The organism is Arthrobacter cupressi (assembly GCF_900099975.1).
Taxonomy (GTDB): domain Bacteria; phylum Actinomycetota; class Actinomycetes; order Actinomycetales; family Micrococcaceae; genus Arthrobacter; species Arthrobacter cupressi.
Genome location: NZ_FNEI01000008.1, coordinates 1 through 110,099, shown reverse-complemented (window position 1 = coordinate 110,099; position 110,099 = coordinate 1). Strand labels below are relative to the sequence as shown.

The 110,099-nt window shown below is 68.4% G+C and carries 110 protein-coding genes, 3 tRNA genes and 1 riboswitch (1 of these 114 running past the window's edge); of the genes, 32 read left to right on the top strand and 81 right to left on the bottom strand.

The genetic code is table 11. The features are described from left to right. The 8 genes from dapB to BLP88_RS11055 all read right to left on the bottom strand — a co-directional run. Positions 1 to 450 carry the 5' portion of a 4-hydroxy-tetrahydrodipicolinate reductase gene (gene dapB, locus BLP88_RS11090; protein WP_074589185.1) on the bottom strand. The gene continues 309 nt to the left of window position 1, outside the view, so the window shows 450 of its 759 coding nt (coding positions 1-450); it begins with the start codon at positions 448 to 450; the stop codon falls past the left edge of the window. 133 nt (positions 451 to 583) lie between these two features. Continuing rightward, positions 584 to 1,039, bottom strand: a complete 456-nt coding sequence (locus BLP88_RS11085; RefSeq protein WP_074589183.1) for a molybdenum cofactor biosynthesis protein MoaE — start codon at positions 1,037 to 1,039, stop codon at positions 584 to 586. Further along, the gene (locus BLP88_RS11080; protein WP_074589181.1) at positions 1,029 to 1,532 is read right to left on the bottom strand and encodes a MogA/MoaB family molybdenum cofactor biosynthesis protein; all 504 of its coding nucleotides are present in this window, start codon (positions 1,530 to 1,532) and stop codon (positions 1,029 to 1,031) included. Before BLP88_RS11080 ends, BLP88_RS11085 begins: the two co-directional genes overlap by 11 nt. After that, positions 1,529 to 2,104, bottom strand: coding sequence for a cyclic pyranopterin monophosphate synthase MoaC (moaC, locus tag BLP88_RS11075; protein WP_074589179.1), 576 nt, complete (start codon positions 2,102 to 2,104; stop codon positions 1,529 to 1,531). Before moaC ends, BLP88_RS11080 begins: the two co-directional genes overlap by 4 nt. Next, positions 2,092 to 3,348 (bottom strand): molybdopterin molybdotransferase MoeA, encoded by a 1,257-nt coding sequence (locus BLP88_RS11070; RefSeq protein ID WP_074589178.1) that lies wholly within the window; start codon positions 3,346 to 3,348, stop codon positions 2,092 to 2,094. Before BLP88_RS11070 ends, moaC begins: the two co-directional genes overlap by 13 nt. A 67-nt stretch (positions 3,349 to 3,415) precedes the next feature. After that, positions 3,416 to 5,035 (bottom strand): molybdopterin-dependent oxidoreductase, encoded by a 1,620-nt coding sequence (locus BLP88_RS11065; RefSeq protein WP_074589176.1) that lies wholly within the window; start codon positions 5,033 to 5,035, stop codon positions 3,416 to 3,418. Continuing rightward, on the bottom strand, positions 5,032 to 6,249 hold the full coding sequence (locus tag BLP88_RS11060; RefSeq protein ID WP_074589174.1) for a sensor histidine kinase: 1,218 nt from the start codon (positions 6,247 to 6,249) through the stop codon (positions 5,032 to 5,034). The genes BLP88_RS11065 and BLP88_RS11060 overlap by 4 nt, the downstream gene beginning before the upstream one ends. Next, complete coding sequence (locus BLP88_RS11055) at positions 6,236 to 7,036, bottom strand: response regulator transcription factor (protein WP_074589173.1); 801 nt, start codon at positions 7,034 to 7,036, stop codon at positions 6,236 to 6,238. The genes BLP88_RS11060 and BLP88_RS11055 overlap by 14 nt, the downstream gene beginning before the upstream one ends. A gap of 160 nt (positions 7,037 to 7,196) precedes the next feature. Here BLP88_RS11055 and moaA point away from each other — a divergent pair, with 160 nt between their 5' ends. Both moaA and BLP88_RS11045 read left to right on the top strand, forming a co-directional pair. Beyond that, the gene (gene moaA, locus BLP88_RS11050; protein WP_139163363.1) at positions 7,197 to 8,324 is read left to right on the top strand and encodes a GTP 3',8-cyclase MoaA; all 1,128 of its coding nucleotides are present in this window, start codon (positions 7,197 to 7,199) and stop codon (positions 8,322 to 8,324) included. 6 nt (positions 8,325 to 8,330) lie between these two features. Beyond that, the gene (locus BLP88_RS11045) at positions 8,331 to 8,597 is read left to right on the top strand and encodes a MoaD/ThiS family protein (RefSeq protein ID WP_074589170.1); all 267 of its coding nucleotides are present in this window, start codon (positions 8,331 to 8,333) and stop codon (positions 8,595 to 8,597) included. A gap of 6 nt (positions 8,598 to 8,603) precedes the next feature. Here the strand turns inward: BLP88_RS11045 and BLP88_RS11040 are convergent, their stop codons facing one another. The 15 genes from BLP88_RS11040 to rimP form a co-directional block, all read right to left on the bottom strand. Then, positions 8,604 to 9,065: a DUF1579 family protein gene (locus BLP88_RS11040; RefSeq protein WP_074589295.1), complete on the bottom strand. Its 462-nt coding sequence runs from the start codon at positions 9,063 to 9,065 to the stop codon at positions 8,604 to 8,606. 80 nt (positions 9,066 to 9,145) lie between these two features. After that, complete coding sequence (locus BLP88_RS11035) at positions 9,146 to 10,489, bottom strand: M16 family metallopeptidase (RefSeq protein ID WP_074589168.1); 1,344 nt, start codon at positions 10,487 to 10,489, stop codon at positions 9,146 to 9,148. Positions 10,490 to 10,644: 155 nt separating this feature from the next. Beyond that, positions 10,645 to 12,888: a polyribonucleotide nucleotidyltransferase gene (locus BLP88_RS11030; protein ID WP_074589166.1), complete on the bottom strand. Its 2,244-nt coding sequence runs from the start codon at positions 12,886 to 12,888 to the stop codon at positions 10,645 to 10,647. Between the two features lie 243 nt (positions 12,889 to 13,131). Then, entirely contained in the window at positions 13,132 to 13,401 is a 270-nt protein-coding gene (gene rpsO / locus BLP88_RS11025; protein WP_070350904.1) for a 30S ribosomal protein S15, read from the bottom strand. A 176-nt stretch (positions 13,402 to 13,577) separates the two neighbouring features. Next, the gene (gene kynA / locus BLP88_RS11020; protein WP_074589164.1) at positions 13,578 to 14,432 is read right to left on the bottom strand and encodes a tryptophan 2,3-dioxygenase; all 855 of its coding nucleotides are present in this window, start codon (positions 14,430 to 14,432) and stop codon (positions 13,578 to 13,580) included. Next, entirely contained in the window at positions 14,429 to 15,439 is a 1,011-nt protein-coding gene (locus BLP88_RS11015) for a bifunctional riboflavin kinase/FAD synthetase (RefSeq protein WP_074589162.1), read from the bottom strand. Before BLP88_RS11015 ends, kynA begins: the two co-directional genes overlap by 4 nt. A gap of 97 nt (positions 15,440 to 15,536) precedes the next feature. Continuing rightward, positions 15,537 to 16,013 (bottom strand): hypothetical protein, encoded by a 477-nt coding sequence (locus BLP88_RS11010; protein ID WP_074589161.1) that lies wholly within the window; start codon positions 16,011 to 16,013, stop codon positions 15,537 to 15,539. A gap of 1 nt (position 16,014) precedes the next feature. Continuing rightward, a complete protein-coding gene (locus BLP88_RS11005) occupies positions 16,015 to 16,368 on the bottom strand; it encodes a hypothetical protein (protein WP_074589160.1) in 354 nt (117 codons plus the stop codon). Between the two features lie 2 nt (positions 16,369 to 16,370). Beyond that, on the bottom strand, positions 16,371 to 17,291 hold the full coding sequence (truB, locus tag BLP88_RS11000; protein WP_074589158.1) for a tRNA pseudouridine(55) synthase TruB: 921 nt from the start codon (positions 17,289 to 17,291) through the stop codon (positions 16,371 to 16,373). A 14-nt stretch (positions 17,292 to 17,305) separates the two neighbouring features. Then, complete coding sequence (locus BLP88_RS10995; RefSeq protein WP_074589157.1) at positions 17,306 to 17,782, bottom strand: nucleoside deaminase; 477 nt, start codon at positions 17,780 to 17,782, stop codon at positions 17,306 to 17,308. A gap of 30 nt (positions 17,783 to 17,812) precedes the next feature. Next, on the bottom strand, positions 17,813 to 18,322 hold the full coding sequence (rbfA, locus tag BLP88_RS10990; protein ID WP_074589156.1) for a 30S ribosome-binding factor RbfA: 510 nt from the start codon (positions 18,320 to 18,322) through the stop codon (positions 17,813 to 17,815). A gap of 236 nt (positions 18,323 to 18,558) precedes the next feature. Further along, positions 18,559 to 21,384 carry a translation initiation factor IF-2 gene (gene infB, locus BLP88_RS10985; RefSeq protein WP_074589155.1) on the bottom strand — a complete coding sequence of 942 codons (2,826 nt, stop codon included), beginning with the start codon at positions 21,382 to 21,384 and terminating at the stop codon, positions 18,559 to 18,561. 152 nt (positions 21,385 to 21,536) lie between these two features. Further along, on the bottom strand, positions 21,537 to 21,890 hold the full coding sequence (locus BLP88_RS10980) for a YlxR family protein (RefSeq protein ID WP_074589153.1): 354 nt from the start codon (positions 21,888 to 21,890) through the stop codon (positions 21,537 to 21,539). Between the two features lie 175 nt (positions 21,891 to 22,065). Further along, the gene (gene nusA / locus BLP88_RS10975) at positions 22,066 to 23,046 is read right to left on the bottom strand and encodes a transcription termination factor NusA (RefSeq protein WP_074589152.1); all 981 of its coding nucleotides are present in this window, start codon (positions 23,044 to 23,046) and stop codon (positions 22,066 to 22,068) included. Beyond that, the gene (gene rimP, locus BLP88_RS10970; RefSeq protein ID WP_074589151.1) at positions 23,046 to 23,654 is read right to left on the bottom strand and encodes a ribosome maturation factor RimP; all 609 of its coding nucleotides are present in this window, start codon (positions 23,652 to 23,654) and stop codon (positions 23,046 to 23,048) included. The genes nusA and rimP overlap by 1 nt, the downstream gene beginning before the upstream one ends. Before the next feature lie 165 nt (positions 23,655 to 23,819). Between rimP and BLP88_RS10965 the strand changes: the two genes are divergently transcribed. The 3 genes from BLP88_RS10965 to BLP88_RS10955 all read left to right on the top strand — a co-directional run bounded on the left by BLP88_RS10965 (position 23,820) and on the right by BLP88_RS10955 (position 27,126). Continuing rightward, a complete protein-coding gene (locus tag BLP88_RS10965) occupies positions 23,820 to 24,887 on the top strand; it encodes a DUF4439 domain-containing protein (protein ID WP_245679842.1) in 1,068 nt (355 codons plus the stop codon). A 51-nt stretch (positions 24,888 to 24,938) separates the two neighbouring features. Continuing rightward, positions 24,939 to 25,667: a VIT1/CCC1 transporter family protein gene (locus BLP88_RS10960; protein ID WP_074589150.1), complete on the top strand. Its 729-nt coding sequence runs from the start codon at positions 24,939 to 24,941 to the stop codon at positions 25,665 to 25,667. A 436-nt stretch (positions 25,668 to 26,103) separates the two neighbouring features. Continuing rightward, entirely contained in the window at positions 26,104 to 27,126 is a 1,023-nt protein-coding gene (locus tag BLP88_RS10955; RefSeq protein ID WP_074589148.1) for an aminoglycoside phosphotransferase family protein, read from the top strand. A gap of 26 nt (positions 27,127 to 27,152) precedes the next feature. On the opposite strand, the gene BLP88_RS10950 is transcribed toward BLP88_RS10955, so the two are convergent. Next, positions 27,153 to 28,538 carry a pyridoxal phosphate-dependent decarboxylase family protein gene (locus BLP88_RS10950; RefSeq protein ID WP_074589147.1) on the bottom strand — a complete coding sequence of 462 codons (1,386 nt, stop codon included), beginning with the start codon at positions 28,536 to 28,538 and terminating at the stop codon, positions 27,153 to 27,155. Positions 28,539 to 28,610: 72 nt separating this feature from the next. Between BLP88_RS10950 and BLP88_RS10945 the strand changes: the two genes are divergently transcribed. Next, positions 28,611 to 29,330 carry an alpha/beta fold hydrolase gene (locus tag BLP88_RS10945; RefSeq protein ID WP_074589146.1) on the top strand — a complete coding sequence of 240 codons (720 nt, stop codon included), beginning with the start codon at positions 28,611 to 28,613 and terminating at the stop codon, positions 29,328 to 29,330. Here BLP88_RS10945 and BLP88_RS10940 read toward each other — a convergent pair. Together BLP88_RS10940 and BLP88_RS10935 are read right to left on the bottom strand one after the other, a co-directional pair. Beyond that, positions 29,327 to 30,118, bottom strand: coding sequence for a sulfite exporter TauE/SafE family protein (locus BLP88_RS10940; protein WP_074589144.1), 792 nt, complete (start codon positions 30,116 to 30,118; stop codon positions 29,327 to 29,329). The two genes, BLP88_RS10945 and BLP88_RS10940, sit on opposite strands and share 4 nt — an antisense overlap. Continuing rightward, entirely contained in the window at positions 30,115 to 31,926 is a 1,812-nt protein-coding gene (locus BLP88_RS10935; protein WP_074589143.1) for a proline--tRNA ligase, read from the bottom strand. The genes BLP88_RS10940 and BLP88_RS10935 overlap by 4 nt, the downstream gene beginning before the upstream one ends. Positions 31,927 to 32,118: 192 nt before the next feature. Between BLP88_RS10935 and BLP88_RS10930 the strand changes: the two genes are divergently transcribed. From BLP88_RS10930 to BLP88_RS10920, 3 genes are read left to right on the top strand one after another with little or no spacing between them, the layout of a single operon-like run. Further along, the gene (locus tag BLP88_RS10930; RefSeq protein WP_074589294.1) at positions 32,119 to 32,901 is read left to right on the top strand and encodes an ABC transporter ATP-binding protein; all 783 of its coding nucleotides are present in this window, start codon (positions 32,119 to 32,121) and stop codon (positions 32,899 to 32,901) included. A gap of 11 nt (positions 32,902 to 32,912) precedes the next feature. Beyond that, entirely contained in the window at positions 32,913 to 33,656 is a 744-nt protein-coding gene (locus BLP88_RS10925) for an ABC transporter permease (RefSeq protein WP_084111100.1), read from the top strand. Beyond that, a complete protein-coding gene (locus tag BLP88_RS10920; protein WP_074589141.1) occupies positions 33,653 to 34,276 on the top strand; it encodes a TetR/AcrR family transcriptional regulator in 624 nt (207 codons plus the stop codon). Before BLP88_RS10925 ends, BLP88_RS10920 begins: the two co-directional genes overlap by 4 nt. Before the next feature lie 20 nt (positions 34,277 to 34,296). On the opposite strand, the gene BLP88_RS18965 is transcribed toward BLP88_RS10920, so the two are convergent. The 6 genes from BLP88_RS18965 to dxr form a co-directional block, all read right to left on the bottom strand. Then, on the bottom strand, positions 34,297 to 35,040 hold the full coding sequence (locus BLP88_RS18965; RefSeq protein WP_175453536.1) for a hypothetical protein: 744 nt from the start codon (positions 35,038 to 35,040) through the stop codon (positions 34,297 to 34,299). Positions 35,041 to 35,114: 74 nt separating this feature from the next. Continuing rightward, positions 35,115 to 35,999 carry a GNAT family N-acetyltransferase gene (locus BLP88_RS10910; protein ID WP_074589291.1) on the bottom strand — a complete coding sequence of 295 codons (885 nt, stop codon included), beginning with the start codon at positions 35,997 to 35,999 and terminating at the stop codon, positions 35,115 to 35,117. After that, a complete protein-coding gene (gene ispG / locus BLP88_RS10905; RefSeq protein WP_074589139.1) occupies positions 35,962 to 37,128 on the bottom strand; it encodes a flavodoxin-dependent (E)-4-hydroxy-3-methylbut-2-enyl-diphosphate synthase in 1,167 nt (388 codons plus the stop codon). The genes BLP88_RS10910 and ispG overlap by 38 nt, the downstream gene beginning before the upstream one ends. A 46-nt stretch (positions 37,129 to 37,174) precedes the next feature. Beyond that, the gene (locus BLP88_RS10900; RefSeq protein ID WP_074589138.1) at positions 37,175 to 37,468 is read right to left on the bottom strand and encodes a YciI family protein; all 294 of its coding nucleotides are present in this window, start codon (positions 37,466 to 37,468) and stop codon (positions 37,175 to 37,177) included. Between the two features lie 98 nt (positions 37,469 to 37,566). Further along, positions 37,567 to 38,898: a M50 family metallopeptidase gene (locus BLP88_RS10895; protein WP_074589136.1), complete on the bottom strand. Its 1,332-nt coding sequence runs from the start codon at positions 38,896 to 38,898 to the stop codon at positions 37,567 to 37,569. Between the two features lie 75 nt (positions 38,899 to 38,973). Continuing rightward, positions 38,974 to 40,158 carry a 1-deoxy-D-xylulose-5-phosphate reductoisomerase gene (dxr, locus tag BLP88_RS10890; RefSeq protein ID WP_074589135.1) on the bottom strand — a complete coding sequence of 395 codons (1,185 nt, stop codon included), beginning with the start codon at positions 40,156 to 40,158 and terminating at the stop codon, positions 38,974 to 38,976. 57 nt (positions 40,159 to 40,215) lie between these two features. Here dxr and BLP88_RS10885 point away from each other — a divergent pair, with 57 nt between their 5' ends. Beyond that, positions 40,216 to 41,676 (top strand): lipase maturation factor family protein, encoded by a 1,461-nt coding sequence (locus BLP88_RS10885; RefSeq protein WP_074589133.1) that lies wholly within the window; start codon positions 40,216 to 40,218, stop codon positions 41,674 to 41,676. Positions 41,677 to 41,747: 71 nt separating this feature from the next. Here BLP88_RS10885 and BLP88_RS10880 read toward each other — a convergent pair whose 3' ends face one another. Genes BLP88_RS10880 through BLP88_RS10850 form a run of 7 tightly spaced genes read right to left on the bottom strand, consistent with a single transcriptional unit; the run spans position 41,748 to position 49,462 of the window. Beyond that, a complete protein-coding gene (locus BLP88_RS10880) occupies positions 41,748 to 42,614 on the bottom strand; it encodes an HpcH/HpaI aldolase/citrate lyase family protein (protein ID WP_074589132.1) in 867 nt (288 codons plus the stop codon). Continuing rightward, a complete protein-coding gene (locus BLP88_RS10875) occupies positions 42,601 to 43,101 on the bottom strand; it encodes a MaoC family dehydratase (protein ID WP_074589131.1) in 501 nt (166 codons plus the stop codon). Before BLP88_RS10875 ends, BLP88_RS10880 begins: the two co-directional genes overlap by 14 nt. Next, positions 43,098 to 43,865 (bottom strand): CoA transferase subunit B, encoded by a 768-nt coding sequence (locus BLP88_RS10870; protein WP_074589129.1) that lies wholly within the window; start codon positions 43,863 to 43,865, stop codon positions 43,098 to 43,100. Before BLP88_RS10870 ends, BLP88_RS10875 begins: the two co-directional genes overlap by 4 nt. Further along, positions 43,862 to 44,629: a CoA transferase subunit A gene (locus BLP88_RS10865; protein WP_074589128.1), complete on the bottom strand. Its 768-nt coding sequence runs from the start codon at positions 44,627 to 44,629 to the stop codon at positions 43,862 to 43,864. The genes BLP88_RS10870 and BLP88_RS10865 overlap by 4 nt, the downstream gene beginning before the upstream one ends. A gap of 20 nt (positions 44,630 to 44,649) precedes the next feature. Next, positions 44,650 to 45,813: an acyl-CoA dehydrogenase family protein gene (locus BLP88_RS10860; RefSeq protein WP_074589127.1), complete on the bottom strand. Its 1,164-nt coding sequence runs from the start codon at positions 45,811 to 45,813 to the stop codon at positions 44,650 to 44,652. After that, positions 45,800 to 47,848: an acetyl/propionyl/methylcrotonyl-CoA carboxylase subunit alpha gene (locus tag BLP88_RS10855; RefSeq protein ID WP_074589126.1), complete on the bottom strand. Its 2,049-nt coding sequence runs from the start codon at positions 47,846 to 47,848 to the stop codon at positions 45,800 to 45,802. The genes BLP88_RS10860 and BLP88_RS10855 overlap by 14 nt, the downstream gene beginning before the upstream one ends. Before the next feature lie 6 nt (positions 47,849 to 47,854). Then, positions 47,855 to 49,462, bottom strand: coding sequence for a carboxyl transferase domain-containing protein (locus BLP88_RS10850; protein WP_074589290.1), 1,608 nt, complete (start codon positions 49,460 to 49,462; stop codon positions 47,855 to 47,857). A 136-nt stretch (positions 49,463 to 49,598) separates the two neighbouring features. Here BLP88_RS10850 and BLP88_RS10845 point away from each other — a divergent pair, with 136 nt between their 5' ends. Further along, positions 49,599 to 50,267: an SACE_7040 family transcriptional regulator gene (locus tag BLP88_RS10845; protein ID WP_373366896.1), complete on the top strand. Its 669-nt coding sequence runs from the start codon at positions 49,599 to 49,601 to the stop codon at positions 50,265 to 50,267. A gap of 88 nt (positions 50,268 to 50,355) precedes the next feature. On the opposite strand, the gene BLP88_RS10840 is transcribed toward BLP88_RS10845, so the two are convergent. The 3 genes from BLP88_RS10840 to pdhA are packed head-to-tail and all read right to left on the bottom strand — an operon-like array spanning position 50,356 to position 53,947. Next, positions 50,356 to 51,774, bottom strand: coding sequence for a dihydrolipoamide acetyltransferase family protein (locus tag BLP88_RS10840; protein WP_074589125.1), 1,419 nt, complete (start codon positions 51,772 to 51,774; stop codon positions 50,356 to 50,358). Further along, positions 51,771 to 52,781 carry an alpha-ketoacid dehydrogenase subunit beta gene (locus BLP88_RS10835; protein WP_074589123.1) on the bottom strand — a complete coding sequence of 337 codons (1,011 nt, stop codon included), beginning with the start codon at positions 52,779 to 52,781 and terminating at the stop codon, positions 51,771 to 51,773. Before BLP88_RS10835 ends, BLP88_RS10840 begins: the two co-directional genes overlap by 4 nt. Next, entirely contained in the window at positions 52,781 to 53,947 is a 1,167-nt protein-coding gene (pdhA, locus tag BLP88_RS10830) for a pyruvate dehydrogenase (acetyl-transferring) E1 component subunit alpha (protein WP_074589121.1), read from the bottom strand. Before pdhA ends, BLP88_RS10835 begins: the two co-directional genes overlap by 1 nt. Before the next feature lie 193 nt (positions 53,948 to 54,140). Here pdhA and BLP88_RS10825 point away from each other — a divergent pair, with 193 nt between their 5' ends. Next, complete coding sequence (locus BLP88_RS10825) at positions 54,141 to 54,608, top strand: Lrp/AsnC family transcriptional regulator (RefSeq protein ID WP_074589119.1); 468 nt, start codon at positions 54,141 to 54,143, stop codon at positions 54,606 to 54,608. A 130-nt stretch (positions 54,609 to 54,738) separates the two neighbouring features. Beyond that, the gene (locus BLP88_RS19165) at positions 54,739 to 55,431 is read left to right on the top strand and encodes a hypothetical protein (RefSeq protein WP_074589117.1); all 693 of its coding nucleotides are present in this window, start codon (positions 54,739 to 54,741) and stop codon (positions 55,429 to 55,431) included. A 61-nt stretch (positions 55,432 to 55,492) separates the two neighbouring features. On the opposite strand, the gene BLP88_RS10815 is transcribed toward BLP88_RS19165, so the two are convergent. Both BLP88_RS10815 and BLP88_RS10810 read right to left on the bottom strand, forming a co-directional pair. Further along, complete coding sequence (locus tag BLP88_RS10815) at positions 55,493 to 57,115, bottom strand: solute symporter family protein (protein WP_074589288.1); 1,623 nt, start codon at positions 57,113 to 57,115, stop codon at positions 55,493 to 55,495. Positions 57,116 to 57,120: 5 nt separating this feature from the next. After that, on the bottom strand, positions 57,121 to 57,516 hold the full coding sequence (locus BLP88_RS10810; protein ID WP_074589115.1) for a DUF485 domain-containing protein: 396 nt from the start codon (positions 57,514 to 57,516) through the stop codon (positions 57,121 to 57,123). A gap of 184 nt (positions 57,517 to 57,700) precedes the next feature. Between BLP88_RS10810 and BLP88_RS10805 the strand changes: the two genes are divergently transcribed. Genes BLP88_RS10805 through BLP88_RS10785 form a run of 5 tightly spaced genes read left to right on the top strand, consistent with a single transcriptional unit; the run spans position 57,701 to position 62,188 of the window. Beyond that, complete coding sequence (locus tag BLP88_RS10805; protein ID WP_074589113.1) at positions 57,701 to 58,867, top strand: sensor histidine kinase; 1,167 nt, start codon at positions 57,701 to 57,703, stop codon at positions 58,865 to 58,867. A gap of 29 nt (positions 58,868 to 58,896) precedes the next feature. Next, on the top strand, positions 58,897 to 59,616 hold the full coding sequence (locus BLP88_RS10800; RefSeq protein ID WP_074589111.1) for a LytR/AlgR family response regulator transcription factor: 720 nt from the start codon (positions 58,897 to 58,899) through the stop codon (positions 59,614 to 59,616). Continuing rightward, on the top strand, positions 59,613 to 59,984 hold the full coding sequence (locus BLP88_RS10795) for a DUF485 domain-containing protein (protein ID WP_074589110.1): 372 nt from the start codon (positions 59,613 to 59,615) through the stop codon (positions 59,982 to 59,984). Before BLP88_RS10800 ends, BLP88_RS10795 begins: the two co-directional genes overlap by 4 nt. Beyond that, the gene (locus BLP88_RS10790) at positions 59,981 to 61,444 is read left to right on the top strand and encodes a sodium/solute symporter (protein WP_074589108.1); all 1,464 of its coding nucleotides are present in this window, start codon (positions 59,981 to 59,983) and stop codon (positions 61,442 to 61,444) included. The genes BLP88_RS10795 and BLP88_RS10790 overlap by 4 nt, the downstream gene beginning before the upstream one ends. A 51-nt stretch (positions 61,445 to 61,495) precedes the next feature. Further along, complete coding sequence (locus BLP88_RS10785; protein ID WP_074589106.1) at positions 61,496 to 62,188, top strand: hypothetical protein; 693 nt, start codon at positions 61,496 to 61,498, stop codon at positions 62,186 to 62,188. A 21-nt stretch (positions 62,189 to 62,209) separates the two neighbouring features. Here the strand turns inward: BLP88_RS10785 and BLP88_RS10780 are convergent, their stop codons facing one another. From BLP88_RS10780 to rpsB, 6 genes are all read right to left on the bottom strand, one after another. Continuing rightward, a complete protein-coding gene (locus tag BLP88_RS10780; protein WP_074589104.1) occupies positions 62,210 to 62,794 on the bottom strand; it encodes a DivIVA domain-containing protein in 585 nt (194 codons plus the stop codon). A gap of 21 nt (positions 62,795 to 62,815) precedes the next feature. After that, positions 62,816 to 63,739 (bottom strand): phosphatidate cytidylyltransferase, encoded by a 924-nt coding sequence (locus BLP88_RS10775; protein WP_074589103.1) that lies wholly within the window; start codon positions 63,737 to 63,739, stop codon positions 62,816 to 62,818. Next, positions 63,739 to 64,296, bottom strand: a complete 558-nt coding sequence (gene frr, locus BLP88_RS10770; RefSeq protein ID WP_074589101.1) for a ribosome recycling factor — start codon at positions 64,294 to 64,296, stop codon at positions 63,739 to 63,741. Before frr ends, BLP88_RS10775 begins: the two co-directional genes overlap by 1 nt. Positions 64,297 to 64,389: 93 nt before the next feature. Beyond that, complete coding sequence (gene pyrH / locus BLP88_RS10765) at positions 64,390 to 65,127, bottom strand: UMP kinase (RefSeq protein ID WP_074589100.1); 738 nt, start codon at positions 65,125 to 65,127, stop codon at positions 64,390 to 64,392. A 142-nt stretch (positions 65,128 to 65,269) separates the two neighbouring features. Beyond that, positions 65,270 to 66,106 carry a translation elongation factor Ts gene (gene tsf, locus BLP88_RS10760; RefSeq protein ID WP_074589098.1) on the bottom strand — a complete coding sequence of 279 codons (837 nt, stop codon included), beginning with the start codon at positions 66,104 to 66,106 and terminating at the stop codon, positions 65,270 to 65,272. A gap of 121 nt (positions 66,107 to 66,227) precedes the next feature. Continuing rightward, entirely contained in the window at positions 66,228 to 67,061 is an 834-nt protein-coding gene (rpsB, locus tag BLP88_RS10755; protein ID WP_074589096.1) for a 30S ribosomal protein S2, read from the bottom strand. A gap of 408 nt (positions 67,062 to 67,469) precedes the next feature. On the opposite strand from rpsB, the gene BLP88_RS10750 reads away from it, so the two are divergent. Next, on the top strand, positions 67,470 to 67,979 hold the full coding sequence (locus BLP88_RS10750) for a M23 family metallopeptidase (protein ID WP_074589095.1): 510 nt from the start codon (positions 67,470 to 67,472) through the stop codon (positions 67,977 to 67,979). Positions 67,980 to 67,983: 4 nt separating this feature from the next. On the opposite strand, the gene BLP88_RS10745 is transcribed toward BLP88_RS10750, so the two are convergent. The 6 genes from BLP88_RS10745 to BLP88_RS10720 all read right to left on the bottom strand — a co-directional run bounded on the left by BLP88_RS10745 (position 67,984) and on the right by BLP88_RS10720 (position 73,256). Next, a complete protein-coding gene (locus BLP88_RS10745; RefSeq protein WP_074589093.1) occupies positions 67,984 to 69,177 on the bottom strand; it encodes an acyl-CoA dehydrogenase family protein in 1,194 nt (397 codons plus the stop codon). Positions 69,178 to 69,362: 185 nt separating this feature from the next. Next, positions 69,363 to 69,436, bottom strand: a tRNA-Ile gene (locus tag BLP88_RS10740). A 95-nt stretch (positions 69,437 to 69,531) separates the two neighbouring features. After that, positions 69,532 to 70,728: a glycosyltransferase gene (locus BLP88_RS10735; protein WP_074589091.1), complete on the bottom strand. Its 1,197-nt coding sequence runs from the start codon at positions 70,726 to 70,728 to the stop codon at positions 69,532 to 69,534. A gap of 107 nt (positions 70,729 to 70,835) precedes the next feature. Continuing rightward, complete coding sequence (locus tag BLP88_RS10730; protein ID WP_074589090.1) at positions 70,836 to 71,741, bottom strand: DMT family transporter; 906 nt, start codon at positions 71,739 to 71,741, stop codon at positions 70,836 to 70,838. Further along, entirely contained in the window at positions 71,741 to 72,376 is a 636-nt protein-coding gene (locus BLP88_RS10725; RefSeq protein ID WP_074589088.1) for a CDP-alcohol phosphatidyltransferase family protein, read from the bottom strand. The genes BLP88_RS10730 and BLP88_RS10725 overlap by 1 nt, the downstream gene beginning before the upstream one ends. Before the next feature lie 43 nt (positions 72,377 to 72,419). After that, the gene (locus BLP88_RS10720) at positions 72,420 to 73,256 is read right to left on the bottom strand and encodes a phage holin family protein (RefSeq protein WP_074589086.1); all 837 of its coding nucleotides are present in this window, start codon (positions 73,254 to 73,256) and stop codon (positions 72,420 to 72,422) included. A gap of 192 nt (positions 73,257 to 73,448) precedes the next feature. Between BLP88_RS10720 and BLP88_RS10715 the strand changes: the two genes are divergently transcribed. The 3 genes from BLP88_RS10715 to BLP88_RS10705 all read left to right on the top strand — a co-directional run bounded on the left by BLP88_RS10715 (position 73,449) and on the right by BLP88_RS10705 (position 75,392). After that, on the top strand, positions 73,449 to 74,678 hold the full coding sequence (locus BLP88_RS10715; protein ID WP_074589085.1) for a multidrug effflux MFS transporter: 1,230 nt from the start codon (positions 73,449 to 73,451) through the stop codon (positions 74,676 to 74,678). A gap of 16 nt (positions 74,679 to 74,694) precedes the next feature. Next, entirely contained in the window at positions 74,695 to 74,916 is a 222-nt protein-coding gene (locus tag BLP88_RS10710; protein ID WP_074589083.1) for a glycine zipper domain-containing protein, read from the top strand. Positions 74,917 to 74,984: 68 nt separating this feature from the next. Further along, entirely contained in the window at positions 74,985 to 75,392 is a 408-nt protein-coding gene (locus tag BLP88_RS10705) for a hypothetical protein (protein ID WP_074589081.1), read from the top strand. 65 nt (positions 75,393 to 75,457) lie between these two features. On the opposite strand, the gene BLP88_RS10700 is transcribed toward BLP88_RS10705, so the two are convergent. The 9 genes from BLP88_RS10700 to BLP88_RS10660 form a co-directional block, all read right to left on the bottom strand. Continuing rightward, positions 75,458 to 75,530, bottom strand: a tRNA-Asn gene (locus BLP88_RS10700). Between the two features lie 140 nt (positions 75,531 to 75,670). Then, positions 75,671 to 75,743: transfer RNA gene (locus tag BLP88_RS10695), tRNA-Asn, on the bottom strand. A gap of 73 nt (positions 75,744 to 75,816) precedes the next feature. Further along, complete coding sequence (gene dnaG, locus BLP88_RS10690) at positions 75,817 to 77,763, bottom strand: DNA primase (protein WP_074589079.1); 1,947 nt, start codon at positions 77,761 to 77,763, stop codon at positions 75,817 to 75,819. Between the two features lie 32 nt (positions 77,764 to 77,795). Then, entirely contained in the window at positions 77,796 to 79,106 is a 1,311-nt protein-coding gene (locus tag BLP88_RS10685; RefSeq protein ID WP_074589077.1) for a deoxyguanosinetriphosphate triphosphohydrolase, read from the bottom strand. 41 nt (positions 79,107 to 79,147) lie between these two features. Beyond that, positions 79,148 to 80,329 carry a tRNA dihydrouridine synthase DusB gene (dusB, locus tag BLP88_RS10680; RefSeq protein WP_074589076.1) on the bottom strand — a complete coding sequence of 394 codons (1,182 nt, stop codon included), beginning with the start codon at positions 80,327 to 80,329 and terminating at the stop codon, positions 79,148 to 79,150. A gap of 27 nt (positions 80,330 to 80,356) precedes the next feature. Then, positions 80,357 to 81,853, bottom strand: coding sequence for a YibE/F family protein (locus BLP88_RS10675; protein ID WP_074589075.1), 1,497 nt, complete (start codon positions 81,851 to 81,853; stop codon positions 80,357 to 80,359). A gap of 108 nt (positions 81,854 to 81,961) precedes the next feature. Beyond that, positions 81,962 to 82,924: a GNAT family N-acetyltransferase gene (locus BLP88_RS10670; RefSeq protein ID WP_074589073.1), complete on the bottom strand. Its 963-nt coding sequence runs from the start codon at positions 82,922 to 82,924 to the stop codon at positions 81,962 to 81,964. Positions 82,925 to 82,926: 2 nt separating this feature from the next. Further along, on the bottom strand, positions 82,927 to 84,312 hold the full coding sequence (locus BLP88_RS10665; RefSeq protein ID WP_074589072.1) for a glycine--tRNA ligase: 1,386 nt from the start codon (positions 84,310 to 84,312) through the stop codon (positions 82,927 to 82,929). 104 nt (positions 84,313 to 84,416) lie between these two features. Continuing rightward, the gene (locus BLP88_RS10660) at positions 84,417 to 85,427 is read right to left on the bottom strand and encodes a DMT family transporter (RefSeq protein ID WP_074589286.1); all 1,011 of its coding nucleotides are present in this window, start codon (positions 85,425 to 85,427) and stop codon (positions 84,417 to 84,419) included. 32 nt (positions 85,428 to 85,459) lie between these two features. Here BLP88_RS10660 and BLP88_RS10655 point away from each other — a divergent pair, with 32 nt between their 5' ends. Continuing rightward, positions 85,460 to 85,687, top strand: coding sequence for an RNA-binding S4 domain-containing protein (locus BLP88_RS10655; protein ID WP_074589071.1), 228 nt, complete (start codon positions 85,460 to 85,462; stop codon positions 85,685 to 85,687). Positions 85,688 to 85,702: 15 nt separating this feature from the next. Here BLP88_RS10655 and BLP88_RS10650 read toward each other — a convergent pair whose 3' ends face one another. Beyond that, a complete protein-coding gene (locus BLP88_RS10650; protein WP_074589069.1) occupies positions 85,703 to 86,353 on the bottom strand; it encodes an alpha/beta hydrolase in 651 nt (216 codons plus the stop codon). Between the two features lie 93 nt (positions 86,354 to 86,446). Between BLP88_RS10650 and BLP88_RS10645 the strand changes: the two genes are divergently transcribed. Genes BLP88_RS10645 through BLP88_RS18740 form a run of 4 tightly spaced genes read left to right on the top strand, consistent with a single transcriptional unit; the run spans position 86,447 to position 89,213 of the window. Next, positions 86,447 to 87,262 carry an SGNH/GDSL hydrolase family protein gene (locus BLP88_RS10645; protein ID WP_074589285.1) on the top strand — a complete coding sequence of 272 codons (816 nt, stop codon included), beginning with the start codon at positions 86,447 to 86,449 and terminating at the stop codon, positions 87,260 to 87,262. Positions 87,263 to 87,276: 14 nt separating this feature from the next. Next, positions 87,277 to 88,515, top strand: a complete 1,239-nt coding sequence (locus BLP88_RS10640; RefSeq protein ID WP_308807306.1) for a winged helix DNA-binding domain-containing protein — start codon at positions 87,277 to 87,279, stop codon at positions 88,513 to 88,515. A 56-nt stretch (positions 88,516 to 88,571) separates the two neighbouring features. Further along, entirely contained in the window at positions 88,572 to 88,985 is a 414-nt protein-coding gene (locus BLP88_RS18745) for a hypothetical protein (RefSeq protein ID WP_074589068.1), read from the top strand. 21 nt (positions 88,986 to 89,006) lie between these two features. Next, entirely contained in the window at positions 89,007 to 89,213 is a 207-nt protein-coding gene (locus tag BLP88_RS18740) for a DUF1905 domain-containing protein (protein ID WP_074589067.1), read from the top strand. On the opposite strand, the gene metX is transcribed toward BLP88_RS18740, so the two are convergent. Both metX and BLP88_RS10620 read right to left on the bottom strand, forming a co-directional pair. Then, a complete protein-coding gene (gene metX / locus BLP88_RS10625) occupies positions 89,210 to 90,346 on the bottom strand; it encodes a homoserine O-acetyltransferase MetX (protein ID WP_074589065.1) in 1,137 nt (378 codons plus the stop codon). The genes BLP88_RS18740 and metX overlap by 4 nt on opposite strands. Positions 90,347 to 90,359: 13 nt before the next feature. Further along, positions 90,360 to 90,476, bottom strand: a riboswitch (SAM riboswitch). A gap of 109 nt (positions 90,477 to 90,585) precedes the next feature. Continuing rightward, positions 90,586 to 91,944 (bottom strand): bifunctional o-acetylhomoserine/o-acetylserine sulfhydrylase, encoded by a 1,359-nt coding sequence (locus BLP88_RS10620; RefSeq protein WP_257028384.1) that lies wholly within the window; start codon positions 91,942 to 91,944, stop codon positions 90,586 to 90,588. A gap of 198 nt (positions 91,945 to 92,142) precedes the next feature. Here BLP88_RS10620 and BLP88_RS10615 point away from each other — a divergent pair, with 198 nt between their 5' ends. Further along, positions 92,143 to 92,781, top strand: a complete 639-nt coding sequence (locus tag BLP88_RS10615) for a VOC family protein (RefSeq protein ID WP_074589062.1) — start codon at positions 92,143 to 92,145, stop codon at positions 92,779 to 92,781. A gap of 192 nt (positions 92,782 to 92,973) precedes the next feature. Here BLP88_RS10615 and BLP88_RS10610 read toward each other — a convergent pair whose 3' ends face one another. Continuing rightward, positions 92,974 to 93,753: a CPBP family intramembrane glutamic endopeptidase gene (locus BLP88_RS10610; protein ID WP_074589061.1), complete on the bottom strand. Its 780-nt coding sequence runs from the start codon at positions 93,751 to 93,753 to the stop codon at positions 92,974 to 92,976. Positions 93,754 to 93,802: 49 nt separating this feature from the next. Here BLP88_RS10610 and BLP88_RS10605 point away from each other — a divergent pair, with 49 nt between their 5' ends. Continuing rightward, on the top strand, positions 93,803 to 94,483 hold the full coding sequence (locus BLP88_RS10605) for a histidine phosphatase family protein (protein ID WP_245679841.1): 681 nt from the start codon (positions 93,803 to 93,805) through the stop codon (positions 94,481 to 94,483). Positions 94,484 to 94,492: 9 nt separating this feature from the next. Here BLP88_RS10605 and BLP88_RS10600 read toward each other — a convergent pair whose 3' ends face one another. The 6 genes from BLP88_RS10600 to BLP88_RS10575 form a co-directional block, all read right to left on the bottom strand. Then, a complete protein-coding gene (locus BLP88_RS10600; RefSeq protein WP_074589058.1) occupies positions 94,493 to 95,284 on the bottom strand; it encodes a DeoR/GlpR family DNA-binding transcription regulator in 792 nt (263 codons plus the stop codon). 23 nt (positions 95,285 to 95,307) lie between these two features. Then, positions 95,308 to 96,147 carry a class II fructose-bisphosphate aldolase gene (locus BLP88_RS10595; protein WP_074589057.1) on the bottom strand — a complete coding sequence of 280 codons (840 nt, stop codon included), beginning with the start codon at positions 96,145 to 96,147 and terminating at the stop codon, positions 95,308 to 95,310. After that, positions 96,144 to 97,097: a 1-phosphofructokinase family hexose kinase gene (locus BLP88_RS10590; RefSeq protein ID WP_074589056.1), complete on the bottom strand. Its 954-nt coding sequence runs from the start codon at positions 97,095 to 97,097 to the stop codon at positions 96,144 to 96,146. Before BLP88_RS10590 ends, BLP88_RS10595 begins: the two co-directional genes overlap by 4 nt. Further along, positions 97,094 to 98,053: an ROK family protein gene (locus tag BLP88_RS10585; protein ID WP_074589055.1), complete on the bottom strand. Its 960-nt coding sequence runs from the start codon at positions 98,051 to 98,053 to the stop codon at positions 97,094 to 97,096. The genes BLP88_RS10590 and BLP88_RS10585 overlap by 4 nt, the downstream gene beginning before the upstream one ends. A gap of 7 nt (positions 98,054 to 98,060) precedes the next feature. After that, positions 98,061 to 99,005 (bottom strand): SIS domain-containing protein, encoded by a 945-nt coding sequence (locus BLP88_RS10580; protein WP_074589053.1) that lies wholly within the window; start codon positions 99,003 to 99,005, stop codon positions 98,061 to 98,063. Positions 99,006 to 99,200: 195 nt separating this feature from the next. Continuing rightward, complete coding sequence (locus BLP88_RS10575) at positions 99,201 to 100,613, bottom strand: aminotransferase-like domain-containing protein (RefSeq protein WP_074589052.1); 1,413 nt, start codon at positions 100,611 to 100,613, stop codon at positions 99,201 to 99,203. Between BLP88_RS10575 and BLP88_RS10570 the strand changes: the two genes are divergently transcribed. After that, a complete protein-coding gene (locus BLP88_RS10570; RefSeq protein WP_084111082.1) occupies positions 100,612 to 101,589 on the top strand; it encodes a DMT family transporter in 978 nt (325 codons plus the stop codon). The two genes, BLP88_RS10575 and BLP88_RS10570, sit on opposite strands and share 2 nt — an antisense overlap. Before the next feature lie 16 nt (positions 101,590 to 101,605). Here BLP88_RS10570 and hutI read toward each other — a convergent pair whose 3' ends face one another. The 6 genes from hutI to tdh all read right to left on the bottom strand — a co-directional run bounded on the left by hutI (position 101,606) and on the right by tdh (position 108,235). Next, the gene (gene hutI, locus BLP88_RS10565) at positions 101,606 to 102,829 is read right to left on the bottom strand and encodes an imidazolonepropionase (protein WP_074589051.1); all 1,224 of its coding nucleotides are present in this window, start codon (positions 102,827 to 102,829) and stop codon (positions 101,606 to 101,608) included. A gap of 11 nt (positions 102,830 to 102,840) precedes the next feature. Beyond that, entirely contained in the window at positions 102,841 to 103,935 is a 1,095-nt protein-coding gene (locus BLP88_RS10560; RefSeq protein ID WP_074589049.1) for an NAD(P)/FAD-dependent oxidoreductase, read from the bottom strand. Positions 103,936 to 103,980: 45 nt separating this feature from the next. After that, the gene (locus BLP88_RS10555) at positions 103,981 to 104,442 is read right to left on the bottom strand and encodes a pyridoxamine 5'-phosphate oxidase family protein (protein WP_074589048.1); all 462 of its coding nucleotides are present in this window, start codon (positions 104,440 to 104,442) and stop codon (positions 103,981 to 103,983) included. Positions 104,443 to 104,505: 63 nt separating this feature from the next. Further along, complete coding sequence (locus tag BLP88_RS10550) at positions 104,506 to 105,894, bottom strand: 6-phospho-beta-glucosidase (protein WP_074589047.1); 1,389 nt, start codon at positions 105,892 to 105,894, stop codon at positions 104,506 to 104,508. Positions 105,895 to 105,899: 5 nt separating this feature from the next. Beyond that, positions 105,900 to 107,126 carry a glycine C-acetyltransferase gene (locus BLP88_RS10545; protein WP_074589045.1) on the bottom strand — a complete coding sequence of 409 codons (1,227 nt, stop codon included), beginning with the start codon at positions 107,124 to 107,126 and terminating at the stop codon, positions 105,900 to 105,902. 62 nt (positions 107,127 to 107,188) lie between these two features. Then, positions 107,189 to 108,235 carry an L-threonine 3-dehydrogenase gene (gene tdh, locus BLP88_RS10540; protein WP_074589282.1) on the bottom strand — a complete coding sequence of 349 codons (1,047 nt, stop codon included), beginning with the start codon at positions 108,233 to 108,235 and terminating at the stop codon, positions 107,189 to 107,191. 194 nt (positions 108,236 to 108,429) lie between these two features. On the opposite strand from tdh, the gene BLP88_RS10535 reads away from it, so the two are divergent. Continuing rightward, positions 108,430 to 109,767 carry an amidohydrolase family protein gene (locus tag BLP88_RS10535; protein WP_074589044.1) on the top strand — a complete coding sequence of 446 codons (1,338 nt, stop codon included), beginning with the start codon at positions 108,430 to 108,432 and terminating at the stop codon, positions 109,765 to 109,767. 115 nt (positions 109,768 to 109,882) lie between these two features. After that, positions 109,883 to 110,099 (top strand): leucine zipper domain-containing protein (locus tag BLP88_RS10530; protein WP_139163359.1); only part of this gene is annotated, 217 nt, incomplete at its 3' end.

Here is a 110,099-nt window from a genome sequence, read left to right as displayed (position 1 = left end):
GCGCACGGCGGTGCCGGAGGGCGCGTCCACCTTGTTGGGGTGGTGGAGTTCGATGATTTCCACGGACTCGAAGTATTGCGAGGCCTTGGCCGCGAAGGCGGAGGCGAGGACCGAGCCGAGGGCGAAGTTCGGGGCGATGAGGACACCGGATTCCGGGTTGCCGGCCAGCAGTTCGCGGAGGGCGGCCAGGCGGGCGGCGTCCCAGCCGGTGGTGCCGACGACCGCGTGCATGCCGTGTTCGACGGCGAAGCGCACGTTCGCTTCGGTGCTGTCCGGGACGGTGAGGTCCACGATGTACTTGGCGCCGGCGTCGAGCAGGGTCTGGAGGGAATCGTTGCGGCCCAGGGATGCGACGAGTTTCATGTCGGGGGCGGCTTCGACGGCCTTCACGGCTTCGATTCCCATGCGCCCGGAAGCGCCCAGCACGGCGACGGCAAGTTGTTCGGTCATGCGTTAACCCTACCGTCGGGCTGGGCCCCGCCTTGCACCGGTGACGGGGCTCCTGCAGCCCCGGCTACTCCCCGCCGGCGGGCTTTCCTACTCCCCGGCCCCGGGCCTTACTACTCCCCGGCGGCGGGCTTTCCTACTCCCCGGCCCCGACCCATTCGACGGTGCCGTCGCTGAAGAACTGTTCCTTCCAGATCGGGACCTGCTCCTTGATCCGGTCCACCAGTTCGGAGCACACCGCGAACGCCTGGCCCCGGTGCGCGGCGGACACCGCGCATACCAGCGCGGGGTCGCCGACCTCCAGCTTGCCGACACGGTGCGCGGCCCAGATCCTCACAGGCTGTTCCGCTTCACCGGCATGCTCGGCCACCAGGGTGGCGACGACGTCGGCCAGCACCTGGTGCGCCGTGGGGTGGGCGCTGTAAGTGAGCCGGTCAACGGCTTTGCCGCCGTCGTGGTTGCGGACGACGCCGCTGAAACTCACCACGGCGCCGGCGGTTTCCGAATCGACGGCCGCGATGGCCTGGTCCACGGAAATCGGCTCGGCGCTGAGCACGGCGTGGACCACTTCGAAGCTGCTATCAATGACCATGGCTTCCTTCCAATTGGTCGCATACGTGGGCGAGGACGGGGTCCAGGACGGCGAGCCCGTCCATGACACCCTTGGGGGAACCCGGCAGGTTCACGATGAAGGTGCGGCCGGCGGTTCCGGCGTGGCCGCGGCTGAGCATGGCCAGCGGAGTCTTCGCGGCACCGGCACGGCGCATCCCCTCCATGATGCCCGGGATTTCCCGGTCGAGCAGGGGCAGGGTGACCTCGGGGGTCCGGTCATCCGGGCTCAGGCCCGTCCCGCCGCTGGTGATGATGACGGACGGCTCCTGGGTCAGCAGGGCGCGGATCGCGGCGCCCACCGCTTCGCCGTCGGGCACCACCATGGCAGGGAAGGCCTCGAAGCCGTGCTCGGCCAGCCAGTCTTCGATCACCGGGCCGGTCTCGTCCCGGTAGATGCCCGCCGCTGCGCGGGTGGAGGCGATGACGACGCCGGCCTTCCGGGGGCCGTGCGCGCCGGGCTCGCAGCCGCTCACCGTGTGGTCTCCCCGGCCGGTGCCGCGCCGTCGAGGGTCCAGTCGCCGCTCTTGCCGCCGCTCTTCGCGAGCACCTGGATGCCGCTGATGACGGCGTGCTTGTCCACGGCCTTGATCATGTCGTAGACGCTCAGCGCCGCCACGGAGGCCGCGGTGAGGGCCTCCATTTCGACGCCGGTGACGCCACGGGTCTTGACGGTCGCCTGGATCTCAACCGATTCGCTGCCGAGCTCAAAGTCCACGGTGACCTTGGAAATCGGCAGCGGATGGCAGAGCGGGATGAGCTCGGGGGTCTTCTTCGCGGCCATAATCCCGGCGACGCGGGCCACGGCCAGGGCGTCGCCCTTGGGCAATTCCCCCGCCCCGAGCAGGGCCAGCACCTCGGGGGTGCTGCGGACGGTGGCGGTGGCGGTCGCTTCGCGGGTGGTCACTGCCTTGCCGGAGACGTCCACCATCTGTGCGGTACCGTCCTGGCGCAGGTGGGTCAGTCCGCCTGTGCTGTCTTTGCTGCCTCCGCTGTCCTGGCTACTTGTACCGCCGGGGGTGTATTGGGAATCACTCACAACATCCATACTTCCACTTCCGCGCCGGCTTCGAGTTCCGTGACGCCGACGGGGACGTGGACCAGGGCGTTGGCGTTGGCCAGGGCGTGGACCAGGTGCGATTCCGGGCCGCCCTCCAGTCTGACCCGGCCGTCCGGGAGCAGCCGTGCCCTGCGCAGTTGGTGCTTGCCCGCGGGCGAGCTGAGGCGTTCGGTCAGCCGGGCGCGGGGCGCGGGCCGGGACGCCGGCGTGCCCAGGACGGTGGTGAGTGCCGGCCGCAGGAACATCTCGAAGGACACCAGGCAGCTGACCGGGTTGCCCGGGAAGCCGAGGAACGGGACGCCGTCGAAGGTTCCGATGCCTTGCGGCCCGCCTGGCTGCATCGCCACGGACAGGAATTCCACCGGCTGCCCGGCCATCGCCTGCCGCACCACCTCGTAGGCTCCCTTGCTGACGCCGCCGGTGGTCACGATCAAGTCCGTGCCGGGCTCCCGGCCGCGCAGAAGCGCGAGCAGCGCGGCGGGGTCGTCGGAGGAGATGGCGGTGCGCGTGACCAGCAACCCGGCCTGGCGCATCGCAGCTTCGAGCAGGGTTCCGTTGGCGTCGTGGATCTTGCCCGGCGGCAGCGGACGGCCGGGTTCCACGACTTCGTCCCCGGTGGTCACCAGGAGCGCGTGCAGCGGCCTGCGGACCTCCACGTCGGTGATCCCGAGGGCGGCGAGCAGGCCGAGCTGCCCCGGTCCGAGGCTGGTCCCGGCGGCGAGCGCGCGGGTCCCGGCGGCGATGTCGCTGCCGGCCGCACGGACAAAAGTGCGCGCCGCCGTCGGGGGAAGCTCGACGATCGCGTCCGTGCCGGGCTTTGGGAAGCTGTCCGGCACCGCCCGCTCAATGGGCACGACGGCGTCCGCCCCGGCGGGCATCATCGCACCGGTCATGATCGGGGCGGTCGTGCCCGGGAGCAGTTCCTGAGGTGCCACGCCGGCGGGGATGGGGGCGACGACCCGCAACCGCGCGACGCCGGCTCCGGGACCGCCGTCGTCGGATCCGCCGTCGTCGGAACCCCTGCCGCCGTGCGGGAAATCGAGGGAGCGGACCGCGTAGCCATCCATCTGGGAGTTCGCGAAGGGTGGCAGGTGCCCGGGCGCCAGGACGTCGACGGCGAGCGCCCGGCCGAGCGCCTCCATCAGCGGGAGGATTTCGCTGCCCTTTGCCGCGGGCAGCCCGGCGAGGAGGCCGCGGACGGCGTCGGCGTGTTCGGCGACGGATCTGGGCACGGGGTACCTCCGGGGTTGGACGGGCAGTGCTGCCAGCCTACGGGATCAAGGCATCCGTCCCGCGGTGTCAGCCGGCTGTGACCGTTACGGTGTGGTAGCCGGTGGCGCCGTCGGGGGCCGGCGGCGTTCGTTGTTCGGGCTGCGGGGTGCCTCCGGAGTCGGTGGCCCGGACCTGGATCTCGTGCTGCCCGGGACCCAGGTCGAGGCCGCTCCGCCATTGCACCCAGGTGTCCTTGGAAATTCCCGGTGCCAGGTCCGCCTGCTGCCATGGTCCGCGGTCCACCCGCAGTTCCACCTTGGCGATTCCGCGGTGCTGGGCCCAGGCGACGCCGCCGAACTGCACCCTTCCGGGCGTGACCGTTGCCCCTGGCCGCGGGACATCGATGCGGGACTGGGTCTTGATGGGTCCGAGGGCGCTCCAGCCACGCGGGGTCCAGTAGCCGGCGTCGTCGGCGAAGCGGGTGACCTTCAGCTCGGTGAGCCACTTGGTGGCAGACACGTAGCCGTACAGGCCGGGCACGATCATCCGCACCGGGAAGCCGTGTTCCAGGGGCAGGGGTTCGCCGTTCATGCCGACGGCGAGCAGCGCATCCCGTCCGTCGGTGAGGGCCTCCAGTGGTGTGCCGGCGGTCCAGCCGTCACTGCTGACGGACAGCACCATGTCCGCGCCGTCCCTGGGGCCGGCCATCGCCAGGAGTTCCCGGACCGGCCAGCCGAGCCAGAGGGCGTTGCCGATCAGGTCTCCGCCCACCTCGTTGGAGACGCAGGCGATCGTGACGTGGCGGGCTGTCATCGGTTTGGCGAGCAATTCCGCAAAGTTGAGTTCGACTTCGCGTTCCACGAGGCCGGTCACCTTGAGTGTCCAGTCCTCCGGGCTGAGGGTTGGCACGATCAGTGCGGTGTCGATCCGGTAGAAGTCCGGATTCGGGGTGACAAGGGGCGATATCCCGGCAACGTCGAGCGCTGCGCCGGCGGGGATGGCCTGAGCGGTCGTTTTGGGGGCCGGCAGGGCCAGGGCACTACGGGCGGTGTCCGCGAGGCTGCCGGCGCGGCGGACGACGGCCGTCACGGCTCCGGCGACGGCGGCACCCGCCGCTCCGAGCCCAAGGGCCTGCAGGAAGCCGCGGCGGGCCAGGGGCGCGGCCTCCCCCGGCGTCCGGGAATCGCGGGGCGTCTTGGAATCGCCGGGCGTGCCGGACGGCCGGGCGGCGTCCACGGGGTTCCACAGGGCGAGCCGCCTGCTGAGGACGCGCAGCAGTCCGATGGCCAGCATGGCTGCGCCCACCGGGGCGAGCGCGGCGAGCTGGGCCGCCTGGGCACGGGTCACCACGGCCGCCAGTCCCGCGGCGCCCGCCAGCCCGGCGAGGACCAGCCCGGCCCCGGGCCTGCGGTCCTCGAGGATACCGGCGACGGCGGCGAGCACCAGGGTGACCAGGCCGATGGAGGCAATCAGCACGGCCTTGTCCGCGGTGCCGAACCAGGCAACGGCGAGGTCCTTGACCGCGGGCGGGACAACGTCGATCACGGCGCCGCCCAGGGCGGTGACGGGTGATACCCCGGGGCTCAGCAGGGCGGCGAGCAGTTCACCGAGAGCCACGCCGGATCCCACCGCGACCACCCCGGCCGCTGCGGACCAGCGGGTGCGTGCCGCGGCGGCGCGTTCCGAGAGGCGGGGTGCGGGGATCATGGCATGTCCTTCCTGGGTATTGCTCGGGCTGCGGCCGCAGGTCCGGTTCCGGCCGGCAGGCGCAGCTCGAAACAGCACCCGTCCCCGCGGTTCTCCGCGGAGACGGTGCCGCCGTGGGCTTTCACGATGCCGGCGACCATGCTCAAGCCGACCCCCGCACCGCTGAAACGCGAACCGCCCGCTTCCGTACCGCCGTCGTTCCGGCCGCGCGCGGGATCTTTCTGCCAGCCGGTTTCGAAAACGTGCGGCAAGTCCTCCTCGGCGATACCGCCGCAGCTGTCCTGGACCGTGACCACGAGGTCCGGTCCGTCCGCGGAGGCCGCGATGCGGACCGTGCTGTCCGGCCGGCTGTAGATGACCGCGTTGTGCAGGATGTTCCGCACCGCCCTGCCGAGGCTGGGCCCGTCGGCGACGGCGCTGCAATGGGCGACGCCGCCGCCGTCGAGCGTAATTCCGCGCCGCGCCGCCAGCGGCGCAAGGTCTGCGATGGCATCGCTGAGGAGGTCGTACAGATCGAGTTCCTCGGCCCGTAGCCGCAGGGTTCCGGCCTGGATCCGGGAGAGTTCCAGGAGGTCGTTGACCATGGCGGCCATCTGCTCGCTGTGGCTAATGATTTTGCGGTGGTAGGCGGAGGGGTCCTGGGCCATGCCGTCCTCCAGCGCTTCGGCCATGGCCCGCATGCCGGCCAAGGGTGTGCGGAGGTCGTGGGAGATCCAGGAGACCAGTTCCCGGCGGGCGTTCTCGACGGCGGCCTCCCGCTGCCGGGACTCCTCGAGCCTTACGCTGCTCTGCTCAAGTTCCCGGGCCAGCCGGGCCAGTTCCGAGTTCATCGCGGGGAGGCCGCGGCCAGGCGCTCCTGCGCCGGGCCGTCCGCCCGGCTCTCCCCCGCCGAGTTGCCGGGCGGCGGCGACCAGCCGGGACGCGTTGCGCGACACTCCAGCGCCGAGGACCAGGGCGATGCCGAGCGCGACGGCGGAGGCCACCGCGAGGATGTACCACATGACTTCCAGGTCCCGGGCGGAGATGAACATGGCGTTAAAGGCGCTGACCATGCCGGCCACGAGCACGGCCACGGTGGCCAGGATGACCAGGCAGATCTGCACCAGGATGGAGGCACGGCGCAAGTAACGCAGCAGCAGGATCGTCAGGGTGCCGATGGCCGCGGCCCAGAGCAGGACCCAGGCCAGGATGGTCAGCAGCTCAGCGCTCTCCACGGGAGGCCTCCGGCTCTGTGTCGCCCTGGTCAGCGGCGTCCGGCTCGCCAGCGCTATCCGGCGGGTCGAAACGGTAGCCCACGCCCCACACGGTTTTCAGGAGGCGCGGCGCAGTGGGGTCGTCCTCGATCTTTTCGCGCAGGCGCCGCACGTGGACCGTGACGGTGGAGAGGTCCCCGAAATCCCAGCCCCACACGGCCTTGATCAGCTCTTCACGGCTGAACACCTGCTTCGGCCGGCGCAGCAGGAAGGCCAGGAGGTCGAACTCGCGCAGGGTCAGGGCGAGCGGTTCGCCGTGGCGCAGCACGGTCCTGGCGCCCGGGTCCAGGACGAATCCCGCGGTTTCCACCGGCGGTTCGGGGCTGAATTCCTTGATGCTGCGGCGCAGCACGGATTTCACCCGGAGCACCAGTTCGCGGGGTGAGAAGGGCTTGGTGACGTAGTCGTCGGCGCCGGTTTCCAGGCCGAGGATGCGGTCGTCCTCCGTTCCGAGGGCGGTCACCATGATGACGGGCACGCTCATGGCCCGGCGCAGCCTGCGGCAGACCTCCACACCGTCCAATCCGGGAAGCATCCGGTCCAGCAGCACCAGGTCCGGCTGCCAGGCCGCGGCGAGGTCCAGTGCGCTGAAGCCGTCACCGGCGATCCGCACCTGGAATCCGGCCTGCACGAGGTAGTCGCGGACGACGCCGGCCAGTGTGGCCTCGTCCTCGACGACCAGGACGCGGCGGTTGCCCGGTTCCGCGGTGCCCGGTTCGCTGGTGCCCCGTGGGAAAGCCTTGTTCACCCTCCCAGCATAGATTTGTGCCCCGCGCGCGTAACCGTTCCGGGCGCCCGGGGAGCGATCCGTTGGTATTCCGTAAGAACCCGGCATTCCGTGACGCCTGGAGTGAAATGCGACACCATCCGGTGGGGAGGTTCCGGGTCACTTGGCGTAGCCTGAAAACATGAGTATTGGACTGGGAATGCCGCTGGTGCGCGCGGACGGGGACGCCGGCAATGGCGCCGTACCCCCGCCGCGCCCTAAAGGCATTCCGGCAGGTTTGTTTGACGTCCACGGGCGGCGGGCCACGGACATGCGGCTGTCGCTGACGGACAAGTGCAATCTCCGCTGTACCTACTGCATGCCGGCCGAAGGCCTGGAATGGCTGTCCAAGCAGGCAGTGATGACCGCGGAGGAGATCGTCCGGATCGTGCGGGTGGGCGTGCGCGGGCTCGGTGTGCGTGAACTGCGGCTCACCGGCGGCGAGCCGCTGGTCCGGGCCGATCTGGTGGACATCATCGCAGCCCTGCGCGCCGAGCACCCGGAACTGCCGATCTCGATGACCACCAACGGCGTCGGACTGGACAAGAAGGCAGCCGCCCTTAAGGCCGCGGGCCTGAGCCGGATCAACGTGTCCCTGGATTCCCTGCACGAGGAAACGTTCGCCCAGCTGACCCGCCGCCCGTTCCTGGACAAGGTGCTCGCCGGCGTCGAGGCTGCGTGGGAGGCCGGGCTGGGGCCGGTCAAGCTCAACGCGGTGCTGATGCGCGGGATCAACGACGCCGAAGCGCCCGGCCTGCTGGCCTGGGCACTGGAGCGCGGCTACGAGCTGCGCTTCATCGAACAGATGCCGCTGGACGCCGACCACGGCTGGACCCGGCGGAACATGATCACGGCCGCGGAAATCCGCGAGCTCCTTTCCCGCGACTTCGTGCTCGGCCCTGACCCCCGCGAACGCGACGGTGCGCCAGCCGAACGCTTTGAAGTACGACGCCGGGACGCCGCCACCGCCGGGCCCACCGGTCCCGTGCTGGGGACCGTGGGGATCATCGCCTCCGTGACGGAGCCGTTCTGCGCCGACTGCCGGCGCACCAGGATCACCGCGGAAGGCAAGATCATGAGCTGCCTGTTCTCGCACGAGGAATTCGACCTGCTGGGCCTGCTCCGCCAGGGCGCCGATGACGGGGAACTCGCCGCCCGTTGGCAGGACGCCATGTGGATCAAACCCAAGGCACACGGCATGGACCACACAGGTCTGGGCGCACCGGACTTCGTCCAGCCCGACCGCAGCATGAGCGCCATCGGAGGCTGAACTACCTTGCTCGTACGCTACTTCGCTGCCGCACGTTCCGCGGCCGGCGTCGAAGAAGAACACCACCACCTGCCCGCAGGCAGCAGCCTGACCGAATTGCTCGAGGCGCTGCTCGCCGTCGAACGCGCTGTACCCCCGGCCGGGACGCCTCCGCTGGAGCGGATCATCGCCCGCAGCAGCTTCCTGCGCAACGAAGTCGCCGTCCGCGACCGTTCGGCACCGCTGGGTGCTGACGACGTCGTCGACGTCCTCCCGCCGTTCGCGGGCGGATAGTCTTCCTCACGCCTTCCGGAAGCGGGCGTGCAGGAACCGGGTAAACTCCGGCGCGGTCCCCATGCGGAGGCTGCCGCTGTGGACCAGTTCCGCGCCGTCGAGCCGGAAGCTGTGGCGTGAGGTGCCGCGCGGGCTGTGCCGCTCCAGGGTGAGCGTGCCCCCGTGCCAGTGGCCGCGGGCGGGGGCTTCGGGCGGTTTGCCGATGCTGTCCACGTAGTACCAGAGGGTGTCACCGTGGTCCGGGTCCACCGTGAACACGCCGTGTCCTTCGAAGTGCGAGCCGTCGGCTTCCAGGTGCCGGTAGCTCTGTACGACGGCGTGGCCCCCGGCAGCCTTGGTGAAGACGAGCTCGGCCTCGACCGTGCGGGCAGGACCCGCCGGTGACGCAGCCAGCTCCGCGCTCCCCCGCCACCGGCCGAGGAACGCCTCCAGGGATTCAGCCGCGGACACGTGCCGCTGATCGCGCATGATGCCTCCGGCCCCATCTTCTGCCTGCCCGGCGGACATGTCCACCGTTCCGGGACGGACGTGTGCGCCGGAGCACAGGCTCAGAGGCCGAAGGTTTCGCTTTCCTCGAAAGGCCCCACCACGGTGACGGTGCGCGGCGAGGCGGCGAGCTCACGGGCCAGGTCCTGGACCTCGGCGGCGGTGACGGCCTTGATCCTGCTCAGGGTCTCGTCAATGTCCTGGAACTCGCCGGACACCAGCTCGGCCCGGCCCAGTCGTGACATCCGCGAACCGGTGTCCTCCAGGGCCAGGACGATCCCGCCGCTCAGCTGGCCCACGGCCTTGCTGAGTTCTTCGTCGGTGATGCCGTGGGCGGCGAGCTTGTCCAGCTCGGCGCCCAGCAGTTCCAGGACCTGCTTGACCTTCGACGGCGTGCAGCCTGCGTACATGCCGAAATAGCCGGCGTCGGCGTAGGAGGAGGCAAAGGAGTACGTGGAGTACACGAGGCCGCGCTTCTCCCGGATCTCCTGGAAGAGCCGCGAGGACATGCCCCCGCCCAGCACGGCGTTCAGGACGCTCATCACGAAGCGCCGCTCGTCGGTGGCCACCAGGGAGGGGCAGCCCATGATGATGTTGGCCTGCTCCACCGGTCGCTTAACCACATGCAGTCCGGCGGTTCCGGTGATCGACGCCCGTTCGGTGGAGCGGCGTTCCACCGGCGCGGCGCCTTCCTGCAGTTCCCACCCGGCGGCCCGCAGCGCCTCGGTCACGAGCCGGCAGACGACGTCGTGGTCCAGCCCGCCGGCGGCGGTGATGACCAGTTCGTCGGGACGGTAGTAGCGCCGGTAGTGTTCCCAGACCGAGTCCCGGGACACGCCCTTGATGGCGGCCGGGGTCCCGCCGATCGGCCGGCCCAGGGGGTGCACGCCGAGCACGGCGGCGACGAATTTTTCGTGGGCGACGTCGGTGGGGTCGTCGCTGTCCATGGCGATTTCCTCGAGGATGACGTCGCGTTCCTGCTCCAGCTCTGCCGGGTCCAGGACGGCGCCGGTGATCATGTCCGCGATGACGTCGATGGCCATGGGCAGGTCCGAGTCGAGGACCCGGGCGAAGTAGCAGGTGCTTTCCTTGGCAGTGGCCGCGTTGGATTCGCCGCCCACTTCGTCGAAGGCCGAGGCGATCTCCAGGGCCGTGCGCCGCTTGGTTCCCTTGAACAGCAGGTGTTCCAGGAAGTGGGTGGAGCCGTGCTGCCCTTCGGCCTCGTCGCGGGACCCCACGCCCACCCAGAAGCCGATGGTGGCCGAGCGCTGCCCGGGCATGGCCTCGGTCAGTACCCGCACCCCGCCGGGCAGCACCGAGCGCCGGACGACGGAGCCGCCCTCGGCGCCGTGGATCAGTTCGCCTCCGGGCAGGGTCTGCTCAAGCGGGAGAGGTACGACAGTCATCAAAGCCTTTCGGTTTGCGGGCGGGCCCGATCTGGCTGCCATGGTAGCAGCGGCAGGGGCAGCTTCCGCGTGGGTCCGGAGATATTGCGTCCGGGTTAAAAACGGCGCGGGGCCGGTGGACGTACCACCGGCCCCGCGGCCTGTGCCGGGAGTGCCTATTCGGCGGATTCCCCGGCGGGTGCTTCCTCGGCGGCCGTGCCTTCTTCCTCGGCCACAACCGGGGCGAGGGAGAGCTTGCCGCGGTCATCGATCTTGGTGATTTCCACCTGGACCTTCTGGCCGACGGAGACGACGTCCTCGACGTTGTCCACGCGCTTGCCGTTGGCCAGCTTGCGCAGCTCGGAGATGTGCAGCAGGCCGTCCTTGCCCGGGGTCAGGGAGACGAAGGCGCCGAAGGTGGTGGTCTTGACGACCGTGCCCAGGTAGCGCTCACCGATTTCCGGGACCTGCGGGTTGGCGATGGCGTTGATCGCGGACCGTGCTGCTTCGGCAGACGGACCGTTGGTGGCGCCGATGTAGACCGTGCCGTCGTCCTCGATGGAGATGTCGGCGCCGGTGTCTTCCTGGATCTGGTTGATCATCTTGCCCTTGGGACCGATGACCTCGCCGATCTTGTCCACCGGGATCTTGACGGCGATGACGCGCGGTGCGAACTCGGAGAGCTCGTCCGGGGTGTCGATCGCGGCGTTCAGGACGTCCAGGATGTGCAGGCGGGCTTCGCGGGCCTGCTTCAGGGCGGCGGCCAGGACGGAGGCCGGGATGCCGTCGAGCTTGGTGTCCAGCTGGATGGCCGTGACGAACTCGGAGGTACCGGCGACCTTGAAGTCCATGTCACCGAAGGCGTCTTCGGCGCCCAGGATGTCGGTCAGGGCGGCGTAGCGGGTCTGGCCGTCGACCTCGTCGGAAACGAGGCCCATGGCGATGCCGGCAACCGGAGCCTTCAGCGGCACACCGGCGTTGAGCAGCGACAGGGTGGAGGCACAGACGGAACCCATCGACGTCGAACCGTTGGAGCCGAGGGCCTCGGACACCTGGCGGATGGCGTAGGGGAATTCCTCGCGGCTGGGCAGCACCGGAACCAGGGCGCGCTCGGCGAGGGCGCCGTGGCCGATTTCGCGGCGCTTCGGGGAGCCGACGCGGCCGGTCTCGCCGGTGGAGTACGGCGGGAAGTTGTAGTTGTGCATGTAGCGCTTGGTCTTCTCCGGCGACAGGGAGTCGATCTGCTGCTCCATCTTGAGCATGTTCAGCGTGGTGACGCCCATGATCTGGGTTTCGCCGCGCTCGAAGATCGCGGAGCCGTGCACGCGGGGCAGGACCTCGACCTCGGCGGTGAGCTGGCGGATGTCCGTCAGGCCACGGCCGTCGATGCGGACCTGGTCCTTGAGGATGCGCTGGCGCACCACCTGCTTGGTGACGGAGCGGAACGCTGCGGAGAGTTCCTTCTCGCGGCCTTCGAAGTCGCCGGCGAGGGCTGCGAGGACCTCGTCCTTGAGCTCGTCGGAGGCGTTGTCGCGCTCCTGCTTGTCGGCGATCTGGAAGACGGCCGCGAGCTTGTCCTCGGCGGCGGCCTTGACGGCAGCGTAGACGTCGTCCTGGTAGTCCAGGAAGATCGGGAACTCGACCGTGGGCTTGGCGGCGCGGGCAGCCAGGTCGGCCTGGGCCTCGCACAGTGCCTTGATGAACGGCTTGGCGGCCTCGAGGCCTTCGGACACGACCTCTTCGGTGGGGGCGGTGGCGCCCTGTTCCTTGATGAGGTTCCAGGAGTTGTCCGTGGCTTCGGCTTCGACCATCATGATCGCGACGTCGTCACCGGCGATGCGGCCGGCAACCACCATGTCGAACACGGCGTTCTCAAGCTGGGAGTGCTTCGGGAAGGCAACCCACTGGCTGCCCTGCTCGTCAGCGATGAGGGCGACGCGGACGCCGCCGATCGGGCCGGAGAACGGCAGGCCGGAGAGCTGGGTGGAGATGGAGGAAGCGTTGATGGCCACCACGTCGTAGAGCTCGTCCGGGTTGATGGCCAGGACGGTGACGACGATCTGGACCTCGTTGCGCAGACCCTTGACGAAGGCCGGGCGCAGCGGGCGGTCCATGAGGCGGCAGGCCAGGATGGCCTCGGTGGACGGGCGGCCTTCACGGCGGAAGAACGAACCCGGGATGCGGCCGGCGGCGTACATGCGCTCTTCGACGTCCACGGTCAGCGGGAAGAAGTCGAAGCCTTCACGCGGGGACTTGCCGGCGGTGGTGGCGGACAGCAGGGCGGTGTCGTCGTCGATGTAGACCATCGCGGCGCCGGCGGCCTGCTTGGCGAGGCGGCCGGTTTCGAAGCGGATGACACGCTTGCCGAAGCGGCCGTTGTCGATGATGGCTTCGGAGAACTGGATTTCGGGACCCTCCATTGAGAGTCACCTCCGTTTCTTGATAGCGGAAGTCCGCCGCATCAACCCAGGCCGGTCTGTTCCGAGCCTGTACGACACCCGGTCATCGATCGAGACCCTCGGGCTCCGCCGTCGGACTGGACGGACGTTCCCGGGGATCACTACCGAGGACCGCGAATGCGCGATGCGGTTGATTTCCTTGGATGTAGTTATTGCGTGAAGCGGGCGGCCCGTTCCCTGGGGATCGGGCCGCCCTCAGTCAAACTAGCGGCGCAGGCCGAGACGCTCGATGAGCGAACGGTAGCGGGCAATGTCAACGTTCTTCAGGTAGGTCAGCATGCGCTTGCGACGACCGACCAGTGCGAGCAGGCCGCGCTGGGTGTGGAAGTCGTGCTTGTGCTCCTTCATGTGCTCAGTCAGATCCTTGATCCGCTGAGTCAGGACAGCAATCTGGACCTCGGGCGAACCGGTGTCGCCTTCGGAGGTTGCGTATTCCTTGATGATGGACTGCTTTACAGCGGCGTCGAGTGCCACATGAACTCCTAGAGTTGTGCCGTGCGTCCCGAGTCAGCGCTTCACTGCCGGGTTGCTGGGTGGCGGTGGCCGCGCACACAACAGGTCCAGCCGCCACGGACTGCAGCCGAACCATCGACCAGTTTACCGGCAGCCCGCGCGTGTTGTCGAAACACGGGAATTGCCGGACCGGCGGGCTAGCGGCCGATTTCGGTGCGTACGGCGAAGAGCTCCGGGAAGAAGGTCAGCTCGAGGGCCTTCTGCAGGAAGGACACCCCGCTGGAGCCACCGGTTCCGGCCTTCATGCCGATGGTCCGCTGGACCGTGCGCAGGTGGCGGAAGCGCCACAGCTGGAAGTTGTCCTCGAGGTCCACCAGTTCCTCGCAGGCTTCGTAGGCGCCCCAGTTGTCCTGTGCGTTCTCGTAGATGTGCTTGAAGAGCGGCACCAGTTCCGGGGCGAATTCGTGGGCCTGCGTGACGTCCCGGTCCAGCACTGACGCGGGCACGTCGAAGCCCTGCCGGTGCAGGTAGGCCAGGAACTCGTCGTAGATGCTCGGGGCGTGCAGGAGTTCTTCGAGCATGGCCCTGGACTCCGGGTCGGAGTCGAACACCGGGATCATCTTGGCGTTCTTGTTGCCGAGCGCGAATTCCACCGCGCGGTACTGGGCGGACTGGAACCCGGAGGAGTTGCCCAGGTAGGCACGGAATTCGGAGTATTCCGTGGGCGTCAAGGTGGCCAGCACCGACCACTGCTCGGTGAGAGTCTTCTGGATGTGCTTGACCCGCGCGATGGCCTTGAGGGCTGCGCCGAGATCGTCGGAACGGAGCCAGGCCGCGGCGCTGCGGAGTTCGTGGAGCACCAGCTTCAGCCACAGCTCGGTGGTCTGGTGCTGGATGATGAACAGCAGCTCATCGTGGTGTTCGGGCTGGCTGACCGGCTGCTGCGCGCTCAGGAGCACGGGCAGCTGCAGGTAGGAGCCGTAGCTCATCCGGGTGCTGAAGTCCCGGACGATTCCGTCCTCGAGGGGGCGGGTGTTCTTCTCGATGCTCATTTGGCTCCTTCGCCACACAGGATGTCCCGGGCCTGGACGACGTCCAGGCGCATCTGCTCCACCAGCGCCTCGGGTCCGCGGTACGCGACCATGCCACGCAGCCGGGCGGTGAACTCGACGACGACGGTCTGCCCGTACAGGTCGAAGGCCTCCACGGCTTCCTCGGGACGGTCGATCACGTGCGCCTCGACCTGCCGGCTCACGCCGTCGAAGGTCGGGTTGGACCCGACGGAGATGGCGGCCGGCCAGCGGACGCCGGTTGCGTCGATCAGCCAGCCGGCGTAGATGCCGTCGGCGGGAACGTACCCGGTGGCGTCGTGCGAAAGGTTGGCGGTGGGGAAACCCAGGGCGCGGCCGCGGGCGGCACCGTGGACGACTTCACCGCGCATCCGGTGCGGGCGGCCGAGCACCGCGGTGGCAGTGGCGACGTCGCCCTCGGCGAGGGCCTCCCGGACCCAGGTGGAGGAACAGCGGCGGCCGTTGTCGCCGTCGTGCCAGCTGCCGCCGTCGTCTTCAAGCGGGGCTCCGCCGGCCCCGTACTCGTTGACGACGGTGACGCCGAAGCCGAGGACCGTGCCGAGCTCCTGCATGGTGACCACGTCGCCGGAGTTGCCCGCGCCGAAACGCAGGTCATGCCCCACCACCACGTGGGCCGCGCGCAGCCCGTCCACCAGGACGCCGCGCGCGAATTCTTCGGGGGTCATGGCGGCCAGGTCGAGGTTGTACTTCATCACCAAAACGGCGTCGACGCCGGTCCCGGCCAGGGCGTCCAGCTTGTCCTGCAGTCCCATCAGCAGTTCCGGCGCCGATTCCGGCCGGTGGACCTGCGCCGGGTGCGGGTCGAAGGTGACGACGACCGAGCGGTTGCCGCGCTGCGCGGCGGTGCTCAGGAGGTGCGCCAGGACCTCCTGGTGCCCGCGGTGGACACCGTCAAAGTTTCCGATGGTAACGACACTGGGGCCGAAGTCTTCGGGGACTTCGCTGGGATCGTTCCAGATGTGGACCATCAACCTCGCCTTTTGCTGCTGTTCAGCCAATCACTGCTGTTCACTATGACCCGGCGGCCTGGTCCGGCGCCGGAACTCTCTAAGGGTACCCGTTCGGTTACTGCCCGTTCACCCGGGTGTCTGCCCTGCCCGGCCGGCGTTTGTTCAGCCACAGCAGGCCAAGGACCGGCAGCACCAGGGGCACGAAGCCGTAGCCGCGGCCGAAGAGGGACCAGACGGTGTCGTGCGGGAAGGCGACGGGGTCGAAGAGGCTGAAGGCGCCGACCACGATCACGCCCACGAGTTCCACAAGGACAGCGGCCAGGGACACCTTGAACCAGGTGCGGCCGGGCTTGGCCAGGGAAATCGTGGCCACCACGTACACGAGTGCCGCGAAGGCCGAGAGGACGTGCGCCAGGGGCGCTTCGGCGAACTTGGTGGCGATCTGGTAGCCGGCGCGGGCCGTCGCAGAGATCGCGAACACCGCGTAGACGGCGATCAGCAGCCGCCCGGGGCCGGTGTTCCGGGTATCCTGGCCGCTTTCTTCCGCGTTCTTGGGCGTTGTCTCAGTGGACACCTTCGGTGTTTCTTTCATGTCAGTACCAGATCTGGTTCATGCGGGCGGCCATCACCAAGGCGGTGACGCCGACGGCGGCGAGGACGAAGTTGCTCCAGCGGGTCCGTTCCAGGATGGACCAGTAGACGGCGCCCAGCGGGAGCATGAGGGCGGTGGCGAGGTAGCCCCAGAACTCCCAGGCTTCCCCGGAGATCCGCTCCCCCGCGACCACCCGGACGATGGAGCCCACCAGGTAGACGAGCAGGACGAGTTCGACGGCGGCTACCGAGAGAATGGTGATGTCGTTGGGGGCCTTTTTCATGAGGCCCGCGACGAGGCAGATGACGGTGGAGAGCAGACCGACGGCCAGCACCGAATAGAAGTAACCGTCCACGCTCAGCCGGCCGCCTTCTCGTTGCCGGGCGTGAAGACAAGGACCGGCTTGGCGTGGTTGCCGGAGTCTGCCAGCAGTGCCACCAGTTCCCCGGAGGGAGCGAAGGCGGCCACGGGGTTGTCCGGCGTGGCCGCTTCCGGTGTCCCGGCGGCGGGACCGGCAGCGATGCGGCGGCCGTAGGAAATCTCTATGCTCTCGGCGTCGCTGAGTTCACGGCTGGGCATCAGGGCGCGGGCGGCCCGGGAGATCTCCAGGACGTCCAGCTCCTCTGCGAGCTCCTCCAGGGTGCGGGCCTGGTCCAGGGTGTAGGGTCCCACCTTGGTGCGGCGGAGGGCCGTGAGGTGGCCGCCGACGCCGAGCGCCTCGCCGAGGTCGCGGGCCAGGGCGCGGATGTATGTCCCGGAGGAACAATCCACCTCGACGTCGACGTCGACGACGCGTCCGCCGTCGATCCTGCGGATGTCCAGCACGTCGAAGCGGTGGATGGTGACCGGCCGGGCGGCGAGCTTCACTTCCTCGCCCGAGCGGACGCGCGCATAGGAGCGTTCTCCGTTGACCTTGATGGCGCTGACGCTGCTGGGGACCTGCTGGATGTCTCCGCGGAGGGCTGCGACGCCGCGCTGGATTGCTTCGTCCGTCACCGCGCCGGCGCTGTGGGCGGCGGTGACGTCGCCTTCGGCGTCGTCGGTGATAGTGGCTTCACCCAGCCGGATGGTGGCGGAGTAGCTCTTGGTGGTGCCGACGATGAAGCTCAGCAGGCGCGTGGCCTTGTTGATGCCGAGGACGAGGACGCCGGTGGCCATGGGGTCGAGGGTCCCCGCATGGCCGACTTTCCGGGTACCGGCCAGCCTCCGCATCCGTCCAACCACGTCGTGGCTGGTCCATCCCTGCGGCTTGTCGACAATCACCAGTCCAGAAAGCACGCCTCCCAGTATATCTAGTACTCCGTGCGGTTCTCGTTGTGCCGCCAGGCGTCGAAAGGTTCGTCGGCGCCGTCGACCTCTGCGTGCTGCACCGGCAGCAGGTCCGGGCGGCTGCCGTCGAAGTATTCATAGAACACGGCGTCGTCGAATCCGGCGCGGGCGGCGCCGTGCCGGTCCGCGGCGAAGTAGACACGCTCGATCCTGCCCCACAGGGCTGCGGACAGGCACAGCGGGCAGGGTTCGCAACTGGCGTAGAGGACGGCGCCGCTGAGGTCGAAGCTGCCGCTGGCCGCTGCGGCCCGGCGGATGGCCACCACCTCCGCGTGCGCGGTGGGGTCGTTGTCGCGGGTGACCCGGTTGCTGCCTTCGTGGACGGTCCCGTCCGCGGTGACGACGACGGCGCCGAACGGCCCGCCGCCGTCACCGACGTTCTGCACGGCGAGCCGGATGGCGTGTTCGAGATAGCGTCCGGGATCAGGGTCCGCAGTCATGGTCCGATCTTAGCGGCCCCGGTGCGCTGTCTAGCGGCCGTTGTCCTCGTCGATGTCCTCGTCGGCGCGGAGGTCGATGTCCTCTTCGTCGAAGTCGTCCTCGTCGGTGTCTTCATCGCGGGGAGGGTCGCTCTTGTAGGGGTCGGCGTCGCCGGCGTGCGTGGCACCTGCCGCGAGGGCGGCCACCTCGGCGTCGCGCTGCTTGGCGGTGCGCAGCAGTTCTTCCAGGTTGGAGGCGTTCACGGGCACCATGTCCGGGACGAACTCCAGGGTGGGGGTCAGGCGCACGGTGATGTTGCGGCCGACTTCCTGCCGCAGCACGCCCTTGGCCTTCTCGAGTGCCTTGGCGGCATCGGAGTGCGCGGCGTCGTCACCGAAGACGGTGTAGTACACGGTGGCGTGCTGGAGATCGTTGGTGACCCGGGCATCCGTGATGGTGATGGACTCCACGCGCGGATCCTTGACCCGCCGGCCCAATGCCTCGGCAACAACAACCTTAATCCGCTGCGCCAATTTCGCAGCACGTGCCGGATCAGCCATTTCCACTCCTAAGAAAAATCTGGGGTACGACGGCGACTGGCGGCCCTTTCTGGGACCTTGCCGTGAGCTGCCGCGCACTTGAGGTGAGTCTATGACGATGCCGGAGAGTTTTGGGGGCGCCCGGGAGTGGCATCGGGCCTACCGGAGCCGGGCGGCCCGGGATCGCAGATCCCAGGCCGCCCGGCGTAGGGGCGGGGCGCCCTCAAAACTCGGAGGCACCCCAGCCGACAGTTACCCTAGACGCGCGGCTTTTCGCGCATCTCGAAGGTCTCGATGATGTCGCCTTCGGTGAGGTCGTTGTAGGACCCCAGGCCGATACCACATTCGAACCCTTCGCGGACCTCGGTCGCGTCGTCCTTGAAGCGCTTGAGCGAGTCGACGGAGAGGTTCTCCCCGATGACCTTGCCGTCGCGCAGGACGCGGGCCTTGGTGTTGCGGCGGATGATGCCGGAACGGACGATCGAGCCGGCGATGTTTCCGAACTTGGAGGAACGGAAGACTTCGCGGACTTCGGCGGTGCCCAGCTGGAATTCTTCGTATTCCGGCTTGAGCATGCCCTTGAGTGCGAGCTCGATGTCGTCGATCGCCGAGTAGATGACCGAGTAGAAGCGCATGTCCACGCCTTCACGGTCGGCCAGTTCGGCAACGCGCTCGGCCGGCTTGACGTTGAAGCCGATGATGATGGCGTTGTCCACGGTGGCGAGGTTGACGTCGTTCTGGGTGATGGCACCCACGCCGCGGTGAATGACACGCAGCTGCACGTCCTCGTCGCCCACATCGATCTTGAGCAGGGCGTCTTCGAGGGCTTCCACGGCACCGGAGACGTCACCCTTGAGGATGAGGTTGAGGGTGTCGATCTTGCCTTCGGCCACGGCCTTGTCGAAGTCTTCCAGGCTGATGCGCTTGCGGCGCTTGGCCAGGGCGGCGTTGCGGTCGGCTGCTTCACGCTTTTCGGCGATCTGGCGGGCCGTGCGCTCGTCCGGGGTCACCAGGAAGGTGTCACCGGCGCGCGGCACGTTGGACAGGCCGAGCACCTGGACCGGGCGGGACGGCAGTGCAATGTCCAGGGCGTTGCCGTCCTCGTCGAACATTGCACGGACGCGGCCGTGGGCGGTGCCGGCGACAATGGTGTCGCCGACGGCCAGGGTGCCGGACTGCACCAGGACGGTGGCCACGGAACCGCGGCCCTTGTCCAGGTTGGCTTCGATCGCGATGCCTCGTGCGTCCTTGTCCGGGTTGGCGCGCAGGTCCAGCGCGGCGTCCGCGGTGAGCAGGACGGCGTCGATCAGGTCCTCGATGTTCAGGTTCTGGCGGGCAGAGACCTCAACGAACATGGTGTCGCCACCGTATTCTTCGGGAACCAGGCCGTACTCGGTGAGCTGGCCCTTGACCTTGTCCGGGTTGGCGCCGTCCTTGTCGATCTTGTTGACCGCGACGACGATCGGCACGTTGGCCGCCTGGGCGTGGTTGAGCGCTTCCACCGTCTGCGGCATGACGCCGTCGTCGGCTGCGACCACCAGGATGGCGATGTCGGTGACCTTCGCACCACGGGCACGCATGGCGGTGAACGCCTCGTGACCCGGGGTATCGATGAAGGTGATCTCGCGCATCGCACCTTCGTGCTCGTGGCTGATCTGGTAGGCACCGATGTGCTGGGTGATGCCGCCGTGTTCGCCCGCCACCACGTTGGTCTTGCGGATGGCGTCGAGCAGGCGGGTCTTACCGTGGTCGACGTGGCCCATGACGGTGACAACCGGCGGGCGCGCCTCGAGGACGTCGTCGCCTTCGGCTTCCAGTTCGGCTTCGAGGTCGATGTCGAAGGAATCCAGCAGCTCGCGTTCTTCGTCTTCCGGGGAGACGACCTGGACCTTGTAGCCCAGTTCTTCACCCAGCAGTGCAAAGGTGTCCTCGTCGAGGGACTGCGTGGCGGTGGCCATTTCACCGAGGTGGAACAGCACGGTCACCAGCGCGGCGGGGTTTGCCTCGATCTTGTCGGCGAAGTCCGTGATGGAGGAGCCGCGGCGGAGACGGACAACGGTGCTGCCGTCGCCGCGGGGCACCGAAACGCCGCCCAGGGACGGAGCACTCATCTGCTCCAGTTCCTGGCGCTTTGCACGCTTCGACTTGCGCTGCTTGCCACGGCCTGCGCCGCCCTTGCCGAAGGCACCCTGGGTGCCGCCGCGGCCGCGGCCGCCCTTGCCGAAACCGCCGCCTGCGGGAGCTCCGCCGCCGCCGGTGCCGGGAGCACCGCCCGGACGGCCGGGGCCGCCGGGACGTCCGGCACCGCCCGGACGGCCTGCTCCGGGAGCGGGGCGTTCGGTGCGGTTAGGCATCATGCCCGGGGTCGGGCGGGGGCCGCCGGGGCGCGGAGCACCCGGACGGGGTGCACCCGGACGCGGAGCGCCGGGGCGCGGGCCGCCGGCACCGGCTGCCGGGCGGGGACCGCCGGCGCCTGCAGCGGCGGGACGCGGACCGCCGGGGCGTTCGCCTTCGGTGCGTGCGCCGCCGGGACGCGGCATGCCCTGGGAGGTTGCGAAGGGGTTGTTGCCCGGGCGCGGAGCACGGTCGCCTTCACCGCGGCCGCGGGGCATGCCCTGGGACGTCGCGAAGGGGTTGTTGCCGGGACGCGGGCCGCCGGGGCGCGGAGCCTGGCCCGAACGTGCCGGAGCGGGAGCTTCGCTGCGGGGTGCCGGACGGGCACCGGGCTTGGCGGATACCGGGTTTGCCGCGGGCGCGGCGCTGGCTGCCGCCGGAGCAGCAGGGGCTGCCGGAGCGGGGGCCTTGGGTGCGGCCGGGCCGGGAACCGGACCGGGACGCGAAGCAGCGGGGGCTGCCGGTGCGTTCGAGGCTGCCGGAACCTTCGGGGCGGCGGGGGCCGCAGGCGCTGCTGCCGGGGCTGCACCCGCACCCGGGTAGGCATTGCGAAGCTTCCGCACAACGGGAGCTTCGATGGTGGAGGAAGCGGAACGGACGAATTCGCCCAGTTCCTGCAGTTTTGTCACTGCTTCCTTGGAGGTGATTCCGAGCTCTTTCGCGAGCTCGTGGACGCGGTACTTGGCCACTTTTCTCCTGTCTCGGTCCGCACCGAGCCAGGTACGAACCGTCTACTTCTTACTGCGGACCTCCGCCGCGGATGCAGCTGAAAGGCCCTGTGCAGAGCGCAACAAAGTTGTCATCGTTGCGTACTCATCGCTGGGAACTCATCGGGTTTCCATCAGTTTTCTGACCCGCTTTCAGGTTTGGACGGTTGTTCCGTGGGGGCCGGAGCCTCCGCGGGTGGCATGCCTGCAAGGTAGCGTTCGACGGCGGCCGTGTCGTTCGCGCCCGCGAGGGCACGGGCGAAAGCGCGCCGTTTGGTTGCCAGCATCAGGCAGTTGCCGCTGGGGTGCAGCCACGCACCCCGGCCAGCCATCCGGCGTCGTACATCCACCAGGACGACGGGAGACCTGCCGCCTTCGGCGACCAGCCGGATCAGCTCATTCCGGGTTCCGTGTTTCCGGCATCCGATGCAGGTCCGCACGGGCTGGTGCCCGCGTGAAACGGGTGCGGCCACTGGGTGTTCAACCATCCTCAGTGCCCTAACCCGTCCTTCTTCGTTCCTGCTTCCCGGCACGACCGTAAACGGCGCCAAGGAAAACGGATACCGGACGCAAGCCCGGCCCTAACCAGTCTAGTCCCCCGGGAGCCCGGCCACCGAATCCGCGCAGGTCCGGCCCGGGTTTCCGGGGAAAGCCGCGGGCCGCCTAGTTGCCCTGGCCCTGCGCGGCGTCGGAGACGATATCGATGCGCCAGCCGGTGAGTTTGGCGGCGAGGCGGGCGTTCTGCCCTTCCTTGCCGATGGCGAGCGAGAGCTGGTAGTCCGGGACCACCACGCGGGCGGAGCGGGTGGATTCGTCGATGATGGTGACGGAATTCACACGCGACGGCGAGAGCGAGTTGGCGATGAAGGTGGCCGGATCCTCGCTAAAGTCGACGATGTCGATCTTTTCGTCGTTCAGTTCGGTCATGACGGCGCGCACGCGGGAACCCATTTCGCCGATGCAGGCGCCCTTGGCGTTGATACCCGCGGCGTTGGCCTTGACGGCCATCTTGGTCCGGTGGCCGGCTTCGCGGGCCAGCGCGACGATCTCCACCGAGCGGTCAGCGATCTCCGGCACTTCGAGTTCGAACAGCTTCCGGACCAGGCCGGGGTGCGAACGGGACAGGGTGATGGAGGGACCCTTGGCGCCGCGGTGCACGTCCACCACGTAGGCGCGCAGGCGGCTGCCATGTGTGTACTTCTCGCCGGGGACCTGCTCGGGCGGAGGCAGGAGTGCCTCGACGGTGCCGAGGTTGACCTGGATCATGTGCGGGTTGTTGCCCTGCTGGATCAGGCCCGCCACCAGTTCGCCCTCGCGGCCCTTGAACTCGCCCAGGACGTTGTCGTCCTCGACGTCGCGCAGGCGCTGCAGGATGATCTGGCGCGCGGTGCTGGCCGCGATCCGGCCGAACCCGGCCGGGGTGTCCTCGAACTCTCCGACGGCTTCGCCGTCGTCGTTGAACTCGGTGGCCCAGATGGTCACGTGGCCGCTCTTGCGGTCCAGTTCGGCGCGGGCTTTCTCGTAGGCGCCGGGCGTCTTGTGGTAGGCCACCAGAAGGGCCTGCTCGATGGTGGGGATCAGGAGGTCAAGGGGGATCTCGCGCTCTCGCTCCAGGAGCCTCAGCGCACTCATGTCAATATCCATTAGGCCTCCTCGGAAGGTCCGTTGTGCTCGTCTGCCAGCCCGGCCTCGTCGAGGTGGCTGAATTCAATTTCGACTTTTCCTTGCCGGATCCTGTCGAAGGAAAGCTTCACGGGGTCGCCCTGCTTGGGCTTCATCCCCTTCTTGACCTCGAGTTCCGGGATCAGGGTCACGCCGTCGTCGTCGACGGACTGGATCCTTCCGGTGACGTTCTCGCCCTGGATGACGTTGACCTTCACCATGCGGCCGCGGGCGCGGTGCCAGTGGCGGGGTTCGGTCAGCGGGCGCGAGACGCCGGGCGAGGAGACTTCGAGGTCGTAGGGCCGGCCGTCGTCGTGCGGATCGTTGTCCAGCACGTCGGACAAGGCCCGGGAGATTTCAGCGATGACGTCAAGGCTCACGCCGCCGGTTTCCTCCTGCGGGAGGTCGATGACCACCTGGACGGTGCGGTGCGAGCCCGCCACCTGGACCGTGACGTCCTCGAGGTACAGCCGGTTGGCCTGGACCACGGGCTCCAGCAGGGCCTTGAGCCTGCTTTCTTCGGGGTTCCCGGCGCCTGCCGCCTGCGCTCCAGCCTGGTCTGTTGAAGTCCTGGCTTCCGAATGACTCACTGGCCAGCCGCCTCCCGTTCGATGTTGTTGTGAGTACTAGGGTATCGAGTTTCAGGACAGGGTGGTGCACCGCGGTTCCTCCGGCGGCCCCCGCACATGACACCATGGACTGTTGTGAATGACGAGAGTGCGGAAAATCCGGAGCGCCCTGCGGAAAATCAAGGGATGCCCCGCTGGGTGAAGGCCCTGCTTGTGTCGTTGCTCGCAGTTCTCGTCCTCGGCACCGGAGTGGTGCTGCTGCCCTCGCGGGAACAGCCAGATCCGGAGCCCCCGTTTTCCGAGACGGCACGGGCAACCGCCTACGCGGAAACGCGCGCCCTGCTAGATGGTGCGAGTGCCGCGGGCAGTTCGCCGGCCACGGTGACCCTGCTGGAAAGCCAGGCCCGGGCGTTGCTTGCGCCCGCTCCGGCGTCCGCCGCCCCCTCGGGTGCCGTTTCGTCAGCCCCGTCCGCCCCGGCCGGCAAGGCGGCCTTCCTCGGCGGGCTGGCCCGCAGTGCCGCACAGCGCCTCGCGGATGCCGGAAAGAGCGACGGCGGAACGGCCCGCCTGCTCGCCGCGGTCGGCACGGCGCAGTTGCTGGAGTCCGGGCGGCTCGCCCGGGCATGGGGGCTGCCCCTACCCGCCCAACCCGCGCTGCCGGAGTCCCCCGCACCGTCCTCCTCTGTGCTGTCGTCCCCCGCGCTGTCCTCCCCCGCGCCGTCCTCATCTTCACCGGAGGCCTCCTGCCCCGCCGGTGGCAGCACCGCGGCGCCAAGCACTGCGACGGACGACGCGGGGGCTCCCGGCCCCGGCGAGGCGCTGGCCGCCGTCGTGCGCGCCGAACAGGAAGCCGTGTATATCTATCAGGTGGCCCGCACGCGGCTGGAGGGAACAGCGGCGGCGACGGCGGCGCGGGACCTGGCCGGCCACCAGGACCTTCTGCGTGAAGCCGAAGCCCTGGCCCGGCAACTGTGCACCGAACCGCCGCCGCGCGAGGCCGGGTACCGGCTGCCGGCCGGCTTCGCGTCCCAGGCGGCGGCGCTCGGGGAACAGGAATCGGCGGCCCTTCCGGCCTACGGTGAACTGGTGGCCCTGTCCGACGGCGGGACCCGGAACTGGGCGATCGCCGGCCTGCTGGACAGCGCCCGCCGGATGGAGTCCTGGGGGACGTTGTCCGGAGCCCTGCCGGGGCTCTCGGTTGACCCTGCGGCCCTGCCGGAACTGCCCGGAAGCACGGCCGCTCCGGCGCCGTAGGCCAGCCTTGCTTTGCTGGCGCCTGCGGCCGTGGAGTGCTTGGCTGGAGCCATGGCATCCACCGAAAAGGCCGCACGCCACGACAACGAACCGCACGAGAACGATCTTGCCCGCAGGCTGAACTGGCTGCGCGCCGGAGTGCTTGGGGCCAACGACGGGATTGTTTCCGTGGCGGCGATCGTGGTGGGCGTCGCCGGTGCCACCACAAACACCGGTGCGATCCTGGCCGCCGGTGCCGCGGGCGCGCTGGGCGGTGCCGTTTCCATGGCGCTGGGCGAGTATGTGTCGGTGAGCAGCCAGAGCGACAGCCAGAGGGCCCTGATCGAGAAGGAGCGCCGGGAACTCGAAGAACAGCCCGAAGAGGAGCTGTCCGAACTCGCCGCCATCTACGAGGCCAAGGGGCTGAGCTCCGGGACTGCGTGGACCGTGGCGAAGGAACTGACGGCGCACAACGCGCTGGCGGCCCACCTGTCCGCCGAGTTGAACATTGATGAGGACGGCATCGTCAGTCCGTGGCACGCGGCGTTCGCCTCCGCGGTCGCCTTCACCCTGGGCGCCCTGCTCCCCCTGGTGTCGATCCTGCTCCCGCCGCCGGCCCTGCGGGTTCCGCTGACGTTCGCCTCGGTGCTGCTGGCGCTGGCCCTGACCGGCGCGGTGGGTGCCTGGATCGGCGGCAGCTCCAGAACCCGGGCCGCCGTCCGGGTGGTGCTCGGCGGCGCCCTTGCCCTCGCCGCGACGTTCAGCCTGGGCAGCCTGCTGGGGTCGACCGGGGTCATCTGAGGCTGCCGGTTCCGAAAGGGCCTGGCGTTGCTTAACGATGCGGCCTGGGGCGGGGGCACCCGTTTGCCGTTTCTTGTCGGAAACCGGCATTCAGAGCGACCACAAATGGCAATAGCTTGACCGGCGCGCTCAGGCGCCTGGTCTCAGGCTGGACCGGGGTCCCAGCCGCGTTCCAGGAGAGCCTTCCGGTCCCTCGTCACGGCTGATGTCGCTGCGGCGCTGGGCCGGCGTAGCGTGGTGGCCGCCGTCGTACTGGATGGCAACTTTGTACTCCTCGTACGACATGTCCGGGGGCCCAGGGCACGGCGTTGTCCGCCCAAAGGCGAAGATCCCCAGGTTCTCGGGCGCAGAGCCCTCCCGCCCCTGGCCCGGACCCCGGCGCTGGACAAGCCCGGCTTCCGCGGCCCGGGAGGGCGGTGGGGATAGTCTGGCAGGTATGAGGAGCCATATTCCGGTGCCGGCTGACCTGCGGGCGCGCTATTCGCGCACCGCGGAGGGACGGGCATGGCTTGCGGCGCTCCCGGGACACCTCGAGGCCGGTCTGGAACGCTGGGGGCTCACCGCCGACCTGCCGCCGGGGGCGGAGCCCTGGAACGGCCACGGCGGAGTGGTGCTGCCCGTGCTGCGGGACGGCGCGCCAGCCGTGCTCAAAGTGGCGTTCCCGCATCCGGAAGCCGTGGTGGAGTCCCGCGCCCTCGCCCTGTGGAACGGGCACGGCGCCGTGCGGCTGCTGGAAGCGGACCAGGACAGCTGTTCCATGCTCCTGGAAAGGCTCGACGCCGGCCGCTGGCTGCAGGATGCCCCGCTGGACCGCGCACGGGACGTATGGGGATCTGTGGTGCGGCAACTCAGCATCGATGCCGCCGACGGCCCCGCCTGGGAGGAGTTCGAGCACGCGGCGGCGAAGGCCGAGCGCTGGAGCGATGAGCTTCCGGCCGAGTGGGAGCACTTGGGCCGGCCCTTCCCCCGCTGGCTCCTGGAAGCGGCCCTGGAGGTGTGCCAGACCCGCGGCGCCGTGGGCCGGCGGGCAGGCCGGGACGTCCTGGTCCACGCCGACCTGCATTTCATGAACATCCTTCCCCTTCCCGGCACCGGCGCTGTGCCCGACGCCGGCAGTTACCGTGCCATCGATCCGCAGCCGGTGATCGGCGAGGCCGAGTTCGGGGTTGCCCCCGTGCTGTGGAACCGGATCGCCGAACTGCCGCGGTCCTCCCCCGAACTGGCGCTGCTGGAACGGTGCACCGACTTCAGCAACGCCGCCGGCCTGGACCCGGAAACGGCCCGGCAATGGAGCCTGACCAGGGAGGTGCAGAACGCGCTGTGGTCCGCCGCGAAGCCCGGGCACGACGGCGACCTCGCCCGCTCCCTGTGGGTAGCCAGCACCCTGGCCGGGCGGACCCTGGAGGGCCTGCCTGCCGCCCACGAACTGCCGGAACCCGGCGGCGCGGCCCTCCGTTAAGCGCCCAGAAATCCAGCCGCCCTCAGCTAGGCGGTCGCGGCGAGGGCGTCCCTGATGGTCTGCACTGAGGTGTCGATGTCATCACTGTCGGTGGACCAATTGCTGACCGAAACCCTGAGGATGTCCCGCCCGTGCCAGCGCGATCCGGACATCCACACCCGGCCGTCGGCCATGATGTACTCGGTCACGGCCCGGGTGCGGGCGTCGCTGCCGAAGGCCAGCGAGAGCTGGGTGTAGACAACGTCGTTGAGCACCTCGACGCCGGGCACGTCGGCGAGCCGGGCCGCCAGATCCGCCGTGCAGGCCGCACGCCCGGCAACCAGGGCGCGGACGCCGTCGGCCCCCAATGCACGCAACGCTGCCCAGACCGGAACCCCGCGGGCGCGGCGGGACAGTTCCGGGGACTTTTCCATCGGGTCCCCCGGACCGTGGTCCTCCTGGGGCAGGTATTCGGCGTGCATGCCGATGGCAGGGCGCAGGGCGGCGACGTCGCGCACCACCACTATCCCGGCGTCGTACGGAGCGTTCAGGGTCTTGTGGGCGTCGGTCCCCCAGGAATCAGCCAGGGCCACCCCGTCCCACAGCGGCCGCAATTCGGGCACCGCGGCCGCCCAGAGGCCGAAGGCGCCGTCGACGTGAACCCACGCATCATGTTCCTTCGCGGCGGCGATGGCCTCGGGGAAAGGATCGAACGCGCCCGAATGGATGTTGCCTGCCTGGAGGCACACGATGGCGGGCCCCTTGCCGCTCTCGAGCGCCCGGCGCAGGGCCGCGGCTTCGATCCTGCCCTGGGCGTCCGCCGGAACCACTTCGGGCGCGCCGAGACCCAGGAAGCGCAGCGCCATGTCCAGGCTCTCGTGCCGTTCGGCTCCTGCCAGGACACGCAGCACGGGAGCGCCGTTGAGGCCGTTGGCGTTCACATCCCAGCCGGCGGCCTCCAGTTGGCGCCACCGCGCCGCCGCCAGGGCCGTGAAATTGGCCATGCTCGCCCCGGTGGTGAAGCCGACGTCGGAGCCTTCCGGCAGCCCGAGGAGTTCCAGCAGCCACTGGCCCGCGGCCTGTTCGATCGCCGCCGTCGCGGGCGAAGCAAAACGCAGGCCGGTGTTCTGGTCCCAGGCCGAGACCAGCCAGTCCGCGGCCATGGCCGAGGGCAGTGTCCCGCCGATCACCCAACCGAAGAAGCGGCCGGATTGCATGGCCATTAGCCCGGGTTCGGCATTGCGCGCCAGGAAATCAATGAGCTGTTCAGGATCCATGCCCTCAGCGGGCAGGGGACCGCCGAACGCCGAGTTGACCTGGTCCGCCGTCTTCGATGGCCTGACCTGCCGTGCCGGCAGCGCTTGCAACCATGCCTTGGCGTGCTCCGCCGCGCGCCCGAGAACCCGCTCGTACTCACCGGAATCGGCCCACATGGGAGCATGCTACGCCTGTGCGCAGCGGGAAGACATGGCTTCTTGTCAGTGCCCCGTCATAGGGTACGGACCATGGAAATCATCCTTGTTCCCGGGTTCTGGTTGGATGCCTCGTCATGGTCGGAGGTGACCCCGCCGCTCGTCGACGCCGGCCACCGGGTCAGGCCCTTGACTTTGCCGGGCCTTGAGTCTGTTGACGCACCGCGGGCCGGAATCGGCCTTCGAGACCACATCGATGCGGTGGCCGCCGCGGTGGACAGCGCCGAAGGGCCGGTGGTGCTGGTGGGCCATTCGGGCGGCGGCGCCATCATCCACGGCGTGCTCGATGCCCGCCCGGACCGCGTCGCCCGGGCGATCTACGTGGACAGCGGGCCGCTCGGCGAGGGCGGCGTCATCAACGACGAACTGCCCGTGGACGGGGACGACATTCCGCTGCCGGCCTGGGACGTGTTCGAGGACGCCGACCTCGTGGACCTGGACGACGAGCTCCGCGAGATGTTCCGCAACCGCGCCATCCCCCAGCCCAAGGGCGTGGCCTTCGACAAGCAGCGCCTGAATGACGAGCGGCGGTATGAGGTTCCGGCCACGATCATCGCTTGCGAATTCCCGTCGGGCATGCTCCGCGAATGGATGGCAGCCGGTTCGCCCTTCACGGCCGAGCTCGCCCGGATGAAGGACGTGGACTTCGTGGATCTCCCCACCGGCCACTGGCCGCAGTTCACCCGCCCGGCAGAGCTCGGCGAGGCGATCCTTGCCGCCGTCGAACGCACCGCGGATGCCACCGCCGGTTAGGCCAGGTCCTGCCAGACGTCGATGCTGAGTTTGATGATCAGTGCTGCCACCACCAGGAGGAACACGGCGCGGACGAACTTGCTGCCCTTCTGCACCGCGGTGCGGGCACCGAGGTAGCCGCCGGCCATGTTGGCGGCGCCGAGCAGCAGGCCGACGCCCCATAGGAGGGAGCCGTGCGGCAGGAAGAACAGCAGGGCCCCGGCGTTGGTGGCCATGTTGACGATCTTGGCCTTGGCGCTGGCTTCGAGGAAGGCATAGCCCATCGCGGACACGAGGGCGATCACCAGGAAGGAGCCGGTGCCGGGGCCGATCAGTCCGTCGTAGAAACCGATCACCGCACCGATCAGGCAGGCCACCACGTAATGCTTGTGGCCGTCGTGCCGGAGGGCGGTGAGTTCGCCGGCGTTGGGCCGCAGCGCGGTGAAGAGCGCGACGACGACGAGCGCCACCACGATGATCGGCTTGAACACCGAGGCGGGCAGGTTCGCCGCGAGCAGCGCCCCGCCGAAGCTTCCGGCCAGCGCGATCACGGCCATTGGCACGGCGGTCTTCAGGTCCGGGCCCACCCTGCGGTAGTAGGTGGTGGCGCTGGTGGCGGTGCCGAAGATGGAGCCCATCTTGTTGGTGGCCAGCGCCTGGACCGGGGTGATGCCCGGGACCAGGAGGAGGGCGGGGAGCTGGATCAGTCCCCCGCCTCCCACCACGGCGTCCACCCATCCGGCGGCGAAACCGGCCACCACGATCATGAGGAGCGTGGCGGCCTCGATCGATTCGAAGCCGGAAATCACTTCTGGCGGACGGCGTTGACCACGTAGTCCACGGCCTTTTCGACGGCGACGTCCTCGGCTTCGCCGCTGCGGCGGTCCTTGATCTCCACGACGCCGTTCGCCAGGCCCTTGCCGACAGCCAGGATGGTGGGCACGCCCACGAGCTCGGCGTCACCGAACTTCACCCCGGGGGATACCTTGGGGCGGTCGTCGTAGATGACGTCCAGGCCGGCGGCTTCCAGTTCGGCGGAGAGCTTCTCCGCGGCGGCAAAGATTTCCTCGCCGCGGCCGACAGCCACCACGTGCACGTCCGCGGGTGCCACCGAGCGGGGCCAGATGAGGCCGCGGTCGTCATTGTTGGATTCGGCCAGGGCGGCCACGGCGCGGGTGACGCCCACACCGTAGGAACCCATGGTCACTACGACCTGCTTGCCGTTCTGGTCCAGGACCTTCAGGTCGAGGGCTTCGGCGTACTTGCGGCCGAGTTGGAAGATGTGTCCCATCTCGATGCCGCGTGCCAGTTCCAGGGGGCCGCTGCCGTCGGGGGCGGGGTCGCCTGCGCGCACCTCGGTGCATTCGATGACGCCGTCCCAGGTGAAGTCGCGCCCGGCCACAAGGTCGTAGACGTGCTTTCCGGCCTGGTTGGCTCCGGTGATCCAGGCGGTGCCGCTGACAACGCGGGGATCAACGAGGTACAGGAGCTTGGTGGAGCTTTCGCTGCCCAGCAGGGGTGCGTCCAGCGTGAGACCGGGGCCAAGGTAGCCCTTGACAATGAGGGGCTGCTTCTTGAGGTCGTCCTCGTTGGCGGCTTCCAGGCCGATCTCGCCGGCCACCGGCAGGAAGGCGCCGATGTTGGCCTCGACGCGCTTGAGGTCCACGGCGCGGTCGCCGGGGACGCCGATGACGACGAGCTGGCGCTCACCGGTGGGCAGCGTCACGGCGAGCACGACGTTCTTGAGCGTGTCCGCGGCAGTCCATGCGCCGCCGTCGGCCTCGCTGCGGGGGGCGAGTTCGTTCGACGCGGCGACGAGGGTTTCGATCGTGGGGGTGTCCGGGGTGTCCAGGACACGGGCCGCGGGGGCGTCACTGAAGTCGATGGCTTCGGGCGCCACGGTGGTGACGGCCTCGACGTTGGCCGCGTAGCCGCCGGCGGAACGGACGAAGGTGTCTTCGCCGATCTCGGTGGGGTGCAGGAATTCTTCGCTCTTGGACCCGCCCATGGCACCGGCGGTGGCGGTGACCGGGACGACTTCCAGGCCCAGGCGTTCGAAGATCTTCACGTAGGCGGCCCGGTGCGCGGCGTAGCTGGCGTCCAGGCCGGCGTCGTCCACGTCGAAGGAGTAGGAGTCCTTCATGATGAACTCGCGGCCGCGGAGGAGGCCTGCGCGCGGGCGGGCTTCGTCGCGGTACTTGTTCTGGATCTGGTAGATGCTCAGGGGCAGGTCCTTGTACGAGGAGTACAGGTCCTTGACCAGGAGGGTGAAGACTTCCTCATGCGTGGGGGCGAGCAGGTAGTCGGCCTGCTTGCGGTCCTTCAGGCGGAAGATGCCCTCGCCGTATTCGGTCCAGCGGTTGGTGGCCTCGTAGGGTTCCTTGGGAAGCAGGGCAGGAAAGTGCACTTCCTGGGCGCCGATCGCTGCCATTTCCTCGCGGATGATCTGCTCCACCTTGCGCAGCACGCTCAGGCCCAGCGGCAGCCAGGTGTAGATGCCGGGAGCGGCGCGGCGGATGTAACCCGCCCGGACCAGCAGCTTGTGGCTGGCGACCTCGGCGTCGACGGGATCTTCACGCAAGGTGCGCAGGAACAGCTGGGACAGGCGAACGACCACGGGCAAATCCGTTTCTGTGGCAAGGGATGGCAAAAACTACTGACTACTAATCTACCGGCTGGCCGCCCGCGTCTTTGCCGCCCGCCGACGCCCGGGCCGCCTTCGCGGGGGCGCGCAGGAGTCCATTGACGGTGGCAGGCGGCAGGTCTACCTTGAATTCATCGGGTGATGAATTCGTTTCCGGAGGTCGCCATGAACCGGCACGTAGCAGAACCAGCAGGCGTTGCCCCGGCCGTTGAGGCCAGCGGAGTCCACGTCAACCGCGGCCGGACCAGGATCCTGCGCGGCCTGGATTTCACGATCGGCGCCGGTCGGATCACCGGCCTGCTCGGCCCTTCGGGCAGCGGGAAGACGACGCTCATGCGGGCCATCGTGGGGGCGCAGCGCCTTTCCGCCGGCGCCGTCACCGTGCTGGGCCAGCCCGCGGGCGCCGCAGCCCTGCGGCACGACGTCGGATACGTCACCCAGTCCCCCAGCGTCTATCCGGATCTCAGCGTCGAAGCGAACGTCCGGTACTTCGGGGCGATGCACGGCGCGACGGCGGCCGACACCGCCGAGGCGATCGCCGCCGTCGGGCTCGAGGACCTCGCCCGGCAGCGGACAGCCGATCTTTCGGGAGGCCAGTCCAGCCGGGTGTCGCTGGCCTGTGCCCTGGTGTCGCACCCCGGGCTGCTGGTCCTGGACGAACCCACCGTGGGCCTGGACCCGGTGCTGCGCGCGGAGCTCTGGGAGCGCTTCGCCACAATGGCGGCCTCCGGAACCACGCTGCTGGTCTCCAGCCACGTGATGGAGGAGGCCTCGCACTGTTCCTCGCTCCTGCTGTTGCGCGAAGGCCTGCTGATGGCCAGCCTCACCCCTGCCGAGCTCGGCGAACGCGGACACAGCACCGACCTTGAACAGGCGTTCCTGCACCTGATCCGGGAGGCGGAAGGCAAACCTTCCCGCACGGACCGCAATGAAAGCCAGGTGGCATGATGAATCCCCGCATGATGCTGGCGACGAGCCGGCGGGTCCTGGAGCAGCTGCGGCACGACCGCCGCAGCATCGCGCTGATCCTGGTGGTGCCGGCCCTGCTGCTGACCGCCGTGTACTACCTCTACGAGAACGAGACCCTGCCGCCGGGCATGCCGCGCACCTTCGACCGTGTGGGCCTGATGATGCTCGCGATCTTCCCGTTCGTGGTGATGTTCCTGGTCACCTCAATCACCATGCTGCGCGAGCGGACCACCGGCACCTTGGAGCGGCTGCTGACGACGCCGATCCACAAGGCGGACCTGTTGTTCGGCTACGCGATCGCGTTCTCGATCATGGCGGCCCTGCAGTCGCTCGTGGCGACGGCGGTGGCGTATTGGATCTTCGACCTGGACATCAAGGGCAGCCCCGGGTACGTGGTGATGATCGCCGTCATCAACGCCGTGCTGGGGGTGGCCCTGGGCCTGCTGTGCTCGGCGTTCGCGCGGACCGAGTTCCAGGCGGTCCAGTTCATGCCCGTGGTGGTGGTCCCGCAGATTCTTCTCTGCGGCCTGTTCGTGCCGCGGGAGCGCATGAACGACGTGCTGGAGAGCATTTCGAACGTGCTGCCGCTGACGTTCTCCGTGGATGCCCTCAAGGAGATCGCGGCCAACAGCGAGGCCACGCAGCTCCTGTGGGATGACGCGGCCACGATCGGTGTCATCGTGCTGGTGGTCCTGGTGCTGGCCTCGCTGACCCTTCGGCGGCAGACCCGATGAGCGGGCTTCCCTCGCTGCACGGGACCGTGCCTGCGTCCCGGCGGGGCCGCCGCGTCGGCACGAACGATTCGCGCGAGCTCATCCTCGCCGCGGCCCGGCGGCTCTTCGCCGAGCACGGCTTCGACGGCACGAGCCTGCGGCAGGTTGCCCGCGAGGCAGGGGTGGATCCGGCCCTGGTGCACCATTTCTTCAAAGGCAAGGACGAGCTCTTCGCGCTCAGCGTGGACCTCCCGGCGGATCCGGCGGAGGTCCTGGCCGGCGTCGAGTCCCTCGATCCGGGGCAGCGCGCGGAGGAAATCGTGCGGGCTGTGCTGCGGCTATGGGAGAGCCCTGCGCAGCACAGCCTGGTGGCGTTCCTGCGCGGCACCATCGGTTCCAAGGCCAAGACGGCCATGCTGCGGGAACTGGTGACCCGGACCGTCCTGCAGCGCATCATGGCAGGGCTTCCGGGCACGCCCGAAGAACGCGCGTTGCGCGGGAATCTCGTGGCCACGCAGGTGGTGGGCCTGATGCTGGTCCGGTACGTGGTCCGGCTGGAGCCCCTGGCCTCGGCAGCGCCGGATGAGGTGGTGAGGCTGGTTGCCCCGAACATCCGGCGCTACCTCGCGGAGCCTTTGTGACCGGGGCGCCGCTGTGACGCTTACTTGATCAGGGCCGCAATGTCGTCGAGGGTCTCGGCTGCCTGTTTCGTCTCCAAGGCAACGTTGCCGGCACTGACGTAATTGCTGGTAATCACGACACCGCCCTTCAAGGCGGTCACCATGATCTGTGTTGTCACGACTGTACCGACCGTACTGGTCGCCTTCACGGCGAAGGTGCCCGGAGTCGCCGTGGCCACGGGAACCTCCGTCATGGAAGACTCCGCCTTCTGACCCGCCACCTCAATGACCATGTGCCGGCATGTCTTGGCCTGTTCCTTGTTCCGGGCGTAGATGGCCGAAAGCTTCGCCTGATCCAGGCCGGAGACGAGGCTCACGGTCTGGACCGGTGACGCGCTGCCCGACGGCCTCGCCACCGCGACCGCCATGCTTGCACCCTGAACCGCCTGGAAGCTTCCGGCGAGGGCGGCACCGCCGCATGCCGCCGGGGTGACTTTCATGGACGAGATCATGCTCTTGGCCGCGTCAACTCCCTGCAGCAGTTGGTCTTCCGGCATCGCGACGAACGGCGCCCCTTCGGCGTTGTCGATACTTTCGAAGAGTTCCGCCAGTTCGGCGTTCGTGTACTTCTTGAACGCCACGGTCGGGGTCGGCGTGGGGGTCGGACTGGGCGTCTTGCTCTGGACCGTCGCTGAGGACGGCGCCGGAGCGGGGGCCGCGCAGGCCGAGACGGAAAGGACGACGGCGGCCGAGACGGCCAGGACAATACGAGGTGCGTTATACAAGATCCCCCCAGAGGATGCGAACGGGCCGGGTGGCCTGCAGTATGGCTGCAGGTACTTCCGAGTGCCTCCCTGCATTAATAGAGCACAGTAGCGAAGGTTCCCAGCTGCTGGAATCCCACCCGTTCATAACTCGCCCGCGCACGCAGGTTGTAGTGGTTGACGTAGAGGCTGGTGATGGGGGCGAACGTCTGTGCCAGCTTCACGACGGCGGCCATGTAGCCGGCGCTCAGGCCCTGCCCGCGGATGGCGGGGTTGAGCCACACGCCCTGGACCTGGCTCACGTCCGGGGTCACGGCGCCGAGCTCGGCCTTGAAGAGCACGCGCCCGCCATCGATGTGCACGAGTGAATGTCCCTGCCGGATCAGTCCCGCCACCCGGCGGCTGTAGAAGTCCTCGCCGCCCAGGAACGGCGAATAGCCCACTTCCTCTTCGAACATCGCGGCGCAAGCAGGAAGGATCAGCTCGAAGTCGGCCATGTCGCCGAAGCCCAGGTGCGGGTTGGCCGGGATATCCGGCTCCCCCGAGATCGTCATCAGTGGCTGTTCGGCACGCACCTCGTGGGCCAGGTGCCCGTGCGGCTCCAGGGCCGCGTGGAGGGCGAGCACTGGTTCGGCGGGACCGAAGATCGACGCGTAGCGGCGCCCGGCCCGGTGCACCGCCTGGGCGATGTACGGGGCCAGCCCGGGATCCAGCTGGACCGGAACCAGGTTCGCCCCGGCCCAGCAGGCACCCAAGAGCGCGCCGCCGTCGAACACCCCGAAAATCCGGGCACCCGCCGCCGTCGGCGAGGCACTCCCGTGCGACCCCAGCTGGGACAGAATGAACACATTCGCCACAGGGTCTTCCAGGGCAAGTGCGCGCAATTGCGCCGTATCGGCGCCCTCCAGGATCCGGACGGTCAATCCGTCCGGCGCAGTCTCGTTACGAGACGCTAACCACGGGGCTACCCTTGACAGCATCTTCGCCATCGGCCTCCCCCATCTCTTCAGCGATACGCATGGCCTCTTCGATCAGTGTCTCAACAATTTCGCTCTCGGGGACAGTCTTGATGACCTCACCCTTCACAAAGATCTGACCCTTGCCGTTGCCGGACGCCACACCAAGGTCGGCTTCGCGGGCCTCGCCCGGGCCGTTCACGACGCAGCCCATCACGGCCACGCGCAGCGGAACCTCCATACCCTCCAGGCCTGCGGTGACCTGCTCGGCGAGGGTGTAGACGTCCACCTGGGCACGGCCGCATGACGGGCAGGAGACAATTTCCAGCTTGCGCGGACGCAGGTTCAAGGACTGCAGGATCTGGTTGCCGACCTTGATTTCCTCCACCGGCGGGGCGGAAAGGGATACCCGGATGGTGTCGCCGATGCCCTTGGACAGCAGGGCGCCGAAGGCAGTGGCGGACTTGATGGTGCCCTGGAAGGCCGGGCCGGCCTCGGTGACGCCAAGGTGCAGGGGCCAGTCGCCCTTTTCCGCGAGCATCTCGTAGGCGGCCACCATCACCACGGGGTCGTTGTGCTTCACGGAAATCTTGAAGTCGTGGAAGCCGTGCTCTTCGAACAGTGAAGCCTCCCAGACGGCGGATTCGACCAGCGCCTCGGGCGTGGCCTTGCCGTACTTCTTCAGGATGCCGGGCTCCAGGGAGCCGGCGTTGACGCCGATCCGGATGGAGGTTCCGTGGTCCTTGGCGGCCCGCGCGATTTCCTTGACCTGGTCATCGAACTTGCGGATGTTGCCTGGGTTCACGCGCACCGCGGCACAGCCGGCCTCAATCGCCGCGAACACGTACTTCGGCTGGAAGTGGATGTCCGCGATCACCGGGATCTGGGACTTGCGGGCGATGATCGGCAGCGCCTCGGCGTCATCGGCCGAAGGGCAGGCCACGCGCACAATGTCGCAGCCGGCCGCCGTGAGTTCGGCGATCTGCTGCAGGGTGGCGTTGATGTCCGTGGTGGGCGTGGTGGTCATCGACTGCACGCTGATGGGCGAATCGGAGCCAACGCCCACGGAGCCCACCTTGATCTGGCGCGTCTTGCGGCGCGGCGCAAGGACGGGTGGCGGGGCTGACGGCATTCCCAGGCTGACCGAGGTCACGTGGACTCCTTGGGGTGAAGAGGTGGATCGGGAGGAGGGGGATTCGCTAGGAAGCGTGCTCGGCGAGGAGGCCGATCACAGGGTTCCAGGCGCTGGTGCGGATGCCGGCCAGGCCCTGGGCCACGGCGTAGGGATCCTGCTTGAGGATGGAGTTCAGTTCGTTTTCGTCGGCGGCGTTGACCAGGATCAGGGCGCCGGACCCGTCGGCGTAGGGACCGGAAGCCAGAACGGTTCCCTGCTCGGCAAGCTCTGCGGCCCAGGCGCGGTGGGCCGGGCGGTGCTCGTCGCGCACGGCGGCGGACTCGGCGTCGTAAACGTACTCAACAGCGAAAACAGTCATACCGCTACCCTATCGCCAAGCCCGCACTGGAGCGGACTCCGCATGGGTGGCATTGCGCACGCAGGGGCACTGGACGCCAGGCACCGGGCACGGGGAACTCAGCCAAAGAGATTCACCGGTTTGACGATGTCCGCATAGATCAGCAGCGCACCCATCGCCATGAGCAGGCCGGCCACTACGTAGGTAAGGGGCAGCAGCTTGGCGATGTCGAAGGCGCCGGGGTCCGGTTTGCCGAACAGCTTCGCGATGCGGCGCCGCACGCCTTCGTAGAGGGCGCCGGCGATGTGGCCGCCGTCGAGCGGCAGTAGCGGAATCAGGTTGAACACGGCCAGGGCGAAGTTCAGCCCGGCGAGCAGGCCCACCAAAGTGGCCAGCCGCGCCTGCACGGGGACTTCCTCCATGGCCGCGACTTCGCCCGCCACGCGTCCGACGCCCACCACGCTGATGGGGCCGTTGGGGTCCCGCGGTTCGGAACTGAAGGCGGCCTGCGCAACGCCGGCCACGCGGGCCGGGAGGTTGAGGATGACGCCGCTGATCTGCTTGATGTTCTCGCCCGCCATGGGCAGCACGCTCGACGCCGGCTGCGGTACAAGGGCGGTCTGCGAACCGATACCGAGGAAGCCGACTTCCTGGTACAGCGGCTTGCCGTCCGTGCCCTTTGCCTGCCGGCCGTCGTCGCCGATGACCGGGCGTGAGGAAAGCACGGGGGTGACCTCGGAGGTGACCGTCCGGCCGTCGCGCTGGACCGTGATCTCCACGGTGCGGCCGGCGGAGGCCCGGATCCGGGTGGACAGCTCCGCCCAGGTGCCGGCGTCCTTGCCGTCGAAGGTGAGGATCGTGTCTCCCGGTTTGAGTCCGGCCTGGGCGGCGGGGGTCGGCTTGCAGGCAGCCGAGTCCGGATCGACCGACTCGCCCTCCGTGACCTGGCACTTGGAAACGTCCGCCAGGGTGGTGGTGGGCGTGGAGATGCCGAAGCCCATAAGCAGCACGGCGGTGAGGGCCAGGCCGATCAGCAAGTTCATGGCCGGGCCGCCCAGCATGACGATGATCTTCTTCCACACCGGCAGCTTGTAGAACACGCGGTTCTCGTCGCCGGGACCGACTTCCTCGTGCGCCGCGGAGCGGGCTTCGCTGGCCAGGGTCTGGAACATGCCCGTGCTGGAGGGCCGGACGCCGCCGTCCTCCTTGTTGGGCGGGTACATGCCGATCATCGCCACGTAGCCGCCCAATGGCAGGGCCTTGAAACCGTACTCGGTCTCCCCCTTGCGGCGGGACCAGATGGTGGGCCCGAAGCCGATCATGTACTTGGTAACGCGCACCTTGAACAGCTTGGCCGGCAGCAGGTGCCCCACCTCGTGCAGCGCGATGGAGGCCGCGACGCCGACGGCGACGAAGGCGACTCCGAGGATGAAGAGAATAACGGGATTCATGCCTGGTGGTGCTGCTTCCTTCGTGGCTCTGCGTGCTGGGTTGTGGCTCTGCGTGCTGGGTTGTGGCTCTGCGTGCTAGACGGTGCTGGTGGCTAAACGATCGTGGGTGCGCGTGCGTGCCCACCGTTCAGCTTCCAGCACGGAGTCAAGCGTCAGCTCCGAAGAACCTGAGTGCTCGCTGAGGACGGCCTCCACTGTGTCCACGATGTCCGTGAAGCGGATCCGTCCCGAATGGAACGCCTGCACTGCTTCCTCGTTGGCGGCGTTGAAGACCGCCGGGAAGGTGCTTCCCTGCTTGGCGGCGTCCTTGGCCAGGTCCACTGCCGGGAACGCCACCGGGTCCAGGGGCTCGAAGGTCCAGCTGGTGGCCTGGCTCCAGTCGCAGGCCTTCGCCGCTTTGGGAACCCGGTCCGGCCAGCCCAGGCCCAGGGCGATCGGCAGGCGCATGTCCGGCGGGGAGGCCTGCGCGATGATGGAGCCGTCCACGAACTGCACCATGGAATGCACCACGGACTGCGGATGGACCACCACGTCGATCCGGTCCAGGGGAACGTCGAAGAGCAGGTGCGCCTCGATCACTTCCAGGCCCTTGTTGACCAGGCTGGCAGAGTTGGTGGTGACCATGAGGCCCATGTCCCAGGTGGGGTGGGCCAGCGCTTCGTCCGGGGTGACATTATGCAACTGCTCCCGGCTGCGGCCGCGGAAGGGCCCGCCGGAGGCCGTCAGGATGAGCTTCTCCACTTCGGCGGCAGTGCCGGAGCGCAGGCACTGGGCGAGGGCGGAATGCTCGGAATCGACCGGCACGATCTGGCCGTCGGCGGCCGCGGCCTTGACGAGCGTGCCGCCCACGATGAGGGATTCCTTGTTGGCCAGCGCCAGCGTCGCCCCTGATTTGAGTGCTGCGAGTGTGGGAGCCAGGCCGATCGAGCCGGTGATCCCGTTGAGGACCACGTCCGCTTCGACGGCGGCGATCCTGCTGGACGCGTCCGGGCCGCTGTAGATTTCCGGCCGGTAGTTCCGCAGCCCCGCGGCGGAGGCGGCGTTGTCGATCAGTTCCTGCAGGGCGCGCGGGTCGCCATCGGCGATTCCGACGGCGGCGGCGCGGGTGTGGACGGCCTGCTGCGCGAGCAGCGCCAGGTTTCCTCCGCCCGCGCTCAGGGCCACGACCTCAAAGAGGTGGGGGGCGGCGTCGACGACGTCAATCGCCTGGGTGCCGATGGAACCGGTGGAGCCGAGGAGGACGATCTTGCGGGGCTGCATGGATCAAGTATCCCGCACACCGTTGACCGTTTAGGGCACGGGCGTAGCGTTGGAGGCGTGGACTGGGTGTGGTTCCTGGAGGCGCCGGAGTACGGATTTGCCCGGCAGGTTCTGCAGCGCGGCACGGCGGCGCTGTTCTTCATCGCCTTCCTATCCTCGTTCAACCAGTTCCCCGCCCTGCTGGGAGAGCACGGGCTGCTCCCGGTTCCGCGCTGGGTGGAACGTTCGCAGGGATACGGCCGGCCGAGCCTGTTCCGCTGGCGTTACTCGGACCGGCTGTTGCGGCTCGTCTGCGTGACCGGGATGGCGCTGGCGCTGCTGCTGGTGGCCGGGCTGCCGCAGCTGGGGCCGCCGTGGGTCCCGCTGCTCATGTTCCTGGCGCTGTGGCTGCTGTACATGTCGGTGGTCAATGTGGGCCAGACGTTCTACGGCTTCGGCTGGGAGATGCTGCTGCTGGAGCTCGGCTTCACCGTGGCGTTCCTGGGCTCGGAGCAGGTCCCGCCGCCCCGGACCATCCTGCTCCTGCTGCTGTGGCTGCTGTTCCGGCTGGAGTTCGGCGCCGGCATGATCAAGATCCGCGGCGGCAGCGAATGGCGGGACCTGACCGCCCTGTACTACCACCATGAAACGCAGCCGATGCCCGGGCCGCTGAGCCGGCAGGCCCACCTGTTGCCGAAGCCCCTGCACCGGATGGAGGTGCTGGGGAACCATTTCGCGCAGCTGGTGGTGCCGTTCTTCCTCTTTGCGCCGCAGCCGGTGGCGGCCGTGGCGGCCGGGATAGTCATCTTCACCCAGCTCTGGCTGGTCGGCAGCGGGAACTTCGCCTGGCTTAACTGGTCCGCGATCGTCCTGGCGTTCGCCGCCGTCAGCGACCCCGTGCTGCGGGCTGTCTTCGGGATCCCGGACCCGGCCGTTTCCCCGGCCCCCGCGGGCGTGCCGCAGTCCCCGGTGTGGTGGACCGCCGTCGTGCTCGCCGCGACGGTGCTGCTGCTGGTGCTCGCGTACCGCCCGCTGCGCAACCTGCTCTCCAGCGGGCAGCTGATGAACGCCAGCTTCAACCGCTGGCAGCTGGGCAACACGTACGGGGCGTTCGGCACCGTCACCAAGCACCGGGTGGAGGTGGTGGTGGAGGGCACCCTGGACGCAGATCCGGACGGCGAGGGCTGGCGCGAATACGGCTTCAAGGGCAAGCCGGGCGATCCGCGCAGGCTCCCCCGGCAGTGGGCTCCGTACCATCTGCGGCTGGACTGGCTGATGTGGTTCCTGCCGCTGCGCACCATCCACGAGCCGTGGTTCTACGCGTTCCTGCACAAACTGCTCGACGCCGACCCCGCCACCCTGCGCCTGTTGCGGCTGGACCCGTTCGACGGCGGCCGCCCGCGCTGGGTGCGTGCCCGCACCTTCCTGTACCGCTTCGCGAGCCGGGCGGAGTTCCGGGAAAACGGCGAGCGCTGGGTCAGGCTGGAACTGTATGAGGCGATCCCGCCGCTGTCCCTGCCCCGATCCCCCGGGAAATGAGCGCGAACGTACAGTTGGGGCCCCAAAATCCGCGATTTCAGGGCCCCAAGTGTACGTTCGCGCTTCGTCGCTTAGTGGTGCACGCCGGCGCGGCGCAGGGTCGCTTCGGCGTGGCGCAGGATGGGGCCGTCCACCATCTTGCCTTTGTGCTGGAACACGCCCGTTCCGGCGGCAGCGGCGGCGTCGAGCAGTTCGCGGGCCTCGCCGAGCGCTTCGTCCGAGGGCGCGTAGGCTCCGCGGACTGCGGCCACCTGATTCGGGTGGATGCAAGCCTTGGCCCCGAACCCGCTGGCGACGGCGTCGGCGGCCTCGGCGGCCAGGCCGTCCAGGTCGGGGATGTCCACGTAGACGGCGTCGATCGCTTCCTTGCCGTGGGCCTTGGCGGCCAGCAGCACCGTGGAGCGGGAGTGCACCGCCACTGCCCGGTAGCCGCCGTCGTTGTTCCGGCTGGACGTGCCGCCCATGGAGGCGATCAAGTCCTCGGCGCCCCACATCAGGGCCACGACGTTCGCTTCTGCGGCGATCTCGGCGGCATTCAGGATGCCCTTGGCCGTTTCGCAGAGGGCGATGACGCGATAGTCCCCCAGGGCCCGGACCTGCTCGGCGGACTCGGCCTTGGCGAGCATCACGGTACGGTACGGCGTGTGGGCCAGGCAGTGCAGGTCCTTGGCGAAGTCTTCGCTCCCGGCCGCGTTGACCCGCACGATGGTGCGGCTGGGATCGAGTTCGGCGGCCTGCCCTTCGGAAGCCACGAGCGCCAGGATCGCGCCGCGTGCGAGCTGTTTGGCGTCCGGGGCGACCGCGTCTTCGAGGTCGAGGATGACGGCGTCGCTGCGTGCGGCCGCCTTCCCGAAGCGTTCGGGGCGGTCCGCGGGGCAGAACAACAGCGCCGGTCCCATGGTGAAGGGGGCGCTGCCTTGCGGGTCAACTGCTGGCATGTGTTTCGTGAGCCTCCTTGGTCCACATCAGGCATGTGCGGGTGGCCAGTGCCACCACCACGCCGTCCTGGTTCCGGCCGGTGTGCCGCATGGTGACGACGCCCTGGCCCGGGCGGGAGCCGGAGAGCCGCTTTTCGGTGACCACCGTTTCGGTGTACAGGGTATCGCCGTGGAAGAGCGGATGCGGAAAGGAGACGTCGCCCAGGCCCAGCTGGGCCACGATGGTGCCCTGGGTGAGCTGCGGCACGGACTGCCCCACCACCGTGGCCAGGGTGAACATGGAGTTCACCAGGCGCTGCCCGAAGGGCTGGCCGGCACTCCACGCGGCGTCCAGGTGCAGGGCCTGGGTGTTCATGGTCAGAGTGGTGAAGAGGACGTTGTCCGTTTCGGTGACGGTGCGGCCGGGGCGGTGCGCGTACACCACGCCTTCCTGGATCTCCTCGAAGTACAGGCCGCGCTGCAGGATGACGGCCGGCTCATCCGTCATACGGTGAGCTCCTGGTCCTCTTCGAAGACCTGCGCGCCGGTGGCCGCCGCCACGTCCGCCACGCTGACGTTCGGGGCCAGTTCCCGCAGCACCAACCGGGACGCTCCGCCCTCCCGCACGACGTCGATCACGGCCAGGTCCGTGATGATGCGATCCACGCAGCCCTTGCCGGTGAGCGGCAGCGAGCAGTTCGCCACGATCTTCGGGTTGCCGTTGCGGTCCACGTGCTCCATCATCACGATGACCTTTTTGGCGCCGAACACCAGGTCCATCGCCCCGCCCATGCCCTTGACCATCTTGCCCGGGATCATCCAGTTGGCCAGGTCGCCGTTCTCGGCCACCTCCATGGCGCCGAGCACCGCCACGTCCACGTGCCCGCCGCGGATCATCCCGAAGGACTGGGCGGAGTCGAAGAACGCGGCACCCTTGTTGACGGTGACGGTTTCCTTGCCGGCGTTGATGAGGTCCGGGTCCACGGCGTCTTCGGCCGGGTAGGGGCCCACGCCCAGTATCCCGTTCTCGGAGTGCAGCACCACTTCGACGCCGGCCGGGATGTAGTTGGGGATCAGTGTGGGCATCCCGATCCCGAGGTTGACGTACTGGCCGTTGCTCAGTTCCTGTGCCACCCGGGCCGCCAGTTCGTTGCGGGTCCAGCCTTTGGTGCCGGCGTCCTTTTCGGAATGTCCGACGGCGGCCTCCCGGTAGCCGTGGCGGACCGCTTCGGGCCGCGGGGGTGCGTCCGGTGAGGTGCTTTCGATGCTCATGCTCCGGCTCCTGCCTGCAGTGCGACGGTGCGCTTTTCGATCCGTTTCTCCCCGTCCGGGGCCAGGACCACCCGCTGCACGAAGATGCCCGGGACGTGGATGTGTTCGGGGTCCAGTTCGCCGGGCTCCACGAGTTCCTCGACCTCGGCAATGGTGACCTTGCCGGCCATGGCACAGAGCGGGTTGAAGTTCATGGCGGTGGCGTGGAAGACGAGGTTGCCGTGCCGGTCGCCCTTCCAGGCGTGGACCAGGCCGAAGTCCGGGGTGAGCGACTCCTCGAGGACGTAGTCGGCACCGTTGAAGGTGCGCACCTCCTTCGGAGAGGAGGCCAGCGCGACGTTGCCGCCGGCGTCGTACTTCTGCGGCAGTCCGCCTTCGGAGACTTGGGTTCCGACCCCGGCCGCCGTGTAGAAGGCGGGGATGCCGGCACCGCCGGCGCGCAGCTTTTCGGCGAGCGTGCCCTGCGGGGTGAGGACCACTTCCAGTTCGCCGGCGAGGTACTGGCGGGCGAACTCCTTGTTCTCGCCCACGTAGGAGCTGATGGTGCGGCGGATCCGGCCGTCCTTGAGCAGGATGCCCAGCCCCCAGTCGTCCACGCCGCAGTTGTTGCTGACGGTTTCCAGGTCCCTGGTTCCCTGTTGATGGAGCGCGTCGATCAGGGCCACGGGGATGCCGCAGAGGCCGAACCCGCCGACCGCGAGCGAGGCGCCGTCCGGGATGTCCTTGACCGCTTCCGCGGCGCTTGCAACAACTTTGTCGATCATCGGTGATCCTTCCCCAGCGGTTACAGGCCCAACTCGCGGGCGATGAGCATCAACTGGACTTCCGTGGTGCCCTCCCCCACTTCCAGGATCTTGGAGTCCCTGTAGTGCCGCGCCACCGTGAATTCGTTGATGAATCCATAGCCGCCGAACACCTGGGTGGCGTCCCGTGCGTTGTCCATGGCTGCCTCGCCTGCGACCATCTTAGCGATGGCCGCTTCGGTCTTGAACGGCTTTCCGGCGAGCATGCGGGCGGCCGCGTCGTAGTAGGCCAGGCGGGCAGTGTGGGCCCTTGCCTGCATGCGGGCGATCTTGAACTGGATGGCCTGGTACTTGCCGATGTGGTGGCCGAAGGCGCTGCGTTCCCTGGCGTATTTCACGGACAGGTCCACGCAGCCCTGGGCGGCGCCGGTGGCGAGCGCGGAGATCGCGATGCGGCCTTCGTCCAGGATGGAGAGGAAGTTCGCGTAGCCGCGGCCGCGTTCGCCCAGCAGGTTTTCTTCCGGGACCCGGACGTCGGTGAGGGTCAGCGGGTGGGTGTCCGAGGCGTTCCAGCCCACCTTGTTGTAGGCCTTCTCCGCCCTGAACCCGGGGGTGGTGGTGGGTACCAGGATGGTGGAGATTTCCTTCCTGGTGCCGCCGTCCTTGCGCTGCTGTTCGCCGGTGACGGCGGTGACGGTGACGAGCCGGCTGATGTCCGTGCCGGAGTTGGTGATGAATTCCTTGTTGCCGTTGACCACCCACTGGCCGTCCTCGAGCCGGGCGTGCGTCTTGGTGCCGCCGGCGTCCGAACCCGCTTCCGGCTCGGTGAGCCCGAAGCCGGCGAGCGCCTGGCCGGAGGCGAGCTGCGGCAGCCACTCCTCCTTCTGGGCCTGGGTGCCGAAGCGGTAGACGGGCATGGCGCCGAGGGATACCCCGGCCTCCAGCGTGATGGCCACGGACTGGTCCACGCGGCCCAGTTGCTCGAGGGCGAGCGAGAGGGCGAAGTAGTCCCCGCCCATGCCGCCGAATTCCTCAGGGAAGGGCAGGCCGAAGAGGCCCATCTCCCCCATTTGCTTGACCACCTCGTACGGGAAGCTGTGCTCCTCGTCGTGTTTCGTGGAGACCGGGGCCACCACTTCGTCGGCGAATTCCCTGACGGAATCGCTGAGGTCCTGGTATTCCTCGCTGAGATCAAAGCCGGGCATGGCGGGGTTCCTCGCCTTTCAGGGTGGTGTCGGTTTCTTCGTTTGGGTGGATGGTGGCCAGGACCTGTTCGGCCTTCACCAGGTCACCGGCACCGGCCGTGAGTCGGACGGTGCCGGCCAGTGCGGCTGTGAGCTGGTGTTCCATCTTCATGGCTTCGACAGAGAGCAGCAGCTGCCCCGCTTCGACGGTGTCGCCGTCGCGCACGGAAACCGAAACCACGGTGCCGGGCATCGGCGAGCGCACTTCCGGATCGGCCGCGCCGTCCTCGCGCTGGATCCCGGCCAGGAGCCGGTGGAGCCTGGTTTCGCGGTCGAGGATTTCCAGGCGGCAGGACCAGCCTCCGTCGCCGAGCCACAGCCCGCGCGGGCCGCTGGGTGGCGCGGTTTCCAGGGCGGTCACGAACTGGTGCGGGACGCTGTCGGACGAAAGCAGCTTGACGGTCACCAGCCGCTCACCGGAGGGACCGCCGTCGGGCGCCCGCTCGGGGACCGCCAGGTGGACGCGGCGCGGGGCCGGGGCGCCGAGCCGCCAGCCGTCGCTGGCCTGCCAGGGCGGAACGCCCGACGCCGGCCGCTCACCCCCGGCGGCCAGCCGCGCTGCCGCGAGCAGTTCCGTGTCCCCCGGCTGCCGGAACTGCATGGCCGGCAGTTTGCGTTCGATGAGCCCGGTGTCGAGCCGTCCGGCGCGGACGTCGGGGTCGTTGAGCAGCAGGCGCAGGTATTCGACGTTCGTGTGCAGGCCCAGCAGGGTGTACTTCCCCAGGGCGGCATCGAGGGCGTCCAGCGCCGCTTCCCGCCCCGGCCCCCAAGCGATGACCTTGGAGAGCATCGGATCGTAGTCGCCCGTAACCACGAGGCCGGGCAGCATGGCGGAGTCGATGCGCACCCGGGTCCCGGCTGCGGACAGGCTGCTGCCGTCGCCGTCCTCATCCAGCGCGAGCACCTCGCCCGCGGACGGCAGGAAGTTCCGGGCGGGGTCCTCGGCGTAGACGCGGGCTTCCACGGCGTGCCCGTCCAGCACGACGCCGGCCTGCTCCAGGGCGAGCTCCTCGCCGGCCGCGATCCTTACCTGCCATTCGACGAGGTCGATTCCCGTAACCATTTCGGTCACCGGGTGCTCCACCTGCAGGCGGGTGTTCATTTCCATGAAGTAGAACTGCCCGGGGTCTTCGTCCGAGACCAGGAACTCCACGGTGCCGGCCCCGCTGTAGTTGACCGAACGGGCGGCCTGGCAGGCAGCCTCGCCGATCCGTGCCCGGATCGCGGCGCCGTCGGGCACAGATTCCAGCAGCGGCGAGGGCGCTTCCTCGATGACTTTCTGGTGGCGCCGCTGCAGGGAGCATTCGCGCTCGCCTAAGTGGATGACGTTGCCGGCCTGGTCCGCGAGGACCTGGACCTCGATGTGCCGGGGCGCGCGGACCAGGCGTTCCAGGAAGAGGGTGTCGTCGCCGAACGCGGCGGCGGCCACCCTGCGGGCGGTGGCCAGCGCGGCCGGCATCCCTCCCTCGTTCTCCACTACGTGCATGCCTTTGCCGCCGCCGCCGGCCGAAGGCTTGATGAGCAGCGGGAAGCCTACGGACGGTGCCGCGGCGATCAGTTCAGCGTCGCCCAGGCCGGGTTCGGCGATCCCGGGAACGCAGGGCACCCCGTAGCCAGCCACCTGGTTCTTGGCGCGGATCTTGTCCCCCATGAGTTCGATCGCGTCCGCAGGCGGCCCGATGAAGGCAATCCCGTGGGAGTTCAGGGACTTGGCGAATTCGGCGTTCTCGGCCAGGAAGCCGTAGCCGGGGTGGACGGCCTGCGCCCCGCTCTGCACGCAGGCATCGATGATGGCGTCGATGTTCAGGTAGCTGTCCGCGGCGCTGGCGGTCCCGATCCGGACGGCGGTGTCGGCCTCGCACACGTGGCGGGCTCCGGCGTCGGCGTCCGAGTACACGGCGACCGAACGGATCCCCATGACTTTGAGGGTGCGGATGACGCGGCAGGCGATTTCGCCGCGGTTGGCGACAAGGACGGTGTCGAAGAGTTGTGCCATCGGGGGTCACATCCTGAACAGGCCGAAGGAGGTTTCCGGCAGGGTCTGGCGGGAGACGACGTCGAGCGCGAGGCCCAGGACGCGACGGGTGTCCGCGGGATCGATGATGCCGTCGTCCCAGAGCCGTGCGGTGGAATAGTAGGGGCTGCCCTGTTCCTCGTACTGCTGCCGGATGGGGGCTTTGAAGGCCTCTTCGTCCGCCGCGGACCATTCCTCGCCGGCAGCCTCGAACTGTTCGCGCTTGACCGTGGCGAGCACGCTGGATGCCTGGTTGCCGCCCATCACGGAAATGCGGGCGGCCGGCCACATCCACAGGAAGCGCGGGCCGTAGGCGCGGCCGCACATCGAGTAGTTGCCGGCGCCGAAGGAGCCGCCAATCACGACGGTCAGCTTCGGGACCCGGGCGGTCGCGACGGCGGTGACCATCTTGGCGCCGTTCTTGGCGATGCCACCCTGCTCGTAGTCCTTGCCCACCATGAAACCGGAGAGATTCTGCAGGAACACCAGCGGGATGCCGCGCTGGTCGCACAGTTCGATGAAGTGGGCGCCCTTGAGGGCGGATTCGCTGAACAGGACACCGTTGTTGGCGACGATGCCGACTGGGTGGCCGTGCAGCCGGGCGAAACCGGTGACCAGGGTGGTGCCGTACTCCTTCTTGAATTCGTGGAAGCGCGAGCCGTCCACCAGCCGGGCGATGACCTCGCGGACGTCGTAGGATTCGTTGACGTCCACCGGGACCACCCCGTAGAGACCAGCGGGGTCGACGGCCGGCTCCACCGGGGTTGCGACGTCCCAGGCCGGGGCCTGCGGTCGGGGCAGGGTGGCGACGATGTCGCGGACGATCTGCAGGGCGTGCTCATCGTTCTCGGCGAGGTGGTCGCTGACGCCGGAGATCCTCGCGTGCACTTCCCCGCCGCCCAGTTCCTCCGCGGTGACGATTTCCCCGATGGCGGCCTTCACCAAGGGCGGGCCGCCGAGGAAAATGGTGCCCTGGTTCCGCACGATCACCGTTTCGTCGCTCATGGCCGGAACGTAGGCGCCGCCGGCGGTGCAGGAACCCATGACGGCGGCGATCTGCGGGATCTTCGCCGCGGACATCCGGGCCTGGTTGAAGAAGATCCGGCCGAAGTGGTCTTTGTCCGGGAACACCTCGTCCTGGCGCGGCAGGAACGCCCCGCCGGAGTCCACCAGGTAGATGCAGGGAAGCCGGTTCTCGAGTGCGATTTCCTGGGCGCGCAGGTGCTTCTTGACTGTCATCGGATAGTAGGTGCCGCCCTTGACCGTGGCGTCGTTGGAGATGACCAGCACCTGGCGGCCATGGACCAGGCCGATGCCGGCGATCACCCCGGCGCCCGGGGAGTCGTCGTTGTACATGCCGTTCGCCGCCAGCGGCGCGATTTCCAGGAACGGGCTTCCGTCATCCAGCAACTGCTCGATGCGTTCGCGGGGCAGCAGCTTTCCCCTGGCCACGTGGCGTTGGCGGGACTTTTCGGGGCCGCCAAGTGACGCCGCCGCGATCCTTTCCTTCAGTTCCTCCACGAGGGACTGCTGGGCCCGGGCATTGGCTTCGAACGCCGTGCCCCTGGCGTCAGCCCGGCTGGCGAGTGTCTCCATCGACATGCTTCCCATCCCGGCCGGATATCCGGCCAACGGCAGCTTCAGTTAATGACAAGTAACTGAAATTTAGCTTAGTCTCGATTAACTGTGATGTCCACCACGCCGGGTGGAGCACGCCGCACGAGGAGGATCCGTGGCCGCACACGAGGAAGAGGCAAGCCTGCCCGCCGCGGATTCCCCCGCTCCCGCGCCGCCCACCCTGCGCAGCCAGGCAAAGGAGACCCGGCGGAAAGCGCTGCTCTCCGCGGCCGCCGCCCTCTTCGCCGAGAACGGTTTCAGCCGGGTCTCCCTCGAGGACCTCGGCGCGGCGGCGGGCGTCAGCGGACCGGCCGTCTACCGGCACTTCCCCGGGAAACAGGCGGTGCTCGCCGAACTGCTGCTGAGCGTCAGCCGTGGACTGCTCGACGGCGGCCGGGCGGTGGCCGCCGCAGCCTCCACCCCGGAGGCGGCCCTTCGCGGCCTGGTGGAATTCCACGTGGACTTCGCGCTGAGCAACCCCGATGTCATCCGGGTCCAGGACCGGGACCTGGACAGCCTGTCCGACTCCGACAGCGCGGAGGTGCGCGCCCTGCAGCGCAGCTATGTGGAGCTCTGGGTGGGGGTCCTGGGCGAGGTGCATAGCGGTGGGGATGGTGCCGGGCAGGACGCGGATCCCGCGGAACTGCGGGTCCGCGCCCACGCGGTGTTCGGCCTGATCAACTCCACCCCGCATTCGGTGCGCAGCCACGGCCGCCAGATCGCCGCCGAAGCCGCGCGGCCCCTGCTGGAGCAGATGGCCTTGGCGGCACTGACGGTCCACTGATCGCAACGATTGCTGTGTAATCGTCGTTTTGGGGACTCATAACGACAAGTACTCAGCAGTCGATGCCCGTTGCAGACCACCCTGAGGACTACACCATGGTCAAGACCATCCCCGGGTCCGAGAGGATGGCGCCCACGTCCGCCAGGAACCGGGAACCTTGTTCGCCGTCCACCAGGCGGTGGTCGAAGGACAGGCTCAGCGACATGACCTGCCGGACGGCAAGCTCGTCGTTATGCACCCACGGAGCCTTGCGCACCGCCCCGAGGGCCACGATCGCGGCCTCCCCGGGGTTGAGGATCGGCGTGCCGGCGTCGATGCCGAACACCCCGATGTTGGTGATCGAGATGGTGCCGCCGGCAAGGTCCGCCGGGGTGGTCTTTCCGGCGCGGGCAGTCTCCGTAAGCTCCGTCAGCGCCGCCGACAGTTCCAACAGGCCCATCCCGTCGGCGTCCTTGATGTTCGGGACCGTCAGCCCGCGCGGCGTCGCGGCGGCGATGCCCAGGTTGACGTAGTTGAACTGGACGATCTCCTGCGCCGCGTCATCCCAGCGCGAATTCAGCGTGGGGTTCCGCTTCAGGGCAATCAGCACCGCCTTCGCCGCGAGCGTGAGCGGAGTCAGTTTGTAGCCCTGAAATGCGCGGCTTGCCTTGAGCCGCCCCAGCAGTTCCATGGCGGCCGTGACGTCCACCGTGAGGAACTCGGTGACGTGGGGCGCGGTGAAGGCGCTTTGCACCATGGCCGCCGCGGTGTACTTGCGGACGCCCTTGATCGGTGTGCGGGTTTCGCGGCCCGCAGCGGCGGGAGCCTCCTGAGCGGCGGCCGGGGCCCCCGCGCCTTCGGCAAAGTGCTGCACGTCCTCGCGCGTGATCAGCCCGCCTTCTCCGGTTCCGTTGAGCTGCGCCAGGTCGACGCCGAGGTCGCGCGCCAGTTTCCGAACCGGCGGCGTCGAGCGCGGCCGCTCGGGCTGCCGCTCAGACTGGACGACGGCGGCCGCGGACCCCGCGCCGGGAGCCGCGACGACGGGGGGCGCCGTCGTATCAGCCGGCCGGGCTGCCGATGGTTGGACCGCGGCCGGGAGGGTGCGCTGGCGGCGGACCGGGCGCCCGCCCTGTTCGACGGCGGCGCCGTACCCCACCAGGGTTGCTTCGCGCTTCGGGGCGGCGGGCTCAGCCGCTGCGCCACCGGCGGGCTTCCCGGCGCCGGGCTTCCCGGCGTCCGCGGAAGGTGCGTCGCCCGCGGAAGGCGCGGCCCCGGCGTCGTCCACTTCGAAGGAAACAATCGGCTTGCCGACCTCGACGACGCTGCCCGGTTGTTCGTGCAGGGCGGCCACCGTCCCGGCAAACGGCGAGGGCAGTTCCACCACGGCCTTGGCGGTCTCCACCTCGGCGATCACCTGGTTCAGTTCCACGGTATCGCCCACCGCGACCTTCCAGCTGAGGATTTCGGACTCCGTGAGCCCCTCGCCGAGATCCGGCAGTCGGAATTCCTTGATCATGGCGCGGCTCATCCTTCCAGTCCGCTCAGGGAGTTCGGCCGGCCGAGGGCACGGTCCACGCCGTCCAGGATCCGGTCCAGGTCCGGCAGGTGGTGCATTTCGAGCTTGGAGTACGGGTACGGGACGTCGAAGCCCGTGACGCGGACCGGTGCGGCTTCGAGGTAGTTGAAGCACCGCTCGGTGATGCTCGCCGCGATCTCCGCGCCGAGCCCGCCGGACTGCGCGGCCTCGTGGGTGATGACGAGCCGTCCGGTCTTGCGGACGGACGCCTCCACGGTGGGATAGTCGACGGGCGCCAGGGAACGGAGGTCGATGACCTCGATGGACACGCCCTCATCGGCGGCGGCCAGGGCGGCGTCGAGCGCGGTTTTCACCAAGGGGCCGTACGCCACCAGAGTGACGTCGCTGCCGCCGGCGGCCACCCGTGCGCTGCCCATCGGCAGGGCCCGGTCGAGGGCCAAGGCCTCGTCCACCTCGCCTTTGTCGTGGTAGCGGCGCTTGGGCTCGAAGTAGAGCACGGGATCGTCCGAGGCGATGGCCTGCTGGATCATCGTGTAGGCGTCCTGCGGGTTGGACACGCTGACCACGCGCAGCCCCGAGGTGTGGGTGAAGTACGCCTCCGGGGATTCGGAGTGGTGTTCGGGCGAGCCGATGCCGCCGCCGAACGGCACCCGGATGGTGATCGGCATCTTCACCGTGCCCTGGGTGCGGTAGTGCATCTTGGCCACCTGGCTGACAATCTGGTCGAACGCCGGGTAGATGAAACCGTCGAACTGGATTTCGCACACCGGCCGGTACCCGCGGTAGGCCAGGCCGACCGCTGTGCCGATGATGCCGGATTCGGCCAGCGGAGTGTCCACTACTCGGTGGGTGCCGAAGTCTTTCTGCAGCCCGTCCGTGACGCGGAAGACGCCGCCAAGTTTGCCGATGTCCTCCCCCATCAGCACCACTTTGGGGTCGTTGTCGAGGGCCTTGCGGAGCCCGGCGTTGATGGCGCGGGCGAAGGTCAGCTGGCTCATCAGTGTGCACCTTCCTGCGCGGATCCGCTGAAGCTTTCCAGATAGCGGGTGTAATGGTCCTTTTGCCGTTCGATCCAGGAGTTTTCCTCGCTGTAGACGTGCTTGAACACATCCAGCGGGGCGGGCTCGGGCATGTTGATGCAGCCGTTCCTGAGTTCCGCGGCCACAGCGTCGGCCCTTGCCTTGACGCGGGCCTCCAACTCATCGCTTAGCAGCCCCTTTCGGTCCAGCAGGGCCCTGAGCCGGGCAATGGGGTCCTTCGCGGCCCAGTCTTCGAGCTCGTTGGGGTCGCGGTAGCGGGTGGGGTCGTCCGCCGTCGTGTGCGGTCCCATGCGGTAGGTGAGTGCTTCGATGAAGGTGGGTCCGCCGCCTTTCCTGGCCCGGTCCAGTGCGATCCGGGTGGCGGACAGCACGGCCAGTACGTCGTTGCCGTCCACGCGCATGGAGGGAATGCCGAAGCCGGAGGCGCGGTCCGCGAGTTGCACATGGGACTGCAGCAGCACAGGTTCGGAAATGGCCCAGTGGTTGTTCTGGCAGATGAACACCACCGGAGCCTGGAAGCTGGCGGCGAAGACCATGGCCTCGTTGACGTCGCCTTCGCTGGTGGCGCCGTCGCCGAAGAAGGCCACTGCCACGGAATCGGCGCCGTCATCCTGGATGCCCATGGCGTAGCCGGTGGCGTGGAGGGACTGCGAACCGATCATGATCTGCTGCGTGGCGATGTTGTAGCGGTACGGGTCCCAGCCGAACAGGGCGTTGCCGCGCCAGGCACGCACGAGGTCCGGGACAGGCACCCCGCGGCAGTAGGCCACGCCGTTGTCGCGGTAGGTGGGGAAGACGAAGTCATCGCTGCGCAGGGCCCGGCCCGAGCCGATTTGGGTTGCTTCCTGGCCGAGCAGCGGCGGCCAAAGGGCCAGCTCACCCTGGCGCTGCAGCGCGGTGGCCTCCGCGTCGATCCGGCGGATGACCACCATGTCCTCGTAGAAGGAGCAGAGCTGTTCATCGCTGACATCGCTGATCCACAGATCAAATTCCGGATGGCTGATGCGCTCCCCCGAGGGGGACAGCAACTGGACGAGGTCTCCCCCGGTCCGGCGTGGATTCTGCACATTGTTGGCGGGTTCCGTTGCCTGGTTGGCTCCCCGCCCGGCTTCATCGGTCAACACGGTTGCTCGCACCTTTCAGCTCGTTCCAGCCGTTGCCGCAAGGACTTTTGGCCCCGCAAGCAGCAGCTAACCGGGCCTCGTCGCCCGGATAATTGTGACCCTACTCACAATGCTCATTGGGTACAACCACCGCCACGGATTCTGAGCATTGTGCCCTATCAGGCGCCCGGTCACCGTGCTAATGTTGCGCACTATGCAAGCTTTGGATGGCACGGACACCCGGCTGCTTTCGGCCATGGCGAAGGACCCCCGGGGCACTGTGGTGGCTTTGGCCCAAAAGCTCGGACTGTCCAGGAACACGGTCCAGGCGCGGATGGCGCAACTCGAGAAGAAGCACGCCTTCCTGTCCTTCGAACGGCGGATCAACCCGGCGGCCCTCGGCTACCCGCTGCTGGCCTTCATCTCCGTGCACGTGCAGCAGCAGAAACTCGGCCAGCTGGCCGTGGACCTGGCCGAAATCCCGGAGATTCTGGAAGCCCACGGCCTGACCGGTTCCGCGGACCTGCTGCTGCGGGTGGTGGCCCTCGACGCCGAGGACCTCTTCCGCATCAACGGCAAGATCCTGGGCTGCGACGGGGTGGAACGGACGGACACCGCCCTGGCAATGCAGGAAATGATCCCCTACCGGATGCAGCCCCTGCTGAAGAAAAGCGCCGGCTGACCCGTCTCCTTTACTTGCCCCGCCGCCGGACATGCGATTTGATGCAAGCGGACGTCTGGGGGCCGGCCGATGGTTCCAAAGCACGCGTTCCAGGCATTGGCAGCGCAGGCGGCCGGAAAGGCGAACCATCGTGAGCACTCCCCCGGAGAACCCGGACCCCCGAAACCCCGAACCCCAGGAGCCCGGCTGGGCGTCCCGGCCGGTCCCGCCGCCCCCGCCGTACAGCCCGCCGCAATACGGTAACCAGCCGCCGTACGGAACTCCCCAACAGGGCCAGCCGCAATACGGACAGGCCCAGTACGAACAACCCCTACACGGCCAGCCGCCGTACTCCCAGCCCCCTTACGACGGCGGCCAGTACGGACAGCCGTTCGGCCAGCCGGCCGCCCCGTCACGGAAAAACCGCAAGGTTCTGTGGATCGTGCTCGGTGCGGTCGTCGGGGTGGTCCTCTTGGTGGTGGTCGGCGTCGTGCTGCTGGTCAATCTGGTGGGCAATGCCACCGCCAAAGCCAAGGGCCAGGCCCAGGAGTTCACCAACCTGCTCCTCGACGGCCGCAACGAGGAAGCGTACGACCGTTTCCTGACCGATTCCCTCAAGGAAGACGTTTCCAAGGCCGCCTTCCTCGATGGCATCGGCAGCCTGGAGCTCAGCGATTCCTGCAAGGCCAACTACAACTCGGTCAACGCGGAATCCAAGAACGGCGTCAACCGCGCCGAGGTTTCGGGCACCCTGGACTGCAGTGGCCGGACGATCGAGCTCAAGTACGGATTCGTCGGCAACGACGGGAAGATGGACGCCATCCGCATCAGGCCCCGGAACTAGGCACCGCAACAGCGAAGCCCTCCTGCAGTTGCAGGAGGGCTTCGCTGTTGTTTTCGGAACGCTAGTGGTCCACGGCCTTCTCGGCCCCGACGCCCGTGAGCGAACGGACCTCCATCTCGGCCTGCTTGGCCGGGTCCTCGCGGCGCTTGTCGAGCACGGTGCCCAGCCAGCCCAGGAAGAAGGCGAGCGGGATGGACACGATGCCCGGGTTGCTCAGCGGGAAGATCGCGAAGTTCGCGCCCGGGATCATGGAGGTCTTGGCGCCGGACACCACCGGCGAGAAGGCAATCAGGACGATGGCCGCGGCGAGGCCGCCGTACATGCTCCAGACCGCACCCTGGGTGGTGAACTTCCGCCAGAACAGCGAATAGACGATGGTGGGCAGGTTGGCCGAGGCAGCCACCGCGAAGGCGAGCGCCACCAGGAAGGCGACGTTCTGCCCGTTGGCGAAGATCCCGCCAAGGATGGCCAGGACTCCGATGACCACCACGGTCCGCCGCGCCACCTTGACTTCGGTGCCGGCGTCGGCCTTGTCCTTGGCAAGGACGTTGGCGTAGATGTCATGCGCGAAGGAGGCCGCCGCGGTGATCGTCAGGCCGGCCACCACGGCAAGGATCGTGGCGAAGGCGACGGCGGAAATGAAGCCGAGAAGCAGCGGCCCGCCCAGGTGGAAGGCCAGCAGCGGTGCGGCCGAGTTGACGCCGCCGGGCGCCGCCTTGATGGTTTCGGCCCCGACGAGCGCCGCGGCGCCGTAGCCCAGCACCAGGGTGAACAGGTAGAACAGGCCGATCAGCCAGATGGACCAGACCACGGACTTGCGGGCTTCCTTCGCCGTGGGCACGGTGTAGAAGCGCATCAGCACGTGCGGCAGGGCGGCGGTGCCGAGGACCAGGGCCAGGCCGAGGGACATGAAGTCCAGCTTGGACGTCTCGGTCTTGCCGTACTGCAGCCCGGGGTTCAGGACGTTCGGGTTGTTCGCGGCTTCGGCGGCCGAGCCCAGCAGGTTCGAGAGGTTGAAGCCGTAGATGGACAGCACCCAGAGGGTCATGACGGCGGCGCCGCAGATAAGAAGCACGGCCTTGATGATCTGCACCCAGGTAGTGCCCTTCATGCCGCCGATCAGCACATACATGATCATGAGGGCGCCGACGACGATGATCACCAATGCCTGTCCGCCCCAGTCGCTGATGCCCAGCAGCAGGGAGATCAGGCTGCCGGCGCCTGCCATTTGGGCGAGGAGGTAGAAGAAGCAGACGGCGAGCGTGGACAGGGCCGCGGCGATCCGGACCGGGCGCTGGCGCAGCCGGAAGGACAGCACGTCGGCCATGGTGAACTTGCCGGTGTTACGCAGCAGTTCGGCTACCAGGAGCAGCGCCACGAGCCAGGCCACGAGGAAGCCGATGGAGTACAGGAAGCCGTCGTAGCCGTTGATGGCGATCGCACCGGTGATTCCGAGGAACGACGCCGCCGAGAGGTAGTCCCCGGCGATCGCCGTACCGTTCTGCGATCCGGTGAAGGACCGGCCGGCGGCGTAGTAGTCCGCCGCCGTCTTGTTGTTCCGGCTGGCGCGGAACACGATCACCATGGTGACCAGGACAAACAGGGCGAAGATGCCCATGTTCAGCAAGGTGGTGTCTTTGAGCGCGCCGACGTTCACCAGGGGGGCTGCAGCGCTGATAACCATGCCGCTCACCGCTGTGCCCCCTTGGCTGCCCGGCCGCTGGCGGCCGTGGCACTGGCGTCGAACTCATGCCCTTCGATTTCGCCGCGGATTTCCGCGGCGATGGGGTCCAGCCTGCGGTTCGAGTAGCTCACGTACCAGGCGGTGATGCCGAAGGTGGTGGCGAACTGGAGCAGCCCGAGCACCAGGCCCACGTTGATGTTGCCCCAGAGCTTGATGGACATCAATCCCACCGCGTAGTCGGCCAGCAACACGTATCCGAAATACCAGAGCAGGAAGGCGACGGCCATCGGGAAAACGAAACTGCGGTGCCGCCTGCGCAGTTCGCGGAATTGTTCGGTTTTCTGCACTTGCTGGAAATCCACGGACTGCGTCGCGTCCGCCGGCTGGGCCTCATTACCCATGGCTTCCTCCTGGTTTGAAGTGTCCACAGCGGCGTCACCATCGGGGCCCTGTGATGGGAATCACTATTCAACGCACGGGTGCCGGGCTTCCAGAGTTGCGGGCCCCGGCGTCGCCCAGCGGACCTGTCGGTGCGGTGAGCGGCAGCCCGGGGAGCCGTTCCGGGCTGTTCGCTACTCTTGCTCCATGCCCGATTCCCCGCTCCTGACCGCCTCGGCGATCGCCGTCATCGTCCTGGCGGTGGCGGCCGCCGTCGGCGCGGGGCTGATGGTGATCCGTTCCTTCCGGGACCTCGGCACGGAATCCGAGCGGGCCATCTACAAGACCCTGCACGCGGCCTCCCGCGCCGGCGCCCATCTGCGCACCGGGTTGCAGCCGGCGGGCGCGGCCAAGGCGAGCAAACAGTTGCGGCTGCTGCTGGGCTGCGACGCCCTCGCCATCACCGACCTGGACACGGTGCTGGCCTGGGACGGCGTGGCCGAGGAGCTGAAGCCGCACTTGATGGCCCTTGCGGCACCGGTGCTCGCCGACGGGCGCACCGCCGTCCTCGAAACCGCCTCCTCCCTGAAAGCCGTCATCGCGCCGATCCGGGCGGACAACCGGGTGGCCGGCTGCGTCGCCGCGTTCGCGCCGCACGCCGGGGCGGGCCTGGTCCGGGCCACCGGGGAACTTGCCGGCTGGGTCGCCACCCAGGTGGAGCTGGCCGAACTGGACGCGTCACGCACCCTCCTGATGGAGGCCGAGGTTCGTGCGCTGCGCGCCCAGATCAGCCCGCATTTCATCTACAACTCGCTCAACGCGATCGCCTCCTTCATCAACACGGATCCGGCCAGGGCCCGCGAACTGGTGGTGGAGTTCGCCGACTTCACCCGCTACTCCTTCCGGCGCCATGGGGACTTCACCACCCTGGCCGAGGAGTTGCGCAGCATCGACCGCTACCTGCTCCTCGAGCGGGCCCGCTTCGGCGACCGCGTCCAGGTGAGCCTGCAGATCGCCCCGGAAGTGCTGAGCACCGTGATTCCGTTCCTCAGCCTGCAGCCGCTGGTGGAGAACGCGGTGCGCCACGGCCTGGAGGCCAAGGAGGGCCCCGGCCACATCACCATCCGCGCGTACGATTCGGGGGCGGACGCCGAGGTGACGGTCGAGGACGACGGCGTGGGGATGGATCCGGAAATCCTCCGCTCCGTCCTGGCCGGCCACGCCGACGGCGAGCACGTCGGGCTGCGCAACGTCGATGCCCGGCTGCGGCAGGTTTACGGGGACGACTACGGCCTGGTCATCGAGACGGCACCCGGCGAAGGCACCCTGATCACCCTCCGGGTGCCCAAGTCCCAGCCCAGGCACGATGCCTGAGGACCGGCGCCGGAGGTTAAGCTGCTGTCATGATCAACGTCCTCGTCGCCGACGACGAGCTGCCCGCCGTCGAAGAACTCGCCTTCCTGCTGGGCCGGGATGAGCGCGTGGGCGCCATCCACCGGGCATCGTCCGGAACGGAGGCCCTGCGGGTCCTGGCGAACGAATCCGTGGACGTCGCGTTCCTGGACATCCACATGCCGGCGCTTTCGGGGCTGGACATCGCGCGGGCGATCGCGCGGATTCCCGTGCCGCCCGCCGTCGTCTTCGTCACCGCGGACGAGGACTGCGCGTTGGAGGCGTTCGAACTCGCCGCCGTCGACTACTTGCTCAAGCCGGTGCGCGCCGAAAGGCTCGCCCGGTCCCTGGGCCGGGTCAGCGAACTGATCCGGGACGGCGGCCCGGCGCCCGAGATGATTACCGTGGACCAGGGCGGCACCACCCGGATGATCCGCCGCGACGACGTCAGCTACGTCCAGGCCCAGGGCGACTACGCCCGGCTGCACACGGCGGAGGCCAGCTACCTGATCCGCGTCCCGCTGAGCGACCTCGAACAGCAGTGGGCGGAGGCCGGATTCATCCGCATCCACCGCTCGTACCTGATCTCCCTGAACCATGTGGGGCACCTGAAACTCGGCGCGGCGCACCCGAGCGTCACAGTGGCCGGCGCCGAACTACCCATCAGCCGCAGGCACCTGCCTTCGGTGCGGGACAAGCTCGGAACCACCCGGATACGGCCGCAGGGATGACCAGGGTCCGGGTCACCGCGCCGCAATCGGCCGGACGGCGTCCTGCCGGCCTGCCACCCGGCGGTTCCCAAAACCGCGACGCCGCCGTGGATTCCGAGGTCGGGCGGCTGTACGTCCGCTCCCTGATCCGCTCCCAGCTGCGTCTGGCGGTGGTGGTGGCGGCCGGCTTCCTGCTGGTGCTTGCCGCCAGCGGGCTGATGGTGGCCCTGGTGCCGGACCTGGCCGGCCTGCGGCTCCTGGGCGTTCCCGTGAACTGGCTGCTCCTGGGCGCGGGCCTGTATCCGGTGATCGGACTGGCCGCCTGGCTCTACAACCGCTCCGCGGCCCGGAACGAGGCCCGCTACCGGGACCTGGTGGACGAGCGGTGAATTCCCCGGTCGGACTGGCCGCCTTCCTGCTGGTAGTGCTCGCGACGGCGGTGATCGGCTTCTACGGGCTGCGGATTTCGCGCACCACCGGCGACTTCTATGTGGCCTCCCGGACCGTCCCGCCCTGGTGGAACGCCTCCGCGATCGGCGGCGAGTACCTCTCCGCGGCCAGCTTCCTCGGCGTCGCTGGCCTCATCCTGCTCTCCGGGACCGATGCCCTGTGGTTCCCGGTGGGTTACACCGCCGGGTACTTGATGCTGCTCCTGTTCGTGGCCGCTCCCCTGCGCCGTTCCGGGGCCTATACGATCCCGGACTTCACCGAAGCCCGGCTGGAATCCACGGCCGTGCGGCGGGTAACCAGCCTGGTGGTGGTCGCCGTCGGCTGGCTGTACATCGTGCCGCAGCTGCACGGGGCGGGGCTCACCATCCGGATCAGCACGGGCCTGCCGTCCTGGGTCGGCGCGCTGGCAGTGGTCCTGGTGGTCTACCTGTCCGTGGCTGCCGGCGGCATGCGGTCCATCACCTTCGTCCAGGCGTTCCAATACTGGCTCAAGCTCACCGCCCTCGCAGTTCCGGTGGTCTTCGTGCTGCTGCACCAAAGCGGCGGTTCGGCCGTGCCGGCCCCGGAGTCCGTCAATCCCACCGGGCTTCCCGCGGCCGGCGGATACCAGACGGTGTCGCTCCTGGTGGCCCTGCTCTTCGGCACCCTGGGCCTGCCGCACGTGCTGGTGCGCTTCTACACGAATCCGGACGGCCGTTCGGCACGCCGCACCACCCTGATCGTGCTGGGGCTGCTGTCCGTCTTCTATCTGTTTCCCACCGCCGCCGGGTTGCTGGGCCGCATGTACGCCCCCGGCCTGGCCCGCGACGGACGCTCCGATGCCCTCGTGCTGTTGCTGCCGGGCGAACTGGTGGGCGGCCCCGCCGGGGACGCGCTCTCGGCACTGGTGGTGGCGGGCGCCTTCGCGGCGTTCCTGTCGACGACCTCCGGACTCGTGGTGTCGCTGGCCGGCGTGATCAGCCAGGACCTGCTGGGCGGCAGCGTGCGGGGCTTCCGCATCGCGGCACTGCTGGCCGCCGTCGTGCCCCTGGCGTTCGCCCTGGCGACCGACTCGCTGGGCCTGGCCGGCAGCGTGGGGCTGGTGTTCGCCTTCACCGCGTCGACCATCTGCCCGGTGCTCCTGCTGGGCATCTGGTGGCGAGGCCTGAGCGACGCCGGGGCGATCGCCGGGATGCTCACCGGCGCCGTGCTGTGCGGCGGCGCCATGGTGGCCGGAACGTTGCTGGGCGCCGGCACCGCGCCGGCCTGGCTGGCGCAGCCCGCCGCGTGGACCGTGCCGGCCGCGTTCGCCGTGATGGTGCTGGTCTCCCGCGCCACCAAGCAGCGCATCCCCGGGACGGTCACCCGGGTGATGACCCGGCTGCACGTGCCGGAGCGGCCGCTCGCCAACGAACGCTGAACCACAGCTGTTCCTCTCGCGTGCGGGCAGCGGAAGGTGGACAATAGCGGCATGTCCGGCATGGACAACACCCTGCCCGACGGCGCCCCGGAGGTGCCGCCGTCCGGCACCCCACCCGCGGTGCGGGCACAGCTCCTCGCCACCGAGCACTGGAGCCTTCTCGCTTCCCGGAGCACCACGCAGGGCGAGGTGCTGACGCGGATCAGCATGTTCCTCACCTTCACCTCGGCGAGCCTGCTCAGCGCCGCCCTCGTAGGCCAGGCAACGAGGTTCTCCGACACCTTCGTCATGTTCGGGATCGTGGTGTTGTGCCTTGACCTGGCGATCGGCCTGCTCACGCAGATCCGGGTGATGAACGTGGGCATGGAGGACCTGATGTACGTCATCGCGATGAACAGGCTCCGGGCGGCGTACGTCGCACTCGACCCCGGCCTGGCTCCCTACCTGATGGCAAGCCATCACGACGACCAGGCGGGATCGGACCAGACGTATTCGTTCCTCGGAACAGACACGACGTTCCGTCACGTCGCCGGGAGCAGCATGACGTTCATCGTGGCGGTCAACGCCGGCCTCATCGCCCTGCTCCTGGGAACGGTGCTGGTGCTGCCGGGCACGCACCCGGCGGTGGCGGTGCCGCTGGCGGCGGCCGGAGGACTGGCCTTCGTCGCGTGGTCGCTGGCGGAGGGGTTCAAGAGGTACAAGAGTACGTGGCGGAGCTTCACCCCGATCTCCCCCACCGAATAGCGCGCCCGGCGGCGGAAGAAGCTAGTCGATCGCGGCCATGAGTTCGACAACACGGTCCAGGAAGGCGTCGACCTGGGCTTCGTCGTAGCCGTCAGGACCCTTCGCGGCGCCGAAGACGGCCCGGCGGACGCTGTCCACGCTCAGCGGCTGGTCCTGTTCGAGGTAACCGATCAGCCGGTCGCACAACGCGTCGACGTCGGCAACGTCGTAGCTGCGGACGCGCTTCTTTTCCGGCCGGCGGAAACGCTGGCCGGCCGGGCGGTGCAGCCGGGCGCGGAGCACGCCGGAGAGCTTGCCGATCTGGCGCAGCCAGGCTTCCTCGCCTTGGGCCTCGATGAGTTCGTCGCGTTCACGGCGGGCAAAGGCGTCTTCCAGGCGGTCCAGGGCGGCGTCAACCACCGCCGCGTCGTATCCGCCCTTCACGGGATCGAACGATACGCCGCGGACGTCGCTGCTGCCCGTTTTCACGCGGGCTTCGGCCGGGTCCTCGAAGGACACCCGTGCGCGCTGGAAGAACTGGTCCACCTGCTTGGCGTTGTAGCCGTACTTGTTGCGTTCCACGCGCTCGAAGGCCGCGGGAATCTGCCGACGAACATCGATTGCCACTGTTGTCCCTCCGGAGTGTTGTCAGGCGCCGCTCAGCAGCGCGAAAAGAATGAAAGCCACGGGTGCGGCGAAAACGATTGAATCCAGGCGGTCCATCACGCCGCCGTGCCCGGGCAGGATGCTGGACATGTCTTTCACGCCAAGCTCGCGCTTGACCATCGACTCGGCCAGGTCGCCGGCCGTCGCGGCGGCGACCATCCCGACGGCGAGCACGACGCCCACCCACCAGGGGCGGCCCAGCAGGAAGATGCTGGCCAGGATGCCGATCAGCATGGCTCCGGCCACGGATCCGGCGAAGCCCTCCCAGCTCTTTTTCGGGCTGATCTTCGGTGCCATCGGATGCCTGCCGAACAGGGCACCGACCAAATAGCCGAAGGTGTCATTGGAGACCACCAGGAGCAGCATGACGGCGATCTGCCACGCGCCCGCCGGAATCTGGCCGTCCGGCCAGGGTCCCGCCGGCGTGGCTCCCCCGGTGGCGTGCAGCGGGAGGACGGCGAAGCTGATCAGGAAAGGCACCCACGCGAGCGTAAACACACCGGCGAAGATGCTGCGCGGCGCCCCGGCGGTGCTCTCCAGGGAGCGCCACAGCAGCACGGCAACGCAGCTGAGCACGAAGGCGAACAGCAGGCTTTCCAGGCCGCCGAAGTAGGCGGCCAGGGGCATGGCCACGGTCCCCGTCATTACGGGGATGACCGGGAGCCGGGTCCCGCCGTTGGCGTCCAGGGCCCGGAAGATCTCCCAAACGCCCAAGGCCGCGAACGCGGTGGTGACCAGTACGAAGCCCAGAGGCAGGAAAAGGAGCCCGCCGAGGACAACTACCAGCAGGAAAAGCCCGACGCCGATGGCTGCCGGGAGGTTCCGGCCCGCCTTCGGCGTCGGGTTGCCGATTTTCCGCCTGGCGCGGACCGTTCCGCGCGCGGGCGCTGGCTCAGCCTGGCTCATCAGACCTCGAGGAGCTCGGCTTCCTTGCGCTTGAGCAGTTCGTCGATGCTCTCAACGTGGGCCTTGGTGATGGCGTCCAGTTCCTTTTCGCCGCGGGCTCCCTCGTCCTCGCCGGCTTCGCCGTCCTTGACGAGCTTGTCCAGGGAGTCCTTGGCCTTGCGTCGGATGCTGCGGATGGAGACCTTGGCGTCCTCACCCTTGCCCTTAACGATCTTGACGTATTCCTTGCGGCGTTCCTGGGTCAGCTCGGGGATGACCACGCGGATCACGTTGCCGTCGTTGGACGGGTTGGCGCCGACCTCGGAGTCGCTGAGGGCCTTCTCGATGTCACGCAGCGCGGTCTTGTCGTAGGGGGTGATCAGGATGGTGCGGGCATCCGGCACGGCGAAGGATGCCAGCTGCTGCAGCGGCGTGGGCGTGCCGTAGTACTCCACGATCACCTTGCTGTAGAGGGCCGGGTTGGCACGACCGGTACGGACCGACGCGAAGTCCTCCTTGGCTACCTCGACCGCCTTGTCCATCTTTTCCCCGGCTTCGAGCAAGGTTTCTTCGATCACGGTTTCTCCTCAGAAATAGTCGCGCCCGTTCACCGGGTGCACAGTAAAAGTCCGCCGCAATGGGCGGTGGTCCTAGAAGTATCCTAGCGGCTGCTACGGTGTGACGAGGGTTCCGAGCTTCTCGCCGAGGATCGCGCGGGTGACGTTGCCTTCGCCTTCCATGCCGAAGACCACCATGGAGAGCTTGTTGTCCTTGCACATGGTCATGGCGGTCTGGTCCATGACCCGGATGTCGCGGCGGAGTGCGTCGTCGTAGCTGAGGGTCACCAGCTTTTCGGCGGTGGGATCCTTCTTGGGGTCGGCGGTGTACACGCCGTCCACCCCGCTCTTGGCCATGAGCACGACGTCGGCGTGGACTTCGAGGGCGCGCTGCGCGGCAACGGTGTCGGTAGAGAAGTAGGGCAGGCCCGCGCCGGCACCGAAGATCACCACGCGGCCCTTTTCCATGTGGCGGATGGCGCGCCGCGGGATGTAGGCCTCGGCCACCTGGCCCATGGTGATGGCGCTCTGCACGCGGGTCCCCACCCCGGCCTGTTCCAGGAAGTCCTGGAGGGCCAGGCAGTTCATGACGGTGCCGAGCATGCCCATGTAGTCGGCGCGGGAGCGGTCCATGCCGCTCTGGGAAAGTTCGGCACCACGGAAGAAGTTGCCGCCGCCGACGACGATCGCGACTTCCACCTCGGAGACGGCCGCAGCGATCTGCTTGGCGATGGCGCGGACGGTTTCCGGGTCCACACCGAGCTTGCCGCCGCCGAAGACCTCGCCGGAAAGCTTCAGGAGCACGCGGCGCTTGGTCTTTTCGGGCTGGTTTGCTGTGTTCTCGGATTCCATGATGCCTTCCCGTTGGTGGACTCTGGCTAGATTATCTTGCTGTGTGCCGGGGCAGAAAGCGCACCGGTGGGGCATGCGGCGGGATCGCCGTCGCATGCAAAAGGGGCGGCCACCGAAGTGACCACCCCTTTGCTGTGTGCGACTAGTTGCCGACGCGGAAACGTGCGACGGCGGTAGCCTTGACGCCAGCCTCTTCGAGGACCTGGGCAACGGTCTTCTTGGAGTCCTTGGCGAATGCCTGGTCCAGGAGGACTTCACCCTTGTAGAAGCCGGTCACGCGGCCTTCCACGATCTTCGGCAGGGCAGCCTCGGGCTTGCCTTCGGCCTTTGCGGTCTCTTCGGCGATGCGGCGCTCGGACTCGACCAGCTCAGCCGGGACGTCGTCGCGGGTGAGGTAGTTCGGGGCCATGGCGGCAACGTGGACGGCGACGTCGTGGGCGGCGGTGGAAGCGGCTTCGCCTTCACCGTCGACAGCGAACAGCACGCCGACCTGGGCCGGGAGGTCCTTGGAGGTCTTGTGCAGGTAAGCGTCAACCGTGGCGCCCTCGATGCGGGCGATGCGGCGGACGGCAACCTTCTCGCCGAGAACGGCGCCTTCTTCGACGACGACCTCGGACAGCGGCTTGCCGTCGACGTCGACTGCCAGGAGGGTCTCGAGGTCGGCGGCGCCGGACTCGACGGCCACGGCCAGGACCTTGTCGGCCAGCTGGATGAACTTGTCAGCCTTGGCGACGAAGTCGGTCTCGCAGTTGACCTCGACCATCACGCCGACGTTGCCGGTGACCTTGGCGGCGACCAGGCCTTCGGCGGTGGCGCGGCCTTCACGCTTGGTAGCGCCCTTGAGGCCCTTGATGCGGATGATCTCAATGGCCTTCTCGGCGTCGCCGTTGGCCTCGTCAAGAGCCTTCTTGACATCCATCATGCCGGCACCGGTGCGCTCGCGCAGGGCCTTGATGTCTGCAGCAGTGTAGTTCGCCATGTGAACCCCTCTGTCTAGAAATTTATGTGTTTACGGACTGACAGGACGGCAGCCCGCCTGGCGGGCCGCCATCCTGTCAGTAGCTCCCGCTGCCGTTTGGGGGCTGCGGGAAAGTCCGGATTTACTTTGCTTCTTCGCCTGCGGCGGCGTCGGCAGCCGGTGCTTCCTCGGCAGCTGCGGCTTCGGCCTTGCTGCCTTCGAGGAGCTCGCGCTCCCACTCAGCCAGCGGCTCTTCCGGAGCTTCCGTGGTGCCGGTTGCGCGCTGGTTACGGGCGATCAAACCCTCAGCAACGGCGTCGGCAACAACGCGGGTCAGCAGGTTCACGGAGCGGATGGCGTCGTCGTTGCCCGGGATCGGGAAGTCGACTTCGTCCGGGTCGCAGTTGGTGTCCAGGATGGCAACAACCGGGATGTTCAGCTTCTTGGCTTCGTCAACCGCGAGGTGTTCCTTCTTGGTGTCGACAACCCACAGGACCGAGGGAGCCTTGGTCAGGTTGCGGATACCGCCGAGGTTGGCCTCGAGCTTGGTCAGTTCACGCTTGAGGAGCAGGAGTTCCTTCTTGGTGTAACCGGAGCCGGCGACGTCCTCGAAGTTGATCTCTTCGAGTTCCTTCATGCGCTGGATACGCTTGGCAACCGTGGAGAAGTTGGTGAGCATACCGCCCAGCCAACGCTGGTTGACGTAGGGCTGGCCAACGCGGGTGGCCTGCTCTGCGATGGCTTCCTGGGCCTGCTTCTTGGTGCCGACGAACAGCACGGTGCCGCCGTGGGCAACGGTGGCCTTGACGAACTCGAAGGCGCGGTCGATGTAGGACAGCGACTGCTGCAGGTCGATGATGTAGATGCCGTTGCGCTCGGTGAAGATGAAGCGCTTCATCTTCGGGTTCCAACGACGGGTCTGGTGTCCAAAGTGGACGCCGCTGTCAAGCAGCTGGCGCATGGTTACGACGGGCATGCCGACGCTCCTTCCGGCAGGTCATTCATGAGAGAGCCTCGCGGGCTGCTCTTACCCTGCCAATAGTTGACGGTTGTTAGCGGACCCGGACGGGTCCTACTCCTGGCATCCCTTGCACCCCTCATCCGGTCATCGAAGACCGGACCGCAAGAGGCACAATCCTCCACAGCATGGATCCGCGGGGATCTGATGTGGTGGGCTGGATGCGCGTAGTCAATTTGGGCCCCCGCGCGGCTGAATGAGCCGCGCTTCCGTGACGGCTTGAGGGCACGGCAAACTGCAGTCATAAGTGTACTACAGCAGCGGCCCAGTCCGGTGCGCAGCGGTTGCGCCGGAAAGGGGCCGGATTTTCCACATAGCGGGGCGTGGGCCTTCCGTCGGGCCCCGCCGGAGCCGGAGGCTGTTTGCATGAAGTTCCGCGCGTTCCTGATCGCCCTGCTGCTGGCCATGACGCTCGCCGGTCCGGCGGGTGCCGCGCCCCCGGCACAGCCCCGGGAGAGCACCGTCCGCCCCTCCTGGGCCTGGCCGCTGTCCCCGCGGCCCGCCGTCGTCCGCCCGTTTGATCCGCCGCCGGAACCGTGGCTGAGCGGGCACCGCGGCGTGGACCTGCAGGCAGCGGCCGGCGTTTCCGTCACCTCGCCGGCCGACGGCGTGGTGGCCTTCGTGGGCGTGGTGGTGGACCGCCCGGTGATCACGATCGACCATGGCGGCGGACTGCGCAGCAGTTTCGAGCCGGTGCGCAGCAGCCTCCGCCGGGGTGATCCGGTGACGAAGGGCCAGCAGCTCGGCGTCCTGGAGCCCGGCCATTGCGGGCAGCTGCCGTGCGTGCACTGGGGTGTGCGGCGCGGTGAGGAGTACGTCGATCCGCTGGCCTTCGTCATGGACCTGCGGCCTTCAGTGCTGCTGCCGCTGCGGTGAGGTGCTAGACGATCGCGGAGATGCCGGTGATCGCGCGGCCGGTGACGAGGGTGTTGATTTCGTGGGTGCCCTCGTAGGAGTAGATGGCTTCGGCGTCGGCGAAGATCTTGGCCATTTCATAGTCGGTGACAATGCCGTTGCCGCCCAGGAGACTGCGGCCGAGCGCGACGCTTTCGCGCATGCGGTCGGTGGTGAACGCCTTGGCGAGGGCGGACTGTTCGTCCCTGGCAAGTCCGGCGTCTTCGAGCTGGGCCAGGCGGACCATCATGCCCATGGAGCTGACGGCGTTGCCGAGGATCTGGACCAGCTGTTGCTGGACCAGCTGGAAGGACGCGAGCGGGCGGCCGAACTGGATGCGTTCGACAGCGTAGCGGCGGGCAACATCGAAGGCGGCCAGCTGCTGGCCCACGGCCTGCCACGCGACGGCGAGGCGGGTGACCTTGAGGACTTTGTTGGTGTCCCGGAAGCTGTTGCCGTTGGCGAGCTTGAAGAAGTCCGGCACCACCACTTTGTTGAGGACGATGTCGGCGTTCTGCACCGTGCGCAGGGAGATCTTGTTTTCGATCTTGCTGGCCGAGTAGCCCGGCAGTGTGGTGTCCACGAGGAACGCCTTCACCTGGTTGTCGGCGACGTCGCGGGCGTAGATGACCACCCAATCGGAGAAGGTCGCGTTCCCGATCCAGCGCTTGGCGCCGTTGAGGATCCAGTTGTCGCCGTCCCGCGCGGCGGTGGTGCGGGTACCGCCGGCCACGTCGGAGCCGCCCAGCGGCTCGGTCAGGCCGAAGGCGCCGATCTTCTTGAGGGAGTAGATGTCCGGCAGCCACTCGTCCTGCTGCTCCCGGGAAGCAAGGGCCTCGATCGATCCGGTGAACAAGCCGTCGTGCACGCCCATGAAGGTGGCGATGGAGGTGTCTGCGCGGGTGACTTCGGCGTGCACCAGCCCGGCGAAGAGGTTCGAGTAGCCTTGGCGCCGCACGGGGCTGACGAGGTCGATCTCGGCAAGTTTGGGGATCAGCTCCATGGGGAACTCTCCGCGGTTCCAGCAGTCGACGGCAATCGGCTTGACCTCGCGGGCCAGGAACTCCCGGATTTCGGCGAGGCGGTCCCGCTCCTTGTCAGTGAGCAGCCGCTCGAAGCCGTAGAAGTCGCCGTCGGCGTAGGGAAGGTTTTCCGGATCGATGGCAGTCGTCGTGGACATGCGGGCACCTCCATTGGTGTGGGCAAGTTCGCACAGTGTGCCGCCGGCTGCGGCGTGCTACTTGGAAGTAAGTTACCGATGAGTAACATACCGCATCGAGGCTGGCCCTTCAATGGTTGCCGGCCGGCCGCAGGGCCCCGGCACGAAAAAACCCCCGGAAATCCATGGATTTCCGGGGGCTCTTGTAGGGCTACTCGGACTTGAACCGAGGACCTTAGGATTATGAGTCCCGCGCTCTAACCAGCTGAGCTATAGCCCCGTGACGGCCGCGGTCCCGCTGGTATCAGCGGCCCTCCGGCCGAAAGCACTCTAGCAATACTAGTGGCAAGCAAGCGTGCTTTGCGTGCTTGAGCCTTAGAGTGCCTTGTCCTCGTAGGAAGCCCCGCGGTAGAGATCCTCGAAGGTCTGCAGGGTGCCCTGGATGCTGTGCGGCTCCACCATTTCACGGCTGGCCTTGCCCATCGCGCGTAACTGGTCCTCGGGCAGGCGGAGCAGCGTGGTGATGCGGGAAGCCAATTCGCTGCTGTTGCCCGGGGTGAAGAGGTAGCCGTTTTCACCGTCACGGACCAGGTGCGGCAGGGCCATCGCGTTGGCGAGCAGGACGGGGGTGGATGCGGACATCGCTTCGAGGGTGACCAGCGACTGCAGTTCAGCCGTGCCGGGCATGCAGAAGATGGCAGCCCGGATGTAGGCCTTGCGGAGGTCCTCATCGCTGGCCAGGCCCAGGAACTTCACGCGATCCTGGAGGCCGAGCCGGGCAACCTGTGCTTCGAGGGCCGGGCGCACCTCTCCCCCGCCGACGATCTCCAGATGAACCTTGAGATCGGACGGGGTCTTGGCGATTGCGTCGATCAGCACATCCACGTGCTTTTCCTCGGCGAGACGGCCGGCGAACAGCACAGTGGGGTGCTCGTGCGGCTCGATGAACTCACCCGGGTGAAGTTCGTAGGCGGCCGAGTCGATGCCGTTGGACAGCGGCAGCACCTTGCGCAGGAACGCGTGCTGGTGCATGGCCTTGGCGGCCAGCGGGGTGGGCGTGGTGACGACGTCGGCCTGGCCCATGACCTTGCCCATGTCCTTCCACGAGATCCGGCCGATGATGTTCTTGAACCACTGCGGGAACGGCAGGAAGGGGTTCAGGTTCTCCGGCATGAAGTGGTTGGTGGCGACGATGCGGACGCCGCGCTTCACGGCTTCGTACAGGACATGCTCGCCGATCATGTAATGGCTCTGGATGTGCACCACGTCAGGCTGCACCTTGTCGAACAGCAGGCTGATTTCCTTCTTGATTTCCCAGGGGAAGCAGATCCGGAAGTATTCGTGGGTGGGGACGCTGTGCGAGCGCAGGCGGTGCACCGTGGCTTCGTCGCGGAATTCCGTGAAGCTCCTCCCCTTGTCCTGCCGGCAGGCAAGGACGTGGACGTTGTGGCCGCGTTCGGTCATGCCTTTGGCCAACCGGTACCCGAACTGTGCTGCACCGTTGACGTGCGGCGGATAGGTATCTGCCGCAATCAAAATGGTGAGGGGTTTGGTGTTGCCGGGAATGGTCACGTGGAGAACTCCTGTTTGTCACGGTGTGAACACCACGGGAAGCTGTGCCTCGCGGTGCCTTCGGCGCCTGCCCGCCGGCATGTGGCGGAGCAATCGCGAAGCTTGCCCTAGGCCTTCCGCGCGGGGGCCGTTTTTGCGTCCCGTTTCCGCTTGGTGACTTCCGGATGGTGCCGGCTCAGGGCAATAACCCCCACGATAGCAAGGAGAGCGGCCGCGGCCATGGCGATTGCCGTCACGGCGTGGACATCGGGACGAAGCTCACCAAGAATCGTGATTCCGATCGCGATTCCCACGATCGGGTCGATGACCGTCAGGCCAGCGATGACCAGGTCCGGCGGACCGCTGGAGTAGGCGCTCTGGACGAACCAGGAGCCTAGGCCGCCCGCCGCGGCGATCGCGACCACCGAATACGGCGAGACGTTCAGCAGGAACAAGCCGTTGGGGTCCAGCAGGTGCTTGCCGATGATCCGGGTCAGCACCGCCACGAAGCCGAACAGCACGCCGGCGCCCAGGATGTAGACGAACGCGCTCATCCGGTGCTTGAACAGCACGGCGAGGGTCCCGAACAGGCCCACGGCCAGCGCCAGCAGCAGCACGATCGTGAGTTCGTCCTCGCCGCTGACGTGGTGGTTCTCCTGGGTGACGAAGACCGCCAGGAGCACGAAGAGCGCCGAGCCCGTCACGCAGGCCGCAATCGCCACCACGGTGCCGCGGTTGATGGTCAGGCCCTGGTCCTTGGCGTTGACCACGGTGGTGATGACCAGCGCGATCGCGCCGATCGGCTGGACCACTGTGAGCGGGGCACTGACCAGCGCGACGGCGTTCATCGCCATTCCGGCGCACAGCAGCAGGAGCCCGAGCACCCAGCGGGGGTTCCGCAGCAGGCGCAGGAAACCCTGGGAGCTGAGCGCGAGGCCGCCGGTATCGGCCTTGACCGCGCTGCCCTGGCGCTGCGCGCCAATGGCGAGGCAGAAGGCGCCCAGCACAGCAAGGAGGACTGCGAACCAGACCATCAGCCGTGACCGCCGTCGTTCGCCGGGTTCTGTTCCCGCAATTCCCGGCCTTTGCGGCGGATCGCCCAGAAGTAGTTCCAGGCGGCAATCCAGTGACCCGCCAGGCCCAGGCCAAGGCAGATCCAGGCCAGCACGAAGCTGGCGGCGGAGAGCGGGAAGCTCAGCTTGGACAACAGCAACAGCGGGGTGCCCAGAAGCAGGAGCGCGGTGCGGATCTTGCCGATCCGGCTCACGGGCAGGTCCGGGTGGCTGCGGAAGTAGAACAGCGACACCGAGCCGAGGATCACGTCCGGGACTACCAACGCCGCGAGGTACCACCACTCCACGACGCCGGCGATCACCAGGGTGACTGCCACGGCGATGAGTGCCAGGCGGTCGGCGGCGGGGTCGAGGACGCGGCCCAGGCGGGAGGTCTGGTTGAAGCGCCGGGCCACGTAGCCGTCGATCCAGTCGGTGCTGCCCATGATGGCCAGGACGAGCACGGCGAAGCCGTATTCACGGGCGCCAAGCACCAGCCAGACGAACAGCGGAACGCCCATGAAGCGCAGAACGGTCAGGAAGTTGGGAATGGTGAAGACCAGATCGTGGTCGATCTGCGGCTGGCCCGGGCGGGCACCGGCGCCGATGAACTTCATCTGTCCCCTTGAATCCTGTTGCCTGGCGTGTTGCTTCTTGTGCTTACTTCCTGAAGAGCCTCCGCAGCCCCACGGCGAGCACCGCGGCGGAGGCGAAGAACGCGAGGATTTCCTTCCAGCGCCCGGCGAGGCGCCCGGTCAGACCCTCGGGGAGCCGTTTGCCGAGGTCCTCGGCGAGCTTCCTGCCGTCGTCGATCTTCTCGCTGGCGAGGTCCTGGAAGAACCTGCCTTGGGTCTTGAGGTCCAGTTCGGAGCCGAGCTGGTCGCGGACGCCAGCCAGGTGGTCGCGGCGCTGCTGCAGGCGGCGGAGCAGTTCGTCCTTGGTCGGCGCGGGGGGTTCGTCGCGGTGGCGTGCCTCTTCCTTGGCGGCGGCTTCCTCCTTGGCCTTGCGGGCAGCCTCTTCCTTGGCAGCCTTCGCGGCCTTGTAGGCCTCCGAATCCGGGTCGAGGATGCTGGCGTCGAAGTCCGAGCCTTCCTTGAGGACGCCGAGATCGTGCTTGATCCCGCGGATCGCTTCAGCCGGAAGCAGCGGCTGCGCCTTCTTGAATTGCGCGGCGGCCACCAGCCCCCCGATCGCGATGATCAGCAGGAACGCCGCGGACACCACGAGGGCGGCGAGCCAGCCCGGCATGATGGTCGCGAGGCCGAGGATTGCGGCCACCACGAGCGCGATGACCAGCAGCATCACGAACACCAGGGCCACGCCTGCGAAGGCGCCCGCCATGCCGAGCCGGGCACCCTTTTCCTTGGCTTCAAGTTTCGCGAGCCGGATTTCGTCGTTGAACTGCCGGGGCAGGAGCCGGCCGGCGAGCTTGAGGGTCCTCGGCAGTGCTCCAATTCCAGGGCCCATCCCGGGCTTGCCCCTGTGACGTCCGCTCATCAGTTCCCCGCCTTACTGCTTCTCTACGTTTCCGTCTCACGCGCCGAACCCGAACCCCATATTCCGGCACCTGCCCACAAAACTACCATTCAGCGTTCTCCCGGTTTTCCGGGCTGTTTCCCGGCGCGCCCCACGGGCGCGGGAAATCGGCTGCAGGCCTATCAGAGATATGACCTTTGGCACATAGGATTGGTGTTCGTGACGACTCCCACCACCCCCGGCGACGCCCTCAGCCGGCGCGAAAAGCTCCTGTACATCCTCCTCCTGGGCGCCCTCACCGCGCTGGGCCCGTTCACGGTGGACCTGTACCTGCCTGCGTTCCCGGCGCTGGAGCAGCACTTCGGGGTGTCGGCCGCTGCCATCCAGCTCACCCTGGCGGGTACCACCGTGGGTTTCGCGATCGGACAGCTCGTCGTCGGACCCTTCAGCGACAAGTTCGGCCGGCGCATGCCGCTGATCCTTGCCACCGCCCTGCATATCGCCTCGTCCCTGGGCGCGGCGCTGTCCACGGACATCGGTGCATTGTCCCTGTTCCGTGTCCTCATGGGCATCGGCGCCGCCGGCGGCGGCGTGGTGGCGATGGCCATGGTCCGGGACCTCTTCCACGGGTACGCCATGGTGCGGATGTTTTCCCGGATGTCGCTGGTGAATGGCCTGGCCCCGATCCTGGCACCGATCATCGGCTCCCAGTTGCTGCTGGTGATGCCGTGGCCGGGCATCTTCTACTTCCTGGCGGGCTACGGCTCCTTGGTGATCATCGCCGCGATCTTCCTGATCCGGGAAACCTATCCGCCGGAGCTCCGGGGCAAAGGCGGTACGACGGCGGCCCAGCGGTACCGTGCGGTGTTCGGCGACCGCGTCTTCGTGGGCATGCTGCTGGTGGGCGGATTCAACTTCGGCGGGCTGTTCGCCTACCTGTCGGCCTCGACGTTTCTGTTCCAGCAGGTCTACTCGTTCTCGCCGCAGGAATACGGCCTGCTGTTCGGCGTCAACTCCTTGGGCATCGTGGCCGGCGTCCAGATCAGTTCCCGGGTGATCAAGCACGTGGCCCCGCAGTGGATCATGGCGTGGGCCACCGCGTGGCTGCTGCTCATGGCCCTGCTGATCGTCGTGTTCGACATGCTCCACCTCGGCCTGTGGGGCGTGGTCATCCCGCTGTGGTTCTACATCCTGGCCACCGGCTTCATGTTCCCCTGCGTCCAGGTGGTGGCCCTGGCCAACCACGGGGCGCAGGCCGGCACCGCGGCATCCCTGCTTGGTGCTTCGAACTTCATGATGGCCGGGATCATCCCGCCGGTGGTGGGCGTGCTGGGCGTGGCGTCGGCCACCCCTATGGGCGCCGTCCAGGCGGTCTGTGTGTGCTGCGCGGTCCTGGCGCTGTGGCTGGTGGTCCGCCCGCGCACGGTTCCCTCCATCCACTAGCGCCTAGGCTGGAACCATGGCCCGCAAACCTCCCGGCAATCCATCGGGCAGCCGCCCGGACCGCAAGCGCCCGCACCGCAACGGCCGTGGCCTGTTCGTGGGCGCGGTGATCGGCGCCGTCGCCGGCTTCTTCGTGGGGCGCAACCTCGGCAACCCGGTGTTCGGCACCCTGATCGGGGCCGTGATCGTCGCCGCGCTGATGTACCGGATCAATCCGGGCCCCTGGAAGCGGGACTGAGCCTCCGCCCGTTTTCCGCCAGGCGCTGGCCCTGTTGTGCCCCCCGGACCCGGCGATAAAGTTGAACTGTGCCCCGTTGGCAGGAAACACACCCGGTTCCGGCGCCCTGGCAGCGGCGGGATGACGGAATCCTGCCCCTGTGGTGGGACCGCCTGTGTTCGGTTACGAGCCCGCAATCCGCGGCCTTGTACGCGGCCGGGCTGTTCACTGAAGACCGTCGGCGGCCGATCGCTCAGTGGTTCAATCCGGACTCCGGGGCGGCCCTGCTGGTGGCCCCCGAAACCTCCCCTGAGTGGCCCGTGCAGCGCTTCGGGATCTTCTATGCGCCCCCGGGCAGCGGCTTCACCCGGGTGCATTCCTCGCCGCACGAGTGGCACCCGCGCGAGCCCCGCACTCCCCCAACGGAAGAAGAAGCGTTCCGCGCCGCCGTCGACGAAGCCGCCCGCTTCCTGCAGGTGGAAATGGACTTCGTCTGACACGACGGAGAGTCGCGCAAAACAAAAGGGCCCGTACCGCGTTTCCGCGGTACGGGCCCTGTGCGCTCCTCCGACTGGACTTGAACCAGTAACCCTTCGATTAACAGTCGAATGCTCTGCCAATTGAGCTACGGAGGAATGAAGCGGTTATGACTTTAGCAAAGGTCGGGCCACTTCGCGAAATCGGGCCCGGGCCAACGGCCCGCCGCGCGAAAATACCCGCCCAGGGTATGAAAAATGCCCCCGTTCCGGGGATTCCGGAACGGGGGCATCAGGTGCTCCTCCGACTGGACTTGAACCAGTAACCCTTCGATTAACAGTCGAATGCTCTGCCAATTGAGCTACGGAGGAATGAAGCGGTTATGACTTTAGCAAAGGCCCGCCGGGAAACGAAATCGAGCCCCTGACGCCGCGCGTGAACGCATCACGGCTCGGCCCGGAGCGCCCGGCGCTGCATCTCCAGCTCCATGAGTTCGCGGTTAAGCTGCTGGAACTCTTCCGGGTGGGCGGCGGCGTCCAGGCGCTGCAAACGGCCCATCTTGTCCGCCTTGACGCGGGTGATCTGCAGCTCGAAAAGGCGGGCCAGGATGTCGCGGCAGTAGCGCTGCATGGCCTCGGGGGTGCTGGCGGGCAGCGGCACCACGGCGAGCTCGGACACCAGGGCACGCAGCGGCTCAGGCATCTCCTGGCGGACGGCCTCCACCCAGGCCACCGGATCTGTGGCACGGGCCAGCCCGGCCGCCCGGATGGCGTCGTGCACGGCGGCGTACGCGGGTGTGGCGAAGCGGGACATCTCGAAACGGTCCCAGGCCGGGCCGGCCAGGACCGAGGGGTCCTGCAGCACCACTTCGAGCGCCTGGCGTTCCATCGCCGCTACGGGGTCGCGGGGGTCCGGGCGCAGGAACGGGGCGGCACCGGCGTCCGACGGCGGCACGGAGCCTCCCGCGGGGGCTCCCGGCCGCTGTGGGGCTCCGGTTCCCTGGCCGTACCTCCCGGGTCCGGCCGCGCCGTTCCCGGCGCCGCCTTGGGTGCCCTGCGCCGCGGCCCGTTTCTGAGCGCCGCCGACGGCCCGGCTGACGTCGTCGATGGGCATGCCCAGCCAGCCGGCCAGTTCGCGGACGTACGCAGGACGCAGGCCGGAATCACGGATCTGCGCCACGACGGGCGCGGCCTCGCGCAGGGCGGCGACCCTGCCCTCCACCGTGTCCAGGTCGTGCCGCTTCAGGGATGCCCGGATGGCGAACTCGAACAATGGCCGCCGGCTGCCGATGAGCTCGCGTACCGCGGCGTCGCCCCGCAGCTGCCGCAGGTCGCAGGGGTCCGCGCCGGTAGGCTCCACGGCCACATACGTCTGGGCGACGAAGCGCTGGTCCTCCTCAAAGGCGCGCAATGCCGCCTTCTGGCCCGCGGCGTCGCCGTCGAAGGTAAAGATGACCTCTCCCCCGCTGCCGTCATCCGAGAGCAGCCGCCGGGCGATCTTGATGTGGTCGGCGCCGAAGGCGGTGCCGCAGGTGGCCACCGCGGTTCCCACGCCGGAAAGGTGGCAGGCCATCACGTCCGTGTAGCCCTCGACGACCACCAGCTGGCGGTCCTTGGCGATGTTCCGTTTGGCGAGGTCGATGCCGTAGAGCACCTGGGATTTCCGGTAGAGCGTGGTCTCCGGGGTGTTCAGGTACTTGGGCCCCTGGTCGTCCTCGTAGAGCTTGCGCGCGCCGAAGCCGATGGTGTCCCCCGCGATGTCCCGGATGGGCCAGATGAGCCGGCCCCGGAAGCGGTCGTAGATGCCGCGGTTGCCTTCGGAGAACATGCCGGTGAGCTTGAGTTCGGCGTCGGTGAAACCGCGGCCGCGGAGGTGCTTGAGGAGCGAATCCCAGCCCTGCGGGGCGTAGCCGACGCCGAACTGTTCGGCGGCGCCGCGGTCGAAGCCGCGGCCGTGCAGGAAGTTCCGGCCCTCCGCAGCCCCGGGGGTCAGCAGTTGGGAACGGAAGAATTCGTCCGCGATCTTATGGGCGTCCAGCAACCGCTGCCGCTTGCCGACTTCCTCGCGGCTGGGCCCGGAGCCGCCGTCCTCGTAGCGCAGTTCGTAGCCGATGCGGGCGGCAAGCTTCTCCACAGCCTCATGGAAGGAGCTGTGGTCCATCTTCTGGACGAAGGCGATGACGTCCCCGTCCTCGCCGCAGCCGAAGCAGTGGTAGCGGCCCACTTGGGGGCGGACGGTGAAGGAGGGGGAACGTTCGTCGTGGAAGGGGCAGAGGCCTTTGTAGGTGCCCAGGCCGGCGCCCTTGAGGGTGACGTAGCCGTCCACGACTTCCTTGATGTCCGTGCGCTGGCGTACCTCGTCGATATCATCACGTTTGATCAGGCCAGCCACCGGATAAGTCTATGCAACTCTCCGGGCCCGGCTCACCACAGGGACGGCAGGCTGCCCACCAGGCGCTCGTACACCGCCAGCGCGGAGGCGTCCGTGAGGGACGCCACCTGGTCGATGACCACCCGCAGCCGGGCGGCGTCGTCGACGGCGGCACGCCAGTCCGCGGCGAACATCGGTTCCAGGTGCCGGTCGCCGCTGGCGTTTAGCACCCCGACCAAGGCGTGCAGGACCTCGCGCTGCCGTTCGTAGACCGGCTGGCGGTGGTCCGTGGAGATCACAAAGGTGGTGGCCAGGCCCTTCATCACGGCGATCTCGGTGACGGTCTCCGCGGGCACCATGAGTTCGGCGCCGAAGCGGGTGAGCCGGTCCGGGCCGAAGTGCAGCCGCGTGGTTTCCAGCGCGCTCTGGCAGAAACGTCCGATCAGCTGGCTGGTCATGTTCTTCAGCGCGGCCATGGCCTTGCGGCTGCCGTCCGCTTCCCGGACCCAGACGCTGGTGGCTTCGAGGCGGGCCAGGGCGGCGTCGATCTCCGCGGGGTCGTTGTGCGGCAGGTACCACTGGCGGGTGTAGCCCACCACGCGGGCACGGTGATCCGGGTTGTCCAGCCATTTCAGCTGGAAGTGGCCGGCGACGATCGCATCCTCGACGTCGTGCACCGAGTAGGAGATGTCATCGGCCAGGTCCATGACCTGCGCTTCGATGCAGGAGCGGTTGCCCGGGGCGCCCTCGCGCAGCCAGGCGAAGATGGGCAGGTCGTCCTCGTAGGCGCCGAACTTGCTGGTGCGGTGCCCGTGGATCACCGGCGCTTCGGCGGCGGACCAAGGGTATTTGGACGCCGCGTCCAGGCTGGCGCGCGTGAGGTTCAGGCCCGCGGGTTCGCCGCCCGGCGTCAGGACCTTGGGTTCCAGCCGGGTCAGCAGGCGCAGGGTCTGGGCGTTGCCCTCGAAGCCGCCGATGGCGTGGGCGAGCTCGTTCAGGGCGGACTCGCCGTTGTGCCCGAACGGCGGGTGGCCGAGGTCATGGCTGAGGCAGGCGGTGTCCACGACGTCCGGGTCGCAGCCCAGGGCCCGGCCGAGCTCGCGTCCCACCTGGGCGACCTCGAGGCTGTGGGTCAGCCGGGTGCGCACGAAGTCATCGGTGTCCGGGGCCACCACCTGGGTCTTGGCCCCGAGCCGGCGCAGCGCCGAGGAATGCAGCACCCGGGCACGGTCCCGCTCGAAGTCCGAACGGTAGTTGCTCTTCCTGGGTTCCTGGACCCAACGGGCGGAATCGGCCTCGCTGTAGCCCGGAATGACCGGAACGGAGTCGCTCCGGCTGGTGGCGGACAATGCTTCGGTTCCCATGTGGCCTAGTCTTGCATGCCGTGGCTTGGGCGGATGACGCTTTAGCCGCCGGACACGTCCAGTTCCGCCGCGGCGATGTCGCGGCTCTGTTCTTCGTTCAGGGCGCGGCTGAGCAGCCAGTCCTTGGGCAGGGCCGGCTTCTTGGGCGAACCCGCCCGGCCGCGGGGTCCTTCGGAGTCCACGCCCGGGTAGGGCAGCTCCAGGTCCAGTTCGTCCAGCAGGCCGCGCAGCACTTCCAGGGTGGGCACGGTGGCAAGCTTGGCGCGCAGTTCCCCGCCCACCACGTAGCCCTTGAAGTACCAGGCCATGTGCTTGCGGATTTCGCGAAGGGCCTTGTATTCGTCCCCGCCGAAGGTCTCGACCATCAGCTCGGCGTGCCGGTAGACGCCCTCGGCCACCTGGCGCAGCCCGGGGCGGTGGCGCTCCTCGCTGCCGTCGAAGGCCGCCTGCAGGTCGCCGAACAGCCACGGCCGGCCCTGGCAGCCGCGGCCCACCACCACGCCGTCGACGCCGGTTTCCCGGACCATGCGGACGGCGTCCTCGGCGGACCAGATGTCGCCGTTGCCCAGCACGGGGATGTCCGGCAGGGCTTCGCGCAGCCGGGCGATCGAGGACCAGTCGGCCTGGCCGGAGTAGAACTGAGAGGCGGTTCGGCCATGCAGCGCGACGGCGGCAACACCGGAATCGCGGGCGATCCGGCCGGCGTCGAGGTACGTCAGGTGGTCCTCGTCGATGCCCTTGCGCATCTTGATGGTCAGCGGGATGTCCCCCTTGGAGGCCTCCCGCACGGCGGTCTGCACGATCGCCGTGAAGAGGTCGATCTTCCAGGGCAGGGCGGAGCCGCCGCCGCGGCGGGTAACCTTCGGGACCGGGCAGCCGAAGTTCAGGTCGATGTGGTCCGCCCGGTCTTCCTCGACCAGCATGCGCACGGCGGCCCCGACCGTGCCGGGGTCCACGCCGTAAAGCTGCACGGAGCGGACCTTTTCGTCGTCGTCATGCGAAATGATGCGCAGCGATTCCGGGGTCCGCTCAACGAGGGCGCGGGAGGTGACCATCTCCGCCACGTAGAGCCCGCCGCCGTATTCCCGGCACAGCCGGCGGAACGCGGAATTGGTGATACCGGCCATGGGGGCCAGGATCACGGGGGTGTCCACGGTGATGTTGCCCAGCTGCAGGGGCGGCAGCTCAAGCTTCGGCGAAGGAGGGGTTGCTACAAAAGTCACCCCTCCATTGTGTCAAAGCCGGGCAAATCAGGGCTGCCCGGCCCCTTTGCCTCCCTGCCTGCGCAGCCCGGCGGCACGCTGCTCCGCTTCCCGTCGGCGTTCGGCCTCGCGGCGGGCGCGGCGGGTTTCGACGACGGCGGCCAGCTCCCCGGTGTCCAACGAGGCATAGTCCTCCGCCGTCACCGGGGTGTTTTCCAGCTCGCGGAACCTGCCGGCGTCGGCGTTTTCAGTTTCCGTGCCGGAGGCGGTTCCGGCACCCTGCAGGGCGGCGGCGCCGCGCGGACCGGTCGCCTTGACCACCAGCACCGCGATCAGCGTGGTGACCGGAATCGCCAGCACCAGGCCGATCGATCCGACCAAGGTGCGCACAACTTCCTCGGACAGTTCAGCGCTGGTGAGGGTGTCCAGCAGCGGCCGGTCGTAGAGCATCACGATGATGAGGATCGGCAACGCGGCACCGGCGTAGGCGAAGGCGATGGTGTACACAGTGGACGCGATGTGGTCGCGCCCGATCCGCATGGCGGAGCTGAAGAGCTTGCGGGCAGTGGTGTCCGGGGCCAGTTCGTAGAGTTCCCACACCGCGGAGGACTGGGTGATGGTGACGTCGTTGAGCACGCCAAGGCCGGAGATGATGAGCCCGCACAGGATGATGCCGGAGATCGAGATCCGGTCGGACATGTTGACCAGCGTGGCGGCGTCGTGGTCGCCCACGCCGGCCAGGTTCGCGGCGCTCGTGGCCCAGGCAGCGAGCAGCGCCGTGATGCCGAGGCCAAAGATCGTGCCCAGGAGTGCCGTGGAGGTCCGGGCGGAGAAGCCGTGGGCGAAGTACAGCACGCCGATCATGATGGCGGTGGAGCCCACCAGCGCCACGAGCAGCGGCGGCTTGCCGTCCACCAGGCCGGGCAGCATGAAGCTGACCAGCACGGCGTAGGCGCCCACCAGGCCGAGCAGGGCGCGGAAGCCCCGCCAGCGCGCGACGGCGATCACCACCACCGCGTACAACACGGCCAGCAGCGCGATCGGCAGGGTCCGGACGAAGTCCACGAAAACGTAGGCGGGTGACCCGGTCCCGGCGGCCTGCACCCGGGACAGGTTGAGGTACCGGATCTCGTCGCCGGCCTTCACGCCGTGGCTCTTGGCGACGTCCGGGTTGATGACCACCTTGACGGGGCTGCCGCCGGCGTCGGGCTGGGTCATGGCGAAGGTGCACTGCGAACCCTGCTGCCCGCCCTGGCCGGGCTGCGGAATCTCGGCCCCGGTGCTGGCCTGGCTGCAGCTTTCCTGGAGGACGGATTGGATCCGGCCGGTGTCGAACGTGACTCCGGGAGCCGCCTGGTACGGGCTGGCGAGGGTGAGGCCCTCCTTGCTGCCCGATGGCCACAGCAGCAGCATGGCCACGATGGTGAGCACGCCTAGCGGCACCAGGACTGCTGCCAGCAGCCAGTTGGCCCGTTTCCGCGCCGCGAGGGCGTCGGAGCTCGGTTCGGCGTCGCCTGCGGCTCCGTGCGAATGTCCGTGGCCCATTGTTGTTCGATTCCCCATCGTTTCGGCCCAACTGACTGGCACTTGTGGTCCTTTTGAGGGCTCAAAACGGCCTCTACTGCCAGTCAGTTGGGTACTGCTACTGAAAAGTCAGTCGCTGACGACCAACGTGTCCGCTCCCCTGGCGTGCGCGGTGCCCTGCTCCAGCAGCGGGTCCAGGACGGTCCGCAGGGCCGTCATGGAGTCGTCCACCTCGAGCAGCACGGGGTGCTGGTAGGCAATCAGGGCCAGCAGCTCCCCCGCCGCGGCCGCAGCCTCGGCGGCGTCCAGCGCGGGTTCGTGGCCGAGGAAAACCTCCGAAGGATCATCGGGATTGCCCGCGGCGTAACTGACCGCGAAGGCCCGGATCCTGCCCTTGCGGCTGGCGGGCACACCGGCGCCGAAGGCGCTGGCCTTCGGCGCCCGGAGCACCACGGCCCCGTGGGCGCCGCTGAGGTCGTCAAGGAACATCCGCTGCACCGTGGGAATCCCCAGCTCGCCGGGGCTGTCCCAGTGGTGCACAGCCGTGTAGTAGCGGCCGACGACGTCGCTCAGTTCCACCGAGCCCGTGGCAAGGTCCTCGACCTGCTCGGAGGCGGCCTCTTCCGAGCCGTCGCCGAACACGGGAAGCTTCAGGGCCCCGGGGTCCACCACCACCAGCTGCGAACGCTGGATCGTGGTGAGCCCGGCCCACTCCGCGAACGCGGCACCGGCGGTGCCGGGCTCCACCTTGCTGCGCAGCCGGGAAACCCCCGACGGCGCCAGCTCGGCTTCGCGGCGCAGCATGGTCAGCAATGTGGCGCCGATGCCGTTGCGGCGGTGGTCTTTGGCGACCTCGATGTAGGCCCACAGCCGCTCCGGGTGCAGGGAGGCCTCATGGACGACGCCGGCCGCCACCGGGATGGCGACGCCGTCCACAACATCTTCGGCCACGATGCAGCGGCGCCAGGGCGCGTTGCCGGACGGCGCCAGGGCAGCACGGAACTGTTGGGCCGGGAGGGTTTCGGGCCCGCCCCAGATTTCAAGCAGCGCCAGGTCATCGCCCTCGCGCCATTCCCGGTATTCGACCGCCATGCTCAGGCGCCGATCAGGCGCGCGGCCAGGTAGCCTTCCACCTTGTCCAGGGAGACGCGTTCCTGGCTCATGGTGTCGCGTTCGCGGATGGTGACGGCCTGGTCGTCGAGGGTGTCGAAGTCCACGGTGATGCAGAACGGGGTACCGATCTCGTCCTGGCGGCGGTAGCGGCGGCCGATGGCGCCGGCGTCGTCGAAGTCGATGTTCCAGTTCTTGCGCAGCTGGGTGCCCAGTTCCTTGGCCTTCGGCGAGAGGTCCTCGTTGCGGCTCAGCGGGAGCACCGCGGCCTTCACGGGAGCCAGGCGCGGGTCGAGCTTGAGCACGGTGCGCACGTCCACGCCGCCCTTGGCGTTGGGGGCCTCGTCCTCGGTATAGGCGTCAATCAGGAACGCCATGAAGGAGCGGGTCAGGCCGGCCGCGGGCTCGATCACGTACGGGGTGTAGCGCTCGTTGGTGGCCTGGTTGAAGTAGCTCAGGTCCTGGCCGGACGCCTTGGAGTGCGTGGAGAGGTCGAAGTCGGTGCGGTTGGCGATGCCTTCGAGCTCGCCCCATTCGGAGCCCTGGAAACCGAAGCGGTATTCGATGTCCGTGGTGCCCTTGGAGTAGTGGCTGAGCTTCTCCTGCGGGTGCTCGAAGAAGCGCAGGTTTTCTTCCCTGATGCCCAGGCCCGTGTACCAGGCCATGCGCTCCTTCATCCAGTACTGGTACCACTCTTCGTCGGTGCCGGGCTCGACGAAGAACTCCATTTCCATCTGCTCGAATTCACGGGTGCGGAAGATGAAGTTGCCCGGAGTGATTTCGTTGCGGAAGGACTTGCCGATCTGGCCGATGCCGAACGGCGGCTTCTTCCGGGAGGTGGTGAGCACGTTGCTGAAGTTCACAAAGATGCCCTGCGCGGTTTCCGGGCGCAGGTAGTGCAGGCCTTCTTCGCTGGCGACGGGGCCAAGGAAGGTCTTGAGCAGGCCGGAGAATTCCTGCGGCTCGGTCCACTGGCCGCGGGTGCCGCAGTTGGCGCAGGCGATGTCGGCCAGGCCGTTTTCGGCGGGACGGCCCTTCTTTTCTTCGTACTCTTCCTCGAGGTGGTCGGCGCGGTAGCGCTTGTGGCAGGAAAGGCATTCGACGAGCGGGTCGGAGAACACCTCCACGTGACCGGATGCTTCCCAGACCTGGCGGGGCAGGATCACGGAGGAGTCCAGGCCCACCACGTCCTCGCGGCCGCGGACCATGGACTGCCACCACTGGCGCTTGATGTTTTCCTTCAGCTCCGCACCGAGGGGACCATAGTCCCAGGCCGAGCGCGAACCGCCGTAGATCTCACCGGCCTGGAACACGAACCCGCGCCGCTTGGCGAGGGAAATGATCTGGTCGAGGACGGATTTTGCTGCCATGGGTACTCCAATGATCTACAGGGCCGCTGGGTGCGGTCCGCGCGGGTGCGCAGCGGTGAGGCTGGGCGAAGGGAAAGCTGGGCAGGAATGCTGCCTGTCCTAGCCTACCGGCCTTTGGACACGGTCCGGCGTCCCTGGCCGGCGCCCGCCAGGGCGCCCTTGGGCCAGGGCAGCGTGGCGAGGATGATCGCCCCGAGGGTCAGCAGGGTTCCCAGCACCGTGGGCAAGGCGACCACAGCGCCTGGGGCGGGCAGGACGACGTCGAGCGCCAGGGAGCCGAGCAACTGCCCTGCGATCATCCCGAGTCCGGTCATCAGCACCCCGAGGCTGCGCACCAGCAGCGCCGCGAGGCCGATGAACACACAGCCCATCGGCCCACCGAGGTAGTACCACCATTCGCCTGGCAGCGCGTGGCCGGGACCGGCGATCGCCAGTTTGAGCAGCAACAGGACCCACAGGGCCACGGCACCGGCCGCGAAGTTCACGAACGTGGCCGCCACGGGGCTGCCGTATTGCACCGTGGCGGTCCCGTTCATGGCCTGCTGGAAGCTCATCAGCAAACCGGCCAGCACCGGCAGCAGCACGGGCACCAGGAGCGCGGCGGGCTCGCTCGAGGCCGAAAAGCGCGGCGACACTGCCCACGCCACCGCAGCGACCGTGAGCACGCTGCCCAGGACGCGCATGGCGGTGACGGACCGCTTCCCGCCCGGGGCAATCCCCATGCGGTCAACCATCAGGCCGCTGACGGTCTGTCCGGTCACCACGGCCACCGTGAAGAGCGCCACCCCGAGCACGCCCACCGTGAAGACCTGCGCGATGACGAACAGCGCGCCGATGACCCCGGCCAAGGCATAGAGGCGGGGGAAGCGGCGCTCCCGCAGTGCCGGAATGACCTGCCGAAGGGCGGTCCGGCCTTTCGGCAGGACGAGCCCGACGGCGGCGATGACGATGAGTCCCGTGGTGAAGCTCACGACGGCAGCCGCGATCCCGTCCCCAAGCTGTGCGCCCAGGGCACCGTTGATCCGGCCCTGCAGCGGGAGAAACACGCCTGCAGCGACGGCGAGGGGCAGGCCGGCGGCGCGGGACAGGGAGGGGCGGCGGGTAGCTAGCGGCATTTTCACCACCCTACGTCAGGCATCATTGCTGTATGAGCAACCCCGAAATCGACGAAGTACCCATCCGCGACGAGATGATCCGCCTGGGCCAGCTGCTGAAGCTCGCCAACCTGGTGGAGGACGGCGTGGAGGCCACCGAGCTCATCAAGAACGGCCTGGTGAAGGTCAACGGGGACATCGAGGAGCGCCGCGGCCGCCAACTGCACGCCGGCGACACCGTGACCGTGAACGGCCAGACCGTCAGGATCACCACCACCTAGTCCCAACGCCGGGCGCTAGCTGTCCAGGACCTTGTGGGTGAGGAACTCGCCCACGTGCCCGATCTCCTGCTGGTTGATGCCGTGCCACATGCCGGTGTACAGCACTTTGGTGAGGTCCGTGTGCTTGCGGACCCAACCCATCGTGAAATCGATCTTGTCCGGGGTGATCACCGGGTCCTGCTGGTCGCGGCCCCAGAAGAGCGGCACCGTGCCGTCCAGTTCGGCGTCACGGAAGCCGGCGTCAGCTCCGGCGTCGACGGCAAAACCGGAAAGCCCGACGACGGCGGCGAAGTCCGCGGGCCGCTGGCGGAGCATGGTGGTTGCCATGGCCATGCCCATCGAGAAACCGAGCAGGGTCACCGAGGGGTGGTCCTCCTTGATGGTGTCCAGCCAGGCGAGAGCGTAATCGGACGCGAGCTTCACGGCGTCGAGCGAGTAGTCGATGGAGGCCGTCAGCGGGAACCAGGTGAAGCCCGGACCCGTGGGGATCGGTGCGCGCAGGGAGGCCACGACGAATTCCTCCGGAAGCAGCCCGGCCAGGCTGAACAGGTCAGCTTCGTTGGACCCGTAGCCGTGCAGCAGTACAAGCAGCGGCTTGCCGGCCCGCTCACCTTCCTCGTGGGACCACAGGACAACAGGGGCGGGGAAGGCAGCTGCTTGACTCATGGGTCTATTCTTACAGTTACCCACGAGTAACAAGTTACCGTCGCGTAGCTGCGCAACAAGAGGCAGGACAACAACGTGAACGCCACTGATCCCATGGCCAACCCCGTGGACGGACCGAACCACCCCTGGGGGCGCTACGTCGCCCTGGGCGACTCCTTCACCGAAGGGATCGGCGACCCCGAGCCCGGCAGTCCGGGCGGCCACCGCGGCTGGGCGGACCGCGTGGCCGAGGAACTAAGCCGCGGCCACAGCGACTTCGCCTACGCGAACCTGGCAATCCGCGGCCGGCTGCTGCAGCAGATCGTGGACGAACAACTCGAGCCGTGCCTGGCCCTGAAGCCCGACCTCGTTTCGATCAGCGCCGGCGGCAACGACCTCATCCGGCCCGGCGGGGATCCGGACCTGCTGGCCGACAAACTGGACGACGCCGTCGGGCGCCTGGGCGCGAACGGCGCCACCGTGGTGCTCTTCAACGGCCCGGACACCGGGTCCACGGTCCTCGGCCGCATCCGCGGCAAGGTGGCCATCTATAACGAGAACCTCCGCACGGTGGCCGCCCGCCACGACGCCGTGGTGGCGGACATGTGGTCCCTGCGCGAACTGGCCGACCCCCGGATGTGGGACGAGGACCGCCTGCACTTCTCTCCCCTGGGCCACCACACCATTGCCGCGATGGTGCTCGATGCGCTCAACGTGCCGCACAAGCTGGAACCGTACGAGCCCAAGCCCCTGCCGCTGCGCAGCTGGCGGGAGGCCCGCAGCGGGGACCTGGTCTGGGCGCGCGAATACTTGGTGCCGTGGGTGATCCGGCGGATCCGGCACCAGTCCTCCGGCGACGGCATCTCCCCGAAGCGCCCGACGCCGGGCCCCGTCTTCGGACCCACCGGCGCCATGCTGCCAGGGAACTGAAAGGGGCCGCGGACGTGGGCGGCGGCGCGGAGCTGAACGGCAGCACGGACATGGGCGGAGGCGCGGACATTAACGGCGGCGCGGGCTGGCTGGTCGGCAGCAGGCTCAGGCGCCAGCAGTTGCGGGCGCCGGCCGCTGCCGGCATCGGGGACGCGCTGAAGAACCTGCTCGCGGTCCAGTCCCAGGAGTTCGCCTACGCCCGCTGGTCCCTGGCCCAGCGCTGCGCCCGGGACACGAAGGGCGTCGCCGGGCTTGCCGCCGGGGTGGAGGACGCCGTTGCCGACGGAACCATCCTGCGGACGCACGTCCTGCGGCCCACGTGGCATTTCGTGCACCGGGACGACCTGGACTGGCTCATGGAACTGTCCGCCCCGCGCTTGCACCAGGGAAACAAGGGCATGTACCGGCAGACGGGGGTGGATGCCACGGCAGCCGCCCGCAGTGCGGACCTGCTGGCCGCGGCGGTCGCCGGCGGCGCTCACAAGACACGCGAGGAACTCGCCGTGGTGCTTGGGAACGCGGGCTTCCCCGCCAAGGGGCTGGGGTTCATCTATCTGCTGATGCATGCGGAAATCAACCGGGTCCTGGTCAGCGGCGCGCCGGTGCGCACGGCCGGCGGGGCCCTGAAACAGACATACGCCTCCTTTCCGGAGCGGGCCCGGCAGGCTCCTTCCCCGGAGAACGGTGCGTCAGCGGCGGCCGAACGGCGGGAAAACTCCCTGGCGCAGCTCGCGCTGCGGTACTTCCGAAGCCGCGGGCCGGCAACGGTCAAAGACTGCGCCGCGTGGTCCGGGCTGACCGTGGGCGAGGTGCGGGCCGGCCTGCAGCTGGCCGCGGAAATCTCCCCAGGCGCCCTCGCATCCTTCAGCCGGGACGGCCTGGAATTCCACCTCGCCGCCGAGGAACTCGACGCCGCAGCCTCCGCCGCTTCCGGCTCCGGGCCGGTGGTCCCGGGTACCCCGGCGCCGAAGATCGACCTGGTCCAGTGCTATGACGAGTACGTAATGGGCTATTCGCAGACCCGGAACCATCTGGGCGGGACCGCTCCCTACTTCGCGCCGGCGGGCGCGCCCATGCATGTGGTGCTTCTGGACGGGCGGTTGGCGGGATGGTGGCGGCACGGTTTTTCCGGCGGGGAATGCGGGCTCGAGGTGAAGATGGACCGCCCCTTGGACACCGGCGGGCGCTCCGCCCTCGAAGCCGAAGCCGCTCGCTACGAAGCGTTCCTGGGGATGCCCGTTAAGGTCGGCTGACGGGGGCCGGTTGAACGGGGCCCGGCGCTAAGCTTGACATGGAATGAGGTGGCCCCGTGAACAATCTGTTCTTTTGGATTATCGTCTGCTCGTGGCTGATCCCGGTGGGGATCCGCATGTACAGGCGCTCCCAGCAGCGCCGGATCCGCGATAGCGGCTATCCGGACGGCCGCTTCCAGGAGGGCGGCTATCCCGGCAAGCTCCCCGACTACATTGCGGGCCAGTACCCGCCCGCGCCGCAGCCGAACCAGGCGCCGCAGCAATACGAGGCACCCCAGCGATTCGGTCCGCCGCAGCAGGCACCTGCCGGGCCGCCGTCGTCGCCCGTTCCCGCTCCAGCGCCCGCGGCACCGTCCGGGCCGCAAGGCTACCGGGCACGCAAACTGGCGGAGCTGGACCGGCAGTTCAGTGACGGCAAGATCGCCATGGAGGAGTACATGAAACTCCGCCAGGAGATCATGAACGGCTGACGTGGCAACATCCGGGAAGAAGTGGCCCCGTACCGCCGAGGCTTCGGCTCGGTCAAGGTGACGGCAACCGTTGCCGGGACAAGCTGGGACACCTCGATCTTCCCGGACAGCAAGAGCGGCTCGTACCTCTTGCCGGTCAAGCGATCCATCCGCATGGCCGCAGGCCTCCGGGAAGGGGACAGCGTCGAGGTGGGGCTGGACATCGCCGAGCCCGGCGCCAGGGGCTAGGCGAAGAAGGCCGCGCCCAGCTGCGGTCCGAGCTGGCCGATCTCGGTGAGGAAGCCGTCGTGGCCGATGGGGGCCTCGATGGTGTGGACCTCGACGCCGCCGGGCAGTGCAGCGGCCAGTTCGCGGGACTGCTCCGGGAAGTAGAGGCGGTCCGAGTCCACGGCGGCGACGAAGAAGTTGGCCTCCGTGCGTGAGAGCGCCTCTTCAAGGGTGCCGCGGCCGCGGGTGATGTCGTGGCTCATCAGCGCTTCGGTGATGGCGATGTAGCTGTTGGCGTCGAAGCGCTGCACCAGCTTCCGGCCCTGGTGGTCGAGGTAGCTTTCCACCTGGTAGCGGCCACGCTCCCCCAGCGCCGGAGCCTGCAGCGGCGTCTCGCTGCCCTGGGCGTTCCGGCCGAAGCGGAAGTCGAACTCCTCCGCCGAGCGGTAGGTGATGTGGGCGATCCGCCGCGCGAGGGCCAGGCCGGACTCGGGTGCCGGGCCGTCGTAGTAGTCGCCGCCGTTGAAGTCGGGGTCCTGGCGGATGGCAAGGGTCTGGGCCTGGGCGAAGGCGATCTGTTCGGCCGTGCTGTAGGCGCCCACCGAGATCACCGCGCAGTTCTTCACCCGTGCCGGGTAGCTGACCGCCCATTCGAGGGCACGCGCGCCGCCCATGGAGCCGCCGATCACCGCGTGCCAGCGCGTAATCCCCAGGGCATCGGCGAGCCGGGCTTCGGCGGTGGTGGAATCCCGCAGGGTCACCAGCGGGAAGCGGGAACCCCACGGTTTGCCGTCCGGAGCGTTCGACGACGGACCGGTGCTTCCGTAGCAGCCGCCGACGATGTTGACGGAGACAACGAACCAGCGATCCGTGTCGATGGTGGCACCGGGGCCGACGAGTTGTTCCCACCAGCCGTCTTCCTCACCTGCACCGCGGGCCACGTGGGTGCTTCCGGTCAGGGCGTGCTCGATGAGGACCGCATTGGACGCGTCGGCGTTGAGGGTCCCCCAGCTTTCGTAGGCGAGGACCACGTCAGGGAGGAGGCCTCCGGCTTCGAGCTCCAGCGCGCCGATGGACACGTGCTTGACCGTGCCGTCATCGCTGCGGCCGTTTTCGTTGCGTTCGTTGGTGACCGACGGTGCGGCAATTGTCATGGAGAACCCCTGAACCTCGTGCTTGCCCGCCGACAGCTGTCCGGCAGGCCAGGTCTTCACCCGGGGCACCCCGCCACGGAAGGAGGGTTGCCGGCCAGCAAACCGGGGTTTAGCGCTGGCACTCGTGACCTTTGGCTTCGAGTGTAGGAAGAACCGCTCCGCCAACGCGAACAATGTGACAGCTTTGTGACGGTCCGGGCCCGGCATGGCGCGGGCCCGGACACGTCCCCTGCGGCGGGTTAGTCGGCCTTGGCGGCCCGGAAACCGGCTTCGAGGTCGGCCAGGATGTCGTCGATGTGCTCGATGCCCACGGCGAGCCGCACAAGCCCGGGGCTCACTCCGGCCACGGACTGCTGTTCCCCGGTCAGCTGGCTGTGGGTGGTGGAGGCCGGGTGGATCACCAGGGAGCGGACATCGCCGATGTTGGCCACATGGGAGTGCAGTTCCAGGGCATCCACGAAGCGCTTGCCGGCGTCCAGGCCGCCCTTGATGATGAAGGCAACCACCGCGCCGGTCCCCTTCGGCCCGTACTTGCGGCCACGTTCGAACCAGGGGCTGGAGGGCAGGCCCGCATAGGCGACGGATTCGACGTCGTCCCTTCCTTCCAGCCACTGCGCCACTTTGGTGGCGTTCTCCACATGGCGTTCCACCCGCAGGCTGAGCGTTTCCAGGCCCTGGGCGATGAGGAAGGCGTTGAACGGCGAGACGGCCGATCCGAGGTCGCGCAGCAGCTGGACCCGGGCTTTGAGGATGTAGGACAGGTTGGCGCCGAGGGCGCCGTCCTTGCCGAGGTCCCGTGCATAGACCAGGCCGTTGTAGCTGGGGTCCGGCGTGTTGAAGTTCGGGAAGCGCTCAGGGTGGGCGCCGAAATCGAAGTTGCCGGAGTCCACGATCACCCCGGCAATCGCCGCGCCGTGGCCACCGAGGTACTTGGTGGCCGAGTGCACCACGATGTCCGCACCCCATTCGATGGGCCGGATCAGGTAGGGGGTGGACAGCGTGTTGTCCACGATCAGCGGGACCCCGGCCGCGTGGGCGACGCCGGCGACGCCTTCGATGTCCAGCACGTCCTGCCGGGGGTTGGACACCACCTCGGCGAAGAAGAGCTTGGTGTTGTCCCGGACGGCGTCGCGCCACTGCCCCAGGTCGTCCGGGTCCGCGACGAAGGTCACCGAGATGCCGAACTTCTGCAGGGTGTGGGCCAGGAGGTTGTAGGTTCCGCCGTACAGGCTGGGGCTGGCCACGATGTGGTCCCCGGCTTCGGCCACGTTGAGGATGGCGAAGGTTTCGGCGGCCTGCCCGGAGCTGAGCAGGAGCGCTGCGAGGCCGCCTTCGAGGCTGGCGATGCGCTGTTCAACGGCGTCCTGGGTGGGGTTCCCGATCCGGGTGTAGATCGGCGCGATTTCCGCCAGCGCAAAGCGGTTCGCCGCGCTTTCCGCGCTCGGAAACACGAAGGATGTGGTCTGGTAGATCGGCAGGGCGCGGGCACCCACGGCGGCGTCCGGCTCCTGGCCGGCATGTATCTGGCGTGTTTCGAATGACCAACCTTGCGACATTGCGGGCTCCTCCTGATGCGTGAACTGGTTCGGGGCAGCCAGGGCGGCCTGTCCCCCTCCGGCGTGCCGTGGGGCCCGTCTAGGAAGACCTATCCGCCCGGCTGAAGCATTATGAAGAAGGGGGTCGTTTCCTGTCCCGGCGTGTCTTTCCGTGACCTTCCGGGACAGAATCAGGACGTCCTACCTTACTTAGGTTTGACTAAGCTGAGAGCTCCATCACAAAGTGCCAAGATGTGTGTCATGCGCATGGATCACGTCTCTTACGCTTGTGAACAAGATGGCCTGATGGCTACCACAGAGCGGATTTCCGCAGCTTTGGGAGTGGATGCGGTCCGCGGCGGGGTGCACCCGCGCTTCGGTACGCGGAACATGATCATTCCGCTCGCAGACCACAAATACCTGGAAGTTGTGGAAGTCCTGGACCACCCGGCCTCGGACAAAGCACCGTTCGGACAGGCTGTCCGGGCACGTTCCGCCACCGGCGGCGGATGGATGGGCTGGTGCGTCGCTGTTGACGACCTGTCCCCCTTTGAAGAACGGCTGGGCCGCTCCGCGGTTCCCGGCAACCGCAAGTTCCCGGACGGCCGCGAACTGGTCTGGCAGCAGATCGGAATCCTCGGCCTGATCGCGGATCCGCAGGTGCCTTACCTGCTCCGCTGGGAAGGCGACCCCTCACTGCACCCGTCCCTCGTCTACGCGAGCGACGTCAAGATGTCCAGCCTCACCATCGCCGGGTCGGCTGCCCGCGTGACCGAGTGGCTGGGCGAACCCGTGGAGAAGCCGCTCGAGGACGTCGCTGTCCAGTGGGTTGCTCCGCACGGGGTCCCGGGCATCATGTCCGTCACCTTTGAAACAGCCAACGGGGCCGTCACCATCTGAGCCCCTCGGGGAGTCTTGCGGCTCCCCGCCCAAACTTCGGCCGCCATCGGCGGGTGCCAATGACGTCACCCGACGACGGCGGCCGAACACCTTTAAGCCGTTCCCCCGAATTCGCGGGAGAGCTGCGGAGTCGCTGGAAAATTCCGGCGATCCGGCAGTTCTCCGGCGACCGGGACAGCCCTGGTCCGCCGCTTAGCCCAGGCCGACGGCCTTGCCAAAGAGGCTGAAGCCGACAAAGGCCACAATGTCCAGCAGCGCGTGGGCCACCACCAGCGGCATGACCCTCCGGGTGCGGCTGTACACCCAGCCGAACACCAGCCCCATGACCGCGTTCCCGATGAACGGGCCGAAGCCCTGGTACAGGTGGTAGCTGCCGCGCAGGAGTGCGCTCAGACCGATGGCCAGCGGCGTGCTCCAGCCGAACTTGCCGAAGCGGTCCAGCAGGTAGCCCACCACGATCACTTCCTCGACAATCGCGTGCCGCACCGCGGAGAGGATCAGCACCGGCACCGTCCACCAGTAGGCGTCGAGCGCGCTGGGGATGATCGCCGTCGTGATTCCCATGGCCCTGCCCGCCGCATAAAGCGCCAGCGACGGAATGCCGATGAGGGCCGCCAGGCCCAGTCCCTGCAGGAGGTCCCGGCGCGGCCGTGCCAGGGTGAAGCCGAGGCGTTGGAAGCCGGACTCACTTTCCGAGGGCCCGCGGAATGAAGGGTCACGGTGCAGCGAAAGGAAGTAGAACACCAGCACCACCGGGACCAGGGCAAAGATGATGTCCAGCAGCTGGTAGGTGAGGTCGAAGTACTCGCGGGTGTTGCGGGAGGCGTTCAGGGTGGAGGTTCCCTGGGCCAACGGTGCCCGGCTCATCTTGTCCAGCAGCTGCACCACCGAGTACACCGCCGACTGGCCCAGGGACAGGCCCAGAACTATCAGCACTTCGGCGCGCAGGCGGCGTGTGGAGGCAACAAGCATGGTCCTATCTTGCCCTCATTTTCCTGGGTGTTTGCCTATGCTTGGTGGGATGAGCGCGCCTGCACGTATCTTCATGGTCCGGCACGGCCAGTCGGCCGCGAACGTGGACACCTCGATTTACAACCGCGTGCCGGACTACCGGATCCCGCTGACCGACCGGGGCGTGGAGCAGGCCAGGCGCACCGGGGAAGAACTGCGCCGGAAGCTCGACGGCGAACAACTGTGCGTGTATGTCTCGCCGTACCTGCGGGCCTACCAGACGCTGGAGGCCCTGCAGCTCGACGGGCTGACGGAGCGGGTGATCGAGGAGCCGCGGCTGCGCGAGCAGGACTGGGCCAACTTCCAGATCGCCGGCGAAATCGAGGACCAGAAAGAACTGCGGAACCTGTACGGGCACTTCTTCTACCGGTTCCGGGAAGGCGAATCCGGATCCGATGTCTACGACCGGGTCTCTTCCTTCATGGAAACGCTGTACCGGCACTGGGAAAAGCCGGACTACGCACCGAACACCCTGCTGGTCACACACGGCCTGACCATGCGGCTGTTCTGCATGCGCTGGTTTCACTGGTCCGTTGAGTACTTCGAATCCCTCAACAATCCGGGCAACGCCGAGCTGCGGACGCTGGTCCGCAACTCGGCGGGCAAATACGACCTCGACGTGCCCTTCACCCAGTGGGTCCAACGCCGCGTGGACGAAACCGTGGTGGACGCCCCGCCGGTGATTTTCTAGACTGCCGCCTCAGTCGAGTTCGGCGACCGTCACTTCGGTTCCGGCGGCTTCGAAGGCGGCCTTGTCCGCAGGCTTGATGCCGCTGTCCGTGATGAGCCGCTTGAACTCGTACCCGGCCATGGTGGCGAAGGAGCGCTTGCCGATCTTGCTGGAGTCCGCCAGCACGTAGGACGCAGTGGCGCGACGTGCCATGGCGGAGTTCACCATGGCTTCGCCTTCATCGGTGATGGTTGGCCCGATCTTCGGATCCACGCCGTTGACGCCGATGAAGGCGAAGTCCAGCGCGACCTTCTGCATGATCACGTCCGTGTAGGGGCCCACCAGTTCGTAGGAGCGGGGGTTCAGGATGCCGCCGGTGACCATGATCTTGATGTTGGGGCGCACAGCCAGCTGGGTGGCGATGTTGATGGCATTGGTGACCACCGTCAGCATCGGCCGGTTGGAGGGCGCGTTCAGATCCTCGCGGGTGGAGAGCACCTGGGCCAGGGCCGTGCTGGTGGTGCCGCCGCTCAGGCCCACCACCGCACCCGGGCCAATCAGCTCGGAGGCGGCCAGTGCGATCCGCTGCTTGGCCTCGGCGTGATCGTCGCGGTTGTAGCGGCCGGGCAGGTCGTAGGCGACGGCGCCCTTGGTGGCACCGCCGCGGGTGCGGCTGAGCAGCCGTTGCTTGGCCAGGCTGTCCAGGTCGCGCCGCGCGGTGGCCGGGGAGACCCCCAGGCGGGACACGATGTCCTCCACTTCGACATGCCCCGACTCGGCGAGGAGATCGAGGATGGCAGTCAGCCGATCTGTGCGGGTCATCACGAACCTTCCGAAGGCGGTTTCTAGTTCACTTTCGCGAACAACGTCAGCAAGCGGGCAGTTTCCACCACCAGGGCATCGCGGCCCGCCGCGATGTACTTGCGGGAATCCACCACCGCGGGATTGGCGTCCAGGAACTCCCGGACAGCACGCGTGAAGAAGCCGTTCAAGTGTGTGGATACGTTGATCTTAGTCATACCGGCCCGGATCGCCGCCACCAGCGTCTCGTCTGCTACGCCCGAAGAACCGTGCAGCACCAGCGGCAGTTGCACCGCGTCCTTGAGCCGCGAGATCAGTTCCAGGTCCAGGCGCGCGCTGCGTTCGGTCATGGCATGCGAGGAGCCGACGGCGACCGCCAGGGCATCGACGCCGGTAGCCGCCACGAAGTCCCGGGCTTCCCCGGGATCCGTCCGGACGCCGGGTGCGTGGGCTCCGTCCTTGCCGCCCACCTTGCCCAGTTCGGCCTCGACGTAGACCCCGCGTTCGTGGGCGTAGCCGGCCACACGGCGGGTGGCTTCGACGTTGTCGGCGTAGGGCAGGTGCGCACCGTCGTACATCACGGACCCGAAGCCGAGATCCACCGCCTGCAGGGCCAGCTCCTCGGATTCGGCGTGGTCCAGATGCAGCGCCACGGGCACGGAGGCGTTCCGGGCGATCGCCAGGGCGCCGCGGGCCAGGGGCTCCAGGCCGCCGTGGAACTTGACGCAGTTTTCCGAGATCTGCAGGATCACCGGCACCCCTGCCGCTTCGGCCCCGGCCACCAGGCCCTCGGCTGTTTCGAGGTGGATGATGTTGAACGCGCCCTGCCCGACGCCGGCCGTGGCGGCGGCGTCCATCAGTTCCCGGGAATTGACCAGGCTCACCGATTGTCCTCCCAGCTGATGATGAGTTGTTCTTCGAGTTCCGCGTAGCGCGGCGAAATTTCCCCTGCCGCCGGCATCAGGACGGCCGCGGCCGACCACGCCGTGGCGCGGCGGAGGAGCTGTCTGGTATCCGTGCCCCCGTCTGCCAGCACTGTGGCGGCCGCGGCGACGGCGGCGTCCCCCGCGCCGGTCGGGTTGCCGCTGAGGGCTTCGGGCAGCCTGGCCCGCCAGTAACCGTCCGGGGTGGCGTGGTTGAAGGCGAGCATGCCCTCGGCGCCGGCGCTGACCAGCACGGTCTTGGCGCCGAGGCCGATCAGCCGCCAGGCCCCGGCGGCAAGGTCCGCTTCCCCGGTGGCTTCTTCGAGTTCGTGGTGGTTCGGTTTGAGCAGGTCCGCCCCGGCCTCGGCTGCGGCGAGGATCCCGGGACCGGAGGTGTCAACGATTGCCGGGATCCCGGCGTCGTGCGCCAGGCGCACCAGGGCGGGGTAGAAGTCCGCGGGGGCGCCCGGCGGCAGGCTCCCGGAGGCGGCCAGGACGCCCGGGGCATCCTCCCCCTGCGCGGAAAGGGCGTCGACGACGACGGCGGCCAGCGCCTGCCATTCGCTGCTCCCGAGGGGGTTGCCTTCCTCGTTGAAGATGGAGGTTTCCCCGCCCACCGTGTCCACCAGGGCGATGCTGCGGCGGGTCGGGCCGGCGACGGGCACCAGGGTGTGCGGAACGCCGCTGGCTTCCAGTTCGGCGGCGAATTCGGCGCCGGGACCGCCGCCGTACGGGGCGAGGGCGAGGACGCGGTGGCCCAACTGGTGCGCCACCCTGGCCACGTTCAGGCCCTTGCCGCCGGCACGGCTGAGCGGCGCGGTCACGCGGTGGCTGGCGCCGGGCCGGATTCCGGCCACGTGGTAACTGAGGTCCACGGCCGGGTTCGGGGTGACGGTGATGATCCGCTTCATGCGGCACCGTCCGTGGCGGCTGAAGCATCGGCGTCGGGGGATTCGGCAAGGAGGGCCCGCGCGTTCATGGCGGCCCCCAGCAGGCCGGCGTCCTGGCCCAGCTGGGCGCGCAGGATCACCGGACGGCGGTGGAAGTCCAGCATCTGGTCCACCCGCTGGCGCAGCGGTTCGAGCAGTTCCTCGCCGGCCTCGGCCAGTCCGCCGCCGATCACCACGGCTTCGGTGCCGATGATGCTGACGCACTGGCAAATGCTGAAGGCGAGGGCGTCCACGGCGTCGGCCCAAATCCTGGCCGCCAGGTCTTCGCCGGCGCGGGCGCGTTCCAGGACCTCCCGTGCGCCGGACACCGGGGTCCCGGCATGGGCTGCGTAGCGCTTCGCCACAGCCCCGGCCGAGCCCACGGCTTCCAGGATGGCGGTTCCGCCGCCGTCGGGATCGGGAACCTGCGCGTGGCCGAGCTCCCCGGCGAAACCGCCGGCACTCACTGCCTTGCCACCGGAGAAAACGGCGGCGGCGATTCCGGTGCCCACCACCATGACCACCACGTCGTCGAACTCCCGCGAGCCGCCGTAGTGATGCTCCACCGCCGCGGCGGAGCGGACGTCATGGTCGAAAGCCACCGGAACACCCAGCCGGCGTTCGGCCTCCGCGGTAAAGGGGTAGTTCCGCCAGCCGAGGTTGGCCGAGTAAAGGCCCACACCCGATTCCGGATCCACGATTCCGGGAACAATCACCCCGGCGGCGCGGGCCGGGTGGCCGGGGAATTCGGCCCCGAGTTCGCGGGCCAGTTCGGCCACGCGGTCCAGGATGGCGTCCGCGGGCCTGTTGGGATCGCGCGGCGTGCGGACCCGGCGCAGGCCCAGGACGTTTCCCTCGGCGTCAATGAGGCCCACCTTCATGTCGGTGCCGCCGACGTCGAAGGCCAGCACCGCCGCCCCAGCTGCTCCGAGAATCATGACGGGCCTAGGCAGTGGTGTCGAGGATGACCGAGCGGGTGAGGTTGCGCGGCAGGTCCGGGTTCAGGCCGCGGGCGCGGGCACGTTCCAGGGTGACGCGGTGGACCCGGGCGAGCTCGGCCAGTGGGTGCTTGCCGGTGTTGATGTACAGGGCGCCGGTGGCCGCCATATCGGCGTCCAGCCCCTCCGGCTGCTCGCCGAAGAGCCACGTGACGCGCCCGGGGGCGGCGATCGAGATGGGCCCGTGCCGGTATTCCATGGCCGGGTAGGACTCGGTCCAGCCCTGCACGGCCTCACGCATCTTGAGCCCCGCCTCGTGGGCGAGGCCGATGGTCCAGCCGGTGCCGAGGAAGGTGAACTGCTCGGCCTCCACGAGGTCCTGGGCCACGGGCTCGGTAACCGCCGTGCGGGCCTGCTCCACGGCGTCGCCGAACTCCATGCCCAGGCTGCTAAGGAGGTAGACCAGGGCGGTGGTGGCGAAGCGGGTCTGGACCACGGACTTTTCATCTGCGTACGGCAGCCCGACGACGGCGTCGGCGAGGGTGGCAACGGGAGATTCCACATCGCCGATCACCGCCACCGTGGGGACCTTGCCGCGCAGGGCCTGCAGCAGCTCAATGACCTCGGTGGTGGTGCCGGAACGGGTGATGGCGATAACGGCGTCGTACTGGCGGCCGGCGCTGTTGTGGTTCAGGAAGGCCTCGGACGCGGCGAAAGCGTCCGTGACGCCCTTGCCGGCGGCCTCGCGGGCGGCGGCGTAGCTTTGCGCCATGAACCAGGACGTACCGCAACCGACGACGGCGACCCGCTCGCCGTCCGCGGGCAGCAGCCGCTCCGCCCCGCTGTCCGACGCGGCCTTGTCCGACGCGGCCTGCGCAATGGCCCGGAGCCAGACATCGGGCTGGGAAACCAGCTCTTCTTCCATGTAGGCACCAAGGGCAGTGTTGCTCATCGGACGCACCGTTCCTGTCCGCGCCCCGTGTGGCGCTTTTGACGTTTCTTGATCTATAAAAACACTAATCGATCAACTTCAATCGCACAAGGATCGGAGAGACGCAAGGCAAACGCGGGGTCAGTTGCGGCCCATCCGAGCGATCGGAATGGGCCGTAACTGACCCCGCGTTGGGTTGGGCAGCCGCCCCGTTTTCTACGCCCGTGCCTGCTCCAGGGCACGGCCGATGAGCCGGGCGCCTTCCGGGAACGCTCCCGGGTTCGGCCCCGCGTAGTTGAGCCGGATAAACGGTCCGGCAGGCTCGGCGGGGAACCACTCGTTGCCCGGGGCGATGAGGACCCCGGCCGCCTCGCAGTCCCGCGTGAGCCGGTCAAGGTCCGTCCCGTCGGGCAGCCGCGCCCACAGGTTCAGCCCGCCTTTCGGCAGCAGCCCGAGGTGTGCCTGTGGGATGTGTTCGCGCAGGCTGGTGGCGAGCAGGTCGCGGCGGGCCTGGAGCTGGTGCCGGAGGCCGCGCAGGTGGGTGTGCCAGCCGGGCTGCGTGACGACATCGAGCGCCGCCGCCTGGAGGAGCCCGCTGACGTACATCGCTTCGGCGCCCTGGGCGGCCAGGATCCGGTCGCGGGCCGGCCCGCGGGCGACAACGGCGCCCACCCTGATCGCCGGGGACACGCTCTTGGTGAGCGAGCGCAGGTAGACCACGTGGCCCGAGTCGTCCCCGGCGGCAAGGGGTTCGGCGTCCGAGGTGATGCCGAAGTCGTGGGCCCAGTCGTCCTCGACCAGGAAGGCGCCGTGCTGCCGTACCACCTCCAGCACTTCTTCGGCACGCCGGGCAGACCACTGCGCACCGCTCGGGTTGGCGTAGTTGGGCTGGGCATAGAACAGGCGGGCCCCGCTCTCCTGGAAGGCGCGCGCCAGCTCCTCAGGATCGGGTCCCTCAGGACCGCTCGGCACCGGAACCACACGGACTCCGGCCTGCGACGCAGCGAGGATCGCGCCCCAGTACGACGGCGACTCCATGAGCAGCGGTTGCCCGTCAGCGACCAGCGCCCTGAAAACGGAACTGAGGCCGCTTTGGGTTCCGGGCAGCACGATCACATCGGAGGGGTTGGGCGGATTGGTGCCCGACGGTGTCGAAGCGCGGAGTTCCTGCGCGAACCAGGACTGCAGCTCCGGCAGCCCGGCGGCTGGCGGGCGGAACAAGGCTGCGTCTCCGCGCGACGCCCGGGCCAGTGCCGCACGGACCAGGCGTTCCGGCAGCAGTTCCCGGTCCGGGTAGCCGGAGTGGAAAGCGATCACGTCGTTGGGCGCGCTGCGCATTGCCGCGGACAGCGGCCTGAGGTGCGCCGGCGGGGTACCCAGGGCCGCCGTCTGCCAGCCATAGTCCGCCGGCCGGGCAGTCCGCACGGCGCGCACGAACGTACCCACTCCGGGTCGGCTCTCGATCAGGCCCTGGGCGTCCAGCGTCCGCAGCGCCTTCTGCACAGTCACCGGACTGGCCTGGTACTCCGCCACCAGCGCCCGGGTGGACGGCAACCGGGACCCCGGCGATGCCGCCAGGACCCACTCCCGGAGACGCGCCACGATCCGGGAACTGCTATCGTTGGTCATGAAATACAATAGTAGCGCTACTGTACTTACCGTCACTGCGATACCGCCCAAGGGCACATCGCCCATCCCGGATCCCCGCACGGACCGCCGTGAGCGCCGACCGGCATCCGGGCTGTGGTGGGGGCTCCTCGGTGTGGCGGCATTCTCCTTCACCGTTCCCTTCACCAAGGTTGCGGTCGCCGGCCTGCCGCCGCTGTTCATCGCGTCGGGGCGTGCCGTGGTGGCGGCCCTCCTTGCGGCGGCTGCGCTGGCACTTACCCGGCAACGACTCCCCCGCGGCGCGCAATGGGGGCGCCTCGCGGTGGTGGCGGGCGGCGTCGTCGTCGGCTTCCCGTTCCTGACGTCCTTCGCCCTCACCAGCGCGCCGGCGGGGCACAGTGCGGTGGTCATCGCGCTGCTTCCGGCCGTGACCGCCATGACGGCGGTGCTCCGCGGCACGGAACGCCCGCCGCGTTCCTTCTGGGTGGCGAGCGGTTCGGGCGCCGCGGCGGCGATCGGCTTCGCGGCCGTCCGGTCGGGCGGCATCGGCGCCTTGCATTGGACGGACCTGCTGCTTTTCGGCGCTGTTGCCGCGTGCGCGGTCGGATACGCGGAAGGCGGGTTGCTGGCCCGCGAACTCGGTGCGTGGCAGACGATTTCCTGGGCGCTGGTCCTGGTATCGCCCCTGATGGCCGTGCTCGCGGTCATCTCCGCCGCCCAGCAACCGCTCTCCGCCACGCCGGCCCAGTGGGCTTCCTTCGCCTACCTTGGCGTGGTCAGCATGTTCCTGGGCTTCTTCGCCTGGTACCGCGGCCTGGCCACCGGCCCCATGGCGAGGGTCAGCCAGGTCCAGCTGGTCCAGCCCGTCATGACCATCGGCTGGGCAGGCCTCCTGCTGGGCGAACGACTCGACTGGACGACGGTTGCCGGCGGGATTGCCGTGGTCCTGTGCGCAGGCGCCGCGGTCCGCGCCCGGTTTGGCGCCGGAAAGCCTTAGACGGCGTTGCGGAGACTCAGACGGCGCGGACGCCCGCACGCCAGACCGCGTGCGTCATCGGGATGCCGGGCCGGTAGGCCAGGTGCGTGGCGGACGGCGCCTTAAGCATGTGCAGGTCGGCGCGGTGTCCGACGGCGATCGAGCCCACCGCGCGTTCGCCGTCGGCGTCCTTGCCGGTCTCGCGGCCCAGGGCCAGGGCGCCGCCGTAGGTGGCCGCGCGGACGGCCTCGTGGACGCTCAGGTGCATCTGCAGCACCGCGGTGGTGACGCAGAAGGCCATGGAGCTGGTGTAGGAGGTGCCCGGGTTGCAGTTGGCGGCGAGCGCGATCTGCACGCCGGCGTCGATCAGTTCGCGGCCCGGGGCGAGCGGCTGGCGGGTGGAGAGGTCGCAGGCGGGCAGGCAGGTGGCAACCGTGCCGCGGAGGCCGGTGCCGCTGGCGGCGTCCCAGCCGGACCAGGTGCCGGCGAGCGCCTGGATGTCCGCCTCGGAGAGGTAGTTCACGTGGTCCACGCTGGCGGCGCCGAACTCCACGGCCAGCTGCACACCAGGGCCTTCGCCGAGCTGGTTGCCGTGGACGCGCAGGCCCAGCCCGGCGTTGCGGGCGGCGGTGAGGACGCGGCGGGACTGTTCTTCGGTGAAGGCGCCGCGTTCGCAGAACACGTCGGCCCAGCGCACGTGCGGGAGCACGGCGTCGAGCATGGGACCGCAGACGAGGTCGGTGTACTCCTCGGGGTCGACCCCGGCCGGGACCAGGTGGGCGCCGAGGTAGGTGACCTCGTCCACGGTGGCGGCGGCGATGCGGGCGCTGCGGGCCTCGTTCTCCACGTCCAGGCCGTACCCGGTCTTGCTTTCCAGGTAGGTGGTGCCCTGCGAAACTGCCTCGGCCACACGTTCGGCGGTGAGCCGGGTCAGTTCCTCCTCACCGGCGGCGCGGGTGGCGCCCATGGTGACGGCGATGCCGCCGGCACTGTAGCTCTCCCCCGCCATGCGGGCTTCGAATTCGGCGGTGCGGTCTCCGGCGAACACCAGGTGCGAGTGCGAGTCCACCCACCCGGGCAGGACGGCGCGACCTTCGGCGTCGACGGCGGCATCCGCGGCCGGCGCGTCGGCTGCCTGGCCGATCCAGGAAATGCGTTCGCCCTCGATCACGACGGCGGCATCCCGCAGGACGCGGTGCTCCCCGTCCTGGGTCATCAGTTCGCCGATGTTATGGATCAGTGTGCTCGTCTGCCCGCTCATGAACCCATTCTTCATCGGCGGACCGACCAGCGGGTGGCCGCAAGCTCGGCAGGTGTCCGGGATACCGGACTGCTGCCGGAAGCGTCGAGGATCGCGGCGGCCGCCAGTTCGGCGATTGCCGAGGACGTCTGGAAGCCGTAGCCGCCCTGCCCGGCGAGCCAGAAAAAGCCCGGCGCCTCGGCGTCGAAGCCCACCACCGGCACGCCGTCGGCGGCCTCGGTGCGCAGGCCGGTCCAGGCACGGTCCACCGAGCGGATACCCAGGGTGGTCAGCGAGTTCAGCCGTGCCACGAGGGCCTCTATGTCCCCCGGGCGCGGCTTGGCGTCCTCCGGTCCGCTGGGCACGGTCTCGGCGGGCGAGATGAGCACCTGCCCGCCCTCGGCGCGGAAATACCAGCGGTGTGCGGCCTCGGCCACCATGGGCGTTCCAGGCGTCAGCGGACGGTCGACGTCAACGACGGCCGCGGTGCGCCGGTAGGGCTGCAGCCCGAGCTTCTCCACCCCGCTGAGGACCGCGAGCTCGTCCGCCCACGCACCGGCCGCGTTGACCACGACGGCGGCGCCGAGCCCCTCGGTCCCGGCGCCGAGCTGCCAGGCGGAGCCGATCCGCTGGGCCGAGTGCACCCGGGCTCCGGTGATGATGTCCGCGCCGGCCGCTTCCGCGCGGCGGCGGTGGTCTTCAAGGAGCACCGGGGCGTTGCAGGCGAAGGACCCCGTGTCCAGGCCGGCGTGGGTGAAGCTTTCCGGCCGCAGGACCGGGCAGAGGGCCAGCGCCTCGTCGTGGGAGATGCGGTGCATGTGGCCGCTGGCTTCGGCGGAAAGGTCCGCTTCGTCCCCCACCATCATGAAGGGCCGCGGCGCCAGCACGGGAATGTCCAGCCCGGCGTCGCGCTCCGCGATCAGTTCCAGCGTCCGGACGGTGAGTTCCTGGACGACGGCGGGTCCGTAGCTGGGGATCAGCTGCCGCGCCGAGCGGGAAGAGGTGTGGTACGCGAGGGTCTGCTCCGCTTCCACCAGCGCCACGGAGCATTTTCCTGCGAGCGCGGAGGCGAGCGAGAGCCCGGCGATTCCGCCGCCGACTATCACCACGTCGTAATTCGAGGCCATCAGCCCATCCTGCCAGTGCCTGGGACCTTCGCGCGACGGCGGCGGCTACTCCCCGCGGGACGGCTTGGTGCCGCTGTAGGGCGTCCACCACGTCAGCGGCGCAGTGACGGTGAACCGCCGGCCGGAGACGGAATCGGCCGGGATTCTCACGAACTGGTCCTTGTGCCCGGCTTCCCAGGGAAACAGGGGAAGGGAAAACGACTGCACGACGTCGTCGATGTTTTTCAGCGGCACGGCCTTGCCCCGGAGCACCACGCTCCATGCCACGCCGGTATCGGGGTCGACGCCGTCCGCTTCCATGGCCACCGGGTAGTCGCCGAGGGCGGCTTCGAGTTTCGTGCCCGTCCCGGTCCGGAAGACGACGCTTCCGTGGTCGACGGCGTAGTTGACAGGAAAGATGTCCGGGCGGTCGCCGAGCCAGACGGCCAAGCGTCCCACAGACACACTCCGCAGGAGTTCCCAGCATTCCTGTGGTTCCAGGACTTCGGTCGCTGCATCATTGCCCATGCTGCGATCCTAGGCCCGCACGGTGATTCCCGACAGGGGCATCCGGCCCCGGTTGCCCGGCGTTCACCTCAGGTAGGCCAGCTCCTTGAAATGGTCCGTATAGGCGTCCAACAGGGCATGCGCCACCCGCACCGAATCCACCAGCGGATGCATCGCCAGGGCCCGGTAGGCGGCGTTCCGGTCCCCGCCCAGCGCGGCTTCGATCGTGGCCCGCTCCACCGCCTTCACGGTGGTGACCAGCCCGGCGGCATAGCCCGGAAGCGGCTCGGCGGGAAGCAGCCGGATCCCGTCCGCGCCCACGAGGCAGGGCGCTTCGATGACGGCGTCGCTGTCGAGCCCGGGCAGGGTGCCTGCGTTGGGCATGTTGAGGATGAGCCGGGTTTCGCCGGCCCCCTCGCCTGCCGAGGCGCCATCCGCGCCGCTGAGGGCCCGCATGATCGCCAAGGCTACGCCCTCGTAGCCGCCGCCCTGCAGGTCTGCGGTGTCCCGCTCGAACGTGCCCGCGGCGTCGCGGTTGTCCGACATGTACGTCTGTTCCCGGTCCAGCCGGCATTGTTCCCAGAGCTGCAGCGCGGAGCCTGCGGCCTGGTCCCCCGCGCCGGCCGCGTAGAACGCCGCCTGCTGGCGGGAAAGGTAGGCGCCGCGGCTGAGGGACGCTTCCTGTTCGGCCAGCAGGTTTTCCCGGCGGAAGTAGTAATAGTGCAGGTACTCGTTGGGCACGGCGCCGAGGGCCTGGAGCCAGGGGGCACCGAACAGCCGGCCTTCTTCGAAGGACTCGACGGCGGCCGCATCGGCGAGCAGCTCCGGAAGCACGTCCGCGCCGTCGACGGTCAGCCCGCGCAGCCAGCCCAGGTGGTTCAGGCCGATGTAGTCGATCCCGACGCCGGCGCCGTAGACGTCCAGGTCCGGGAACCCGGCGGCCGCCAGGGACCGCCGGGCCAGACCCGCCGGGGAGTCGCAGATCCCCACCACCCGGCCGCCGAGCAGGGAGTTCAGCACCTCCGTGATGACGCCGGCCGGGTTGGTGAAGTTGATGAACCAGGCGTCCGGCGCGTGCGTGCGGACGGCCCGGGCGATCTCCGCCACCACCGGAATGGTCCGCAGGGCGTAGGAAATCCCGCCGGCACCCACGGTTTCCTGGCCGATCACCCCGTGTTCCAAGGCGATCCGTTCGTCGGCGGCCCGGCCGGCCATTCCGCCCACGCGGATCGCGGAGAAGATGAAGTCCGTCCCCGGCAGGGCGTCCGCCAACTCGGTGAACCGGCGCACCCGGGGTGCGTCCGGCATGCCGGCGGCCTGCTCTTCCAGGACCCGGGCCACCACGGCCAGCCGGCCGGCGTCGTGATCAAACAGCCTCAGCTCGGTGACCCGGCCCGGTCGCCGGTCCCTCAGCAGCGCTGAATGGACCAACGGAACCCGGAAGCCGCCGCCACCAAGGAGGGTGAGGATCATGGCACTCAGGCCCCGCTTGCTTCGCCGGGGACAGCAGCCGCGTTGACGGCGTCCCTGCTCTTCACGAAGGCCTGCACGCAGGTCTCCACGTCCTCCGGGCTGTGGGCCGCGGAGAGCTGCACCCGGATGCGGGCCGCGCCCTTCGGCACCACCGGATAGCTGAAGGCCGTGACGAACACACCGTGTTCGAGCATCTCGGCGGCCACCTTCGCGGCGGCCACGGCGTCGCCGAACATGACCGGGACGATCGCGTGTTCGCCGTCGAGCAGTTCGAAGCCTTCCTCGGCCATCCGGCGGCGGAACAGTGCCGCGTTCTCGAACAGCCGGGTGCGCAGTTCGCCGGAGCCCTGGACCAGCTCAAGGGCCTTGATCGTGGCGGCGACGATCGCCGGTGCAAGGGAGTTGGAGAACAGGTACGGACGGGCCTTCTGGCGCAACATGGCCACGATCTCGCCCCGGCCGGAAACGTAGCCGCCCGAAGCGCCGCCCAGGGCCTTGCCGAAGGTGCCGGTGTAGATGTCCACGCGGCTGCCGACGCCGGCGTGCTCCGGTGTGCCGGCGCCGGTGGCGCCCATGAAGCCGACCGCGTGGGAGTCGTCCACCATGACCAGGGCGTCGTGCTTCTCCGCGAGGTCGCAGATGGCCGCCAGCGGTGCCAGGTAGCCGTCCATCGAGAAGACGCCGTCGGTAACGATGATCTTGCGGCGCGAGCCTTCGGCTTCCACCAGCTTGGCTTCGAGGTCCGCCATGTCCTGGTTGGCGTAGCGGAAGCGCTTGGCCTTGCTCAGGCGGATGCCGTCAATGATCGAGGCGTGGTTCAGCGCGTCCGAAATGATGGCGTCCTCAGGCCCGAAGAGGGACTCGAACACGCCGCCGTTGGCGTCGAAGCAGCTGGAGAACAGGATGGTGTCCTCGGTGCCGAGGAACCCGGACACCTTCTTCTCCAGTTCCAGGTGCAGGTCCTGGGTGCCGCAGATGAAACGCACCGAGGCCATGCCGAAGCCGCGCTCATCCATGGCGGACTTGGCGGCGGCGATGATCTCAGGGTGGTCGGCCAGGCCCAGGTAGTTGTTGGCGCAGAAGTTCAGCACCTGCCGGGACGGTTCGCCGAGCGGGCCGGCGGCGATGTGGCTGGCCTGCGGGGAGTCGATGTGGCGTTCGCTCTTGAAAAGCCCGGCGGCGCGGATCTCGTCCAGTTCGCCCTGGAGCTGGTCTTTGATCGAGGTGTACAAGAAGGTCTCCTTAGAGTCCGGTGAAAGTCAGGGGTCCGGTGAAAGTCAGGGTCCGGTGAGGTTTAGAGTTCGGTCCAGTCGAGGACAACCTTGCCGCCGGTGCCGGCGCGGGCGATCTCGAAGCCCTTCTCCCAGTCGGTGGCGGACAGCTTGTCCGTGACGACGGCGGAGATATTGCGGTGCAGCGCAGGGTTGGAGGAAAGCATGGCACTCATGGCATACCAGGTTTCGAACATCTCGCGTCCGTAGATGCCCTTGAGCGTGAGCATGTGGGTGACCACCTTGCCCCAGTCGATGTCGATCGACTGGCTGGGCAGGCCGAGCATGGCGATGCGTCCGCCGTGGTTCATGTTGTCGATCATCTCAGGCAAGGCCGTGGGATGTCCCGACATTTCCAGGCCGATATCGAAGCCCTCGCGCATGCCAAGTTCGCGCTGCGCGTCCCGGATGCGCATCTTGGAGACGTCGACGGCGAGGTCCACGCCCATGCCGCGGGCCAGGTCCAGCCGGGACGCGGAGACGTCGGTGATGGCAATCTTGCGGGCACCGGCGTGGCGGGCCACCGCGATGGCCATCAGGCCGATGGGGCCGGCGCCGGTGATGAGCACGTCCTCGCCCACCAGCGGGAAGCTCAGCGCCGTGTGGACGGCGTTGCCGAAGGGATCGAAGATGGCACCGAGTTCCGGGGTCACGGAAGGGTCGTGGTGCACCCACACGTTCGTTTCCGGGATCACGACGTACTCGGCGAACGCGCCGTCGCGCTGCACGCCCACGGAGACCGTGTGGATGCACATCTGGCGGCGGCCGGCACGGCAGTTGCGGCAGATCCCGCACACGATGTGGCCTTCGCCGGAGACCTTATCGCCGACCTTGACGTCCCGGACGTCCTCGCCGACGGCCACGACCTCGCCATAGAACTCGTGCCCGGCGATGAGCGGGGTTTCGATGATGCTTTGGGCCCACGCATCCCAGGACTGGATGTGCAGGTCGGTGCCGCAGATGCCGGTGGTCATCACGCGGATCTTGACGTCGCCGGGGCCGGCCTCGGGCTCGGGCCGGTCGACGAGTTCGAAGCCGGCGTGCGGGCCGGACTTGTAGAGAGCCTTCATGGCTCCCATTAGATGCCTTCAAACTGCTTAGAACAAGCTCAAGTATCTCACTCAACAGTTTAGGAGAGGCTACATTGTTGGCCGTGGCTGGCCGCCCGGAGTCAAAGAGGCTTGTGTCTGCTTTGGTATACCAAATAGAGTGTGGGTAGCACTCCGCACTACCAGTGCTTCCCCGAGTCTTCCCAGGAGTAACCATGTGCTTGCATGACCACAGCAGCGCTGCCGTCCCGTCCGCCGTCCCTTCGCGCCGTGGCGTCCTCGCCAGCGCCGCTGCCCTGGCCGGCATTTCCGTGGCCGGCGTCACCGCCCAGCTCGCCGCGGCACCGGCTGCGCAGGCAGGCGAGCGCCCTGCCGGCCCCAACTACCCCGGGCGCCCCGCCGTCCCCGGTGCCATCATCATCGAAGGCGGCACCGTCGTCGACCCGCTTACCGGGGACGCCGTGGCGGACGGCGTGCTGGTGCTCGACGGCGGCAAGGTCGCCGCCGTCGGGAGCCGCGACGCCACGCGCAAGGCCGCGGCCGCCCTCGCGCACCGCGCCACCGTGCTGGACGCCTCCGGCCGCTGGGTGGTCCCCGGCCTGGTGGACGTGCACGTCCACGCCAACGCCCTGTCCGACGCCCGGCTCCTGCTGCAGGGCGGCGTTACGGCCGTCCGCAGCGGCTCGAGCAGCTTCTACCAGGACGTCGCCCTCGCGGCCCTGCCCGCCTGGGCGCCGGGTGCGTCGCCGCGCATGCGTCCCGCGGGCCTGTTCATTTCCCCGGAGCAGGGCGACTCGATCCTGGCCGATCCGGACCTTGCCCCGCTCGCGGCCCTCAGGAACGGCATCACCGAGACCCGGGACCTGGCCTACCTCACCGAGGTGAACCTCGCCCGCGGCGCCGAGGTCATCAAGACCCGCGCCAACCCGCGCGCCGGCCTGCCGGAGCAGGACCCGCGGGAACTGGTGTACGGCGTCGAGCAGATCTCCTCGATCGTCAAGGCCGCCCGCGGCGCCGGCGTGCTGTGCCACGCCTACAGTGCCGAAGGCATCGACGGCGCGGTGCGTGCCGGGGTCCGCAGCATCGAACACGGCGTGTTCGTCTCGGAGCAGACCATCGCCGAGATGGCCCGCCGCGGCACATACTTCACCCCCACCATGGACGCCATCTCCAGCATGGCTACTTCAGCGAATCCGATCCTGGCCGCGCGCGGCAAGGAGTACACGCCCATCCACAAGGCCGCGGTCCTGGCCGCGCACGAGGCCGGCGTCACCGTGGTGGCCGGCACCGATTCCTTCGGCAACGACGTCACCCCGCTGGGCACGGAAGTCCGGCTGCTCCACGAGGCCGGGCTGTCCCCGCTCGAGGCTTTGCGTGCCGCGACCACCTATGCCGCCCGCCTGCTCGGCTGGGAAGGCAGGGCCGGCCGTTTCGCGCCCGGCGCCTTCGCGGACGCCGTTGTGGTCGACGCCGACCCGCTGGGTGACGGCACGGCCCTCGAGAAGGTGCGCACCGTCGTCGCGCAGGGAACGATCGTGCGCAACGGCCTCTAGGTGTGATGTCCAGGGACGTTGTTTCATGAATCCCGTGTGATCTGCTGACGGGCGAAGGCCTCCTGTTATGAAGTGGAGCTGTCTAGGAACCGCTTCATCTCAACAGGAGGCCTTCGTGTCCCACGCTAACGCTGCTTTGACGCCCCGCGCACGTCTGCGCTTGGCCAAACTCATCGTCGAGAACCATTGGCCGGTGGGCCCCGCCGCCAAAATGTTCATGGTCTCGCCCGTGACCGCCCGCAAATGGGCGGCCCGATACCGCACCGAAGGGCCGGCCGGAATGACGGACCGTTCCAGCCGGCCGCAGTCGATGCCACGGAAAACTCCTCCAG

Excerpts from the sequence above, each read along its gene's own strand:
- BLP88_RS11085 (WP_074589183.1), bottom strand. The coding sequence starts at position 1,039 with ATGGTCATTGATAGCAGCTTCGAAGTGGTCCACGCCGTGCTCAGCGCC.
- moaC (WP_074589179.1), bottom strand. The coding sequence starts at position 2,104 with ATGGATGTTGTGAGTGATTCCCAATACACCCCCGGCGGTACAAGTAGC.
- BLP88_RS11065 (WP_074589176.1), bottom strand. The coding sequence starts at position 5,035 with ATGATCCCCGCACCCCGCCTCTCGGAACGCGCCGCCGCGGCACGCACC.
- moaA (WP_139163363.1), top strand. The coding sequence starts at position 7,197 with ATGAGTATTGGACTGGGAATGCCGCTGGTGCGCGCGGACGGGGACGCC.
- BLP88_RS11040 (WP_074589295.1), bottom strand. The coding sequence starts at position 9,065 with ATGCGCGATCAGCGGCACGTGTCCGCGGCTGAATCCCTGGAGGCGTTC.
- BLP88_RS11035 (WP_074589168.1), bottom strand. The coding sequence starts at position 10,489 with ATGACTGTCGTACCTCTCCCGCTTGAGCAGACCCTGCCCGGAGGCGAA.
- BLP88_RS11030 (WP_074589166.1), bottom strand. The coding sequence starts at position 12,888 with ATGGAGGGTCCCGAAATCCAGTTCTCCGAAGCCATCATCGACAACGGC.
- kynA (WP_074589164.1), bottom strand. The coding sequence starts at position 14,432 with ATGAGCATCGAGAAGAACACCCGCCCCCTCGAGGACGGAATCGTCCGG.
- BLP88_RS11015 (WP_074589162.1), bottom strand. The coding sequence starts at position 15,439 with ATGGTCCACATCTGGAACGATCCCAGCGAAGTCCCCGAAGACTTCGGC.
- BLP88_RS11010 (WP_074589161.1), bottom strand. The coding sequence starts at position 16,013 with ATGAAAGAAACACCGAAGGTGTCCACTGAGACAACGCCCAAGAACGCG.
- BLP88_RS10995 (WP_074589157.1), bottom strand. The coding sequence starts at position 17,782 with ATGACTGCGGACCCTGATCCCGGACGCTATCTCGAACACGCCATCCGG.
- rbfA (WP_074589156.1), bottom strand. The coding sequence starts at position 18,322 with ATGGCTGATCCGGCACGTGCTGCGAAATTGGCGCAGCGGATTAAGGTT.
- BLP88_RS10980 (WP_074589153.1), bottom strand. The coding sequence starts at position 21,890 with ATGGTTGAACACCCAGTGGCCGCACCCGTTTCACGCGGGCACCAGCCC.
- nusA (WP_074589152.1), bottom strand. The coding sequence starts at position 23,046 with ATGGATATTGACATGAGTGCGCTGAGGCTCCTGGAGCGAGAGCGCGAG.
- BLP88_RS10965 (WP_245679842.1), top strand. The coding sequence starts at position 23,820 with ATGCCCCGCTGGGTGAAGGCCCTGCTTGTGTCGTTGCTCGCAGTTCTC.
- BLP88_RS10960 (WP_074589150.1), top strand. The coding sequence starts at position 24,939 with ATGGCATCCACCGAAAAGGCCGCACGCCACGACAACGAACCGCACGAG.
- BLP88_RS10955 (WP_074589148.1), top strand. The coding sequence starts at position 26,104 with ATGAGGAGCCATATTCCGGTGCCGGCTGACCTGCGGGCGCGCTATTCG.
- BLP88_RS10950 (WP_074589147.1), bottom strand. The coding sequence starts at position 28,538 with ATGTGGGCCGATTCCGGTGAGTACGAGCGGGTTCTCGGGCGCGCGGCG.
- BLP88_RS10945 (WP_074589146.1), top strand. The coding sequence starts at position 28,611 with ATGGAAATCATCCTTGTTCCCGGGTTCTGGTTGGATGCCTCGTCATGG.
- BLP88_RS10930 (WP_074589294.1), top strand. The coding sequence starts at position 32,119 with ATGAACCGGCACGTAGCAGAACCAGCAGGCGTTGCCCCGGCCGTTGAG.
- BLP88_RS10925 (WP_084111100.1), top strand. The coding sequence starts at position 32,913 with ATGATGCTGGCGACGAGCCGGCGGGTCCTGGAGCAGCTGCGGCACGAC.
- BLP88_RS10920 (WP_074589141.1), top strand. The coding sequence starts at position 33,653 with ATGAGCGGGCTTCCCTCGCTGCACGGGACCGTGCCTGCGTCCCGGCGG.
- BLP88_RS10910 (WP_074589291.1), bottom strand. The coding sequence starts at position 35,999 with ATGCTGTCAAGGGTAGCCCCGTGGTTAGCGTCTCGTAACGAGACTGCG.
- BLP88_RS10900 (WP_074589138.1), bottom strand. The coding sequence starts at position 37,468 with ATGACTGTTTTCGCTGTTGAGTACGTTTACGACGCCGAGTCCGCCGCC.
- BLP88_RS10895 (WP_074589136.1), bottom strand. The coding sequence starts at position 38,898 with ATGAATCCCGTTATTCTCTTCATCCTCGGAGTCGCCTTCGTCGCCGTC.
- dxr (WP_074589135.1), bottom strand. The coding sequence starts at position 40,158 with ATGCAGCCCCGCAAGATCGTCCTCCTCGGCTCCACCGGTTCCATCGGC.
- BLP88_RS10880 (WP_074589132.1), bottom strand. The coding sequence starts at position 42,614 with ATGCCAGCAGTTGACCCGCAAGGCAGCGCCCCCTTCACCATGGGACCG.
- BLP88_RS10875 (WP_074589131.1), bottom strand. The coding sequence starts at position 43,101 with ATGACGGATGAGCCGGCCGTCATCCTGCAGCGCGGCCTGTACTTCGAG.
- BLP88_RS10870 (WP_074589129.1), bottom strand. The coding sequence starts at position 43,865 with ATGAGCATCGAAAGCACCTCACCGGACGCACCCCCGCGGCCCGAAGCG.
- BLP88_RS10865 (WP_074589128.1), bottom strand. The coding sequence starts at position 44,629 with ATGATCGACAAAGTTGTTGCAAGCGCCGCGGAAGCGGTCAAGGACATC.
- BLP88_RS10860 (WP_074589127.1), bottom strand. The coding sequence starts at position 45,813 with ATGCCCGGCTTTGATCTCAGCGAGGAATACCAGGACCTCAGCGATTCC.
- BLP88_RS10855 (WP_074589126.1), bottom strand. The coding sequence starts at position 47,848 with ATGGCACAACTCTTCGACACCGTCCTTGTCGCCAACCGCGGCGAAATC.
- BLP88_RS10850 (WP_074589290.1), bottom strand. The coding sequence starts at position 49,462 with ATGGAGACACTCGCCAGCCGGGCTGACGCCAGGGGCACGGCGTTCGAA.
- BLP88_RS10840 (WP_074589125.1), bottom strand. The coding sequence starts at position 51,774 with ATGAGCCGCGCCATGATCAAGGAATTCCGACTGCCGGATCTCGGCGAG.
- BLP88_RS10835 (WP_074589123.1), bottom strand. The coding sequence starts at position 52,781 with ATGAGCCAGCTGACCTTCGCCCGCGCCATCAACGCCGGGCTCCGCAAG.
- BLP88_RS10825 (WP_074589119.1), top strand. The coding sequence starts at position 54,141 with ATGCAAGCTTTGGATGGCACGGACACCCGGCTGCTTTCGGCCATGGCG.
- BLP88_RS10815 (WP_074589288.1), bottom strand. The coding sequence starts at position 57,115 with ATGGTTATCAGCGCTGCAGCCCCCCTGGTGAACGTCGGCGCGCTCAAA.
- BLP88_RS10810 (WP_074589115.1), bottom strand. The coding sequence starts at position 57,516 with ATGGGTAATGAGGCCCAGCCGGCGGACGCGACGCAGTCCGTGGATTTC.
- BLP88_RS10805 (WP_074589113.1), top strand. The coding sequence starts at position 57,701 with ATGCCCGATTCCCCGCTCCTGACCGCCTCGGCGATCGCCGTCATCGTC.
- BLP88_RS10800 (WP_074589111.1), top strand. The coding sequence starts at position 58,897 with ATGATCAACGTCCTCGTCGCCGACGACGAGCTGCCCGCCGTCGAAGAA.
- BLP88_RS10795 (WP_074589110.1), top strand. The coding sequence starts at position 59,613 with ATGACCAGGGTCCGGGTCACCGCGCCGCAATCGGCCGGACGGCGTCCT.
- BLP88_RS10785 (WP_074589106.1), top strand. The coding sequence starts at position 61,496 with ATGTCCGGCATGGACAACACCCTGCCCGACGGCGCCCCGGAGGTGCCG.
- BLP88_RS10775 (WP_074589103.1), bottom strand. The coding sequence starts at position 63,739 with ATGAGCCAGGCTGAGCCAGCGCCCGCGCGCGGAACGGTCCGCGCCAGG.
- pyrH (WP_074589100.1), bottom strand. The coding sequence starts at position 65,127 with ATGGAATCCGAGAACACAGCAAACCAGCCCGAAAAGACCAAGCGCCGC.
- tsf (WP_074589098.1), bottom strand. The coding sequence starts at position 66,106 with ATGGCGAACTACACTGCTGCAGACATCAAGGCCCTGCGCGAGCGCACC.
- rpsB (WP_074589096.1), bottom strand. The coding sequence starts at position 67,061 with ATGCCCGTCGTAACCATGCGCCAGCTGCTTGACAGCGGCGTCCACTTT.
- BLP88_RS10750 (WP_074589095.1), top strand. The coding sequence starts at position 67,470 with ATGAAGTTCCGCGCGTTCCTGATCGCCCTGCTGCTGGCCATGACGCTC.
- BLP88_RS10745 (WP_074589093.1), bottom strand. The coding sequence starts at position 69,177 with ATGTCCACGACGACTGCCATCGATCCGGAAAACCTTCCCTACGCCGAC.
- BLP88_RS10730 (WP_074589090.1), bottom strand. The coding sequence starts at position 71,741 with ATGGTCTGGTTCGCAGTCCTCCTTGCTGTGCTGGGCGCCTTCTGCCTC.
- BLP88_RS10725 (WP_074589088.1), bottom strand. The coding sequence starts at position 72,376 with ATGAAGTTCATCGGCGCCGGTGCCCGCCCGGGCCAGCCGCAGATCGAC.
- BLP88_RS10720 (WP_074589086.1), bottom strand. The coding sequence starts at position 73,256 with ATGAGCGGACGTCACAGGGGCAAGCCCGGGATGGGCCCTGGAATTGGA.
- BLP88_RS10710 (WP_074589083.1), top strand. The coding sequence starts at position 74,695 with ATGGCCCGCAAACCTCCCGGCAATCCATCGGGCAGCCGCCCGGACCGC.
- BLP88_RS10685 (WP_074589077.1), bottom strand. The coding sequence starts at position 79,106 with ATGGGAACCGAAGCATTGTCCGCCACCAGCCGGAGCGACTCCGTTCCG.
- BLP88_RS10675 (WP_074589075.1), bottom strand. The coding sequence starts at position 81,853 with ATGGGCCACGGACATTCGCACGGAGCCGCAGGCGACGCCGAACCGAGC.
- BLP88_RS10670 (WP_074589073.1), bottom strand. The coding sequence starts at position 82,924 with ATGGCGGTCGAATACCGGGAATGGCGCGAGGGCGATGACCTGGCGCTG.
- BLP88_RS10665 (WP_074589072.1), bottom strand. The coding sequence starts at position 84,312 with ATGGCAGCAAAATCCGTCCTCGACCAGATCATTTCCCTCGCCAAGCGG.
- BLP88_RS10660 (WP_074589286.1), bottom strand. The coding sequence starts at position 85,427 with ATGCCGCTAGCTACCCGCCGCCCCTCCCTGTCCCGCGCCGCCGGCCTG.
- BLP88_RS10655 (WP_074589071.1), top strand. The coding sequence starts at position 85,460 with ATGAGCAACCCCGAAATCGACGAAGTACCCATCCGCGACGAGATGATC.
- BLP88_RS10650 (WP_074589069.1), bottom strand. The coding sequence starts at position 86,353 with ATGAGTCAAGCAGCTGCCTTCCCCGCCCCTGTTGTCCTGTGGTCCCAC.
- BLP88_RS10645 (WP_074589285.1), top strand. The coding sequence starts at position 86,447 with ATGGCCAACCCCGTGGACGGACCGAACCACCCCTGGGGGCGCTACGTC.
- metX (WP_074589065.1), bottom strand. The coding sequence starts at position 90,346 with ATGACAATTGCCGCACCGTCGGTCACCAACGAACGCAACGAAAACGGC.
- BLP88_RS10615 (WP_074589062.1), top strand. The coding sequence starts at position 92,143 with ATGCGCATGGATCACGTCTCTTACGCTTGTGAACAAGATGGCCTGATG.
- BLP88_RS10610 (WP_074589061.1), bottom strand. The coding sequence starts at position 93,753 with ATGCTTGTTGCCTCCACACGCCGCCTGCGCGCCGAAGTGCTGATAGTT.
- BLP88_RS10605 (WP_245679841.1), top strand. The coding sequence starts at position 93,803 with ATGAGCGCGCCTGCACGTATCTTCATGGTCCGGCACGGCCAGTCGGCC.
- BLP88_RS10600 (WP_074589058.1), bottom strand. The coding sequence starts at position 95,284 with ATGACCCGCACAGATCGGCTGACTGCCATCCTCGATCTCCTCGCCGAG.
- BLP88_RS10590 (WP_074589056.1), bottom strand. The coding sequence starts at position 97,097 with ATGAAGCGGATCATCACCGTCACCCCGAACCCGGCCGTGGACCTCAGT.
- BLP88_RS10585 (WP_074589055.1), bottom strand. The coding sequence starts at position 98,053 with ATGATTCTCGGAGCAGCTGGGGCGGCGGTGCTGGCCTTCGACGTCGGC.
- BLP88_RS10580 (WP_074589053.1), bottom strand. The coding sequence starts at position 99,005 with ATGAGCAACACTGCCCTTGGTGCCTACATGGAAGAAGAGCTGGTTTCC.
- BLP88_RS10570 (WP_084111082.1), top strand. The coding sequence starts at position 100,612 with ATGAAATACAATAGTAGCGCTACTGTACTTACCGTCACTGCGATACCG.
- BLP88_RS10575 (WP_074589052.1), bottom strand. The coding sequence starts at position 100,613 with ATGACCAACGATAGCAGTTCCCGGATCGTGGCGCGTCTCCGGGAGTGG.
- hutI (WP_074589051.1), bottom strand. The coding sequence starts at position 102,829 with ATGAGCGGGCAGACGAGCACACTGATCCATAACATCGGCGAACTGATG.
- BLP88_RS10560 (WP_074589049.1), bottom strand. The coding sequence starts at position 103,935 with ATGGCCTCGAATTACGACGTGGTGATAGTCGGCGGCGGAATCGCCGGG.
- BLP88_RS10555 (WP_074589048.1), bottom strand. The coding sequence starts at position 104,442 with ATGGGCAATGATGCAGCGACCGAAGTCCTGGAACCACAGGAATGCTGG.
- BLP88_RS10550 (WP_074589047.1), bottom strand. The coding sequence starts at position 105,894 with ATGATCCTCACCCTCCTTGGTGGCGGCGGCTTCCGGGTTCCGTTGGTC.
- tdh (WP_074589282.1), bottom strand. The coding sequence starts at position 108,235 with ATGAAGGCTCTCTACAAGTCCGGCCCGCACGCCGGCTTCGAACTCGTC.
- BLP88_RS10535 (WP_074589044.1), top strand. The coding sequence starts at position 108,430 with ATGTGCTTGCATGACCACAGCAGCGCTGCCGTCCCGTCCGCCGTCCCT.